General features: G+C 62.5%; 94 protein-coding genes and 3 tRNA genes. 70 read left to right on the top strand and 27 right to left on the bottom strand.

From position 1 onward, the window contains the following. Nucleotides 1-107: 107 nt before the first annotated feature. Nucleotides 108-809, top strand: a complete 702-nt coding sequence (locus J2X24_RS14470) for a response regulator transcription factor (protein WP_209723047.1) — start codon at nucleotides 108-110, stop codon at nucleotides 807-809. A gap of 216 nt (nucleotides 810-1,025) precedes the next feature. Here J2X24_RS14470 and J2X24_RS14465 read toward each other — a convergent pair whose 3' ends face one another. Next, nucleotides 1,026-4,220, bottom strand: coding sequence for an autotransporter outer membrane beta-barrel domain-containing protein (locus J2X24_RS14465; RefSeq protein ID WP_209723044.1), 3,195 nt, complete (start codon nucleotides 4,218-4,220; stop codon nucleotides 1,026-1,028). A gap of 416 nt (nucleotides 4,221-4,636) precedes the next feature. On the opposite strand from J2X24_RS14465, the gene J2X24_RS14460 reads away from it, so the two are divergent. The 4 genes from J2X24_RS14460 (at nucleotide 4,637) to J2X24_RS14445 (ending at nucleotide 9,417) form a co-directional block, all read left to right on the top strand. Then, complete coding sequence (locus J2X24_RS14460) at nucleotides 4,637-5,887, top strand: glycoside hydrolase family 18 protein (RefSeq protein ID WP_209723041.1); 1,251 nt, start codon at nucleotides 4,637-4,639, stop codon at nucleotides 5,885-5,887. A gap of 550 nt (nucleotides 5,888-6,437) precedes the next feature. Further along, nucleotides 6,438-7,208 carry a 3-keto-disaccharide hydrolase gene (locus J2X24_RS14455; RefSeq protein ID WP_209723038.1) on the top strand — a complete coding sequence of 257 codons (771 nt, stop codon included), beginning with the start codon at nucleotides 6,438-6,440 and terminating at the stop codon, nucleotides 7,206-7,208. Between the two features lie 43 nt (nucleotides 7,209-7,251). Continuing rightward, nucleotides 7,252-8,649, top strand: a complete 1,398-nt coding sequence (locus J2X24_RS14450; RefSeq protein ID WP_245344706.1) for a Gfo/Idh/MocA family oxidoreductase — start codon at nucleotides 7,252-7,254, stop codon at nucleotides 8,647-8,649. A 93-nt stretch (nucleotides 8,650-8,742) separates the two neighbouring features. Next, entirely contained in the window at nucleotides 8,743-9,417 is a 675-nt protein-coding gene (locus J2X24_RS14445) for a helix-turn-helix domain-containing protein (protein ID WP_209723036.1), read from the top strand. A 2-nt stretch (nucleotides 9,418-9,419) separates the two neighbouring features. Here the strand turns inward: J2X24_RS14445 and J2X24_RS14440 are convergent, their stop codons facing one another. Then, nucleotides 9,420-10,490, bottom strand: coding sequence for a winged helix DNA-binding domain-containing protein (locus J2X24_RS14440; protein ID WP_209723033.1), 1,071 nt, complete (start codon nucleotides 10,488-10,490; stop codon nucleotides 9,420-9,422). A 39-nt stretch (nucleotides 10,491-10,529) separates the two neighbouring features. Further along, complete coding sequence (locus J2X24_RS14435; RefSeq protein WP_209723031.1) at nucleotides 10,530-11,783, bottom strand: epoxide hydrolase family protein; 1,254 nt, start codon at nucleotides 11,781-11,783, stop codon at nucleotides 10,530-10,532. A gap of 411 nt (nucleotides 11,784-12,194) precedes the next feature. Here J2X24_RS14435 and J2X24_RS14430 point away from each other — a divergent pair, with 411 nt between their 5' ends. The 3 genes from J2X24_RS14430 to J2X24_RS14420 all read left to right on the top strand — a co-directional run bounded on the left by J2X24_RS14430 (nucleotide 12,195) and on the right by J2X24_RS14420 (nucleotide 13,636). Continuing rightward, the gene (locus J2X24_RS14430) at nucleotides 12,195-12,689 is read left to right on the top strand and encodes a hypothetical protein (RefSeq protein WP_209723028.1); all 495 of its coding nucleotides are present in this window, start codon (nucleotides 12,195-12,197) and stop codon (nucleotides 12,687-12,689) included. A gap of 111 nt (nucleotides 12,690-12,800) precedes the next feature. Next, complete coding sequence (locus J2X24_RS14425) at nucleotides 12,801-13,145, top strand: ArsR/SmtB family transcription factor (RefSeq protein WP_209723308.1); 345 nt, start codon at nucleotides 12,801-12,803, stop codon at nucleotides 13,143-13,145. After that, nucleotides 13,142-13,636, top strand: a complete 495-nt coding sequence (locus J2X24_RS14420; protein WP_209723025.1) for an SRPBCC family protein — start codon at nucleotides 13,142-13,144, stop codon at nucleotides 13,634-13,636. Before J2X24_RS14425 ends, J2X24_RS14420 begins: the two co-directional genes overlap by 4 nt. A gap of 33 nt (nucleotides 13,637-13,669) precedes the next feature. Here J2X24_RS14420 and J2X24_RS14415 read toward each other — a convergent pair whose 3' ends face one another. Continuing rightward, on the bottom strand, nucleotides 13,670-16,522 hold the full coding sequence (locus tag J2X24_RS14415; RefSeq protein WP_209723021.1) for a twin-arginine translocation signal domain-containing protein: 2,853 nt from the start codon (nucleotides 16,520-16,522) through the stop codon (nucleotides 13,670-13,672). 240 nt (nucleotides 16,523-16,762) lie between these two features. On the opposite strand from J2X24_RS14415, the gene J2X24_RS14410 reads away from it, so the two are divergent. Together J2X24_RS14410 and J2X24_RS14405 are read left to right on the top strand one after the other, a co-directional pair. Beyond that, nucleotides 16,763-17,092, top strand: a complete 330-nt coding sequence (locus tag J2X24_RS14410) for an ArsR/SmtB family transcription factor (RefSeq protein ID WP_209723018.1) — start codon at nucleotides 16,763-16,765, stop codon at nucleotides 17,090-17,092. After that, nucleotides 17,092-17,757 (top strand): MIP/aquaporin family protein, encoded by a 666-nt coding sequence (locus tag J2X24_RS14405; RefSeq protein ID WP_209723015.1) that lies wholly within the window; start codon nucleotides 17,092-17,094, stop codon nucleotides 17,755-17,757. The genes J2X24_RS14410 and J2X24_RS14405 overlap by 1 nt, the downstream gene beginning before the upstream one ends. Nucleotides 17,758-17,788: 31 nt before the next feature. On the opposite strand, the gene J2X24_RS14400 is transcribed toward J2X24_RS14405, so the two are convergent. After that, the gene (locus J2X24_RS14400) at nucleotides 17,789-18,790 is read right to left on the bottom strand and encodes an aspartyl protease family protein (RefSeq protein ID WP_209723012.1); all 1,002 of its coding nucleotides are present in this window, start codon (nucleotides 18,788-18,790) and stop codon (nucleotides 17,789-17,791) included. A gap of 199 nt (nucleotides 18,791-18,989) precedes the next feature. Between J2X24_RS14400 and J2X24_RS14395 the strand changes: the two genes are divergently transcribed. From J2X24_RS14395 to J2X24_RS14370, 6 genes are all read left to right on the top strand, one after another. Next, entirely contained in the window at nucleotides 18,990-19,511 is a 522-nt protein-coding gene (locus tag J2X24_RS14395; protein WP_209723010.1) for a YciE/YciF ferroxidase family protein, read from the top strand. Between the two features lie 88 nt (nucleotides 19,512-19,599). Next, nucleotides 19,600-21,753 carry a catalase gene (locus tag J2X24_RS14390; protein ID WP_209723007.1) on the top strand — a complete coding sequence of 718 codons (2,154 nt, stop codon included), beginning with the start codon at nucleotides 19,600-19,602 and terminating at the stop codon, nucleotides 21,751-21,753. Between the two features lie 14 nt (nucleotides 21,754-21,767). Next, nucleotides 21,768-22,073, top strand: coding sequence for a hypothetical protein (locus J2X24_RS14385; protein ID WP_209723004.1), 306 nt, complete (start codon nucleotides 21,768-21,770; stop codon nucleotides 22,071-22,073). A 118-nt stretch (nucleotides 22,074-22,191) separates the two neighbouring features. Further along, nucleotides 22,192-22,449, top strand: a complete 258-nt coding sequence (locus J2X24_RS14380; RefSeq protein ID WP_209723001.1) for a hypothetical protein — start codon at nucleotides 22,192-22,194, stop codon at nucleotides 22,447-22,449. 55 nt (nucleotides 22,450-22,504) lie between these two features. Next, complete coding sequence (locus J2X24_RS14375) at nucleotides 22,505-23,722, top strand: FAD-dependent monooxygenase (protein WP_209722998.1); 1,218 nt, start codon at nucleotides 22,505-22,507, stop codon at nucleotides 23,720-23,722. Between the two features lie 80 nt (nucleotides 23,723-23,802). After that, the gene (locus J2X24_RS14370; protein WP_209722995.1) at nucleotides 23,803-24,177 is read left to right on the top strand and encodes a response regulator transcription factor; all 375 of its coding nucleotides are present in this window, start codon (nucleotides 23,803-23,805) and stop codon (nucleotides 24,175-24,177) included. An 11-nt stretch (nucleotides 24,178-24,188) separates the two neighbouring features. Here J2X24_RS14370 and J2X24_RS14365 read toward each other — a convergent pair whose 3' ends face one another. The 3 genes from J2X24_RS14365 to J2X24_RS14355 are packed head-to-tail and all read right to left on the bottom strand — an operon-like array spanning nucleotide 24,189 to nucleotide 26,523. Next, on the bottom strand, nucleotides 24,189-24,674 hold the full coding sequence (locus tag J2X24_RS14365; protein WP_209722992.1) for a DUF3299 domain-containing protein: 486 nt from the start codon (nucleotides 24,672-24,674) through the stop codon (nucleotides 24,189-24,191). Next, the gene (locus J2X24_RS14360) at nucleotides 24,671-25,867 is read right to left on the bottom strand and encodes an FtsX-like permease family protein (protein ID WP_209722989.1); all 1,197 of its coding nucleotides are present in this window, start codon (nucleotides 25,865-25,867) and stop codon (nucleotides 24,671-24,673) included. Before J2X24_RS14360 ends, J2X24_RS14365 begins: the two co-directional genes overlap by 4 nt. Next, complete coding sequence (locus tag J2X24_RS14355) at nucleotides 25,864-26,523, bottom strand: ABC transporter ATP-binding protein (RefSeq protein ID WP_209722986.1); 660 nt, start codon at nucleotides 26,521-26,523, stop codon at nucleotides 25,864-25,866. Before J2X24_RS14355 ends, J2X24_RS14360 begins: the two co-directional genes overlap by 4 nt. A gap of 81 nt (nucleotides 26,524-26,604) precedes the next feature. On the opposite strand from J2X24_RS14355, the gene J2X24_RS14350 reads away from it, so the two are divergent. The 3 genes from J2X24_RS14350 (at nucleotide 26,605) to J2X24_RS14340 (ending at nucleotide 30,277) form a co-directional block, all read left to right on the top strand. Then, a complete protein-coding gene (locus J2X24_RS14350) occupies nucleotides 26,605-27,003 on the top strand; it encodes a MerC domain-containing protein (protein WP_209722983.1) in 399 nt (132 codons plus the stop codon). Nucleotides 27,004-27,175: 172 nt separating this feature from the next. Further along, entirely contained in the window at nucleotides 27,176-29,854 is a 2,679-nt protein-coding gene (locus J2X24_RS22790) for a calcium-binding protein (RefSeq protein ID WP_209722980.1), read from the top strand. Nucleotides 29,855-30,016: 162 nt separating this feature from the next. Continuing rightward, nucleotides 30,017-30,277 (top strand): GlsB/YeaQ/YmgE family stress response membrane protein, encoded by a 261-nt coding sequence (locus J2X24_RS14340; RefSeq protein WP_209722977.1) that lies wholly within the window; start codon nucleotides 30,017-30,019, stop codon nucleotides 30,275-30,277. Nucleotides 30,278-30,489: 212 nt separating this feature from the next. Here J2X24_RS14340 and J2X24_RS14335 read toward each other — a convergent pair whose 3' ends face one another. After that, nucleotides 30,490-34,254: a LamG domain-containing protein gene (locus tag J2X24_RS14335; RefSeq protein WP_209722973.1), complete on the bottom strand. Its 3,765-nt coding sequence runs from the start codon at nucleotides 34,252-34,254 to the stop codon at nucleotides 30,490-30,492. A 556-nt stretch (nucleotides 34,255-34,810) separates the two neighbouring features. On the opposite strand from J2X24_RS14335, the gene J2X24_RS14330 reads away from it, so the two are divergent. The 7 genes from J2X24_RS14330 (at nucleotide 34,811) to J2X24_RS22775 (ending at nucleotide 70,664) form a co-directional block, all read left to right on the top strand. Then, entirely contained in the window at nucleotides 34,811-37,324 is a 2,514-nt protein-coding gene (locus tag J2X24_RS14330) for a calcium-binding protein (protein WP_209722969.1), read from the top strand. A 574-nt stretch (nucleotides 37,325-37,898) separates the two neighbouring features. Then, nucleotides 37,899-43,004: a beta strand repeat-containing protein gene (locus tag J2X24_RS14325; protein ID WP_209722966.1), complete on the top strand. Its 5,106-nt coding sequence runs from the start codon at nucleotides 37,899-37,901 to the stop codon at nucleotides 43,002-43,004. Nucleotides 43,005-43,192: 188 nt separating this feature from the next. Further along, on the top strand, nucleotides 43,193-48,334 hold the full coding sequence (locus J2X24_RS14320; protein ID WP_209722964.1) for a calcium-binding protein: 5,142 nt from the start codon (nucleotides 43,193-43,195) through the stop codon (nucleotides 48,332-48,334). A 283-nt stretch (nucleotides 48,335-48,617) separates the two neighbouring features. After that, entirely contained in the window at nucleotides 48,618-52,418 is a 3,801-nt protein-coding gene (locus J2X24_RS14315; protein ID WP_209722961.1) for a calcium-binding protein, read from the top strand. 286 nt (nucleotides 52,419-52,704) lie between these two features. Then, nucleotides 52,705-60,789, top strand: coding sequence for a beta strand repeat-containing protein (locus J2X24_RS22780; RefSeq protein WP_209722959.1), 8,085 nt, complete (start codon nucleotides 52,705-52,707; stop codon nucleotides 60,787-60,789). Between the two features lie 513 nt (nucleotides 60,790-61,302). Continuing rightward, nucleotides 61,303-67,908: a cadherin-like domain-containing protein gene (locus tag J2X24_RS22595; RefSeq protein ID WP_281064959.1), complete on the top strand. Its 6,606-nt coding sequence runs from the start codon at nucleotides 61,303-61,305 to the stop codon at nucleotides 67,906-67,908. Between the two features lie 596 nt (nucleotides 67,909-68,504). Further along, on the top strand, nucleotides 68,505-70,664 hold the full coding sequence (locus tag J2X24_RS22775; RefSeq protein WP_209722956.1) for a M10 family metallopeptidase C-terminal domain-containing protein: 2,160 nt from the start codon (nucleotides 68,505-68,507) through the stop codon (nucleotides 70,662-70,664). Nucleotides 70,665-70,868: 204 nt separating this feature from the next. Here the strand turns inward: J2X24_RS22775 and J2X24_RS14250 are convergent, their stop codons facing one another. After that, nucleotides 70,869-71,096 (bottom strand): hypothetical protein, encoded by a 228-nt coding sequence (locus J2X24_RS14250; protein ID WP_209722953.1) that lies wholly within the window; start codon nucleotides 71,094-71,096, stop codon nucleotides 70,869-70,871. A 347-nt stretch (nucleotides 71,097-71,443) separates the two neighbouring features. Here J2X24_RS14250 and J2X24_RS14245 point away from each other — a divergent pair, with 347 nt between their 5' ends. Continuing rightward, nucleotides 71,444-71,992 (top strand): alpha/beta fold hydrolase, encoded by a 549-nt coding sequence (locus J2X24_RS14245; RefSeq protein WP_209722950.1) that lies wholly within the window; start codon nucleotides 71,444-71,446, stop codon nucleotides 71,990-71,992. 17 nt (nucleotides 71,993-72,009) lie between these two features. Here the strand turns inward: J2X24_RS14245 and J2X24_RS22870 are convergent, their stop codons facing one another. After that, complete coding sequence (locus J2X24_RS22870; protein ID WP_209722947.1) at nucleotides 72,010-72,759, bottom strand: LytR/AlgR family response regulator transcription factor; 750 nt, start codon at nucleotides 72,757-72,759, stop codon at nucleotides 72,010-72,012. Beyond that, nucleotides 72,756-73,823, bottom strand: a complete 1,068-nt coding sequence (locus J2X24_RS14235) for a sensor histidine kinase (protein WP_209722944.1) — start codon at nucleotides 73,821-73,823, stop codon at nucleotides 72,756-72,758. Before J2X24_RS14235 ends, J2X24_RS22870 begins: the two co-directional genes overlap by 4 nt. Before the next feature lie 266 nt (nucleotides 73,824-74,089). Here J2X24_RS14235 and J2X24_RS14230 point away from each other — a divergent pair, with 266 nt between their 5' ends. After that, on the top strand, nucleotides 74,090-74,638 hold the full coding sequence (locus J2X24_RS14230) for a hypothetical protein (RefSeq protein ID WP_209722941.1): 549 nt from the start codon (nucleotides 74,090-74,092) through the stop codon (nucleotides 74,636-74,638). A gap of 78 nt (nucleotides 74,639-74,716) precedes the next feature. After that, nucleotides 74,717-74,929, top strand: a complete 213-nt coding sequence (locus tag J2X24_RS14225) for a DUF4287 domain-containing protein (RefSeq protein ID WP_209722938.1) — start codon at nucleotides 74,717-74,719, stop codon at nucleotides 74,927-74,929. On the opposite strand, the gene J2X24_RS14220 is transcribed toward J2X24_RS14225, so the two are convergent. Further along, on the bottom strand, nucleotides 74,926-75,240 hold the full coding sequence (locus J2X24_RS14220; protein WP_209722935.1) for a hypothetical protein: 315 nt from the start codon (nucleotides 75,238-75,240) through the stop codon (nucleotides 74,926-74,928). The genes J2X24_RS14225 and J2X24_RS14220 overlap by 4 nt on opposite strands. A gap of 180 nt (nucleotides 75,241-75,420) precedes the next feature. On the opposite strand from J2X24_RS14220, the gene J2X24_RS14215 reads away from it, so the two are divergent. Then, nucleotides 75,421-76,248, top strand: coding sequence for an SDR family oxidoreductase (locus tag J2X24_RS14215; RefSeq protein WP_209722932.1), 828 nt, complete (start codon nucleotides 75,421-75,423; stop codon nucleotides 76,246-76,248). Here the strand turns inward: J2X24_RS14215 and J2X24_RS22770 are convergent. Together J2X24_RS22770 and J2X24_RS14210 are read right to left on the bottom strand one after the other, a co-directional pair. Then, a complete protein-coding gene (locus J2X24_RS22770) occupies nucleotides 76,224-76,352 on the bottom strand; it encodes a hypothetical protein (RefSeq protein WP_281064958.1) in 129 nt (42 codons plus the stop codon). The genes J2X24_RS14215 and J2X24_RS22770 overlap by 25 nt on opposite strands. 82 nt (nucleotides 76,353-76,434) lie before the next feature. Next, on the bottom strand, nucleotides 76,435-77,334 hold the full coding sequence (locus J2X24_RS14210; RefSeq protein ID WP_209722929.1) for a DUF4349 domain-containing protein: 900 nt from the start codon (nucleotides 77,332-77,334) through the stop codon (nucleotides 76,435-76,437). Nucleotides 77,335-77,464: 130 nt separating this feature from the next. Here J2X24_RS14210 and J2X24_RS14205 point away from each other — a divergent pair, with 130 nt between their 5' ends. From J2X24_RS14205 to J2X24_RS14190, 4 genes are all read left to right on the top strand, one after another. Beyond that, on the top strand, nucleotides 77,465-77,896 hold the full coding sequence (locus J2X24_RS14205; protein WP_209722926.1) for a hypothetical protein: 432 nt from the start codon (nucleotides 77,465-77,467) through the stop codon (nucleotides 77,894-77,896). Between the two features lie 37 nt (nucleotides 77,897-77,933). Then, the gene (locus J2X24_RS14200) at nucleotides 77,934-78,356 is read left to right on the top strand and encodes an SOS response-associated peptidase family protein (RefSeq protein WP_209722923.1); all 423 of its coding nucleotides are present in this window, start codon (nucleotides 77,934-77,936) and stop codon (nucleotides 78,354-78,356) included. 294 nt (nucleotides 78,357-78,650) lie between these two features. Next, a complete protein-coding gene (locus J2X24_RS14195; RefSeq protein WP_209722910.1) occupies nucleotides 78,651-79,358 on the top strand; it encodes a hypothetical protein in 708 nt (235 codons plus the stop codon). A gap of 15 nt (nucleotides 79,359-79,373) precedes the next feature. Further along, on the top strand, nucleotides 79,374-80,567 hold the full coding sequence (locus J2X24_RS14190; RefSeq protein ID WP_209722906.1) for a helix-turn-helix domain-containing protein: 1,194 nt from the start codon (nucleotides 79,374-79,376) through the stop codon (nucleotides 80,565-80,567). Nucleotides 80,568-80,608: 41 nt separating this feature from the next. Here J2X24_RS14190 and J2X24_RS14185 read toward each other — a convergent pair whose 3' ends face one another. From J2X24_RS14185 to J2X24_RS14175, 3 genes are all read right to left on the bottom strand, one after another. Further along, a complete protein-coding gene (locus J2X24_RS14185) occupies nucleotides 80,609-81,055 on the bottom strand; it encodes a DUF488 domain-containing protein (RefSeq protein ID WP_245344705.1) in 447 nt (148 codons plus the stop codon). Nucleotides 81,056-81,059: 4 nt separating this feature from the next. Beyond that, nucleotides 81,060-81,683 (bottom strand): DUF488 domain-containing protein, encoded by a 624-nt coding sequence (locus J2X24_RS14180; RefSeq protein ID WP_209722903.1) that lies wholly within the window; start codon nucleotides 81,681-81,683, stop codon nucleotides 81,060-81,062. 115 nt (nucleotides 81,684-81,798) lie between these two features. Next, on the bottom strand, nucleotides 81,799-82,509 hold the full coding sequence (locus J2X24_RS14175) for a dual OB domain-containing protein (protein ID WP_404977831.1): 711 nt from the start codon (nucleotides 82,507-82,509) through the stop codon (nucleotides 81,799-81,801). A 266-nt stretch (nucleotides 82,510-82,775) separates the two neighbouring features. On the opposite strand from J2X24_RS14175, the gene J2X24_RS14170 reads away from it, so the two are divergent. The 3 genes from J2X24_RS14170 (at nucleotide 82,776) to J2X24_RS14160 (ending at nucleotide 86,553) form a co-directional block, all read left to right on the top strand. Next, a complete protein-coding gene (locus J2X24_RS14170; RefSeq protein ID WP_209722897.1) occupies nucleotides 82,776-83,021 on the top strand; it encodes a hypothetical protein in 246 nt (81 codons plus the stop codon). Between the two features lie 90 nt (nucleotides 83,022-83,111). Further along, nucleotides 83,112-84,392 carry a hypothetical protein gene (locus J2X24_RS14165; protein WP_209722894.1) on the top strand — a complete coding sequence of 427 codons (1,281 nt, stop codon included), beginning with the start codon at nucleotides 83,112-83,114 and terminating at the stop codon, nucleotides 84,390-84,392. Between the two features lie 64 nt (nucleotides 84,393-84,456). Further along, entirely contained in the window at nucleotides 84,457-86,553 is a 2,097-nt protein-coding gene (locus J2X24_RS14160; RefSeq protein WP_209722891.1) for a PBSX family phage terminase large subunit, read from the top strand. Between the two features lie 175 nt (nucleotides 86,554-86,728). On the opposite strand, the gene J2X24_RS14155 is transcribed toward J2X24_RS14160, so the two are convergent. Then, nucleotides 86,729-87,874: an acyltransferase family protein gene (locus tag J2X24_RS14155; RefSeq protein ID WP_209722889.1), complete on the bottom strand. Its 1,146-nt coding sequence runs from the start codon at nucleotides 87,872-87,874 to the stop codon at nucleotides 86,729-86,731. A gap of 117 nt (nucleotides 87,875-87,991) precedes the next feature. Here J2X24_RS14155 and J2X24_RS14150 point away from each other — a divergent pair, with 117 nt between their 5' ends. From J2X24_RS14150 to J2X24_RS14100, 11 genes are all read left to right on the top strand, one after another. Beyond that, a complete protein-coding gene (locus tag J2X24_RS14150; protein ID WP_209722886.1) occupies nucleotides 87,992-88,444 on the top strand; it encodes a DnaT-like ssDNA-binding protein in 453 nt (150 codons plus the stop codon). A 1-nt stretch (nucleotide 88,445) separates the two neighbouring features. After that, on the top strand, nucleotides 88,446-88,805 hold the full coding sequence (locus tag J2X24_RS14145; RefSeq protein ID WP_209722884.1) for a hypothetical protein: 360 nt from the start codon (nucleotides 88,446-88,448) through the stop codon (nucleotides 88,803-88,805). A 3-nt stretch (nucleotides 88,806-88,808) separates the two neighbouring features. Further along, complete coding sequence (locus tag J2X24_RS14140; RefSeq protein WP_209722881.1) at nucleotides 88,809-89,156, top strand: hypothetical protein; 348 nt, start codon at nucleotides 88,809-88,811, stop codon at nucleotides 89,154-89,156. A gap of 11 nt (nucleotides 89,157-89,167) precedes the next feature. Beyond that, entirely contained in the window at nucleotides 89,168-89,596 is a 429-nt protein-coding gene (locus J2X24_RS14135) for a phage tail terminator-like protein (protein ID WP_209722878.1), read from the top strand. A 46-nt stretch (nucleotides 89,597-89,642) separates the two neighbouring features. After that, the gene (locus tag J2X24_RS14130; RefSeq protein WP_209722875.1) at nucleotides 89,643-89,897 is read left to right on the top strand and encodes a spike base protein, RCAP_Rcc01079 family; all 255 of its coding nucleotides are present in this window, start codon (nucleotides 89,643-89,645) and stop codon (nucleotides 89,895-89,897) included. Continuing rightward, nucleotides 89,897-91,099, top strand: a complete 1,203-nt coding sequence (locus tag J2X24_RS14125) for an SGNH/GDSL hydrolase family protein (protein ID WP_209722873.1) — start codon at nucleotides 89,897-89,899, stop codon at nucleotides 91,097-91,099. The genes J2X24_RS14130 and J2X24_RS14125 overlap by 1 nt, the downstream gene beginning before the upstream one ends. Nucleotides 91,100-91,156: 57 nt before the next feature. Beyond that, nucleotides 91,157-91,636 (top strand): hypothetical protein, encoded by a 480-nt coding sequence (locus J2X24_RS14120; RefSeq protein ID WP_209722871.1) that lies wholly within the window; start codon nucleotides 91,157-91,159, stop codon nucleotides 91,634-91,636. Between the two features lie 105 nt (nucleotides 91,637-91,741). After that, a complete protein-coding gene (locus J2X24_RS14115; protein ID WP_209722868.1) occupies nucleotides 91,742-92,179 on the top strand; it encodes a hypothetical protein in 438 nt (145 codons plus the stop codon). After that, nucleotides 92,176-92,466 (top strand): phage tail assembly chaperone, encoded by a 291-nt coding sequence (locus J2X24_RS14110; protein ID WP_209722865.1) that lies wholly within the window; start codon nucleotides 92,176-92,178, stop codon nucleotides 92,464-92,466. The genes J2X24_RS14115 and J2X24_RS14110 overlap by 4 nt, the downstream gene beginning before the upstream one ends. 46 nt (nucleotides 92,467-92,512) lie before the next feature. After that, nucleotides 92,513-92,896: a hypothetical protein gene (locus tag J2X24_RS14105; RefSeq protein ID WP_209722862.1), complete on the top strand. Its 384-nt coding sequence runs from the start codon at nucleotides 92,513-92,515 to the stop codon at nucleotides 92,894-92,896. Nucleotides 92,897-92,917: 21 nt separating this feature from the next. Beyond that, on the top strand, nucleotides 92,918-93,298 hold the full coding sequence (locus tag J2X24_RS14100; RefSeq protein ID WP_209722859.1) for a hypothetical protein: 381 nt from the start codon (nucleotides 92,918-92,920) through the stop codon (nucleotides 93,296-93,298). A 7-nt stretch (nucleotides 93,299-93,305) separates the two neighbouring features. Here J2X24_RS14100 and J2X24_RS14095 read toward each other — a convergent pair whose 3' ends face one another. Continuing rightward, on the bottom strand, nucleotides 93,306-93,713 hold the full coding sequence (locus tag J2X24_RS14095; RefSeq protein ID WP_209722856.1) for a hypothetical protein: 408 nt from the start codon (nucleotides 93,711-93,713) through the stop codon (nucleotides 93,306-93,308). After that, nucleotides 93,713-93,913 carry a superinfection immunity protein gene (locus J2X24_RS14090; protein WP_209722855.1) on the bottom strand — a complete coding sequence of 67 codons (201 nt, stop codon included), beginning with the start codon at nucleotides 93,911-93,913 and terminating at the stop codon, nucleotides 93,713-93,715. The genes J2X24_RS14095 and J2X24_RS14090 overlap by 1 nt, the downstream gene beginning before the upstream one ends. 183 nt (nucleotides 93,914-94,096) lie before the next feature. On the opposite strand from J2X24_RS14090, the gene J2X24_RS14085 reads away from it, so the two are divergent. From J2X24_RS14085 to J2X24_RS14040, 10 genes are all read left to right on the top strand, one after another. Next, nucleotides 94,097-94,300 carry a hypothetical protein gene (locus J2X24_RS14085; protein ID WP_209722852.1) on the top strand — a complete coding sequence of 68 codons (204 nt, stop codon included), beginning with the start codon at nucleotides 94,097-94,099 and terminating at the stop codon, nucleotides 94,298-94,300. Then, a complete protein-coding gene (locus tag J2X24_RS14080) occupies nucleotides 94,297-96,054 on the top strand; it encodes a phage tail length tape measure family protein (protein WP_209722849.1) in 1,758 nt (585 codons plus the stop codon). The genes J2X24_RS14085 and J2X24_RS14080 overlap by 4 nt, the downstream gene beginning before the upstream one ends. 14 nt (nucleotides 96,055-96,068) lie before the next feature. After that, a complete protein-coding gene (locus J2X24_RS14075; protein WP_209722846.1) occupies nucleotides 96,069-96,347 on the top strand; it encodes a hypothetical protein in 279 nt (92 codons plus the stop codon). A gap of 42 nt (nucleotides 96,348-96,389) precedes the next feature. Next, nucleotides 96,390-96,719, top strand: a complete 330-nt coding sequence (locus tag J2X24_RS14070; RefSeq protein ID WP_209722843.1) for a hypothetical protein — start codon at nucleotides 96,390-96,392, stop codon at nucleotides 96,717-96,719. 204 nt (nucleotides 96,720-96,923) lie between these two features. Then, a complete protein-coding gene (locus tag J2X24_RS14065) occupies nucleotides 96,924-97,940 on the top strand; it encodes a DUF6950 family protein (protein ID WP_209722841.1) in 1,017 nt (338 codons plus the stop codon). After that, entirely contained in the window at nucleotides 97,937-98,716 is a 780-nt protein-coding gene (locus J2X24_RS14060; RefSeq protein ID WP_209722838.1) for a hypothetical protein, read from the top strand. Before J2X24_RS14065 ends, J2X24_RS14060 begins: the two co-directional genes overlap by 4 nt. Nucleotides 98,717-98,839: 123 nt before the next feature. After that, nucleotides 98,840-99,301: a hypothetical protein gene (locus tag J2X24_RS14055; RefSeq protein WP_209722835.1), complete on the top strand. Its 462-nt coding sequence runs from the start codon at nucleotides 98,840-98,842 to the stop codon at nucleotides 99,299-99,301. A 17-nt stretch (nucleotides 99,302-99,318) separates the two neighbouring features. Then, the gene (locus J2X24_RS14050) at nucleotides 99,319-99,786 is read left to right on the top strand and encodes a glycoside hydrolase family 108 protein (RefSeq protein ID WP_209722832.1); all 468 of its coding nucleotides are present in this window, start codon (nucleotides 99,319-99,321) and stop codon (nucleotides 99,784-99,786) included. After that, on the top strand, nucleotides 99,786-100,307 hold the full coding sequence (locus tag J2X24_RS14045; RefSeq protein WP_209722830.1) for a hypothetical protein: 522 nt from the start codon (nucleotides 99,786-99,788) through the stop codon (nucleotides 100,305-100,307). Before J2X24_RS14050 ends, J2X24_RS14045 begins: the two co-directional genes overlap by 1 nt. Continuing rightward, nucleotides 100,304-100,630: a hypothetical protein gene (locus J2X24_RS14040; RefSeq protein ID WP_209722827.1), complete on the top strand. Its 327-nt coding sequence runs from the start codon at nucleotides 100,304-100,306 to the stop codon at nucleotides 100,628-100,630. Before J2X24_RS14045 ends, J2X24_RS14040 begins: the two co-directional genes overlap by 4 nt. A gap of 4 nt (nucleotides 100,631-100,634) precedes the next feature. Here J2X24_RS14040 and J2X24_RS14035 read toward each other — a convergent pair whose 3' ends face one another. Continuing rightward, nucleotides 100,635-102,131: a serine hydrolase domain-containing protein gene (locus J2X24_RS14035; protein WP_209722824.1), complete on the bottom strand. Its 1,497-nt coding sequence runs from the start codon at nucleotides 102,129-102,131 to the stop codon at nucleotides 100,635-100,637. 189 nt (nucleotides 102,132-102,320) lie between these two features. On the opposite strand from J2X24_RS14035, the gene J2X24_RS14030 reads away from it, so the two are divergent. Continuing rightward, on the top strand, nucleotides 102,321-105,074 hold the full coding sequence (locus J2X24_RS14030) for a glycosyl hydrolase family 28-related protein (protein WP_209722821.1): 2,754 nt from the start codon (nucleotides 102,321-102,323) through the stop codon (nucleotides 105,072-105,074). A gap of 159 nt (nucleotides 105,075-105,233) precedes the next feature. Here J2X24_RS14030 and J2X24_RS14025 read toward each other — a convergent pair. Further along, nucleotides 105,234-105,309 (bottom strand) — tRNA-Thr (locus J2X24_RS14025). Between the two features lie 160 nt (nucleotides 105,310-105,469). On the opposite strand from J2X24_RS14025, the gene metG reads away from it, so the two are divergent. The 4 genes from metG to J2X24_RS14005 all read left to right on the top strand — a co-directional run bounded on the left by metG (nucleotide 105,470) and on the right by J2X24_RS14005 (nucleotide 108,687). Continuing rightward, nucleotides 105,470-107,185 carry a methionine--tRNA ligase gene (gene metG / locus J2X24_RS14020; RefSeq protein WP_209722817.1) on the top strand — a complete coding sequence of 572 codons (1,716 nt, stop codon included), beginning with the start codon at nucleotides 105,470-105,472 and terminating at the stop codon, nucleotides 107,183-107,185. Next, nucleotides 107,185-107,589, top strand: coding sequence for a DUF805 domain-containing protein (locus J2X24_RS14015; protein WP_209722814.1), 405 nt, complete (start codon nucleotides 107,185-107,187; stop codon nucleotides 107,587-107,589). Before metG ends, J2X24_RS14015 begins: the two co-directional genes overlap by 1 nt. Continuing rightward, nucleotides 107,586-107,999 carry a DUF805 domain-containing protein gene (locus J2X24_RS14010; protein ID WP_209722812.1) on the top strand — a complete coding sequence of 138 codons (414 nt, stop codon included), beginning with the start codon at nucleotides 107,586-107,588 and terminating at the stop codon, nucleotides 107,997-107,999. Before J2X24_RS14015 ends, J2X24_RS14010 begins: the two co-directional genes overlap by 4 nt. Nucleotides 108,000-108,141: 142 nt before the next feature. Next, nucleotides 108,142-108,687 carry a hypothetical protein gene (locus J2X24_RS14005; RefSeq protein ID WP_209722809.1) on the top strand — a complete coding sequence of 182 codons (546 nt, stop codon included), beginning with the start codon at nucleotides 108,142-108,144 and terminating at the stop codon, nucleotides 108,685-108,687. A 174-nt stretch (nucleotides 108,688-108,861) separates the two neighbouring features. Here the strand turns inward: J2X24_RS14005 and J2X24_RS14000 are convergent, their stop codons facing one another. Further along, entirely contained in the window at nucleotides 108,862-109,740 is an 879-nt protein-coding gene (locus J2X24_RS14000; protein WP_209722806.1) for a dienelactone hydrolase family protein, read from the bottom strand. A gap of 170 nt (nucleotides 109,741-109,910) precedes the next feature. On the opposite strand from J2X24_RS14000, the gene J2X24_RS13995 reads away from it, so the two are divergent. The 4 genes from J2X24_RS13995 (at nucleotide 109,911) to J2X24_RS13980 (ending at nucleotide 112,129) form a co-directional block, all read left to right on the top strand. Beyond that, nucleotides 109,911-110,324 (top strand): DUF805 domain-containing protein, encoded by a 414-nt coding sequence (locus tag J2X24_RS13995; RefSeq protein WP_209722804.1) that lies wholly within the window; start codon nucleotides 109,911-109,913, stop codon nucleotides 110,322-110,324. A 154-nt stretch (nucleotides 110,325-110,478) separates the two neighbouring features. After that, complete coding sequence (locus tag J2X24_RS13990; protein WP_209722801.1) at nucleotides 110,479-111,006, top strand: DUF805 domain-containing protein; 528 nt, start codon at nucleotides 110,479-110,481, stop codon at nucleotides 111,004-111,006. Nucleotides 111,007-111,061: 55 nt separating this feature from the next. After that, complete coding sequence (locus tag J2X24_RS13985; protein WP_209722798.1) at nucleotides 111,062-111,580, top strand: DUF805 domain-containing protein; 519 nt, start codon at nucleotides 111,062-111,064, stop codon at nucleotides 111,578-111,580. Nucleotides 111,581-111,619: 39 nt separating this feature from the next. Next, nucleotides 111,620-112,129, top strand: coding sequence for a DUF805 domain-containing protein (locus J2X24_RS13980; protein WP_342591097.1), 510 nt, complete (start codon nucleotides 111,620-111,622; stop codon nucleotides 112,127-112,129). On the opposite strand, the gene J2X24_RS13975 is transcribed toward J2X24_RS13980, so the two are convergent. From J2X24_RS13975 to rlmB, 3 genes are all read right to left on the bottom strand, one after another. Continuing rightward, nucleotides 112,130-112,579, bottom strand: a complete 450-nt coding sequence (locus J2X24_RS13975; protein ID WP_209722792.1) for an SRPBCC family protein — start codon at nucleotides 112,577-112,579, stop codon at nucleotides 112,130-112,132. It lies immediately after the preceding gene. 11 nt (nucleotides 112,580-112,590) lie between these two features. Continuing rightward, the gene (locus J2X24_RS13970) at nucleotides 112,591-113,340 is read right to left on the bottom strand and encodes a YjbE family putative metal transport protein (RefSeq protein ID WP_209722790.1); all 750 of its coding nucleotides are present in this window, start codon (nucleotides 113,338-113,340) and stop codon (nucleotides 112,591-112,593) included. A 307-nt stretch (nucleotides 113,341-113,647) separates the two neighbouring features. Next, nucleotides 113,648-114,538, bottom strand: a complete 891-nt coding sequence (rlmB, locus tag J2X24_RS13965; protein WP_209722787.1) for a 23S rRNA (guanosine(2251)-2'-O)-methyltransferase RlmB — start codon at nucleotides 114,536-114,538, stop codon at nucleotides 113,648-113,650. 167 nt (nucleotides 114,539-114,705) lie between these two features. Between rlmB and J2X24_RS13960 the strand changes: the two genes are divergently transcribed. From J2X24_RS13960 to J2X24_RS13950, 3 genes are all read left to right on the top strand, one after another. Beyond that, a tRNA-Tyr gene (locus tag J2X24_RS13960) sits at nucleotides 114,706-114,789 on the top strand. A gap of 45 nt (nucleotides 114,790-114,834) precedes the next feature. Further along, nucleotides 114,835-114,908, top strand: a tRNA-Gly gene (locus J2X24_RS13955). Nucleotides 114,909-114,954: 46 nt separating this feature from the next. Further along, nucleotides 114,955-115,343: GTP-binding protein (locus J2X24_RS13950; protein ID WP_209722784.1), on the top strand; the 389-nt coding region annotated here is incomplete at its 3' end.

The raw sequence follows: 115,343 nt of genomic DNA, 5'->3' as shown, positions 1-115,343 counted from the left end.
GCCGCTCCGGGTCAAGAGCGAAACAGGTGCATATTGCGGTCCTGACATCGCCCGTGTCGTGCGCGGTGATAGGGTCACGCCGGTATTCCTGATGTGTAAAGAGTTTGATGTCTGAACCCCATGCCGCGACGGCGCCGTGTCCGACCCTGACGTGGATTACCCTGGCAAAGACGGCGGAGGCCCCGGTCGCGGAGGCTGAAGCGGCCGGGTTCGACTGCCGCCAGGCCGATTGCCTGCCCGACGGCCGCTTCACCACCGATCGTTTTCACGCCGATGTCCTGGTCGTCGACTTTGGCCCCGAGCGGTTTCGCGAGGACCTGCTGCGCTATGCCTCGCTTGTCTTTCGCGCCAATGCCCTGGTCGCTATTGGCCCGGACGGGACGGACCACGCCATAAGCGCGCTTGAGGCCGGCGCCGACGATTACCTGCCGGTTCGGTCGCTGCCGCGCGAGCTGTTCGCGCGCATCCGGGCGGTGTTGCGCGGCCGGGCGCGCGTGGCGGTCCAGGCCGAGACGCGAAACGCCATCGGCGGCTGGACCTTCGACACGGTGGCGCGGACGCTGATTTCGGGAGATGGCGGCGTCTTGAAGCTCAACGACACCGAGGCCTGCCTGGTGCGGATCTTCCTGGCCGAACCCAACGCCGTCCTGACGGCGGAAACCATCGCCGCGCGGCTGACCGCCCTGCGCGCCGTGTCATTCGGACAGGCGAGTATCCCGGTGCTGGTCAACGGTTTGCGGCGCCGGCTGGGGGCTGAACGGGACCGCCTGCGTACCGTGCGCGGGCAGGGGTTTATGTTGCGGGTGTGACGGCAGACCGTGAGATGTCGTCGAGACAATATTCGCCGGTCGGAGCGTAATGAGTCTGGACGGAATATGTGGTCGACGCCGGAAATCCCCCTTCCGTCATTTGCTCCGCAAATGCCACCTTCCCCGTTTACGGGGAAGGTGGCAGCGAGCGTAAGCGAAGCTGACGGAAGGGGGCTTCCGATATCAACCAAGAATTCGATCTAAGTTCATCATGCGCTAAAACTGAAAGCGCGTCCGCAGTGCGATCGAGGCGTTTTCGTAAGCCTCGAGCTTTTCGTACTGCACTTCGAGGCCGAGATGGCTGTACTGGCCGTCCTGCGAAATACGGAAACCCGCGACCGGGCCGCCGCCTTCGACAGCGCCGGCGCTCAAGGTGAAGGCGTCGCCGCCCGCGAAATTGGCGATGGTGTCGGCCAGCTTCACGCTGACATTCTGGCGGTAGCCCAGCCAGATCTCGGGCCGGGCGAGGCCCAGGTCATAGCTGGCGCGCAGTCGGGCTGTGGCGGAGACCATGTGGCTGTCGCGTTCGGCAACCGTCAGGTCGAAGGTGTCGCCGCCGCCGGTTTCGGTGTGTTTCGCCTCGCTCAGGCGGTAGTAGTCGGCCAGGACTTCGGGCGTGACCGCAAAACGGCCGGCGGTGATGTCGTAGCTCATCCCGGCGCCCGCGCTGATCGAATAGCCGTTCCATTTGGCCTCGGACTCGCGCACGACATAGGTGGTGAGGAGGTTGCGGATGCTGCGCAGTTGCACGAAGCCCAGGCCGGCATGGGCCCACGCCTTGACGCCGGTCGCGTGGTTCAGGCGCCAGTAGCCGCCGGCCGTCAGGTCCGAGGCCGACATGCCTTCGCTGGAAATCGCGAAACTGTCATAGGGCGAGGCGGCGGTCATCGACGCATAGACCCCGACCATCTGGTTGCCGTAGACGCTGCGTTCGCGGCCGCCGGACATGCTGAGGGTCGTGGCGGTGAAGCCCGCCGTCTCACCATAGTCGCGCTGTGTGTGGTAGCCATATTCCTGCAGCCAGTACTGGCCGCCGTCGTTACCGGGGACCACGGTCAGGGCGCTGAGCGAACGGTTCAGCGACTGTGCGCCCAGCGAAAGGCTGAGCAGGGCTTCGCCGCTATAGTCGGGCAGGTACTGGTTGAAGACGCTGTCGAAGCCCGTCTTGTCGGTCTGGGACAGCAGCGAGGCCTGGGCGCCGCTGTCCTGGGCGACGACGCCGAGCACCGGCATGAGGGCGGTGTACTGGTTGTCGGAATAGCCGGCCTCGTCCTGGGTCTTCAGGCGGAAGTTGGCCGACAGGACGGTCGCCGCGTCATTGAGGGCCAGGTCGGCGTGGTAGAGATAGGGGATGTAGCCGTCGCGCGTCGAGGTTTCGATGTCGCCGAGGCTGATCTTGGCGGCCGTCAGCACGGTAAAGGCGGTCGGCGTCGTGATGATCTTGTCGAGACCGAGATTGAGCGTCGCGCCGTCATCGAAGACGACGCTGCCCGTACTGGTGACGCGAGGCGTGGTCGTGGCGTCGGTGTCGAGCGTCAGGCCGAAGGTGCTGTCGCCGTCGACGTGGAGGCTGCTCAGGGTGAGGTCCGTGCCGGACAGCAGCGCGGCCGAACCGCCGTCGGTGATGTCCATGGCGATGGCGCCCGATGAGGTCATGGCGCCCAGATAGACGGCGCCGTCGCTGAGCGTGAAGCTGCCCGTGCCCGCGCCCCAGGCGACGTCGCCATAGATGAAGCCGCCGGAGGAGGATATGGCGTCGTCGCCCGATCCCAGCAGGATCTTGCCGTAGATATAGGGGGCGGCGATGTCGTCGTCGTCAGGCGCCGTATCGGTCTGGGTGAGGGTAAGGCCGACCGTGTTGGTGCGCGTGTCGATGGCGATGGCCGTGCCGGTAATGGCGTCGGCGACGTCGTCCCCGTCGTCGTCGGAGGCGGTGACGGCGGCGCTGAGCGTGCCGCTATTGGTGATGCTGGTCAGGGTATTGGATCGGTCCTCGATCGCCGTGGCGCTGGCCGTCGAGCCGACGCCTGAAGCATGGAGGCTGGCGCTTTCGCCGATCGCGATCGTGGGCAGAGAGGCGCCCGAGGCGATGGTGACGGCTTTGGCGGTCGTGTTGCCGACCGTCGTATAGACGTCGTCATCGACCGTCGTCGCCGTCGTGGTGGTGGCGCTGATCCCGCCCGTGACGTCGAGGCGCGGGGTCGTGGCGCCCGCCATCACGGCCAAGGCGGTGGTATCGCCGCCATAGGCCGAGCTGGTGATGGAGCCGGCGACGCCGATGCCGTTGGCGATGGTGACGCCGTGGCCGAGGCCGCCGAGCTGCACGGCGGTGGTGTCGACGCCGGAATAGATGCCGTAGGCACCGATCGTGCCGCGCACCAGCAGGCCGTAATTGACGCTGGGCGGATCGAGCGCCGTGCTGGCATAGGAGAGGCCGCCGATGGAGATATCGCTGTCCGCCGAAGCGATGCGCAGGGCGGGCGCGCCGCCGTATTGGGTCAGCGACGCTGTCGTCTGCGTGCTGTCGGTGAGCCCGTCGCCGTCTTCGTCGGTATTGTCGTCGTCCTCGCTGGTGACCGAAGCGCCGAACAGGATGCCGCCCGCGACATCGCCCGAAATCGTCATAAGGGGGCCGGATTGCAGCAGGTTGAGCGCGGGATCGAGCCCGGCCAGGATGTCGCTGTCGAGCGTGCCGGTCGTAGAGTAGCCGGTGCCGCTGTAGCTGCCGTCGATGATCAGCGACCCGCCGATGGCGCCGTTCAGCCGGACGGCGGAACTGTTGCTGCCCCACACGCCCGCCGAGCCGCTTAAGTAAACATTGCCGGTGACGCCGTTGTCGAGCGCCAGGCCGGTGGCGTCATTGCCATAGACGGTTGTGGCGCCGTCATAGGTGAAGTCGCCGTCGATCGCGTTTTCGAAGCGGATGCCGTAGGAGTCGTTGCCGTGGATGGTGATGACGCTGTCGCTCGTCACCTCGACATCGCCGGTGAATGCCGATGCGCCCGTCGAACGCACGCCATAGCGCGCCGTGCCTTCGGCGAACGGGGCGTCGATGACGTCGTCGTCATTGGTGTCTTCGGCGTCGTAATCGTCGGTGACGGAGATGTCTCCGGTGATGGTCAGGTCCTGGGTGCGGTTGGGCACGTCGGTGATCAATATGCCGGTGCTGCCCGACTCGGACTCGGTCATGTCGATCGTGCCGTTGAAGCTGAGCAGGTTGTCGCTGTCGAGCGTGATGGCGGTGCCGCTGGTCAGCGTGATCGCGCCGTCGCTGGTGACGGTGGTGTCGCCGGCGGTGCTGGTCGTCACGGGCGCGGTCGTCGCCGTCGAAATCGTCGTCGCGGCCAGGGCCAGCGGCGCATAGGCCAGGACAAGGACGGAGGCGGCCGCAAGGAGAGCATGTCTGCGCATCGGGGATCCGGAAAGCTGGACGCCGCCGGGATGCCGATCATCCGGGCGGGCAGGGCGCCAGTTCTAAGGATGCGGTTGGCGACAGTGAGACCGGATTACTTCAGGTTTGTTGCCTGTACTTCAGGCGTGACACAGTAAAACAAATGCGGCCAAGGCGTGGCCTGTGTGTAGATCCGGAAGTTTTGATGGAAATATTGCTGTATGACGGATTTGACGCACACCCGCTTTTGAAAAGTCACGATCGGGGTACAGGACTGTCCGGGCCGCATCCCCCCGCGGCACAGATGGGCGTCGTGCCCCCTCATCAAACGGCGCCCATCACCCCTTGAGGTATTGGATTGGACTTGTCGTGGCGCGTATGTGGTGATAACCATTTGCGCAGGGCAGACCAACTGCCGTTGACAGGGATATACGACATGGGCGCACGCACGGCACTTCTTTCCACCCTTTGCCTGGCCGCCCTGGCCGCCCTGGCGGCGCTGCCGGCGGCGGCTGAACCCGTGGTCGCGGCCTACTACTTCCCCAATGGCGGCGGGCATGCGGCGCTGGAGCGGCCCTCGACGACGAAACTCATCCACCTGGTCTACGCCTTCGTGCCGGTGTGCGGCGACAGCCCGGCCTTCGACGCCAAGGAGAAGAAAGAACGCGAACCCCTGTGCAAGGGCAAGGCCGACTACGCCATCACCTTGCCCGCCGACGACAAGACGCGCGCCGACCTGAAAGCGATCGCCGCGCTGAAAACGCGCGATCCGGGCCTGAAGGTCATCGCTTCGGTCGGCGGCTGGGGCATGCCGATGTTTCCCGAAGTCGTCGCGAAAGCTGAACGGCGCAGGGCGTTCATCGACTCAGGCGTCGCCTTGCTGAAGGCCCATCCGGTGTTCGACGGGCTCGACATCGACTGGGAATATCCGGGCGGCGGCGACGAGGCGCGCGCGCCCTTGTCCGACGCGGCGCGCATCCAGGAAGCGAAGGATCACCGCGCCCTGGTCGAGGGACTGCGCGGGGCGTTCGATGCCATGGAAGCCAGCGACGGCCGCGAGCGGCTTTTGACGACGGCGGTGGCCGGCTATCCGCGTTCGGTGGCGGGGATCGACTGGCGGGGCGTCGAGGACGACTTCGACCTCGTATTTGTCATGACCTACGACTTCACGCCGGAAAAGGCCTTCCAGCGCATTGGCGACTATTCGGGCGGGGGCGGCTGGCCGGGCCACCACACCAACCTGACCGCCGGGCCGTCGACGGACTTCTATGGCTCGGACGCCATGATCGAAAACCTCAAGGCCGCCGGCGTGCCCGCCGCCAAGATGGTGCTGGGCGCGGGCTTCTATGGCCGCGAATGGACGAAGGCGCGCTTTGACGAAGGCCGCTTCCCGGCCAGCGGCTCAGGCGGCGATTTCGTTGGCATGGCATCGTGGACCGAGATCAAGGCGCGCGGCCTGGAAGCCAAGGGCTGGACGGCCGGCTATGATAAGGTGGCGGGCGCGGCCTATCTCCACGACCCGAAGACGGGCGGCTTCATTTCGCTGGATACGCCGCAAAGCCTTGCCGACAAGGGGCGCTATGCCCGGAAGGAAGGCCTGGCCGGCCTGTTCGCCTGGGAACTGACCCATGACGACGAAACCTTGGTCAACGCCATGGCGGCGGCCGCGACGGGCAAGGGCGAGTAGAGGGGCTGTGCCGGGTTCCAGCCTGCGCTCTATTCGTTTAGCTCCATCACGAAGGCGAACTGTACGCTCCGCCGCCGGCAGCGTGAATATGATCGATCACGCCACCACTATACCTGCTCACTTCTCTCGCCCTTGACTGCGTCACCGTACCACCTTAACCATTGCATGAAATGCTATTTTACGAATGAATAGAAGGTCTCACGCCTGCCACCTGAACAGGCGCGGACCTTTACCTGACAAGGGTCTGGCGACGTGGTAAGGGCGTCAAGGCGTTATCTGCAAGACCGTTGCACCTGCCGAGCTCGAGGTCCCGTGGAGTGGTATTTGGTCCGGCCAGTTGACGCGATGAACGCGAATTGGTAAGTCCACTACATGTGGGAGACCGAAGGCCCTTCAGAAGGCTGCGCATGCCATGTTTTATGCCCTTCCACCTCGCATAATCCTGGTGGTCGCGCGCATTGCAACATCGGCCTTGGGGCGATCCTGCACAGCATAAAGAGGAAGCGCCATGTCACGATTTAGTCTTCTCCCATTCGCTTTCGCGGTTCTAATGAGCGCGTCCGGCATGGCATCGGCGGCTATGGCCGAGACGGCCTGCAAGCCAGCGCCGGGTGACACATCAAACAGGCTTACGGCAGCCGAGCGATCCGAAGGCTGGGTCCTGTTGTGGGATGGTAAGGACCTGAGCCAGTGGCGCGGCCTGAACAGCGACCAGTTTCCGCAATCGGGATGGACGTCCTGCGATGGCACCTTGACCATCCATGAGAAGGGCGGCGAGGAGGGGCGCGCAGGCGGCGATATCATTACCCGGAAACGCTATTCCGACTTCGAACTGAAGGTCGATTTCAGGATCACGCCCGGCGCCAACAGCGGCATCAAGATTTTCGCCCAGTCCGACCTGTCGCCAATCGACAAGTATACCGGCAAGCCGGTCAAGGTGGGTTCGGGGATCGGCATGGAGTTCCAGGTTCTCGACGACGCCCTTCACCCGGACGCGAAGCTCGGCAGGGACGGCAACCGGACGATCGGTTCGTTTTACGACGTCATTCCGGCGCCGAAGGACAAGCTGGTGAACCCCACAGGGGAATGGAACAGCGCCCGGATCGTCGCCCAGGGCGACACGGTTACCTTCTGGCTGAACGGAAAGCAGACCGTGTCCTTCGTGCGCGGGTCCGAAGCGTTTCGCGAGGCTGTGAAGCAAAGCAAGTTCAGCGCGATTTCCGGCTTTGGCGAATGGCGTGATGGCCATATCCTGCTGCAGGATCACGGCAATACGGTATCCTTCCGCAATATAAAACTCCGCGAATTGCCGGCGCAATAGTCCCAGCGGCAAGCATAAAACGGTTGAACAGGAGAGGCATGAGATGACTGGATCGATGGATCGCCGCGCGTTTGCGTCCGGCGTCGTAGCGGCCGCGCTGGGCACGGCGGCCATGCCCGCAATCGTCCGCGCAAGAGGTCTCAACGACAAGATCAACCTGGCGTGCTGCGGCATCGGCGGCCGCGGCGTTGACGTGGTCAAAGGCCTTGAGGCGACCGGCCTGGTCAATGTGGTGGCGCTCTGCGACACCGACATGGGATCACCGGCGACGCAGGCTATCATCACCCAGTATCCCAATGCGCGACAGTTCCACGACTTCCGTCAGATGTTCGACCAGATGGGAAAACAGTTTGACGCGGTCAGCATCGCCACGCCGGATTTTTCGCATTTTCCGATCGCGATGCGGGCCATGGCGTCCGGCAAGCACATCTATTGTGAAAAGCCGATGGGCCACAGCTTCCGTCAGGTGCAGCTCATGATGGACGCCGAAAAGACATACAAGGTGGCGGCGCAGATGGGAAACCAGGGTCATTCCGGCCAGGGCTATTTCCAGTTCGCCGCCTGGGTCAAGGCCGGCATTATTCGCGATGTCACCAAGATCACCGCCTTTATGAACAGCCCCCGGCGGTGGCACGGCAAGGCCGTGACCGACTTTCTGCCGGCGCAGCCGGTGCCGCCCGGGCTCGACTATGACACCTGGCTGGCGACGGCCAAAACGCATCCCTATAACCAGGGCTATATGATCGGCGAATGGCGGTCGTGGTACGATTTTGGCAATGGCGCCCTGGGCGACTGGGGCGCGCATATCTTCGACAACGCCCACGAATTCCTCGAACTGGGACTGCCGACCGAAGTCGCGCCGATCTATACCCAGGGCCACAGCGCCTTCCTGTTCCCGCAGAACTCGACCCTGCGCTTCAGCTTTCCGGCGCGCGGCAAGAAGCCGCCAGTGGAACTGACCTGGTATGAGGGCCAGCAGAACTATCCGCCGCTGCCCGAAAATTTCGGCGAGTCCGTCGTCGACCCCAATATTCCGCCTCCGACGTCGGGCTCCATTGAAACAAAGAAGCTGGCGCCCGGCAAGGTCATCTATGGCGATGGCGTGATCATGAAGGGTGGTTCGCACGCCAGCGAAATGGAAATCATCGGGGGATCGCGCGCCAAGGACATACTGGCATCCCTGCCCGAGGTGCCGAAGAGCCCGTCCGATCATTTTCTCAACTTTGTCCGCGCCGCGAAGGGCGAAGAGGTCTGCCGGTCGCGATTCTCGGTCGCCGGGCCGCTGTGCCAGGCGATGGCGTTGGGGGTGATCGCGCAACGCCTGAATACGGCGGTGGCGTTTGACAGCAAGACCCGGCGGATTACCAATAACGAGCTGGCCGACGCGCTGCTGCAGGGCGATGAGCCGCGAAAAGAATGGCAGCAGTACTATAGGCTTTAACCGCAAGCCTGCTTTGCTTCCGCTATTCGCGCCGATGAAAGAAACTTGGCGCGAATAAGCAACTGAGACGTCGTTTCTGACACCCCCTGGATCATGACCCAAAAACACTCGCGACGCGGTTCTTCGCATCCCTGGATCGACACGATTTGGCGGACGGTTTGCCTGACCAACGGTGTTTACAAGGCAACTCCCGACGGGTCGTGGGACCTCATCTTCAGGGCGGCGCCCGGTGAGCCGTCCGTTGTCTTCCTGGCCGGCCAAGGAAAGGAGCCGGTCGACGTGCCTTATGCGGCGGGCGAGCACGGCGTCGTCATCTCGTTTGCCGCGCATGTCTACGTCACGCAGGATCGGCAAAAGGCCGCGAATGTCCCGTTGCGATACCTGCCCCTGAGCGCGGATGGCTTTGTTCTTGATGGCGTGGAGCTGCCGTTACCGACCTTTGAGAATGCCGAATTCCTCACGGACAGGATGGTTGAAGCCGGTCTGCTGCAATCCGACGACGTTGTCGCCAAGGCCTTCACCGCCAATCCAAAGGCCGCGTCGAAGCGATCCGTCCAGGAGCACTTCAAGAAGGTCACAGGCCTCACCCAGCAGGACTTTCAGCTGATCCGCCGGGCGCAGGAGGCCGTGCGACGCCTGAAGGCTGGCGAAAAGCCGGCGGCGGTTGCGGCCGACCTCGGTTATACGGACCAGCCCCACATGACCAAGTCCATCAAGAAGATAATGGGCCACCTGCCTTCGAACCTCGACGCGGTTCACAAGATCTGACGTCAGGACGCGGCAAGAGGCAGTCCCCAGAAGTGACTGAGCCGTTTGATCTCGGCATCCGCCAGGGTTCGGTGGCGCGCGTCGACTTCGGGCAGGAATTCAAGGGTGACGCGGCCGGATTTTGTTCCGAGCGTCTTTTGCCAGGCGCCGGCGAGACGGCCGTTCAGAAGGATTGTCGGACCGAAAAGCGTCAGCTTGCCGTTCGGTGCGCCACTTTGCAGGTCGTAGGCGGAACGGTCCTTGTAGCCGACCAGGACTTCGTCGAAGGGCGGCAAAAGACGCAGCACGTCGCCGCCGGTATCCGTGCCGGGCTGGCTGTCGGCGTGCGACAGGAACGGCACGCCGTTCAAGACGCGCTCATGCAGCAAGCCGCCGGCCAAACGGATGGCTTCACGCGCCACGGTCAGGGTAAGGCCCGACCACCAGGCGAAATCCCGTTCCGTGGCCGGGCCGTGGCTCTGGAAATAGCGCACAGCCAGGGTTTTTAGCGCAGTGCCGCGATCAGGCCGGTTGGCTTTTCCAGGCGCCAGCCAGTCATCGAGAAGGACGAAGGTAGGTTGTTTGCCGCGATGCCCGGCGAAGCAGATCAAGCCCGACTGCGCCCAGAAGGTGAGGATTTGAATCCCTACGGTTTTTGCCGTCGGAATGCCGTCCTGCTCGAGTTTCGCATAGATTTCGGGCCGGGTCAGTGGCCCGTTGCTCAAAGCGGCTTCGAGTATCTGGCGGGCACGGTCGAGCGTCTCCTGTCCATGCCCAAGGCCGCGAAGGAGAGAGCGGACGCGGTCATTTTCGCGTTCGCCGGTCAGCGAAAGCATCCAGCGCAGGTCGGCGGACGGCACGAAGTGGATCGTGCCGCGCATGGGCCAGGCGCGGACGATCTGCTTGTCCGCGATCGCGCGGGTCACGTCTTCGGCGGTCAATCCGGTGGATCGCTGTCCGACGGCCCACAAGGCGGCGCCGAAATCCTGGGCCTGGATCGCCCCGAACCACTCGACGACCTCCGATGCGGAGGCCGCACGCGCGCCGGTGAGGCGCTGGTTTTGGCAACGTAGCTGCGCGGTATCCAATGACATTCTGATGGTGCCTTTTCGCCGGTGGTCCAGGAAGATGATCTATGCCCTGAGATTCGAAAAGAAGGTGCGCAGATCGGCGACGAGCACATCGGGCAGTTCCATCGCGGGGAAGTGACCGCCGTCGGAACGGGAGGTCCAGTGACTTAAGGCCTTTTGCGGATCAAGCAGCGGGCGCGTCAGGTCATCGGCGTTGAAGGCGATCACGCCCTTCGGCGTGTTGGTCCGCGCGGCCCAGCCCATCGCCCTGAAGCTCTCCCAGACGGCGTGGGCGGAGCCCGCGCCGCCGCCGCCGAACCAGTAGGTCGACGCGATGGCCAGGAACTGGTCGAGGTCGACCGCGTCTTCGATGAGGGCCTTGTCCGGATCCGTCCACGCCGCGAACTTTTCCGCGATCCAGGCCAGCTGGCCGATTGGGGAATCGTTGAGTGCGAAGCCGAGCGTCTTTGGCCGCGACGATTTGATGGCGAGGTATCCGTTGCGGTTGTCCATTCCGGCAAATCGCTTGGCGAGATCGGCCTTCTGCGCCTCACTGAGATCGGTGCGCGCCAGTGCGGCGTCCTTCATGAAGGAGGCGACCGCGACGGCGGTGTCGCTGTCGGTACCAGTGTGAAGGCCGATGACACGGCCGGCCGCCCGAGCATCGAGCTCGCCCGCTACGCCCGCGCCCATATCGGTGCCGTGAACGGCGAAACGCTCGTAGCCCAGGGCCGAGACCAGGGCCAGGGTCGCGTCGGCGACCTTGCCCATGCTCCAGCCCGGGGTTGTCGCCGCGGGGGACAGCCCGAAACCCGGCATGGTCGGCGCGATGACATGAAACGCGTCGGACGCCTTGCCGCCATGGGCGACGGGGTTGGCGAGCGCGTCGAAAATCTTGAGGTACTCCAGTCCGGAACTCGGCCAGCCGTGCAGCAGGACCAGCGGCACCGCACCGGGTTCGGGCGAGCGGACGTGGAAGGCGTGAATATCCTGTTGTTCGTAAGAGAAGAGCACCTGGTCGAAGCGGTTGATGGCCGCCTCATGCCTGGCCCAATCGAACGCGCTCCAGCGGTCGGAAAGCTGACGGAGATAGCTGCCGGGTATGCCGCGCTCCCAGTTGTCGCCATCGGGCTCAACAGGCCACCGTGCCCGCTGGAGGCGGGCCTTAAGGTCGGCAACCTGGTCCTGCGGGATGGAAATGCGGAACGGTGCGGGCTTCGCCATGGCCGTGGTCTCCTTGGATTGTGCGGATGAGGCGCTGATGCCGCCCAGAAAAGCGGTTACGGCTGCGAATTGGGTGAATTGGCGGCGGTTCATCGGACTGTGACCTCTTTTTCAATGAACACAATCTAGCGCTGGCGACCTCGGGATGATTGTAAAAATACGCAGAGTTTGCGGTCGGGGGCTGGCGGAGGCGGGGGGGGAAGGGGAGAGCCGGCCGGTGCCTTACTTAAGTGTCACTCAATCGCGGGCGGCGCGTTCGGCTACCTGCCATAGGTAATCACGGATGCAATGATTCAGATATAAATGTATATTTCAAAACTAAAATATTACCGTATTGTATTTTAAGGTCTTCTCAGTTTCCATGGGTAACGGAAATTCGTTTATGAATATAATATTTGCATATGAAATATCCCTTTCGTTTGGGCGGATTTGTACTATTCTTTTTGTCCTTAATAACGACAAGGCTTCGCCCAAATGGAGCGAGGTGAACAGGGAGTGAAAAACATGCTGAACCGCAGGCTGTGTCTGGCTGGGATCACGGGAGCGTCGCTGAGCCTCATGGCGGGCATGGCCCGTGCGGCGGATCCCTTGCTTATCTATGCCGATGGAATCTTGCCAGGCTGGTGGATCGGTGGCTGGGCCAAGAACACGCCGCAGGTTCCGATGGAGGACCAGAAGCCGGTCGAGATTACGATGCCGGGCTGGAGTGTCTTCACGCTTCAGACCGCCACGCCGGTCGACGCATCTCCGTACAAGACCCTGACCCTCATCCTTCATGGCGGCGATGCGGGCAAGCAGGAGTTCGCGCTTGTGGCCAGGCATGGCGAGAAGGCCGTCTCGCAGGAGATGATCCTGAAGTGCCAAAAGGGCCAGTGGGGGCGGACGGATATCCCGCTGAACCGGATGAAGATCAAGGCGCCGTTCGACAGTCTGGTTCTGCAGAATAAATCAGGAGAGGCGATGGCGCCGTTCTACCTCAACTATGTCCTTTTCCAATAGGGCCGCCTGACCCGCCGCGACATGGGCAATCGCCGGGTTTAGCGCTGCGTTTCCACGCACATCAGATCCCGTCTTGCACGGCGTCCATTCATGCGCTATAAACTGAACCAAATGGTTCAGTATTCATCCTTGCTCGATACCTCTTTCGCCGCGCTGTCGGACGCCACGCGCCGCGCGGTGCTGGAGCAACTCGGCCGTTCGGACGCCTCGATCACCGACCTGGCTGACCGCTTTCACATGACCCTGACGGGCATGAAGAAGCACGTCAGCGTCCTGGAAAAGGCCGGTCTCGTCACGACGGAAAAGGTCGGGCGCGTGCGGACCTGCCGGTTGGGGCGGCGCGCCATGGCGGAAGAGGCGGCATGGATCGCGCAGTACCGCCACATGTGGGCGGAACGATTTGATGCATTGGAAGATATTGTCGAAGAACTGAAGCAGAAGGAGAAGACGAAATGATCGACAAGGATAGCCGAACCACCGCCGAAAGGACCTCCGATCGTGAGTTCGTCATAACGCGGACCATCAACGGCCCGGCGCATATCGTATTCAAGGCATGGAGCGATCCCGAGCTGTTCAGGCGCTGGTGGACGCCCAAGTCGTTCGGCATGACCATAGTGTCCTGCGAAATGGATGTGCGCACTGGCGGCGGTTATCGTCTGGTCATCAGCCACCCGTCGATGGACCAGCCGATGGCCTTCTTCGGCAAGTATCTCGATGTCGTGCCGAATGAACGCATCGTCTGGACGAACGAGGAAGGCGAAGGAGAGGGCGCCGTTACCACCGTGACGTTTGAGGCCAGGGGCGATCAGACCCTGGTCGTCTGGCGCGACCTCTACCCTTCGAAGGAAGCGCTCGACGAGGCCATGGTGTCCGGCGCCACAGGCGGGTTCGACGAGCAGTTCGCCCAGCTGGAAGAGCTGCTTGGCACTCTGGGCGCCGACGCATGAGGCGTTTACGTCGAACCGCCGTCATGCTCGTGGTTACACGATCAGCGCCTTGAGCGTGGCGGCGTCAATCGTGGTTTCCGGCGCGCAATCGCCGGAGGCCGCGTAGCGCCCCAGGCTGTCCCGCATCTGTCGGGACACCGGGTCCTGCGCCTCCGCGCCGGTCAGGTCGAAGCCGCAGACGATCAGCTTGCCCTTGCCGCAGCGGAATTCGCTGACAAGCGCCAGGCTGCGCGCCGTGAACCAGTCGTCGATCACCCGGACAATCGGCCGCGTTCCCTTGGGCATCAGATCGACGCGCAGGGGCGCCGCACGATGGATGATGTACCACCATTGCCAGTTGGTGTGGCTATCGGTGGGAAACGCCGCGAAGGCGGGGTGCGCCGGGTCGCACAATATGCCCAGTGTCGTCGGCGCCTGCCGATTGGTCCAGCTGGTGTTCCAGAAGATGGCGGAAAAGCCCAGGGTCACCGGTTTGGTGTCAAAGTTCCGCACCTTCCCCCGCGGGATGGACAGGATGACCGTTTCGCCTTTGGCGGTCAGGTCCAGCGCAGTGTCGGCCGAATTGACGACCTTTACCGATGGCGCCGCCGGGGCGGACGTTGCGGGATAGACCCAGACATCCCAGTCGTTCTCGCACAATTGCGTCCCGTCTTCGCCCCTGACCCCGACGACCAGCCGGCAGGCCGTCGCCTTGGCCAGGAAGCCGAGGTCGATGTCGATCTGTCCCATGGCCTGGGCGGCGCCAATCGTTATCGCCGCCGGCGCCATCTCGCCCGAGCGCAGCACCTGGCCGTCCGCTTCCAGCCGCCAGTACGGCCTGGCGGCCGCAAGCGGCGTGGCGCCGAAATGGGAGATTTCCGCCTGGACCGTCAGGCGCTCGGCCGTCGTGAAGACGCGCTTCGAAAGCCGCGCCAGGGGCACGGTGACATTGCAAAAACGGCTGTATTCGGCGGCGGTGACGTACCCCTTTTCCCGCCAGAACGGATTGAGCACGCCGACCAGCGCCGTGCCCTGGCCCGGAAAATCATGCAGGTCCAGCAACTGGAAACCCGCCATGTTGGGCGTGCGAAGCGCGGATTCGATGTCTTCCTTGTAGAGCAGCGTCTGGAGCTTCCCCGAGGCGATCAGGAAATCCCGGGCATGCTGTGACAGGCCATTGTCCGCGAGGCGCTGGCGGAAGATCTCGAAATTACGCGGCTTGAGATAACCGGTATATTGCGAGACTTCATCGAGATCGGGATAGACGCACCACTGGCCGATTTCATGGCTCATGACCGGTACCTGGCGCTTCGCCATGAATTCGGAATAGTCGGTCACTGTTTCCGGCGGCTTCCCGTTGACCCGTGAATTCAACTGGTCGCCCCAGGCCTGGATGCGCGGTTCGGGAACGACGTGGAACTGGTTTTCCGGGATTTCGGGCCAGCCGGCGCCGCCGCTCCACAACATGCGCCCGTCGGCCTTTTTGTAATGATCGACATAGCGGCTGAGATAGGGGTTGCGGTCCTTGGGTCCGCTCGGCTCGTTGCCATACAGCATGAAGACGAACGACGGATGATTGCCATAGGCCTTAAGCACGCGGTCCGTTTCGTACAAGACCCAGGCATCGACCGGCTTGCCGTCGCCCAGCGTCGTCGAAGCATTGGCCCAGCAGGTTTCGACCTGGCAGTAGAAGCCCTGTTCGTCGGCGGCGTCGAACGCGGCCTTGGGCGGACAATAGGAATGGAACCGCATCAGGTTCAGGCCGAACGACCGGGCGATGCGGAAGATGCGCGTCCATGCCGCCTTATCGGTCGGGGGATGGCCCGTTTCAGGGAAGATGGCGCATTCCAGCGTGCCGCGCATGAAGGCCTGACGGCCATTAATCGTAATATGCGATGACGTTGTGCCCAGGTCGCGGAAACCGAAGCGGACGGAAACGGCATCGCTGGCTCCCAGCCGGGCCGACAGGTGATGCAGGTTCGGCGAAAATTCGTCCCAAAGCGCCGCGTCCGACGGGAAACGGACAGTCTCGTCCAGCCGCCCGCCTTCGGCGGTCCAGGTTACCGCCACGCGTTTTTTGAGGCCGCCATAGGTGAGTTCGACCGTGCCCGCGCCTGCCTTGGCCGTATGGGTCTTGATCCGCGCCACCACCCGAACGGTGCGCGTTTCCGCATTCGGATACAGTTGCAGGTCGTCGATCCAGGTCGCGTCGGTCGCCTTGAGCACGATATCGCCGGCAATGCCGTTCCAGTTGCCCTGCGTGTGGTCGCTTATGGCGTGGCTGTTGGTGCCGATATTGTGGATCAGGCTGTTGTCGACGCGGATGCTGAGGCGATAGGTGCCCGGTTTCAGCAGGCCCAGGTCATAGGCATGGGCGGTCGACAGGCTTTCGCACTGGCCGATGAAACGGTCATCCAGCCAGACACGCGTCTCCCAGTGCGAGCGCTCCAGGGACAGTTCCACGCGCTTTCCCGCCCAGGTCTTGGGGACGGTGATGTCGCGCTGATACCAGGCCGCGCCGGCATAATAGGTTTCGGGCTGAAGGAAAAAAGGGATCTTGAAATTGTCGGGCTGACGGTAAGCGGCATAGCTGTCCGCCGTATAATATTCACGGCTTTCCAGCGTGCCGGTCCATTGGGTATCCACGGACGGCGGCGCGCCCAGCCCAAGCGCCGGCAGGGCATGGGGCAGTTGCGCGCCCTGGCCGGCGCGGGCCGAAAACCAGGCTTCGGTTATGCCGATATTGCCGGGGTCGAGCCGGATCGACCAGGTCCCGTCCAGCGGAACATTACCCGACAAGGCGGCGCTGAAGGCTTGGGGCGCCAGTCCGGTCGCTGTCAATGCGGTGCCCGCGCCCAGGAGTTTGAGAAATCTGCGGCGTTCGACGCGTGGGCCGGATGGGGGCATGGCAGGCGCTTCCGTTTTTATATGTATTACATATTAGCCTAGCATCACTTTCGCCACGCACAATAGAAAGCTTGTGCCAATTGTAATAAAATTGAAATATGTGTTCCATATTGCGGTTGCGGAGGAAATGTGGAAGCGCTCCGGCTGGGTCGGAAGGCCTTCAGACGTCTTATGACTTCAGCATGGCGCATCGACCCGCACCGCATTGACGATCTTCAATATATCATTTAATCACGATATATGGATAAACACTCATCTCTTCAGGCGTTCGACGCCTTGAGCCAGGAAACGCGTCTCGATGCGCTACGGCTTCTAATCCAGGCCGGACCTGAAGGCCTGCCCGCCGGCGAAATAGCCGAACGGCTGGGCATCAGGCAGAATACGATGTCGGTCAACCTGAAAATATTGGCCCAGGCACGGCTGATAACCAGCGTACGTGAGGGCAGGATAATCCGGTACGCGGCCAACTATGCTGCGATTCAGGGGCTTATCCTGTTCCTGATGCAGGATTGCTGCGGCGGTCGCAAGGAGCTGTGCCAGCCCGTCCTCGACCAGGTGCGGTGCTGCTGATGTACAGTTTGGATCGTCGACTGTTTGCCGAATTCGCCGGTACGCTCCTGCTGCTGGCGACCGTCGTCGGTTCGGGCATCATGGCTGAAAGCCTGGCGGGCGGGAATGCCGCTGTGGCGCTGCTGGGTAATACGCTGGCGACCGGCGCGATGCTGGTCGTGCTGATCACCATGCTGGGGCCGGTATCCGGAGCGCACTTCAATCCGGCGGTGACGCTGCTGATCGCCGCAAAACGGCAACTGTCCGTAGCCGAAGCGCTGGCATACATGGTCGTTCAGGTCGCCGGCGCGGTGTCCGGCGTCTGGCTGGCGCACGTCATGTTCGGCGAGGAAATCATGCAGGTCTCGCTCAAGATGCGGACAGGCCCGGGGCAGTGGCTTTCCGAAGGTGTAGCGACTTTCGGGTTGATCCTGACCATTTTTGCCACGCACCGTGCACGGCCGGACTTCGTGCCCGTCGCCGTCGGCCTCTATATCACGGCGGCCTACTGGTTCACGGCCTCGACCTCGTTCGCCAATCCGGCGGTGACTTTTGCCCGGTCGCTTTCCGACACCTTTGCCGGGATCCGGCCCGTGGATGCACCGGCCTTCATGGCGGCGCAGATTGCGGGCGCACTACTGGCGCTTGTTATCTGTACCTGGTTTCTCAAGCCTGCGGAGGCATAGCATGACCGATGCCATGCGCTGCCGCCGGTGATCACGCCACAGCCTCGATACTGACGCCAGGCAGCGGCTGGGGCGGGGCGGCTGAGAGTTCGAAGCGGATGTCGCGGGCGCGGTAGTCGAGCGTCACCGAGGCGAACTGGCGCAGATAGTCCATGCCGATCAGCAGGGCAGGGCGCGACTTCGTCTTCCACAACGCGAAGTCCGGCACATCGGCGATGATCAGCGTGCCGTTGGTGAAGGCCAGGTTCTGCAGCCGGATGCGGCCGACCGGCACGACCTGGCCGGTGATTTCGCCGCCGGTGACGCCGGTCAGGGTGACATAGGCCTGGGGCGCGAAGATCTTGTTGCGCGTGGCCAGGGCGTTCATCAGCGAGGTGTTGCCGACCGACACTTCGGCGCCGGTGTCGATGAAGGCGATCGACGCGACGCTGTCGGTCAGGCAGTCCATTATGCGCAGATAGCCGCCGGTGCCTTTGGCGCGGACGTGGGTGACGTCGGGCCGGGCGGTCTCGGCGATATCGCCGGCCTCTTCGACGCGCAGCGCGCGGTTGGCGAAGTCGAAGGTCACCTTCGTGCCGTCGATGGCGTCGAGCCCCAGATAGCCGTCGGAGACCACCGACGCGCGCGGCAGGACCGGCAGGGTCAGGCCATGGCGGCGGAACGGACCGAAGCCCAGTTCACGGACGCGGACGGTCGAGGCCGCGACACGCCGGGCCATGCCGGTCACCATGACGGACGGTCCCGCGGGCAGGTTCAGCCGGGCGGCCACGTCGTCGGACAGGACGGAACGCTCGGCGCCGGTATCGACCACGAAGCGGAACGGCCCCTGGCCATTAATCATGACCTCGACCGTCAGTCTTTGGCCTGGGTCTTCGCGCGCGGCCAGGCGGATGCCCTTTCCGTCAGGCTCGATCTGTTTCGCCGCCTGGGCGTTGAGGATCTGGGCCGTGCCCGCGTGCGGCAGCAGGCCCAAGCTTAATCCCGCCGCCAGCAGGCTCCGGCGCGGCCACCGTGTGTCGCTTCTTTTTGTCATGCCCATCCCCGATCCCGCGCTTTCCGGCGGGTGGCTGACTGTAACACTGTTCCGCCAAAGCGCCAGTGCGTGCGAACGGCTGAAGAGCGTGCACTTCAGCACTTTTCCGATCCTGATAATATCCACGCCCCGGCCACATCGCATTTCGCACCTCCGGCCCCTAGTTTCCCCGCTCCCCCTCTCACATCCGGAGCGCGTCATGCCCAAGATCACCACGCTTGAAGAAGCCTTCATCCACGAACTGTCGGACATCTACAGCGCCGAGAAGCAGCTGACCAAGGCCTTGCCGAAGATGGCCAGGGCCGCCAGCAACGCCCAGCTGGCCGCCGGTTTCACCCAGCACCTCGAAGAGACCCAAGGCCAGATCGAGCGCATCGACCAGGTCGTCGAAAGCCTCGGCATCAAGCTGAAGCGCATCAAGTGCCTGGCCATGGAAGGCCTGGTCGCCGAAGGCGGCGAAATCATCGAGGAAATCGAAAAGGGACCCGTGCGCGACGCCATGCTGATCGTCGGCGCCCAGAAGGTCGAGCACTATGAGATCGCCTCTTACGGCAGCCTGATCACGGTCGCCAATTCGCTGGGCTACACCGAAGCGGCCGAGCTGCTGAAAGAAACCCTGGCCGAGGAAAAGGCGACCGACGAGAAGCTGAGCCAGCTGGCCCTGTCGGAAGTCAACCAGGAAGCCATCGCGGCCAATGCCGCCATGGAACCCGCGCAGTAAACCGTGCGTATGGCCCCGCTCCGGCGGGGCCATTTTTTGTGCCCGCGATCCAGCGGCTGGGCTGTTCAATTCATCGAGAGTAGGTTCAATGGTAACGAAAAGCGAAGACCAGGTGTTCACCAAGGCGAAGATCGACGACGTCACGATCCCGCAGGGGCCGGGCGGCGAGACCCGCCAGCAGGCTGGGCCCGACCAGGCGGTCCTGACGACCACGACGGGCGTGCCCATCAGTGATGACCAGAATTCGCTCAAGGCCGGCGCGCGCGGTCCGGTCAGCCTCGAAGACTTCCATCTGCGCGAAAAGATCTTCCATTTCGACCACGAACGCATCCCCGAACGCGTCGTCCACGCCCGCGGTTACGGCGCCCACGGCTTTTTCGAAACCTATGACAGCCTGGCCGATGTGACTTCGGCCGACCTGTTCCAGCGCGCGGGGGAACAGACGCCGGTCTTCGTCCGCTTCTCGACCGTCGCAGGCAACAAGGGCTCGTTCGACCTGGCTCGCGACGTGCGCGGCTTCGCCGTCAAGTTCTATACGCGTCAGGGCAACTGGGACCTGGTCGGCAACAACATTCCGGTCTTCTTCATCCAGGACGCGATGAAGTTCCCCGATGTCGTCCACGCCGCCAAGCAGGAGCCCGACCGCGATTTTCCGCAAGCGCAGACCGCCCACGACAACTTCTGGGACTTCATCTCGCTGATGCCGGAATCGATGCACATGGTCATGTGGATCATGTCCGACCGCACCATTCCGCGCAGCTACCGCATGATGGAAGGGTTCGGCGTCCACACCTTCCGCATGGTCAATGCCAAGGGCAAATCGACCTTCGTCAAGTTCCATTGGCGGCCCAAGCTCGGCTCGCAGTCGGTCGTGTGGAATGAGGCGGTCAAGATCAACGGCGCCGATCCGGACTTCCACCGCCGCGACCTGTGGAACGCCATCCAGTCGGGCGATTTCCCGGAATGGGAACTGGGCCTGCAACTGTTCGATGAGGATTTCGCCGAACGGTTCGACTTCGATGTGCTGGACGCCACCAAGATCATCCCGGAAGAGCTGGTGCCGCTGCGCATGGTCGGCCGGCTTGTGCTCAACCGCATGCCGGACAACTTCTTCGCCGAGACCGAACAGGTCGCCTTCTGCACCCAGAACATCGTGCCGGGCCTCGACTTCACCAATGACCCGCTGCTGCAGGGCCGGAACTTCTCGTATCTCGACACACAGCTGAAGCGCCTGGGCAGCCCCAACTTCACGCAGCTGCCGATCAATGCGCCGCGCTGCCCGTTCGCGCACTTCCAGCAGGACGGCCACATGGCCTTCATGAACCCCAAGGGCCGCGTCAATTACGAGCCCAACTCCTGGGGGCCGGAACTTGGCGAGGATGCCGGTCCGCGCGAGAGCGCCGAAGGGTTCCGCAGCTTCCCCGAGCCGGTCGAGGGCGCGAAGCTGCGCATCCGTCCGGAACTGTTCGCCGACCACTACAGCCAGGCGCGCCAGTTCTACATCAGCCAGACCGAGATCGAGCAGGCGCACCTGCAGAACGCCCTGATCTTCGAACTCAGCCGCTGTGAACGCGAGGACATCCGGGCGAGGATGGTGTCGCACCTGCTAAACATCGACGAGACTCTGGCGCGCATCGTCGCCGAAGGGCTGGGCCTGGCGAAACTGCCCAAGCCCGCCCAGGCCAAGATGCCGACGCGCACCGATCTTCAGCCTTCGGACGCGCTCAGCATCCTCAAGAAGAACCCTGGCACGCTGAAGGGCCGCAAGTTCGGCATCCTGCTGGGCGACGGCGCCGACGCTGCGCTTTATAACGCCATTGTCGAGGCGGCGACGGCGGCGGGCGCGGTCGTCGAGGTCATTGCGCCCAAGATCGGCGGCGCGGAGCTGAGCGACGGAACGATCGTGACGCCGCAATACAAGGTCGACGGCGGCCCGTCGGTCCTGTTCGACTTCCCGGTCGTGCTGGCGTCCGAAACCGGCGCGGAAAAGCTCGCCAAGCTGCCGCCGGCGCGCGACTTCGTCTCGGATGCCTTTGCGCACTTCAAGTTCGTGGCGCATTCGCCGGGCATCGTGCCGCTGCTGGAAAAGGCCGGGGTTATCGATGATCTCGACGACGGTTTCATCGAACTGGAAGGCCCGGAGGCGGTCGGCGCCTATTTCGAAGCCTTGGGTGAGATCCGCCACTGGGCGCGCGAAAAGGCGATGGTCGCGCTCAATCCGGACCTGCCGTCGGCGACCTGAACTGAAGGCCGGCCGTGTTCGTGATCGAAATCTTCCTGCCGCTCACCGACAATGACGGCCGGCCTTTTCCCGCCCATCTCTATGCGGCTGAGCGTCAGGCCCTGACCGAACGGTTCGGCGGCCTGACGATCTATTCCCGCGCGCCCGCGGCCGGCCTGTGGGCCCAGGACGATACGGTCGTCAGGGATGACATCGTCATCTTCGAAGTTATGGCCGATCAGTTGGAAGCATCGTGGTGGACGCAATACCGCGTCCATCTTCAGGCCGCCTTCCGCCAGGACAGTCTGCTTATCCGCGCACGCGACACTGTGGTCCTCTGATGACTCGAACAGCGTTATCGCACTGAAACATATTGGTTTTTTATCGTTTCGGACGCTTGCATGGTGCAAGTCCGCGAAGGACCGGTTTCAATTTGCAATTCAATATAAAGCGTATCCAATGCCTGTTCGTAACTTCTCTCCCGCCCTGAAAAACCCCTCCGACCGCGATGCCGATCGCATCGCCATCGAATTCGTCCCGCAGCCTGGAGACGACCCTGCCGCCGATCACGCTGTCATCATCGAACTCAAGCACGGCGCCACGGAGGACCAGGCCAAGGCCCTGCACGGCCAGTTGAGCCTGCTTGGCGCGCGCATGTTCCTCCGCCCGGCCGGACAGGGCGCCTTACGCACCGTCCCCTTACAATCGCACCGGTGAAAACCATCGCCCACCTGCGCGCGTACATGCTGAGATGACCACAAAGGAGATCCGCATGAGCCGCCGCATTCTGATTACCGGCGCCAGTATCGCCGGGACCTGCGCCGCCTGGTGGCTGACGCGCCATGGCTTCGACGTGACGGTTGTCGAGAAGGCGCCGGCCTTTCGCGACGGCGGCCAGAATGTCGATGTGCGCGGCGCCGGCCACGAGGTTATCCGCCGCATGGGCCTGGAAGCCGCCGTCAAGGCGCGCAATACCGGCGAACGTGGCTCGGTGTGGGTCGATGAGGACAATGAGATCCTGGCCCGGTTCGACGCCGATGAGCTGGGCGACGACGGCCCGACGGCCGACCTGGAAATCCTGCGCGGCGACCTGGCGCGCCTGCTGTACGACGGCGTCGCGGCGCGCGCAGCCTTCCGTTTCGGCGACCATGTCACCGCGATACGGCATATTGGCGACGAGGCCAGCGTCACCTTCAAGAGCGGCCGCACCGAAGCCTATGACATCGTCATCGTCGCCGAAGGCGTGGGCTCGGCGACGCGCGAACTGGTCTTTCCGGGCGAGAACCAGCCGCGCTGGATGGACATCACCATGGCCTATTTCAGTATCCCCAAGGGTGAAAACGACGGCGAGCTCGGCCGCTGGTACAATGCCACGGGCGGGCGAGGGGTGCTGGTCCGTCCCGGCCCGGACGGTATGACCCACGCCTTCCTGACGCTTCAGGCCCATGGCGAACAGGATTGGTCGCCCGCGCAGCAAAAGGCCTATATGCGCGAGCGTTTCGAAGACGCCGGCTGGGAAACGCCGCGGATTCTGGACGGCATGATGGCCTCGGAAGACTTCTATTTCGATGTCCTGCGCCAGGTGAAGATGCCGCGCTGGTCGTCGGGCCGGGTGGTGCTTCTGGGCGATGCCGCCTGGTGCGCCACGCCGCTGGCCGGTATCGGCACCACCCTGGCGCTGACCGGCGCCTATGTTCTTGCTGGAGAACTGTCGCGGTCGGACAGTCCCGCCAGGGCGTTTCACGCCTATGACCGCCTGATGCGGCCCTTTGTCGAGGACGGCCAGGGCGTGCCGAAGTTCGCGCCCAAGCTCCTCAATCCGCGTTCGCGCACGGGCCTTGCGATATTGCGAGCTGTTATGCGCGTGCTTGGCCTGCCGGGCGTGCGTGAAGCGGCGTCCGCGCTCCTGACGGGCAAGACGAAGGACATTGTGCTGCCCGACTATGCCGGGGACGAGGGTGTGGTCTCCACACGTCTTTCCGCGACCTGATGATCGAAACGTATTTCGAATTTATTCTTAACGGCCTAGGTCCGTGTCTCGTAGCGCCCGATCAGGGGCAGGTGAGCAAGATGCCCCAGAAACGCAAGATACTTATTGTCGAGGACGAAGCCGGTATCCGGAACGTCCACACCATCTTTTTCGAGCTTCAGGGCTTCGAGGTCGACACCGTGGGGGAGGGCCGGCTGGCCATCGAACACGTGCGCTCGAACGACTATGAGGTCGTGGTCCTGGACCTGGGCCTGCCGGACATCGATGGCCTTGATGTCCTTCAGGAGATTCGCGGATTTTCCAGCGTCCCGATCATTGTCATGACGGTGCGCACGGACGCCCGGTCGATCAACGAGTCGCTGTCGCGTGGCGCGACCGACTATATGAACAAGCCGTTCAAGCCCGAGACCCTGCTGCGGCGGATCAATGGGTTGTCGGTGACGCCGGCGCACTGACCGCGTTCCGCTTACGCCTTTACCTGCTTCGCCTGGGTCAGCGAAAAGAACACGCCCATTTCGGCGTTCCGGATCAGCCCGAATTGCCCTTCGATCGTCACCTGGGTCTCCGTCCAGCGGACGGGCCTTACACTGCGCACCTCGATCACTTCATTCGGCTCGCCCGGCGGATGGAACAGGCAGACCGGCGTGTTGACGCCGAGCAGAAAATGTCGCGTCATGTCGAGGCCGTCGAGCGGAAGGATGAAACCCTTTATTTTCACGGGCTTTCCGGCCATGGCTTTTACGTCCGGCGTTGGGGTCAGGCTGTAAAGCCCTGATTTGCGGCTGAAACTGACCTTGCAGGCGCGGAGCTTGGGCCAGACAGGGTCCCTGGAGCGGGGAAGGTTGTTCTGGTAGGCGCGCTCATTTTTGAGATCGCCAGCCTCCTGTTCACGCCAGCCGCTGAGCAGGAGGAAGGCGGGCAGGGCGGATAAAATCGACCGGCGGTGCTTCATGCGCGCAGTTCCTCGTCATCGCGGGCAATGGACATTCGCAGGGTCGGGCCAAGCGCGCTGAGGACGCTCAAGACGACGGCGGCGCTATAAAGTGTCAGGGCCTCCCGAAACGGCACGGCGCCGGATACCGTCAGGCCATGGGAGGCGAGCATGCCGGCCAGGACCGATTGACCGGCGACCGCCAGAATGCACCCGCCAAGCAGGGCCAGGTGCGTGATCAGAAGCGACTCGCCGATACTGAGCAGGGCCAGGTCGCGGCGTGACATGCCCAGGAACCGCAGGAGCATGAAGTCCCTGGCCCGCCGGTTCAGGCCCTGCATTAGCGAGAGGCCAAGGATCATGACGGCCAGGGCGCCGAATATCGCTGAGACGATCGTCGCCCCGTCGATCAGCGGCCGCGCCAGCGCCATGAGCTTTGCCAGTTCCAGGCGCGGACTGGCGGCGCTGAGGGTTTCGGAGTCGCTGATCAGAACCGGGAGAGACGCCTGGGCGATTTCGGACGTAAAGCGCACCAGCACCGCGTTGACGCGGCTATGGGGCGCGGTTTCGGTGTGATCGTGTTCGCCGCCATGGTCATGAACGCGTGCGATGGATGCAAGGTCGGCCAGCAACAGGTGATCGAGGACGCCGCCGGTCGGGGCCAGGATGCCGGTTACGGTATAGGCGGCGTCGTGAGCGTCGCCGTCCGCCGCGAGGCCATGGCTGGATGTCAGGCGTACGCCGGGTTTGAGCTTAAGCGACCGCGCGGCCTCGGAACCCGCGACGATTTCCAGCGGCTGGCGCCACGTGCGTCCGTCCGTCAGGCGCGCGCCGTAGAAGGGTGCGATGTCCGGCGTGGTCCAGACGATCCGGTGGCCGCGATAGCTGTCGCCCATCGCGACCGGCACCTGCATCCGGACGAAGGGCCGGACATCGTCCATGGCCAGCCTGGCCTGGACCCTTTCCAGTTCCAGCAAGCCCTGGGCCGGGGTCATCTGGAGCGCGCAGCACAGCGCCAGGTCCAGTCCCGAGCTTTTCGGCCCGACCACCATGTCGGTTTCGGAAATGCGGGTTTTTACGGCCTCGGGGATCGCCGACTGCGCCCAGAAGATAAGGCAGAGGCCAGCGATGCTGAGCGCGCCGACGCCTATGGTGAGGCAGGTGGAGCCCCAGCGGCGCAGCAGGCCCTGAAGGACGAAACGCAGCCGGATCATGCCACGGCCTCGGCCGGCAGGGCCAAAAAGAGCGTATCGTCCAGCCGCGGCAACAGCCTGCGCTCATGGGTGGCGATGACGGTCGCGATCCCTTCGTCGCGGCCAAGGTCCAACAGCAGGTCGATAAGCCGGTCGCCGGCCGCTTCATCCAGCGCCGCCGTCGGTTCATCGGCCAGCAGCAGGGCGGGCCGGTTCATCAGCGCCCTGGCCAGCGCCACCCGCTGCATCTGTCCCTGGCTGAGGCGGTCGGCGCGGATGCTGGCCAGAGGCGCGACGCCCAGGCGCTCCAGCAGGTTCGTCGCGCGGTCGAGGTCGCGCGCCAGATGCGCGCTGGCCCGGGCGATCTGCAGGTTATCCATGACCGACAAGGAGTCGATCAGCCGGTAATCCGCGAAGACAAAGCCGATCGCGCGCCCGCGCAGCCGCGCGCGGCCCGCTTCGGGAAGGCGCCAGAGCGGCTGGCCGTCGATGATGACCTCGCCGGCGCGTGGGCGCACCAGCCCGGCCAGGGCCAGAAGAAGCGACGTCTTGCCCGAGCCCGACGGCCCGCACAGGGCCAGGGTGCCGCCGGCGTGCAAAGTCAGGTCGGGCAGGCCTATCGATTGCCTGCCGCGTTCGACGCTCAGCGCCCGTGTTTGGAGGATCGTTTCCGGCATCGAACCCTGATTTCCCGCTTGATATGGAATGTAACGTTATAATATAACATTTCGTGCGTCAATTCAGATAAGGAAGTCTCCATGCGCCCAGTGTCCGCTTCATCAAGGTCGAGCCGCTTTTTCGATGTGCTGGCCATTGGCCTGTCCGGCCTGTGCGTGGCGCATTGTCTCCTGCTGCCGGCGTTCATTGTCGCTCTGCCGATGCTTGGAGCATTCTCGGATGAACACTGGGTCCACCAGGTGCTGATCAGCGCGGCCGCGCCGGTAAGCCTGTGGGCGGTGGGCCGGTCGGGCTTGTGGCGGCGTCCGGACATTGGTGTGCCGATGGTCCTGGGCCTGGCGTTGCTGGCGGCCGCGGCCTTCTATCCGCCGCTCGAAGCCCATGAAGTGCCGGTGAGTGTCGCGGGCGCGCTTCTTCTGGCGTTCACGCACTTCAGGAATGCGAGACTGGCACATAATTCGCGACGCGCGAAAACCTGACCGGCATATGCGCAGGTTATAGCGAAACTGTGAGTTGCCCGCTGAGAGGCCGGCCGGTATTTCTAGACCGGCCCAAGGCGGCCTGATATGGCGCGAACGCCTTATGCTCGCTTAGTTCCTGTAAAATAATCCATTTTTTCAATCGACCTATTTTTTCGAGGAAGGATGCTTCATGGCGCTTTTCACCGGCACGAATGGCCCAGACAGTCTGACAGGCAGCGATGGCGACGACACTATCCAGGGCCTGGACGGCAACGACACCCTGCAGGGCGGCAATGGCAAGGATATGCTGTATGGCGGCGCGGGTGATGACCAGCTGAGCGACGCGTCCTTCTATGTCAATGTGCTGGATGGCGGCATCGGTAACGACACCCTGACCGGCGCCGGCTCGCTGATCGGCGGTGACGGCCATGACCTGTTCGACCTGAAAGGCTCGCAGGCGGGCTATTATGTCATCGGCGGCGAAGGCAATGATACCGTCACCAGCAGCCTGAACCCCTCTCTGCCGGTCGGCGCCAAACTGGAGGGCGGCGGGGGCGATGATGTGATCACCCTGTTCGGCTATGATGATGAGTATTACGGCAATACAGCCCAGATCACGATCGAAGGCGGCGAAGGCAATGACAGCCTGACCGGCAACGACACGATCAATGGCGGCGCCGGCAATGACACCCTGGTCGCCGACCACCTCGCGGTCGTGACGGGCGGTGCCGACGACGACCTGCTGGTACTGGACGGCGACTTCAGCCGTTACACCGTCACCATGGACGGCAGCTTCATGAAGTTTACGCGCGATACCGGGCTGACGGTCCGGGCGATGACCATCGAAACCGTGCGTTTCTCCGACGGCGACGTCGCGGTCGCGGATCTGGGCGCCGGCAGCATCATCACCGGCACGTCTGGCCCCGACAGCCTGACCGGCACGGGCTTTTCGGATTCGATCAGCGGACTGGACGGCAACGACACCCTGGCCGGGCTCGGCGGCAAGGACATCATCTCAGGCGGCAACGGCGCCGATGTGATGGCCGGTGGCGACGGCAATGATTCTTTAAGCGGCGGCGCCGGGGCCGACAGCCTGGACGGCGGCATCGGCAACGACACCCTGTATGGCGACGGCACATATACTGGCACCAGCGCCGCGGACACGCTTATCGGCGGTGACGGCGACGACTTTCTGTGGAGCGCGGGCGGGAACACCATGCTCTATGGCGGCGCCGGCAAGGACCAGTTGTCCGGTCCCGCCATGCTGATGGACGGCGGCGCGGGCGACGACCTGATCTACGCCCAGGCCAGCACCGTGCTGGGCGGCGACGGCAATGACCGGATCACGGCGACGTTTGGCGCACAGACGTTGAATGTGTCGGGCGGCGAAGGCGACGATACAATCATCGGGTGGGGCACGAATGACACCCTGGCCGGCGACGGCGGCAACGACACCATCACTGGCAGCGGCACGCTGAACGGCGGCGCCGGTGACGACACCCTGACCGCGACGCTCACCTACAACAGTTCGCTTTCCGGCGGCGACGGGCTGGACGTGCTGACCGGCGGCGTCGGTTCCGATGCGCTGGATGGCGGCGCGGGCGCCGATACGCTTACCGGCGGCGAAGGCTTTGACGTGCTGAAGGGCGGGGCCGACAACGACAGTTTAAGCGGTGGCAATGGCAATGACAGCCTTTGGGGCGGCGCGGGCGCGAACATTCTGGACGGTGGCGATGGCTCCGACCGGATATTTTATGGCGATATTAATGGTAAGGTGTTTGTCGACCTGGTGCATCAGACGGCGATCCAGTACGACCGCATCACCGGCGCCGAGCTGGCGCGCGATACGATATCCAGCATCGAAGGCGCGTCGGGCACGACGGGCAACGACACTCTGCTGGGCGACAATGGCGCCAATGCCCTGGGCGGCGATGCCGGCAATGACGAGATCGGCGGCGGCTTCGGCAACGATACGATCCTGGCCGGGGCGGGCAATGACACGGTCTATGGCGGCGATGGCGAAGACACGGTGTTCGGCGACAGCGGCAATGACTGGATTTCGGGCGGTGACGGCTCGGACACCATCGACAGCGGCTCGGGCAACGACACCATTGTCGCCGGGGCGCGCTGGGACACGCTGATCGGCGGGGCGGGCGACGACAGCCTGGACGGCGGGCTTGAGAACGACCGGATGTGGGGCGGCAGCGGCAACGACACCTACGTCGTCGATCATGTCGGCGATCGCGTCTATGAGCTTTTCGGCGAAGGCACCGACACGGTCAAAAGCAGCATCAGTTTTGCCCTGACGCCCGATGTCGAGATCCTGTACCTGACCGGCACGGCGGCGCTTTCGGGCACAGGCAACGGACTGGACAATGTCCTCCACGGCAATTCCGGCAGCAACGCGCTGTCAGGCGGACTTGGGAATGACAGCGTGAACGGCTGGGAGGGCAATGATACGCTGGACGGCGGCCAGGGCCACGACAGGCTGTCCGGCGGCGTGGGGGCCGACAGGCTGACGGGCGGCGCGGGCAATGACGTGCTGGGTGGCGGCGTGGGCCTCGACCTGTTCATATTCGGCGAGGCCGGCGTCGACGGCATCGACCACATCGTCGATTTCCAGCACGGCCTCGACCTGCTTGTCTTTAACGGGCCCGCCTACGGCTTCCGGCCCGGCCACGTTCTGACGGCGTCGGAGTTCACAACCGGCACGGCGGCGGTCGGGTCGTCTACGCAGTTCGTTTGGGACAGCACGGCGCAGACGCTTTACTGGGATGAGGACGGCGACGGCGCGGGCGCGGCGATCGCCCTGGCCCTGATTTCCGGCGGCGTAACGCTCACGGCCGACGACCTGTACTTCACATTATAGGGTCCGCATACCGACAGGGCCGGATGTTGCCGGTGACACGCCGGCGGCATCCCTTTTGCCGGGTGTTTACGAACGGCCCGTTCAATGGAATTAAAACAATACGATCATCGGCTTAAGCTCGTACATGCATTGCCGCTGTGGCAAGAATCCGAGGAGTGAGAAATGCCGGAAACACAAGTTGGATGGCTGTTGGCCATTCTGGTAGGCGCGGTCGCGGGTTGGCTCGCCGAACAGGTCATGAAGTCGAACCAAGGGCTTCTGATGAATATTGTCATGGGTGTCGTGGGCGCGATCCTTGCGAACCTGCTGCTGTCCATGATGGGTATTGCCCTGGGCGGCGTTGTTGGATACCTGATCGCTGGCTTCCTGGGCGCCTGTCTGCTGATTGCCCTGGGACGCATGCTTCGTCGCCGAAGCGTATAGAGCGCATACATCGACGATCAAAAATAAGCGCCCGAAATGGGCGCTTATTTTTTGCATAAGAGGTGATTAGCCGGCGGCCCGGGGCGCCGTCACGGCGAAGCCCGGACCGCCAGCGATGGAGCGTTATGGAACGCGTGGCTATTCTCCGCCGGTTGGCATAAGGCTGCAATGCGGAGCCTATGGCCCGGCGGTATTATCGGGCGGGGTGGACCTCACCAACGGGCCTGGTTGTTAACAGCAGTGACTTCGGCGACCGCGCCGTCGAGCTCCAGCCGGACCTGGCCCGATGTCACGCCTGCCGGCAGGCGCACGCTCACGGTCGCGGTTTTGGGGAGAAGATCGGCGGGCGCGGGCAGGGGCGTGATGCGCTGCCGCGCGATTTCGCGGCCTGTGGCGTCGGTGATGATGGCGGTGCCTGTGGGTGTCGGCTGGGCGCCCAGCGAATGGACGCGGATCGACAGGCTGCGGCCGCTCCGGCGCAGGTCTTCGGCGGCGATGCCGATGTCGGGACGGGTGGCGGGATCGGTGCCCGGCGTGATGCGTTCGAAATCATAGACCATGGTCTGACGTGGCGGCAGGCTGAGGCTTATTCCGGTGCCCCGTTCCAGCGGCGCGGTGCGTTTGAAGACGGCGTCGGGGACATCGTCGCCATTGGCGTCGACGCCACCGTCGATGCGCCATGTCCCGGTCAGGAGCTGTGCGCCGATCATTTCGGCGGTGACGGCCTCGTCCGACAGGTTGTAGGCGATGACGCGGAAGCGTTCGGGGTTGCCTTCGGGGATCAGGATGGCGACATCCTCGGCCTTGCCGCCGGCGAAGCGCCAGCTGACCAGGTGGCCGGGAAAGTAGGCGTTGCGGCGGTGGGCGACGCCGCCCAGCCGCGTCCTTTGCAGCAGTTCGGTCGGGACGCTGACCCGGTCCGACCACAGGTGCGCCTCGGTCAGGACGGGCATGCGGCGCGTCGTGGTCTCGATTTCGCGGCCGTAGAGGGTTTCGAGCACAGTCTTGTCGCCGGTCTTTTGCCAGCGGACGAACTGGGCGAATTCCGCATCGCCTATGCCGCCGAGATTGCGGTCGACGGCGCCGCCGCGTCCGCCGATCTCCCCCGAGACGACGCGGGCGGCCAGTTCGGGACCGCCAGGCGCGCGCGCCAGCAGGTCGGCATTAATCTGCGACAGGCTGCTTAAGGCCCCGCGCCGTAGGTCGGCGTCGAACGGACGCAGGTATTTGCTGTCACCGGTCCAGCTCCAGGCCGCCCAGAAGAGATGCGCGCCGCTTTGTACGCCGTTGCCGGTCGCCTTGTCGGTCGCCCATTCGATGTCGGACGGGAAGGTCCAGTTGCCCTTGTCGTCCCTTCCATGCGCCAGCCAGCCGTCGGCCACCTCCAGCAGCAGTTTTTTGGTCTCCGGCGCGCCATTATAGTCGACCAGCAGCAGGCCGGGGTGGGTCAGAAGCAGGCCGAACGGCCTTTGCCAGCCGAGATGGCCTTCGCGGGCGATGTGGGTGCCAGAGAAATACGCGCTGACCTGGTGGCGGTGGCCGGCCGGGTTGGTTTCGAACAGGCGCGGATATTCGCGCGCCGTGGCCATGGCGCGTTCGATGGCCGTCGGATTGCCCCAGTCCATCTGCAGGCTTTGGGCGACCGCATTGATGCCTTCCTCATAGGAATGCAGTTCGTCGGTGGCGATGCGGCTCAGGCCCCCGCTCCACATGCCGTTGGTGTAGGTGGCGTCGAGCATCTTGCGCTGCGAGGCGATATAGCGGTCAGGATCGACGCCCATGACGGCCAGCCCGACCCAGGCATTGGTCAGGTCGGTGTCGTCGCTCAGGCCGCCGCCGAACTCGCCGTTTTCGACCTGGCGGTTATCGATCCACCAGTCGATGAAGCGCTTGTAGAGCTTCAGGTCCTCGACCTGCCGCCAGGCCCACAGCGGTACGCCTTCGGGGGGCTTGGGGTGGGTGAACGGACCGTAGGGCTGTTCGGGGTTCTTCTCGACCCAGTAGGCGCGGGCCGTTTCATTGCCGGGATCGACCCGCAGCACGTCGGAAATGTCGCGTTCGAAGCGCGTCCATAACGGATAGGCGCGGATATTGGGCTGTTCTTCGACGAAAAAAGCCAGGTTGTCGCGCGCCTGTTCGAGGCGGTCGGCGACGTGTTCGGGTTTGGCTTCGGCTTCGGGTTTGAAGACGAGGCGGACCTGCGCGCCGTTGATCGCCTGCGCGTCGAAGCCGCCGCCCGCCGCCGCGATCGAGATCATCAGGCTGGCTGTGGGCGGCAGGATGCGGTCGCGCGTGTCGAGCCACAGGGTGCGGGCTTCACCGGGCTTGACCGAGACATTGATGTCGAGCAGGTCGCGTTCGGGCCAGTTGGGGTCGCGGACGCGGATATTGAGCGGCAGGAGATCGCCGTGGGTGGCGCTGGCCTTCATGGCCGGCAGGTCGATCGCGATGCCGTCGAGCCCGGCCGCCATGTTCTGCCAGCCGTAGGAAAAGCGCGTCGGCGCTTCGCCCGGGCGGATGTCGCGGAAATCGCCGGGGACCAGGATATGGACGATGGGCTGGCCAGAGGCGGGCTTGGGGGCTGGCTTGGCGGGCTTGCGGGCCGCGCCCCTGGGCAAGGCCACGGCGACATTGCGCTCGCCCGCGACCACGCGGCCATCGATAAAGCCGCGCAAGGTGTCGAGCGCCGGGTAAAGCGCCGGATCGGCGGAGGCGTCGACCGTGTAGCTTAGGGTGGCCATGCCCGGCGGGACCTCGCCTGGCGTGACATAATAGGCCGCGATCTCCTGGATCGGCGTTTCCTGCACGGTGTTTTCGAAGCGTAGGCGCCCGCCGCGGTGCTCGGGCAGGTTTGTCGATGTGCGTTCTGCGCCTTTCGGACGGGTAAAGACGGTCGCGCCGCCGGCGGTAAGCTTGCCGTGGGCAGCGCCGGTCAGCTCGATGCGGTTCCACGGCTCGTCGGGCAGGGTCAGGTCGTAAGCCCTGCCGCCTTCAGAGTAGACGTTCCAGTCGGGCAGCTCGAAATAGTCGTGGCGGCCGGGCAGGCGCGAGCGGTTATAGACGCCGGGCCAGGTCGTTTCACGTATGCCGTCGGCGCCTCTGAACATCCGGGCCTTCATGTCGCGGGTATCGGTGAATTCGACCTTGCGGATGCGGGTGACGGACGCGGTAAGATAGGCCGGCGCCACACCGTCGAAGCCGAAGCGTCTGCGCCACTGGGGCGTGAGATCGGTGGGGGCGGCGGGCAGGGCGGGCGTTTCCCCGCGCGCCAGGGCGGCTATGCCTGCGTCCTCCAGCATCCGGTCGTAGATGCGCAGTTCGTCCATGTCGCCCGAGCGGCGGAAATTGTACATGGAATGGACCTGGTAGGGCGACAGGATACGCTGGAACGGTCCGAAGCCATAGAGGCCGGTGTCGTAGACGGCCGTTTGATCCTTGCGGGCGGCGGGTTTGCCGTCGATCCACAGCCGCACACCCGTGGCTTCGTCCCAGGCGAAGGCGATATGCACCCATGCGTCCTTTGCTGGCACGCGGTCCATTTTGAAGGACACGCGCGTGCGGCTGAGATTGGTGTCGGTGACGAAGGCGTCGAAGCCGTGACCGTTCCAGTCGATGCGGAGCCAGGTCATATCCCAGCTGGTGCCGTCGGCGCTGCCGACGCGGAACACGGGGAAGGGCTCCCGGCCCAGGGGCTCGCGCGGGCGGAACATGAAGGCGAGCGTGCCGCGCTGGGCGTGAATATTGCCCGGGGCCTGCCACGCCAGGGTCAGGGTGTCATTGAGACCGAGCCCGGGGCCCCTGGCGCCGTCGGGGATGGCCCTGGCGCCTGCGGCGAACAGCGGGGCCGCGGGGCCGGAGGCGGTCTCCGCCGTCAGGCCGGTATCGCCGGACAGCGAAAACAGCAGGCCGTCATCGGCGTATGCGGCCGGGGCGAGCGCATAAAGTGCCAGTACCGCCAGGATGCCGCGTTTCGCCATGTCGTTTCTCTCGTGCGAACAGGATGGGTCCGTACTGTCTCACCATGGCTTGGCGGGTTTGTCGATCATTTTCGAGCGAAACTTGGCAAGTTCGGTCATGACGGGACGGAAACCCTGATGGTGAGGTTGGCACCGCCAGAAGGGCCCGGTGGGCGGGGTCCGCGTACGCGCAACGGCGGAGGATCGCAGATTTTACTCTGGACCAGCCTTGCCGGGGATGGCCACGCAATGGTCATAAGGTGGAAACATTTTCGCCAAAATCGGCCAATAGGACTCCCGACCGATAAGTTTTTTATAAGGAAGATTTCGCTAATTAAAGTAAATGCTGGTAAACCATGTATTGGTTGTCCATGTAAAACAATGACATAAAGTATAGTAAATTTGAGTAAACCATGTTCTTGAATAACTTATTTTGCTTGCTTATGGATTTTTTATTTTCCTGAGGTGGAAATTTACCTTCGGATAACTTTGGGCACGTAAAAGTCGATGTGCGGTGTTTTGACGCGTCATTCGCAATCGTCGCGTGTGTCAGTTCCAGTAGTGTGAGTAAAGCGTAATGGTTGACTACTATATCTCCCCGACCGGCCATAATTCGAAGAGCGGCATCGGCATCAACAATGCCACCAGCCTCAGCCAGTTGGACGCCATCCTCGGCAAGGCTCAGGCCGGTGACCGTGTCCTGATCATCGCCGACAAGGGCGACTACCAGATCAACAAGGCAATCAATCTGACTCACGGCGGAACGGACGCCGGCAACATCATCATCAAGGGCGTTTCGTCGTCGGGCGCCGACATGAACGCGACCTTTGTGTCCAGCCGCGCCGAGACCTATACGCCCCATTCCGTCCAGGGCCAGGAAGTGTTCAAGCTGCTGGACGGCGCCAGCCACCTGACGTTCGAAAACATGAACTTCCAGGACGTGAACACCGCCTTCCGCCTGGCCGGCAAGCTCGAGGGCATTTCGCTCGAACACATGACCGCCGACAATATCAACCGCTTCGTCTATAACCTGGCGAGCGGCTCGGCGACCGACGCCACGGTGTCGGGCCTGACCATCAAGGACGTCGACGTCACCGGCTTCGCCAAGGCCGTGGTCTCGCTGCGCTATGACACGAACAATGTGCTGATCGAAGGCGTGTCGGGCGACAGCCAGCACATCGACGGATCGAACTTCGCCACCGGCGTACAGCTCGACGGCACGGTCCATGCCGTCGTCGTCAAGGACACGCAGATGGGCAATATCACCGACACGGTGAACAAGTACTGGAACGGCGACGGCTTCGCGGCCGAAGAGGGCGTCCACGACCTGGTCTTCATCAACACCTATGCCTACAACAATACCGACGCCGGCTACGACCTGAAGTCGACGGACACCACGCTGATCAACGCCGTGGCCGAAGGCAACACCCGCAACTTCCGCTTCTGGGCGACCGATACGGTGCTCGAGAACGTGTCGGGGATCGATCCGGTCTATCACGGCGGCAGCTCGACCCTGCCTTCGAACATCTGGCTGGCGGCCAATGCGAAGGTTTCGGTGAAAGATTCTGAATTCACGGATAAATCGGGCAAGGCCCTGCTGTTCGATCTCAAGAACACCGGCGCCGAGCTGAGCGTCAGCAACATCCTGACCAATCAGGCCGACGCCGCTGATATCCTGAAGTCTTCGTCGTCGAAGCTGATAGGCTTTGTGACAGACGTGGTCACCGGTCCGGTGACGCCGGTTGAGCCCAAGCCCGCCGAACCCAAGCCTGCCGAACCCAAGCCTGCAGAGCCCGTCAAGGGCGTCACGCTGGACGGCAGCGACGGCAACAATACGCTGAACGGCGGCACCGGCGGCGATGTCCTCAACGGCAAGAACGGCAAGGACGCCCTCAACGGCGGCGCGGGCGCCGACACCCTCGACGGCGGGCGCCACGAGGACGTGCTGGACGGCGGCGACGGCAATGACATCGTCTATGGCGGCGTCAATGCCGACACGATGGCCGGCGCGGCGGGCAGCGACCGTCTCTATGGCGACCTGGCCTCGCTGACGGCCGGCGTCACCGGCGGCAACGACAATATCACCGGCGGCGAAGGCGCTGACACCCTTTACGGCGACGGCGGCGCGATGGCCGGCGCCGGGGGCGGCAAGGACTACCTGTGGGGCGGCAACGGCAATGACGTCATCTACGGTGACGCGCAATCGTTGACGAACGGCGCCAAGGGCGGCCGCGACATGCTGTACGGCGACGACGGCAACGACAGCCTGTACGGCGATGGCGCGACCTCGAGCGCCTCTTCGGGCGGCGACGACGTGCTGAACGGCGGCAAGGGCGATGACGTGCTGAGCGGCGGCGGCGGCAACGACACCTTCGTCTTCGACGCCAAGGGCTTCGGCAAGGACATCATCACCGACTTCAGCCGGTCCTCGGGTAATACCGACAAGATCGACATCAGCAAGCTGAAGGTCTCCTACAACGACATGACCATCAAGGTCGTCGGCAAGGATACCGTCATCAGCTTCGCCGATGGCGACAGCATCACGGTCAAGAACTTCACCGGCCTCACCAAGGACGACATCATCGGCGCCGTCGCCGCCCAGACGCAAACCTCGGCTCCGACCGTTAGCACGGCCGGCGAGATCAAGGCCACCGAAGGCGCCGACGTCATCCGCGGCGGCAACGGGGCGGACCGGATCTACGGTCTCCAGGGCAATGACGCGCTGTTCGGCGGCCTCGGCAACGATACGCTTTACGGCCGCGCCGACAACGACACCCTGTACGGCCAGGACGGCAAGGACAACCTGATGGGCGACGACGGCAACGACGTGCTGATCGGCGGTATCGGCGACGACATCATGAGCGGCGGGGCGGGGATCGACACCTTCGTCTTCGCCAAGGGCGACGGCAAGGACGTGATCTCCGGCTTCGAAGGCCAGGACTTCATCGATTTCCGCGCGACCGGGCTGAAGCTGGCCGACATCGGTATCTTCGATACGGATGAGGGAACCCTGCTGAAGTACGGCCTGGACAGCGTCCTGCTCAAGGGCGTGGACCACGTCGACACGCACCACTTCATCTTCGGGTCGTAAGACGAAGGCAGGTCCTGCGCCGCACTGACATATCAAACAGAATGCGCCTGGCCGGTCGCCAGGCGCATTTTCTGTGGATGCATTGCAAGTCTAGATCGTGACGATTGAAATATCACGTTATTGTCTTGAACGCGTGGCAGTATCCGTGTGCACGCATTTCGGGGCGAAAGGGTGGCGCCATCGCCCTGGATCCGCCGGGTGATCCAGTAGGTATTCCGTAGCGTAAACTTCAGTTCCCCTGTCCTTGCAGGCGGCAGGGGTGTGAGTGCATCGCTTGCGATGACTTGCCGGGGAGGTATCGTGGCGGTGACCCCCTTCGTCTCCGCGATACCTCCTTGCGGTCCGCAGGATGGACTTCGTCTTCGGGTCTCAAGCGGAAGGCGGCTTTTCTCCGCGGGGCTACGTCATCAAACGCGACGGGCCCTGTGCCGGGCGCTTTGGTTGCGACGCGCGCAAAGCGTGACAAAGTTCGCTCCCTCCATGATTGCGGGCTTGTGGTGTCATATGACTGTGTTAACCATAGATTATTTCCTGCGTTACGATTTTTCACGCGATGACTTCGGGGGACCTGCCTATGGCGACGTATACCGGCACGGCGGACGACGACTACATTTTTGATGGCGTTGAAGCGGACAGCGTTTCCGGCCTGGGCGGTAACGATACCCTGAGGGGCAGCCAGGGCAATGACACGCTGAGGGGCGGCGAGGGTGACGATACGCTGCGGGACCGCTTTGGCCTGAACCTCATGGACGGAGGCAGCGGAGACGACACGATTTCGATCTCCGACGGCGGCATTGCGACGATCACCGGCGGCGAAGGCAATGACGATATTTCGGTGAACACCTATAGCCTGACGACGCCGACGCGCGTGGATGGCGGTGACGGCGACGACATAATTTATGTCAACGGCCCGCTGTCGGCCCTGGTCACGGGCGGCGCCGGCGCGGACCGTTTCGTGTGGGGCGGTACGGTGACGGACTTCAATACCGATGAGGGCGACACGGCCGACATCTCGCTTATGCTGCCTTATCTGCAGAATTATGACGGTGGAAATCCGTTCGTGTCGGGGCATTTCCGGCTGGTGCAGGACGGCGCCGACACGCATGTGCAGATCGACTCTGACGGCGCAGGCACCGTGTACGATTTCGTTGACCTGATGATCCTGAAGGATGTCGATGCGACGACCCTGGACGGCCATGCCTTTGTCGGCTTCAGCCCGGACGGATCGCCGACTCCCGGTGATGTGATCGCCGGCGGGGACGAAGCGGAAACCCTTGTCGGCTCGCAGGGTGACGACACCATCACCGGTGGCGACGGCGATGACTGGATCAATGGCGAAGGCGGCGACGACAGCATCGACGGTGGCGCGGGTGACGACGATCTGTCGGGTCGGCTGGGGTCGGACGTCACGGATGGCGGCGAAGGCAACGACACCCTGTCCGACGTCTTCGGCAACAATACGTTGAGGGGTGGCGCAGGTGACGACGTCCTGACGGTTGGCGGCCAGGGCGTCAGCGAATTTGACGGCGGCGACGGCGCCGACCTCTTCATGGGCGTGGTCGTGGAAGGCAGCGAGGCGTGGCTGACCGGTGGCGCGGGAAGCGATCTCTATAGCCTCGACTATGTTGTGGGGACTGTGGTGGTGACCGATTTCGCGGCCGGCGACGGCGGCGACGTCATCGATATCGATGCTTTGCTCAATGGCTCGGGGTGGTGGTGGGGCGACGGCAGCCCGTTCGGCACGGGCTTCATGAAACTGATCGAAACCGGCGGCGATACGGCCCTGATGATGCGTGTCGGTTTTGGCGGCGATTACTCCACGGTGATGACACTTAAGGGGACGTCGCTGGCATCGCTGACCGCACATAATCTCGGCGGCTATAGTCCCGATCCGACCAGAGGCTCGGATAGGAATGACAGTCTTACAGGCACGGTGGACGCCAACACACTGGATGGCCTGGGCGGCAATGACACTTTGCTGGGCCTGGAGGGCGACGACACGCTGCACGGCAACGATGGCGATGACAGCCTGGTTGGTGGTGCGGGCGTCGACGCGCTCTATGGCGACGCGGGCAGCGACGTGCTCGAAGGCAATGGCACGCTGGATGGCGGCGAGGACAATGACCGGCTGTGGGCCAGTGCGGCTGCGGCGACGCTGATCGGCGGTGACGGTGACGATACGCTGAGCGGAGGCGTCTCGCTCGACGGCGGTGAAGGCAACGACAATATCCACTCCTCCTACGCCGCCGCCACTGTGATGGGCGGCAATGGTAATGACAGCCTAAGCGGCGGGGGATTGCTGGACGGTGGCAGCGGCAGCGACACGATCACCGGAAGCTATTACAGCGACCCGGGGCCGCACACGCTTTTGGGCGGTGAAGGCGATGACAGCCTGGAGGATGGCTACGGATACTCGGTTCTGCTCGATGGCGGCGCCGGCAATGACAGGATCACCGCCTGGGGAAGCCTTTACGAGGGCTACCAGCCGACGGTGGAAGGCGGCGAGGGCAATGACACCCTGACCGGCTTTCGCGTCACGCTTCAGGGCGGCGTCGGTGAAGACCAGTTGGCGATCGCCGAAGGTGCGGCGTCGGGTGGCGACGGCAACGACACGATCGACATGGGGCTGGCGTGGTACGGCGCACCGGCAAGCCGTGCCGATGGCGATGCGGGCGACGATTATATCCTGATCGACGAACTGAGCCTGGGCACGATCGATGGCGGGCTGGGCAATGACACGCTGAATTATGCGCCTGACTATTCGACGCAACTGGTGCTGCACAAGACGGACGACGGCCTGATGCTGAACGGCCGGGTGGCCTTCTCAAGCATCGAAACCTTCATGTACAAGGGCGTTGTCCAGATCATCGACCTCGACACCCTGGGCGAATACCGCCTCGGGACGGCGGGCGCCGACATGCTGACGGGGACGGCCCTGGGCGACTGGCTGCTGGGGGAGGCCGGCGATGACCTGCTCTCGGGTCTGGATGGCGACGACCAGTTGTCGGGCGGCGCGGGGCTGGACACGCTGATCGGCGGTCTGGGCAACGACAAGCTGTCGGACTACGAAGGCAAGGGCAGCATTGACGGCGGCGAGGGCAACGACACCCTTGCCGGTGGCGGCACTGTGAATGGCGGCAACGGCGATGACGCGATGAGCGGCTACGGGCTGGCGACACTGGACGGTGGCGAGGGCAATGACAATCTCTCCGGCGCCGGGGTAGTGCTCGGCGGCATTGGTGACGACACGTTGACCTTCAGCGGCTGGTTTGGCGGCGATATTTCCAGCCTGGACGGCGGTGAGGGCAACGATACGCTGACCGACCTGTCCGGCGACGGCAAGACGACCCTGTTCGGGGGTGATGGCAACGACTCGATCCTGGGCGGCGAGACGGTCTATGGCGGCCTGGGCGACGATACGGTCACGGGCTATGGGGCACTCGTCTTCGGCGACGAAGGCAATGACAGCCTGATCGGTTCCGGCACCATGTTTGGCGGGGCGGGCGATGATACGATCCTGGCGAGCGGTGGCCCGGGCGGGCTGTTCTACGGCAATGACGGCGTCGATACGGCCGCCTTCAACCGGTCGCGCGGGGAATACAGCATCATCCAGGGACCTGCGGCCGACAAAGTGATTATTACTGGTGGCGATCTGTACGGCACGGTGACCCTGGCGGGGATGGACGCTTTCCGCTTTGCCGATGGCACGCGGACCTGGGCGGAGCTCGGTATCGGCAAGGTTTTAACCGGGACCGCCGGCAACGATGTCCTGACGGGCCTGGGCTATACCGACTCGATCAGCGGGCAGGACGGCCACGATACGATTGACGGCGCCGGCGGCAATGACACCCTGCTGGGCGGAATGGGCGATGACAGCCTGACGGCCTCGAGCGGCGATGACCTGGTCTGGGGCGACAACGGTTACGGCAGCTACGGGCCGGACTCGGTCAATGGCGGATCGGATACCCTGCTGGGCGGCGTCGGCCTCGATACGCTGTGGGGCGGCGCGGGCAGCGACAGCATCGATGGCGGGGCGCACAACGATATCCTGCGTGGGTTGGGTGAAAACCCGGGTCAGCGCAATACTGACGCCGACACGCTGATCGGCGGTGACGGCCATGACTACATTTCTGGCAACGGCTCGGGCGATGTGGTTTCCGGCGGCGACGGCGATGACTCCATCTATGCCGGTGGCGTCAGCATCGACGGCGGTGCCGGCAATGACTATATTGGCGTCATTTTCAACGTCGATGACACGCGCACGAAAATCTACGGCGGCGACGGCAATGACACGATCTCGCCGAACAGCAGTTGGCCCCGGTACGATGCCTGGGGCGGCGAGGGCGCCGATCTGATCTATGCCGGGGCAGGCGAGGCCGCGCTGTATGGCGAAGGTGGCAACGACACCCTGTTGGCCGACAGTTCCACGGCCACAACGCTCTCCGGCGGTGACGGCAACGACAGCCTCAGGGGCTCGTGGTCCGGCACCGACAGTATTGACGGTGGCGCAGGGAATGACTGGCTGTTCGGCGGCGGGAAGAACGACGTCCTGAAGGGCGGCGTGGGCAATGACACGCTGACGGGCAGTTATGAAAGTGACACCATGTGGGGTGGGACGGGCGACGACCTGTATTATGTCGATTATGCCAATGACGTCGTTCGCGAATATTACGGCGAAGGCAACGACACGGTTATTGCCTCAATCAATTATGCGCTGACGGCCGATGTCGAAAACCTGACGCTCGTCGGTTATGGCGGCAGGACGGGGACCGGCAACGGGCTTGGCAACCGGATCGTCAGCGGCAACGGCTATGACTCGCTGTACGGCATGGGGGGGGACGATACGCTGGAAGGTGGTAGCCTGTGGGACTACCTGTCCGGCGGCGGTGGCTCCGACCTTCTGGACGGCGGCGACTACAATGACACTCTGGACGGCGGCGCGCGCTGGGATACGCTGAGGGGCGGTGATGGCGACGATAGCCTCGATGGCGGCGGCGACGCGGATAGGCTGTATGGCGGTACGGGCAACGATCTCTATGTCGTCGATCATGCCGGCGACCGGGTCTATGAAAACTATGGTGAAGGCAATGACACGGTGCGCGGCAGCGTCGATTTCGCGCTGACGGCCGATGTCGAGACCCTGCTGCTGGCGGGCGAAGCCGTGGCCGGGACGGGCAACGGGCTCAGCAACCGGATCGAAGGCACGAGCGGAAACAACCTGTTGTCGGGTGGGCTTGGCAATGACAGTCTGTATGGCTGGGACGGCAATGACGGCCTGGAAGGCGGCGCGGATCACGACCGTTTGTCCGGTGGCAATGGCGTAGATACGCTCACCGGCGGCAGCGGCAATGATGTGCTGGGCGGCGGCGCGGGGGCGGATGACTTCGTCTTTGCAAGCATTGCTGAAAATGGCCACGACCATGTGGTGGACTTTGTCCACGGCATCGACCGGCTGGTGTTCGCCGGCGCGGATTACGGCTTCGCGGCGGGTCACGCGCTGACGAACGCCGAGTTCACCGAAGGCGGCGCGGCGGTGGGTGGGGCGGCGCAGTTCGTCTGGGACAGCGTGGCCGGCAAACTGTGGTGGGACGCGGATGGCGACGGCGCTGGGGCGGCGTTCGAGCTGGCGCTGATCTCGGGCGGCGCGATCGTGACCAAGGATGATCTATATTTTGTCTAAGTAAAAAGATACCGCCATAAAGTATAAAGGCCGCCGGTCATCCCGGTGGCCTGCTTTTTTTGATCACATTACCGGCATTGCATCCCGCGCGATTGCACCTGTCACGCGAGAAGACTAGTCTGCGCCTATTGTAACTCCGTGCATTCCTATTTTTTCGATTCACCGCTTTTTCAAGGGGGAGATTCCTCATGGGTATTGTCATCACGGGTACCGAAGACGGCGACAGCATTTATCAGATGGGTGAGGACGACACGATCCTTGGGTTGGGCGGCAACGACACCCTTACCGGCGTCGACGGCGACGACAGCATAGAGGGCGGTGACGGCAACGACATAATCTATGAGTGGCTCGGGAAGAATATCATCGATGGCGGGGCGGGTGACGACTGGGTCCAGGCCGTGGGCGGCAGCCAGACCCTGCTGGGCGGCGCGGGCAATGACGACCTGAGGGCCTTCAACTATAATATCGGCGGTGCGGGTCATGTGATCGATGGTGGCGACGGCAACGATCTTATCCAGGCCTATAACCTCCTGGGCGCCACCGGCACGCTGCGTGGCGGAGCCGGCTCCGACACCTTCCTTGTCGCAACGCCGCCCGACGGCGCGATCGGTGCGTTCGTGGAGGATTTCGTCGCCGGCAATGGCGGGGATGTCGTCGATCTTTCCGACGTGTTGCTGGATATCAGCAACTACGGCGGCAATCCGTTCCTGAGCGGCCATGTCCGGGTGACGCAGAACGGTGACGCCGGCGTGGTCGAGGTCGACCTGGACGGCGCGGCCGGCGGCGCGCACGGTTTCGAATGGGTGCTGACGCTCGAAAACATCAATGTGGAAAACCTGACGGCGTGGAACTTCCGCGGCATCACCTTCGACGGTTCGGCCGTGGCGGGCGAGACGCTGAACGCCACCGCGGAGGCGCCGAATGCGACCGGCACATTCGGCGACGATACGATCACCGGCCACGATGGCGGCAATGACCTGAGCGGCGATGGCGGTAATGACAGCCTGTTCGGCCAGGGCGGCAACGACACCCTGAGCGGCTTCCTGGGCAACGACCTGCTCGACGGCGGGGAGGGCAACGACTTTCTCCGTGACCCGTATGGCGAAAACGGGCTCTATGGCGGCGACGGCAACGACTGGATCGATGTCGCGGGCCAGGGGACCAGCCTCTATGACGGCGGCGCGGGCGACGACATCTTCGCGATTACCGCCAGCCACAGCACCCATATCCTCACCGGCGACGCCGGCTCGGACTACTACCTGATATCGGCGCCGGGCGCGGACCTGGTGATCACCGACTTCGCCGCCGGCACGGGTGGCGACGGCTTCTATTTCAGCAACCTTCTTAACCTGTTCAGCAATTTTGCTGGCGGCAATCCGTTCGCGACCGGTCATCTCCGGCTGGCCCAGAACGGCGACGATACCTGGCTGCAGACGGACCTGGACGGCAGTATCGGTTCGGCCATGGGCTGGACGACCCTGGCGGTGCTGGTCGATACCGTGGCCGAGACGGTCACCTCGGAGAATATGTCCGGCTACGATCCGTGGGTCGATACGGCGATGGGCGACAACCTGATGGTCGGCACCGAGGCCAACGACTATCTCGACGGCGAGGGCGGCAATGACACGCTCTATGGCGTCGAGGGCAATGACACCCTGGTCGGCGGGGACGGCAATGACTGGCTCGACGGCTATATCGGCGAGGACAGCCTGCTCGGCGGGGCCGGCAACGACTATCTGGAAGGCGGCGATGGGGCGTCGTTCATCGAGGGCGGCGCGGACAATGACCTGTTGGAAGGCGCCGGATATCTCGACGGCGGCGATGGCAATGACCAAATCTATGCGCGCAAGGCGGCCGGTTCGGCGACCTCGACCCTGATCGGCGGTCTTGGCGACGACTATGTGCAGGCTTCCTGGGACGTAAAGGTCTGGGCCGACGGCGGCGAGGGCAATGACTCGATCAGGGCGGTCGGCAATTCCGGCTTCGTCAACACCATGCTGGGCGGCGACGGCGACGACAGCCTGACAGGCGGGGTGGCGGTCATAGAGGGCGGTGACGGCGCTGACACGATCGAGGCGACGGGAGCGCTGTCGACGCTCAGCGGCGGGGCGGGCAATGACCTTCTGACGATAGGCAACGGCGGCCAGGCGCACGGCGGGGCCGGTGACGATACCATCAATGACGGCGGTCTGACGGTGATCAACGGCGGCGACGACAACGACGTGGTGATCACCATGCTCAACGGGTCGACGATCGATGGCGGCCTGGGCAACGACCTGGTCACGGTCAGCATTCCCATCACCAATCCCGGCGTCTACAATCTGGGTGGCGGCTTCGCGGTTTCGGGCGGGGCCAGGCCGACGATCCTTTCGGGCGTCGAAATCCTGCGCGTCAATGGCGTCGATATCGCGCTGAGCCATGACGGCCTGGGCGACGCCATTTCGGGTACGGACGGCGCGGAATCGCTGACGGGGACGACGCTCGGCGACTGGATGCGCGGTTTCGGCGCGGGCGACACGCTGGAAGGGCTGGCCGGGAACGACTTCATCGAGGACGAACTGGGAGCGAACCTGCTGGACGGCGGTATTGGCGACGACACCCTCATCGGCCAGGGCACGCTTGCCGGCGGCGACGGCGACGACCGTCTGACTTTGATCGGCACAGGCGGTTTCGATGCCCGGGGCGGTGACGGCAACGACACCATCGACGCCAGTGCACCGGGTGTGGCCGCCACGTCCACACTGGATGGCGGTGCCGGCAACGACTGGATCTACGGCACGATCGGCGACCGCGGTATCGTGGGCGGCGACGGCGATGACACGATTGCCACGCTCGGCTGGTCCGCCACGCTTGAAGGCGGTGAGGGCAATGACAGCCTGGTCGGCGACCATTCCACGCTGGAAGGCGGCATCGGCAACGACACGCTGTTCGGCGTGGCCGCTTCGCAGCTCAACGGCGGCGACGGCGACGACACCCTGTCGGGCCGGGGCGACAATACGATCGACGGCGGTGACGGCCAGGACATCGTGGTCCTGCTGGAGCCGCGCGCGAACTATTTCGCCGTGGACCTGGGCGGCGGACAGACACGGATCTATGGCGGCACGTCATTCAATTGGCAGGACCTCATCGTCTCGAACGTCGAAACCGTCCGCTTTGCCGATCAGGACGTGGCCCTGGCCGACCTGGAAGCGGGCGCGCTCTTCACGGGCACCGGTGACGCTGACAGCCTGACCGGCACGGATTACCGCGACTCGATCGAAGGCCTGGGCGGCAACGACACGCTGCATGGCGCCGGCGACATCGACACGATCTGGGGCGGCTTCGGCGCCGACCAGATCTATGGCGAGGGCGGCAATGACCTGATCGACGGCCAGGACGACAACGACACGGTCTTCGGCGGCGACGGTAATGACACGCTTGCGGGCTTCACGGGTGACGACTCGATCGACGGCGGCGACGGCAACGACACCCTGTCGGGCGATCAGCCCGCAGGCAGTGAAAACGCAGAGGCGGACACGCTCACGGGCGGCAATGGCAACGACCGGATCTTCTCCCACGGCACGAATTCCTACGTCTATGGCGGCGCCGGCCATGACAAGATCTACGGCCTTGGCAAGGTCATCGATGGCGGGGCGGACAATGACGTGATCACCCTCTATAGCGCCAGTCCAGGCGTGCGTCCGGAAGTCTACGGCGGCGACGGCAATGACGTCATCACGGCGGAGTATGCCATTGTCGACCTGGATGCCTGGGGCGGAGAAGGCGACGACAATATCCTTGGTTCGGGCGTCAGCGACCACCTGTACGGCGAAGGCGGCAATGATACGATCGCCGGGCGTGGCACGCTGGATGGCGGTATCGGTGACGATACGGTTTGGGGCACGGGCTGGATCGGCGGCGGCGACGGCAATGACAGCGTCGTCGGCATCGGCACGCTCGAAGGCGGCGAGGGCAGCGACACCCTGGTCGCCGGGTCCAGCGCTGGAAACCTCTATGATGGCGGGGCGGGCGACGACTTTATAGCGGGCGGCGTCGGCGACGACACGCAATATGGCCGCGCCGGTAGTGACACGCTTAATGGCGCTACGGGTTGGGACAGCCTGCATGGCTTCGAGGGCAATGACAGCCTGGAAGGCTGGGAGGGCAACGACCTGCTGTCGGGCGGAGACGGCAATAACGTGCTGAAGGGCGGCACGGGTCTCGACACGGCCTACTATCTCGGCGACAGCTACAAGGTGTGGGTCGACCTGACGCGGGGGTGGGGCATCCATCACGACCGCACGACCGGCGGGGTCCTGTCGGACGACAAGCTGTTCGGTATCGAAAGCGCCGTCGGCACGACGGGCGATGATACACTGGTGGGTTCGGGCGGCAATAACGTCCTGATGGGCGAAGGCGGCAACGATCGCGTGCTGGCCGGCGGCGGCCATGACTTCCTGGACGGTGGCGAGGGCCAGGATACGCTGAACGGCGGTGAAGGGTCCGATACCCTCGAAGGCGAGGCGGGCGACGACAGCCTGTCCGGCGGGACGGGCGGTGACTCGATCCTGGGCGGCATGGGCAATGACAGCCTGAACGGCGGCGAGCGCTGGGATACGCTTATGGGCGGCGACGGCGACGACACGATCGACGGCGGCATCGACAATGACCAGATGTCCGGCGGGGCGGGCAACGACAGCTACTATGTCGATCATGAAGGCGACCGCGTCTATGAAGCGGTCGGTGAGGGTATCGACACGGTCAGGGCCGCGTTCCTCAACCATGTGCTCGACGCCAATGTCGAGAACCTGTACTTGCTGGGGACGGAGAACATCCACGGCGCCGGCAACGGTCTGGTAAATGTCATCAACGCCAACGCCGGCAACAACATCCTGGCTGGCATGGGCGGTAATGACAGCCTTTACGGCTGGGACGGCAATGACTGGATACGCGGCGACGACGGGCATGACCGTTTGTCGGGCGGCAACGGCATCGACACGATGGTAGGCGGCAGTGGTAATGACGTGATCGGCGGCGGCGCCGGCGCGGATGACTTCGTCTTTGCAAGTGTTTCCGGCAATGGCCATGACCATGTGGTCGACTTCGTCCATGGCCTGGACAGGCTGGTGTTCACGGGCGCGGATTACGGCTTTGCTTCGGGGCATGTGCTCACGAACGCGGAGTTTACCGCGGGTTCGGCGGCCTTAGGTGCGGGGGCTCAGTTCGTCTGGGACGCCGTGGCAGGCAAGCTGTGGTGGGATGCCGACGGTGCGGGCGCGGGGGCGGCGTTCGAGCTGGCCCTGATCTCGGGCGGCGCCACAGTGACGAAGGACGACCTGGTCTTCGTATAGGTGAGGGAAGCAGTGGGTGGGGCTTCCCTCGCGGGGGGCTGGACAAAGGTCCCCACCACCACATCTCGCTCGTCATTGCTTTATGCAATGTCTCACGCGTGCGGTCCCCCTCCCCAGCAAGCTGGGGAGGTATAGGGGGGCACCTGCGGGAGCGTCCGTCAGGCATAATTGCCACATATCCTGGTGATTGTATTTTCGGGCTGCGTTTTCTCCGGTTTGGGGATGCGGAGCCGCAAAAACAACGTTATGGTAGTCTTGGAAAATAATTCAATGGGGGATTGCTGTGGCGGATACGTTCATTGGAACTGAGGGCGCGGAAGAACTGGGCGGAACGTCCGGAGACGATATCATCTATGGCCTGGGCGAATGCGATAACCTCTACGGCAATGCCGGCGATGATACGCTGATCGGTGGCGCCCGCGAGGACAGGCTCGACGGCGGTGCGGGCAATGACAAGTTTGTTTTCGTGGTCGGTGAAAGCGGTGTCGACGAAATCATGCCGACACTGGTCAGCACGGACGTTGATGTTATCGAGTTGGTCGGCGAACTGACCATTGCCGATGTCAAATTTTCCGCTGACGGCAATTTTGGACTGGCAATATCCTACGGTCCCTATGGGGAGAGCGTATACATACGCGATCAGTTCCGTGCCGATACGCCCGGAAATGGCGGCTATTACAAGGTCTCGACGCTCATCGTCGGCGGTGTCAGCTACAGCCTGACTGGCGGATTGACCTTCACGGGCGGCAATGGGTACGACGCTGTTTTCGGCACCGTCTACGGCGATGTCCTTAAGGGGCTGGGTGGCGACGACTTCCTCGATGGTGGACAGGGCGACGACACCATCTGGGGCGGAACCGGCACCGACGTCTATTTTGTCGGCAATTACGGCAACGACCGCTTCATGTTCGCCGTCGGGGACGGCAACGATACGGTTCATCTGCCACCCGTCACCGGTGAGCGCGACGTGATCGAGATCACTGGGCCGCTTACCCTCGCCGATGTTTCATTTTACGGAATGGGCACCGACGACCTGATCATCCGCTATGGGCCCGGCGACGACCAGATCGGCCTGCCGTCGTTTTTTCGCGTTGCCCCGGCCGATCGCGTGTCCGTGCTTGTTGTCGGCGGGGTCGAATATGACCTGAACGCACTGCTGGCTGATCCGAACGACCTGCTGACCGGCACCGAAGGCAATGACACCTTGAATGGCGCCGCGGGCGATGACACCATTTTCGGCCTCGGCGGGTCGGACAGTCTCACGGGCGGTGACGGCAATGACAGCCTCGATGCCGGTTCGGGCGGGCACGATACGCTGGACGGCGGGGCAGGGAATGACACGCTGTACGGCGGCAGCGGCGAGCGTGATGTCGTGCGCGGTGGCGACGGCGCCGACACCATTTATGGCGGTGACGGCGACCTTGATACGATCTTTGGCGGGGCGGGCAACGACGTCATCTACGACGGCGGAGGTATTTACGACACCATCGAAGGCGGCGACGGCAACGATACCATCTATGGCGGAGCCGGAAATGACTGGTATAATGGCGTTTACGGCGATGACCTCTTCGTTTTCGATATCGGTGACGGAGTGGATGTGGTCTCGAACCCGAGCACGCCCGATACGGATGTGATTGAAATTCTCGGCGTCGCCGCCACGGATATCCGTTTCGAGCACTTTGTCGTTCCGGGCTATCCCGACCAGAATTATCTCAAGATCTTTTACGGCTCCGGAAACGACCAGGTCTGGATATCGTCCCATTACCTGGCGGAGGCGGACCCTGGCCATTACTACCAGACCGCCACGCTGAAGGTCGGGAGCACCATCTTCGACCTGAGGAGCGGGCTGCCCTATACCGGGACATCGGGCGCGGATATCGTGCGCGCGTCGATGCACAATGACACGCTGAGCGGTCTGGATGGCGACGACACCATGCTGGCCGGGGCGGGCAATGATGCGCTGGACGGCGACGCCGGCAACGACCTGCTGAACGGCGGCGATGGCAATGACACCCTGGACGGCGGGGCGGGTTCGGACACGCTCGACGGCGAAAATGGCGACGATCTCATCAAGGCTGGCCTGTCGGATTTTGTCAGCGGCGGGGACGGGCTTGACACCGTGGTCATCGATGCCGGTACCCTGACGGACGTGACCTTCTACGGAGGCCTCTTCAGCTATAATGAGCTCTTCTACTATCGTGATGGTGTCCGCGACTCCATCAAGCTGAATGGCTTCGAGGCGTTGAACTTCACCGGCAACGCGGTTCATGCCGTGTTCGGCGGTACAGGCAATGACACCCTGACGGGGTTGTCGGGCGACGATTTCTTCGAAGGCGTGTCTGGCGACGACATCCTGAATGGCGGCGATGGCAATGACGCGCTCAATGCCGGCGTCGGCAATGACACCATCGATGGCGGGGCCGGTGTGGACATAGGCGCCGTCAGCTATGTCGACCGGCTGGGCGATCTTTATCTGGTCAATGGCGGCGTCGCCGGCGTGACCTACACGGCGACGGTCGGCGGGGTGGCGGCCGGAACGGTCCGCAATGTCGAGATGTTGTATATCAATGGCGGCTTCGGCAATGACACCATCGGCGGCACCGTCGTGGCGGGGGGCTATCTCGGCCTGTCGGGAGGAGACGGCCGGGACGTCGCCATCGTCGATGCCAGTGCCCTGACGACAGCGGCCTTCTATGGCGGTCTCCTGGCCGGCTACCTCGAAAATCCCGGCGCGGGCGGAAGCTTTGTGTCGCTCAATACCTTCGAGCGGCTCGACTTCACCGGCAATGCAACCAACTCCTATTATGGGGGCGTGTCCGGCGGCAATGACGACGATAGCCTGACCGGCCTGGGCGGCAACGACACCTTCTACGGCCAGTTGGGCAATGACAGCATCAGCGGTAATGGCGGGGCGGACCTGTTAGTCGGCAATGGCGGGGCCGACACGATCTCGGGCGGCGACGGTGCGGATCAGATATGGGGCGAAGAGGGCCACGACAGCCTGCTGGGCGGGGCGCGCTGGGATACGATCTATGGCGGCGACGGCAATGACACGCTCGATGGCGGGCTCGACAACGACCAGATGTATGGCGGGCTTGGCGACGACGTCTACCATGTCGATCACGTCGGCGATCGCGTCAATGAAAGCACCACCATCAACGAAGGTTCGGACACGGTCTATGCCAGCATCAGCTGGAACCTCAGCGCCAATGTCGAGGCGGTCGTGCTGACCGGCTCAGGCGATACGTCGTCGACGGGCAACGGGCTGCACAACACCATGACCGGCAATGCCGGGAACAACACCCTGTCGGGCGGGGTCAGCCACGACACCATGTTCGGCATGGATGGCAATGACAGCCTGGACGGCGGTATCGACTCGGACGTGCTGGATGGCGGCAACGGCAATGACACGCTTCTGGGCGGGGCACGCTGGGATACGCTGACGGGCGGTGCGGGTGACGATGTACTGGACGGCGGAGCCGAGAACGACCGGATGTCGGGCGGTGCGGGTAACGACGTCTATTATATCGATCACACGGGGGACCGCGCGCTTGAGGTTGCCGGAGAGGGGACCGACCTGGTCATTTCGGCGATCGATCATGTGCTGTGGGCCGATGTCGAGAACCTTACCCTGACGGGCGGCGCGGTCAGCGGCACCGGCAACAGCCAGGCCAATGTGTTGACCGGCAGTGCGAATGCCAATGTGCTGGCCGGTGGCAATGGCAATGACACGCTGAAGGGCGGGGCGGGCAATGACAGCCTGACCGGTGGCGGCCATGCCGATGACTTCGTGTTCGAGGCGGCCGGGGTGAACGGGACGGATACGCTGGCGGACTTTGTCCATGGTACGGACCGGCTGGTGTTCACGGGAGCGGATTATGGTTTCGCGGCCGGGCACGTTTTGACGGCGGCGCAGTTTACGGTTGGGAGCGCGCCGGTGGGGGCTGGGGCGCAGTTCGTCCTCGATCCGGCGACCGGGCGGCTGTGGTGGGATGCCGACGGCACCGGCTTCGGCGCGGCGGTGAACCTGGCGCTGTTCGATGGCGGGGCGACGGTGACGAAGGACGATCTGGTCTTCGTTTAGGGTGTTTGGGGAGAGGTTGTCTCGCCGTCCACCACCGCGTCCAGCGCTGTGGCGCGTCGTCTTGCGATATTCCGGCTGCGCTCATCCGACCTTCCCGTTCGTGTCATTGTGTGGAAGCAGCGGTGTCGCTCTTGGGGGCGCAAGAAGAGGCAGCGGGACGGAGCGTGTTCACCTGCTGCGATGAAAAGCCATTGAAGCCGAAGAATTATTTTCCCCCGGCGGTTGAGGGTGTGTACGCAGAGCGAAAACAGCGCTAGGTTGCCTCGATTACATCGGGGGGACTCTCATGGCCAATATCATCAACGGCACGCCGGGCAACGACACGCTGGGCGATACGTACGACGCTGACAGCATCAGCGGCCTGGGCGGGAACGACAGCCTTACGGCCGCAGACGGCGCGGATACGATATGGGGTGGAGACGGCAACGACACCATAACCGACCGGACCTACTCGGAGCCGAATGTCGCCTTTGGAGAGGAAGGCGACGACTGGCTTCATCTGTCGGGAAATCTTGATGGCGGCAACGGCAATGACTGGCTCTGGAGTCATTCCAGCGGTAGTACCCTGGCCGGTGGCGCGGGCAATGATACTGTGTGGGGGCTCAGTCACAGCAGCTTGAGTGGCGGCGCCGGCGGTGACATCATCGTGGGCGAAGGCACGGTCTCCGGTGGAGACGGCGCTGACTCCATCACCGGTGGCGGCGAGGTCTATGGCGACGCCGGCAACGATACAATCAACGGGTCAGGCACCAACACGACCCTGTGGGGCGGCGACGGCAACGATGTTATCACGGCCGGTCTCGGCTATATCGTCGACGGCGGCAATGACGACGACCTGATCAAGGCCAATGGAGAGTCCAGCCTAACCGGCGGTTCCGGCAACGACACGGTCGGCTTTGCCTACGCCCGGTCGAATTACACCGTGCTGAACGATGGCGACGACTACGTGGTCAATACGCCGTTCGGCAATGGCTGGGCGACGCTGACGGGCGTCGAGAACCTGAGCTTCAGCGACACTGCCTTCGCGCTGGGCCACGACACGCTGGGCAACGTGATCGACGGCACGACCGATGGCGACACGCTGACGGGCACAGCCTATGGCGACCTGATCTATGGCAAGGACGGCAGCGACACGATTAGCGGCGGCGGCGGCAACGACACCGTCCACAGCGGTACCGGCGACAACACCGTGGACGGTGGCGCCGGGACGGACACGGTCTACGTCCAGAATCTGTCGCTCCGCCAATATGCTTCGGTCGTCAACCTGGGCGGCGCGGACGGCATCGCGGTCGTCACCCGCAGCCATACCGGGTCGGGCACATTTGTCTGGCCCAATGCCAACGCAACCGACCTGCTGAAAAATGTCGAGGCGCTCTATATCGACGGCGTGCAGGTTGATCTGGCGCAGCTCGGCGCCGTCGTTACAGGAAGCGGGGCGGACGAGGCGCTCGGCGGCGGCGCGTGGGACGATTCGGTCGTGGCCGGCAGCGGCAGCGACACCGTGTCCGGCAATGATGGCAACGACATCCTGGAAGGCGGCGAGGGCAATGACTCCCTAAGCGGCAATGCGGGCAATGACGAGCTTAAAGGCGGCGGCGGCACTGACACGCTCAAGGGCGGCGCGGGCTTCAACAAGCTTGACGGCGGCGCGGGTGATGACCTGATTGTGGGCGAAAGCGCCGACCAGGACGTGCTCGAAGGTGGTGCAGGCAACGATACCATTCAAGCGGGCGTGGGGCCCGACCTTGCCTTCGGTGGCGATGGCGACGACCTGATCCGGGTGATGGACGGCGCCGGCTGGCTGTATTCGGGTGGCGAGGGCAACGATACGGTGACTCTCGAGGACGCCACCGTCGGCGCGTGGGTCAGCTATACCTATTACGACAATCAGGGCGTCGAAGTGGTCGTGGGCACGGCCTATGCCGACACGATGTCCGGCGGCGAGCTGGCGGCGACCTTCCGCGGTGGGGCGGGCGACGACAGCCTCAATGGCAACGGCGGTGACGACCTGCTGGAAGGCGGCGCGGGTAATGACAGGATCGACGGCGGAACCGGCAGCGATACGGCGGTCTTTTCGGGCTGGCGGTGGATGTACACGCTGGGGCTGGACGCGGGCGGCAACCTGACCGTCAGCGATACGGTCGCCGGCGACGGGACCGACACTGTAAGCGGCGTGGAAAAGCTGAGCTTCAACGGTGAGATACTGAGCCTGCAAACCCTTGGCTGGGAGAACGACACGGCTTCCGGTGACATCGTGTTCGGCGGCGGCGGCAATGACTATCTGAGCCCAGCCTCGCCCTGGAACCCGGTCCTCCTCGACGGCGGTGCGGGCAATGACACCCTGCAAGGCAGCTATTCCGGTAGGGACGCCCTGATCGGTGGCGATGGCGACGACACCATCGATGTGTCCGGCGCTGATGTCGTGGACGGCGGTGACGGTAATGACCTGATCAGGATGTCGCTGAGCACGTCTCCCGCGACGATTACCGGCGGGAGCGGCATCGACAGCTTTGTGTTCAACAGTGCGTCGGGCGACGTCAACGGCCCGATCTTCGACGGGACCAAGATAATCACCGACTTCGTGGCGGGCGATGGCGGCGAGACCGTCGATCTGCGCGACATCATGTGGTCGCTGCGCGGCTATGACGGCCAGGGCCTGGGCTCGACTTCGCTGCGTCTGGTCCAGGATGGGGCCGACGTGCTGCTGGAAGCCGATCCGGATGCCGCTTCTGGAGCGCGTCCATGGGAAACCCTGATCCGATTCAAGAATATCGACCTGTCCCAGCTGACCGCGCACAATTTCGGCGGTTACGATCCGCAGGGCCTGCCGGTTCCGTCCGACGTGCGCACCGGCACGAGCGGCGCGGACACAATGAACGGCGCGCTTGGCAATGACAGCTTCTACGGCGTCGATGGTGACGACTCGCTCTATGGCGGTGACGGGGCGGACCGGCTGGAAGGCGGCGCCGGCGACGACACGCTGGAAGGCAATTTCGGTCCGGATACGGTGATTGGCGGTGCGGGCAACGATCTCATTCGCGAAGGCTTCGGCTTCAACCTGATCGATGGCGGCGACGGTGAGGACGAAATCTGGGCCAGCGGCACGGCCGTGACCATCACAGGCGGCGACGGCAATGACACGATCCGGTCCCAGGGTGACACGGGCAACCTGATCGACGCCGGGGCGGGCGACGACGTGCTCATCGTGACGACCAGCCCCGGTGAGATTACGCTGGGTGCCGGCCAGGACGTGGCCATCGTCGAGACCTTCTTCATCAGCGGCACCGCGCCGGTCATCACCGACTTCACGGTGGGTCAGGGCGGCGACACCCTGCATATCCACAGCCCCTACACGTACGTCAGCAATTACAGCGGCGGCGATCCGTTCGCGTCGGGCCACTATGCCTGGGTGCAGGACGGCGGTGACGCCGTGCTGATGCGCGATTATGACGGGGCGAGCGCCGATGCGGGCGTGGTAACCCAGGTCGTGCGGCTGAAGGATGTCGCGGTCGCCGACCTGACCTGGTTCAATGTATCGAGTTTCGTGGCGCCGACCAATGGCGCCGACAATATCGTCAAATCCGATTATTTCGGGTCGGTCGACGGCCTGGGTGGCGACGACTGGGTGCGCGGCCTGGATGGCTGGGACAGCCTGACGGGCGGCGACGGCAATGACACGCTGGACGGTGACGCGGGCAATGATACGCTGGACGGCGGCGACGGCAGTGATACGCTGGACGGCGGCGCGGGCTTGGATACCCTGCTGGGCGGAACCGGCGATGACCAGCTCGAAAGCGGCAAGGGCAATGATGTGCTGGATGGCGGCGACGGCTTCGATACTGTTGCCGTAAACGGGGCGCGGGCCGGCTATGTCTTCGGCGTGGACGCCTGGGGCAACCTGACTCTGACCGACACGATAAGCGGCGGCACCGACGTACTGCTGGGCGTCGAGGCGGTCCGGTTCAGCGACGTTACGATGACGCGCAAGAATCTGACGGGCGGGCCTGACTTCCAGATCGGCGAATGGCTGAGTGGCGGCGCCGGCGACGACCGTCTGACCGCTACGCCTGGCATTGCCGGCATCCTCGAAGGCGGCGACGGCAATGACCGCCTGACAGGCAGGCAGGGCGACCTGATGCTCGGCGGCGCGGGTAATGACACGCTGCGCACCGGACTGGGCGACGACGGGGCCATCCTATCGGGCGGCAGCGGTTCGGACACCTTCGTGTTCAGCACGGCGGGGGTCCCGCGCGTCTCTGGGGTGGCGATCGGCGCGAAGGTCATCACCGACTTTACTGCCGGTGACGGCGGCGATGTGCTGGACCTCGACCTGATGTTCGGTTCGCTCATGGGCTATAACGGCGACGGTTTCGCGTCGGGCTCGGCATGGATCAGCCAGGTCGGCAGCGATACCGTGATCCAGGTCGATCCGGACGGCTGGCTGGGCACGCGGTCGTATGAGACCGTTTACACCCTGAAGAACGTCAATGCGTCGCAGCTGACGGCCTACAATCTGAAGGGCTACAATCCGTCGGGCGCACCCGCGGCGCCCGTGGTCCTGATCGGCGGCGATTTTCCTGACAACCTGACCGGCGGGATCGGCCACGACACACTGTCGGGCGGCGGCGACGGTGACTGGCTGACCGGCCTTGACGGCCGTGACAGCATCGAGGGCGGGACCGGCAACGATTATCTGGAAGGCGGCGCGGGCAACGACACCCTGCGCGGCGGCGCGGGCCACGACACGATCGACTCTGGCCGGGGCTTCGACGTCCTTGACGGTAGCACGGGCGACGACATCATCCAGGCGGCCAACGACGCCGCCACCGTGACCGGCGGCGCCGGCAGCGATGTGATCTATGGCTGGATGACGTTCAATGGCTCGATCGACGCGGGCGCGGGCGACGACCTGGTCGTGCTCAAGCCGATCCGCGCCACGGTGACGCTGGGCGACGGCCGCGACGTCGTGTGGATGGAAGGCTGGATGCTGGACGACCAGCCGGTCGTCATCACCGATTTCGAGGCCGGCGATGGGGGCGATATTGTCTACCTGCCGCACCTCGGCGATTATCTCACCAATTACGGCGGCGGCGATCCGTTCGCGTCGGGCCACTTCCGCTGGGTCCAGTCGGGTTTCAACGCCGTGCTGGAACGCGACATGGATGGCAGCGGGGCGGGCGGCTTCACGCCGGTCCTGGTCCTTGAGAATGTCGACGTCGCCGACCTGACGGCGCGGAACATTTCATCGGTAGCGCCGACCAGCGGCGACGATGTCCTGGTCGGCGACGACATCTATGCCGACAGCATCGACGGCGGCGACGGCGACGACTGGATCACCGGCTTTGACGCCGAAGATTCCCTCACCGGCGACGCAAGTGTCGACACCCTGTCGGGCGGCGCTGGCGATGACACCCTTACCGGCGGCCGGGGCGACGACCTGATCGACGGCGGCGACGGCGGCGACACAGCGATCTTCTCGGGCAACCGCGCGGACTATGTTGTCGAAACCGACGGCGTCACCACGACCGTCACCGGCGCATTGGGCGTCGACACGCTGACCGGCGTCGAGACCCTGGTCTTCGACGACGGCATCGAAACATCCAATGTCGCGCCGGTGCTGACGGGCGACCTGGCGGCGACGGTGGCGTTCGGCGGTGAATATGTGCTGACCGCGGCCGATATCGGCTTTACCGATCCGGACAATAGCGAGGTCTTTTTCGACCTGTCGAACGTCCACGGCGGCGGGGTCTTCGTCGACGGCGAGCAGACCGACGGGTTCTCGAGCAACGACCTGGCGGCGGGTCTGGTCACCTTCAGGCACGGTGGCTATACGGCCGGTGCGGCGGGCTTTGATGTCACCGTGACCGACGAGATCAGCACGTCCGCCAAGTCGGCATTCACCGTCACGGTCGACGACAGCGCCGGACGCGTGGTGGTGGGCCATGAGGCCGGGGACATCGAGCTGATTTCGAAGAATGCGGCGGGCGAACAGGTCAATGGCATCACCGGCGCCTATATGGGCTCGGCCGACGGCCGCTACGTCATCTTCAGCGGCAACGCGACCAACCTGGTCTTCGACGGTCAGGACGGCAGCGGCCAGCATGTCTACCGCAAGGACCTCTTGACCGGCGATGTGGTGCGGATCGATACGTCCGCGGACGGCGAACTGGCGGATTCGGAAAGCTGGTCGATCGACGTGTCGGCCGACGGCAACCTGGTCCTGTTCGGATCGTCCGCGACCAATCTCGACGACCTGGGCGCGCCAATGACGCGCGTCTTCATGAAGAATGTCGCCACGGGCGAAGTCACGCCGCTGGTGGACGGCGCGCTGCCCAATGGCGGCACGCAAGCGTTCGGCTTTAACGGCGGGTTCGCCGAAGGGGCTGGGAAGGTCTTCTTCAGCACCTGGTCGTTCGACGTGCCCGGCGCGGTCGATTTCATGGAACTGCTGTACACGCGCTCGCTGGCCGATGGCACGGTGGAACAGCTGACGGACTTCAATGCGCCGGGCGACTGGACCTACTATCAGGCGACCTTCGCCGATGTAACGCCGGATGGCGGCAAGGTGCTGTTCAGCAGCAATGCGCCTTATCTGGTGGCCAATGACGTCAACGGCGACTTTGACCTGTTCGTGCTGGATACGGCGACCCTTGCCGTTTCGATCGTCAGCGCGCCGCAGTCGGGCATTGCCGCCGGCGGCATCGGGCATTTCGCGGCGGACCTGTCGGCTGACGGCGCCAAGGTCGTCTTCGGTTCGACGGCCAGCCTGACGGCGGCCGACAGTGGCGGCGACGGTCAGGTCTACGTGAAGGACCTGGCGACGGGCGTGGTGACGCTGATTTCGGCCAATGCAGCCGGCGAGGCGGGCAATGACGCGTCCGACGGCGCGGTCTTCTCGGCCGACGGCAAGACGGTCTATTTCGCCAGCTTCGCCGACAACCTGGTGGCGGGCGACGACAACGGCGCGTCCGATATCTTCGCCTACGACCTGCAAAGCGGCGCCCTGACGCGCGTCGTGGCGGGCGATGACGACAGCGAGTGGGCGATGTCGCTGACGCCCGACCGGCTCCTGTTCAATTCGTACGCCAGCAACCTGGCCGGGACGGACACCAATCCCGATCTGGACGTCTTCATCCGGCATGTCACCGGCAGCGACAGCCTTATGGGCGGTGGCGGCAACGACACGGTGCGCGGTTTGGGCGGCAACGATACGCTGGACGGCGGGCTTGGCAGTGACAAGCTGTATGGCGGTGTGGGCAACGATACCTATGTCTTCAACCAGATGGGCGATCAGGCCATCGAAAACGCCAATGAGGGCTTCGATACGGTGCGGTCCGCCGTCACCTACAAGGCGGCCGCCAATATCGAAGCGGTCGTGCTGACGGGCGGCGACAATATCCAGGCCCAGGGCAATGCGCTCAACAATGCGCTGACCGGCAATACCGGCAACAACACCCTGACGGGCGGCGACGGCAACGATACGCTGACGGGCCTGGAGGGTAATGACAAGCTGGACGGCGGCAACGACCACGACGTCATGTCGGGCGGGGCGGGCAAGGACAGCCTGCTGGGCGGCGAAGGCTCGGACAGCCTGGACGGCGGCGCGGACAACGACCAGCTGAGCGGCGGCGCGCGCTGGGATACGCTTGCAGGCGGCGCGGGTGATGACATCCTCGACGGCGGGGCGGACAACGACGCCATGTATGGCGGCGCGGGCAACGACACCTACGTCGTCGATCATCCCGGCGACCGGGTCTATGAGCTGTACGGCGAAGGCCTTGATACGGTGAAGGCGTCGATTTCGTACGCCCTGACGCCCGATGTCGAGGTCCTGTACCTGACCGGCACCAATAATACCGACGGCACGGGCAATGGCTTGCATAACGCCATCTATGGCAACAGCGGCAGCAATGTGCTGACGGGCGGCCTGGGTAATGACAGCCTGTTCGGCTACGACGGCAATGACAGTCTTGTCGGCGGCAACGACCACGACCGCCTGTCAGGCGGCAATGGCAACGACACGCTCATCGGCGGTCAAGGCAATGACGTGGTCGGCGGCGGCGCGGGCGCGGATGACTTCGTGTTCTCGGGTACGGCGACGAATGGCCACGACCACCTCAGCGACTTCCAGCACGGCCTGGACCGGCTGGTGTTCGCGGGCAGCGACTATGGTTTCGCGGCGGGCCATGTGCTGACGGCGGCCGAGTTCACCGTCGGCACCGTGGCGGTCGGGACAGGCGCGCAGTTCGTCTGGAACGACGCCACCGACCGGCTGTACTGGGATGCCGACGGTTCGGGCGCGGGGGCGGCGTTCGAGCTGGCCATCGTGACCGGGACGAACGTCACGAAGGACGATCTGTACTTCACGTAAGATGACGGCAGTGGAGGCTTGTCTGGCCCCGACCACCGCATCCAGAGCGATATGGCGAAAAGTGTAAGCGGTTTTCGGGTCCAGGCGCTCATGGGGAGGAATAGAGAAAACGGGGCAGCGTCGTCTGGGACGATGCTGCCGATCGGCTGTACATCGTGACGGGGACGACGGTCACGAAGGATGATGGCTGTTGAAGCGGTGGGGCCGCCAGGCGTCTTATGGTGCAGACGGGAAGAGCCCCTCACCCGATCGCCTTCGCTTAAGCTCGGCTCTCGTCCTCTCCCCGTAAACGGGGAGAGGTGAAGGTGGGGTGTATCGTGGACGCTCTGGCGCCGGCCGGCTGCCGGAGCGGCTTGGGCATTGCAACGCAGCCGGCTCACCTCCGGCGGCTTTTTTTGTCCGCGGTAAAATCTGCGCGTGATGCGTGACTTGCGGTTGCATGGTTTCGCCTGCCGGGTTAGCGTGCGTTAACTATAAATCATTTCATTTTTTGATATTCCCCGGGGGGACACCATGGCCAATATCACCGGCACCGCTGGCAACGACACGCTGTTGGGCACAAGTGACGCCGACAGCATTCTGGGGATGGGCGGAAACGATACGATCAGCGGTTACGCCGGAGACGACTCGATCGACGGTGGCGCCGGCCATGACGCCCTTTACGGTAACGACGGCAATAACAGCCTCAGCGGCGGCGACGGCAACGATACGCTGTTCGGCTATACCGGCGCGCAGACCCTGCTGGGCGGCGCGGGCGACGACTCGATCTCGGCGGGAGCGGTGTCGGACGCCTTCGACAGCCGCGTCGAAGGGGGCGATGGCAACGATATCCTGGCCGTATGGAACACCGGCAGCCGCACAGCCGTCGTCAGCGGCGGCGCGGGCGTCGACACCATCATGGCGACCGCCAATGCGGGACAGGACGCGCATATCCGCGTGACGGACTTCGCGCAAGGCGATGGCGGGGACATGATCGACCTGCAGTACGTTCTGCGGGACCTGACGGGCTACTACGGCGGCAACCCCCTCTATTCCCAGCATGTCCGCGTCGTACAGGACGGCGCTGACGCCGTGGTCGAGGTCGATCTGGACGGCACGGGCACGGTCCATGGCTTCGAGACCTCGCTCGTGCTTGAAAACGTCACGGCGTCCGGGCTGACGGCGTGGAATTTCCGCGGCTTCCCCCAGAGTGGCTGGAACGCGATGGGCGACACCCTGACCGGTTCGGCGGAGGCGCCGACCGTCCGGGGCACCATCGGCAATGACTGGATCTACGGGCACGCGGGCCGCGACAGCCTGTTCGGCGACGGCGGCGACGACTATATTTTCGCCAATGAGGACAATGACACGCTGGATGGCTATCTTGGCGACGACTACCTGAGCGGCGGCGACGGCAATGACCGGATCGTCGATCGCTACGGCGCCAATACCATCTATGGCGGCGCGGGTGATGACCAGATCGGGCTGTACGGCCAGGGCAGCAACCTGGTCAATGGCAATACCGGCAATGACACCTTCTCCGGCGGCCTGCCCGGGGTCATCCATTATGTCAATGGCGGCGAAGGCAGCGACCTCTACCAGCTCAACCCACTGCTGACCGGCGTGATCATCGAGGACTTTGCCGGTGGGGCGGGCGGCGACCGCTTCGCGTTCGGCGGTCTGATCGCGAAGTTCACCGGGCTGGCGGCCGGCGCCAATCCGTTCAGCCAGGGCTATATGCGGCTGACCCAGTCGGGAACGGACACACGGCTGGAGGTCGATTTCGACGGCGCCGGGGCGGCTTCGGCGTGGGGCACGCTGGTCACCTTCAAGACGTTCATGGCGGGTAACCTGACGGCGGAAAACCTTGACGGCTACAGCGCGTTTTCGAGTGCTCCGACCTCGGGTAATGACACGCTTCAGGGCACCGGCGGCGATGACTCGCTGAGCGGCTGGGGCGGCGGCGACGTGATCTACGGCATTGCGGGCAACGATACCCTGGCCGGCGATGAGGGCAATGACACCCTGTACGGTGGCGTCGGAACGGACTCCTTGAGCGGCGGCGCGGGCGACGACACGCTGTACGACTTCGAAGGCCCGTCGACCCTGCGCGGCGGCGACGACAATGACTGGCTGCGCGGCGTCGGATCGCTGGACGGCGGCATGGGCAATGACACGGTCGAGGTCCTGAACATCGACTATTACAACCCGACGACCCTGGCCGGCGGTGGCGGCGACGACATCGTGCGCGGCGCCTGGCCGTGGACTTCGCAACCCGTTCTGGCCAATGGCGGCGACGGCAACGACACCATGTCGATCGGCGGATACGGCCATACGCTGAGGGGCGGCGATGGCGAGGACGTGCTGGAGGGCAACCAGATCCGCATGTATGGCGACGACGGCAATGACGTCATCACCGCCGGCGACGAGGCGACCGTCGAGGGCGGCGCCGGCAGCGACACCATCACCGCCTTCGGCAGCTGGTCCTGGGTCAGGGTCAAGGGTGACGATGGCGACGATGTCATCACCGCGCGCGGCTATGTCAGCGTCGACGGTGGGGCCGGCAACGATCACGTCACCCTGAACGCGCCGCTGGAGGGCTATCTGACGGTCGAGGGCGGCCTGGGCATCGATACCCTGGCGCTAGGCGACTCGCTAAGCGGCGCCGATGTCTATAATCGCGGCGGCGACATCGTCGTGGTCCAGGACACGGTGGCCGAGCGGCAGGCGAACGGCTTCGAATTCATCAGCCAGGATGGCGTGGTGCGGGCAATCGATCCCTCGCAGTTCGGCAATGAGATCCGGGGCAATTACGCCGCCGACAACAACCTGGCGGGCGGCGCCCTTGGCGACCGGCTGATTGGCGGGGCGCTGGACGATACGCTGAGGGGGCTGGGCGGCGACGACCGGCTGGAGGACGCCCAGGGCCTCAACCTGATGGAAGGCGGGGCGGGCGATGATCGGCTGTATGGCGTCGGCACCATGTCCGGCGGCGATGGCAACGACTATATCACCCAGGTCGGCGAGGGGCGGTTCGACGTCAGCGGCGGCGAGGGCAACGACACGATCGGCACGGCTTACAGCGCCTATGCCTGGCATCGCGGACCCGTGCCCAGCCGCCTGGATGGCGGCGCGGGCGACGACTACATCTTCAGCTTCCTCGATAATGTCCTCGTCACTGGCGGCGACGGCAACGACACCCTGATGGATTCGTCCAACCACGTCACCCTGGAAGGCGGCGATGGCAATGACTCGATCAGCGCGCGCGACCATGCCGATGGCGGGGCCGGCGATGACACGATCTCCGGCATCGGGTATTCAACCCTTATCGGCGGCGATGGCCACGACGTCCTGTCGATGTGGGAAGCGCGCAGCGAAGCCGCGGTGATCAGCGACGGCGTCAACGTGATCGTCCTGGACAAGTACCGGCAGGAAATCGTCACCTCGGGCATCGAAAGCATCCGCTTCAGCGACCAGACGGTGACCCTGTCCGAGCTGGGCATCGGCGTCAGGTCGGCCGGGACCGCCGGCAATGACAGCCTGACCGGAACGGCCTACACGGATTCGATCAGCGGCCTTGGCGGCGACGACACGATCGAGGGCGGCGACGGCGTCGATACGCTGGACGGCGGCGACGGGGCGGACGTGATCCGTGGCGGCGGCGGCTTCGACCAGATCAAGGCCGGCGCGGGCGCGGACTGGGCCGATGGCGGCGCGGACAGCGATATGCTGGACGGCGACGCCGGCAACGATACCCTGCTGGGCGGCGCGGGCGGCGACACGCTCTACGGCATGGCCGGCGACGACAGCCTGGACGGCGGCGACGGCAATGACGTTGTGCTGGCCAACAACAATTACGGCGACCGCAACCTGCAGACCGACACGCTCAATGGCGGCGAGGGCGATGACTCCCTCTACAGTTCAAGCGACAACGGGTTTGTCTACGGCGGCAGCGGCAACGACTGGATCTCGGCCGGCGGCGACCTGATCGACGGCGGCGACGGCAATGACGTCATCTCGCTGGTGTCGAACAGCGACAACTCGTCTCCGACCGTAACCGGCGGGGCGGGCGACGATCTCATCTCCGTGCAGGGCTATTACAACTATTATACCCTGCACGTGCGGGCGTCGGGCGATACGGGCAATGACAGCCTGTTGGGCGGTGCGGGCTCGGACGCGCTCAACGGCGGCGTGGGCGACGATAGTCTTTTTGGTGCATCGCGCTGGGATACGCTGACGGGCGGCGACGGCAACGACACGCTTGACGGCGGGGCGGACAATGACGACATGACCGGCGGCGTGGGCGACGACGTGTACTTCGTCGATCATGCCGGGGACCGCACGCGCGAACTGGCCGGTGGAGGCAACGACACCGTCGTTTCCACGATCAGCTGGTCGCTGGCGCCGGACATTGAAGCCCTCATCCTGGGCGGCACGGAGGATATTTCCGGCACCGGCAATGGCTTGCACAATGCCATCGAGGGCAATGCGGGCGCCAATGCGCTGTCGGGCGGAAATGGCAACGACACGCTGACCGGCGGGGCGGGTGACGACAGTCTCAATGGCGGTACGGGCAGCGACACGGCGGTCTTCTCCGGTAACCGGACGGGCTATGCGATTGTCACCGATGGCGGCAACGCCACGGTCACCGGCGCGGACGGCGCGGACGTGCTGAGCGGGATCGAATGGCTGAGCTTCGCCAACCAGACGATCAGCCTGGCCAATGCGCCCGTACTCGGCGGCGACCTGGCGGCGATAGTGAACTTCGACAAGGCCGTGGTGCTTACAACCGCCGACCTGGGACACAACGACGCCGACAGCGACGCCGCCGACATCCGCTTCACGGTTTCGGCCGTGAAGGGCGGAAAGATCCTGGTCGACGGTATCGAAGCGGCGGATTTCAGCGCCGCCGAGCTGGCGGCCGGCAAGGTCTCGTTCCGTCACGGCGGCGTGGCCGCGACCGCCGGGTTCGACGTCAGTGTAAGCGACGGCGTGATGGAAACAGCGCCCAGGGCCTTCACCCTGAGCGTCTTCGACAACGGCGACCGCACGCTTACTGGCTTCGATGCGGGTGAAATCGAACTGGTGTCGAAAAACGCCGATGGCGAGCAGGCGAACGACGCGGCCTATGCCTATGTTGCCTCGGCCAACGGCCGCTATATCGTGATCGACAGCACCGCGAGCAACCTGGTCGCGGACGGCGTGGACGATGGTCGCCCGCACCTTTTCCGCAAGGATCTGGTGACCGGTGAAGTCCTGCGCATCGATGCCCTGGCCGACGGAACGATCGCGAACCAGAGCGGCTGGGTCATGGACATGTCGGATGATGGCAATGTCGTGCTGTTCGCGAACAGTTCGACAAATCTGGGCACACCGGCCGGCTCTCCGGGCAGCATACAGATCTTCAGTAAGAACATGACGACCGGCGAAGTCTCGGTCGTTTCGACCCTTCCGGGCGCTGGTACCGTTTCCGGGGCCTATAGCGGCGCGCTGACGGGCGATGGCCAGACGGCCTTCTACACCGCCTATTCGTACGATACGCCCGGACCGGTGGATTTCGCAGGAATGATCTACGTCAAGTCGCTGGCGGACGGTTCGGTCGATACGCTGAGCGATTTCAATGCGCCGGGCAACTGGACCTACTATTTCGCTTCGGTATATGGCGTCATGCCGGACGGCGGCAAGGTGCTGTTCTACAGCGACGCGCCCTATATCACGCCGGGCGATACCAATGGCCTGGCCGACCTGTTCGTGATGGACAAGGCCAGCGGCGATTTTTCGCGCGTCACTGTGTCGGAGTCCGGAGCACAGGCGACGGCTTTCAGCCTCTACAACGCGACCATGTCAGGCGACGGCACGAAAGTGGCCTTTTCGGCCTATAGCGCCGGGTTGGCCAATACCGGTACTGCTGGCGAGGAACACCTCTTTATCAAGGATATGGTGACCGGCGAGCTGAAGGTGATCACGGCTCATGCGCCGGGAATACCGGGCAGTGACGCGTACGCGCCGTCCTTCTCGGCTGACGGCCGGACGCTGTACTTCTATAGCCTGGTTGACAACCTGGTGGCGGGTGACACGAACGGCAAGTCCGACATCTTTGCCTACGACGTTGCGACGGGCGGCCTAACGCGGCTGACCGACGGCGATGGCGACAGTTCCTGGGCGACCGCCATCGGCAATGACCGTATCCTGTTCAGCAGCGCCGCAAGCAACCTTGTCGCCAATGACGGCAACGGCACGCTGGACGCCTTTGTGATGCATGTGACCGGCAACGACAGCCTGACCGGCGGCGTGGGCAATGACCGCATCTTCGGCAAGGGCGGCGATGACAGCTTGCGCGGCGAGGCGGGGTCGGACAGCCTGGACGGCGGGACCGGCAACGACCTGCTGCTGGGCGGGGCGCGGTGGGATACGCTGACGGGCGGCGAAGGTCATGATACGCTGGATGGCGGCAGCGAGAACGACGCCATGTACGGCGGCGCGGGCAATGACACCTATCTCGTCAACCACATCGGCGACCGGGTCTATGAGCTGTATGGCGAAGGCACCGATACGGTGAAGGCGTCGATCTCCTATAGCCTGACGCCCGATGTCGAGAACCTGTCGCTGACCGGATCGGCCGTGTCTGGCACAGGTAACGGCTTGCATAATGCCATCAATGGTAATTCCGGCGGCAATGTGCTTTCGGGCGGGCTGGGGAATGACAGCCTGTGGGGCTGGGATGGTAATGACAGCCTGTCGGGCGGCGCGGATCATGACCGCTTGTCCGGCGGCAACGGCGCGGATACGCTTGTGGGCGGCAGCGGCAATGACGTGCTGGGTGGCGGGGCAGGGGCGGATGACTTCGTCTTTGCAAGCGTGTCCGTGAACGGTCACGACCACGTCGGTGATTTCGAGCACGGCGTGGACCGGCTGGTGTTTTCTGGCACGGACTATGGGTTCGCGGCCGGGCATGTGCTGACGGCGGCGGAGTTTACCGTGGGTTCGGCGGCCGTCGGGGCGGGGGCGCAGTTCGTCTGGGACGCTGTTGCAGGCAAGCTGTGGTGGGACGCGGATGGTTCGGGTGCGGGAGCGGCGTTCGAGCTGGCCCTGATCTCGGGTGGCGCGACCGTGACGAAGGACGATCTGTTCTTCGTGTGACCGGCGTGGGCCGTCGACAGGCGAGCCCCATCACGGTTTGCGTGGCGTTTGCGGAACGAAGAGGCCCCGCCCACCATTGGCTCCGCCAATGGTCCCCCCTCCCCATGAATGGGGAGGGCGAGGTGCTGAGGCGCTAGATCGGTATGATTTTAAGTGGAAACATCATACCGATCTACGTTTTGGTTTTGTCGCGATATTTAAGGCGAAAACCCCAAAAAACGCATCTTGGCACTTTTCGCCATATCGCTCTAAAGGCACTCAACTTTTACATTGCGAACATTTCAGATCGGAAGCAGTTCATTTTCGCCTCCCTTCATGTCAGAGCTATCGCGTATGGCAGGCAGGGCATGGAATTAACGCCCCTTCTCCCCTTGTTGCCTGCCGGCAAGGCTGGGGAAGGAGACGTAAAGCGGCCCCGACAATGTCATATGCGATAGCCCTGCCATGAATGGGGAGGGCGAAGGGGGGCATTTCGTGCGGTTTCAGGGTTTCGTTTTCCTTCATGACGCGAATTTTGCGTAAATCCGGCTGACGGGATTCGCCTGAAGGTGGTATGGATGGGACGGGCCAGGGCGGATTTCAGCGGGACCTTTCTCATGATCAGCAATACCATGCCGCCCCAGGCCGTCGTCGATCCCGGCGCCGAGCGCGGCGGCGGACGCTATTACGGCGGCAAGATTTCCTACAGCGTCGATGACGCCGCGGCCCAGATCACCCGCTACGGTTATTCGCAGTCCGGCTATGGCGTCACGGGCACGCCCGCCACTGTCTCCTATGCCTTTCGCGCCAGCGCTCCGTCGTCCATGCCCGGCGATACCGGCGGCTTTTCCGTTTTCAACGCCACCCAGATTGCCGCCGCCGAACTGGCGCTGCAGTCGTGGTCCGAGGTGGCGAACCTGACCTTTGTCCGCTCCGGATCGGGGACCAGCGGCGCGGGCGCCTATTCCAACAGCGCGACATTGCTGTTCGCCAACTATGCCACGGGCGCGTCGTCGGCGGCGGCCTTCGCCTATTATCCCTATGATCCGTCGTATGGCAGTTTCGATAGCGACGTCTGGATCAATTCGACCCTGTCGTACAATGCCGCTCCGGCCCTGTTCAACTACGGGCACTATACCCTGGTCCACGAGATCGGCCACGCCCTGGGGCTGGCCCATCCGGGTGACTACAACGCCGTGCCCGGCGTCACCATCACCTACGCGGGCCACGCCCAGTATGCCGAGGATTCGCGCCAGTACACGGTGATGAGTTATTTCGAGGAGAGCAATACCGGCGGCTGGAACAATTACCGCTATGCGTCGGCGCCGCTGATGGACGATATCGCCGCGGCGCAGAGGCTCTATGGCGCCAATATGACGACGCGGACCGGCGACACGACCTATGGCTTCAATGCCACGGCGGGAAAGCCGTGGTTCGATGCGGCGGCCGTTTCGGGGACGGTGATCTTTTGCGTGTGGGACGCGGGCGGCAATGACCGCCTCGACTTTTCCGGCTATGGCCAGGCGGCCCTGGTGGATCTCAGGGCCACGCATTTTTCCAGCGTCGGGGGTCTGACCGGCAATGTCTCCATTGCAAAAGGCGTGACGATCGAGAACGCCATAACGGGCAGCGGCAATGACTGGATCATCGGTAATGCGGTGTCCAATGTGCTGGAAGGCGGCGCCGGCGGCGACAGCCTTGAGGGCGGGGCGCGCTGGGATACCTTGCGCGGCGGCGACGGCGCCGACACGCTGGATGGCGGGCTGGACAACGACCAGATGTTCGGCGGGCCTGGCGACGACATCTATTATGTCGATCATGCCGGCGACCGGGTGAACGAAAGTGCGCTCGGCAATGAGGGCAATGACACGGTCTATGCGTCGCTGAGCTGGAACATGAGCGCCAATGTCGAGGGGGTGGCCTTCAGCGGCAGCGGGCATGTCACGAGTATTGGCAACAGCCTGGCCAACCAGATCGCGGGAAATGCCGGGAACAATAGCTTTGGCGGCGGGACGGGGCACGATACGATCTATGGCTTTGACGGCAATGACAGCCTGGACGGCGGCCTCGACAGCGATGTGCTGGACGGCGGGACGGGCCAGGATACGCTTTTGGGCGGGCAGCGCTGGGATACGCTGACCGGCGGGGCGGGCGATGACGTGCTGGATGGCGGGAGCGAGAACGACCGCATGTATGGCGGGGCGGGGAATGACGTCTATTATCTTGATCATGTCGGCGACCGCGTCATCGAGCTGGGCGGCGAGGGCAGCGACACGGTCTATGCGGCCATCGACTGGGCGATGAGTCCGGAGGTCGAGGCGCTGCTCCTGACGGGGAGCGCGGTGAGCGGGACCGGCAACGGGTTGAACAACCGGATAAACGGGACCGGGGCGGGGAATGCCCTAAGCGGGGGCAATGGCAATGACACCCTGGCCGGGGCCGCGGGGAATGACAGTTTAAGCGGCGGGACCGGGCGGGACGATTTCGTGTTTGCAAGCAGTGGCGCGAACGGGACCGACCGGATTACGGACTTCGCGCATGGGATCGACCGGCTGGTGTTCGTCTCGGCGGACTATGGGTTTGCGACCGGCCATGCGTTGACGGCGGCGGAGTTTACCGTGGGCGGTGCGGCTGTCGGCGCCGCGGCGCAGTTCATCTGGGACGCAGTGGCGTTGCATCTCTACTGGGACAGCGATGGCGCCGGCGGTGGAGCGTGGGTCGATTTGGCCTGGATCGAGGATGGCGGGGTGACGAAAGAGGATTTCGTGTTCGTGTGAGGCGAGGGGATCGAGGCAGGATTGGCCGCCACCACCGCATCGCCGTCGCTATCGCTCGGTTGTACCCCTCCGTCAGCTTCGCTTGCGCTCGCTGCCACCTCCCCACGCAAGCGTAGGGAGGAGGGAGCGCGTTGACAGGCCTCAGGCGAGGCCGGATGAGCGGAGCCGGGACATCGTCTTGGCGGGCGGCAAGGTGCTTGGGCGCTATCCCTGGCCGCGCCGGCGGGACAGGCGCCAGGCGAAGAGGACGCAGACCGTGGCGGCGGCGAACAGCAGCCAGCCCCACCACGGCAGCTCGGCCATGACCTTCCATAAAGCGAGGACAAGGCAGCCGAGAACGAAGAACAGGACAAAGCGCAAGGGTTCATTGCGGATCGCAAGCGATACGATCAGCAGGGCGACGAGGCAGGCGAGAAGCAGGACGGCGGTCACGGCGAAAGCGGTCTCCTTCCGAGGGGAAGTGCAGCACGTCAGCCATCGGAGCGCGATCATTATTGCGTCGCGGTAAAGTAAGGCTTTGAAGGGCTAAAACGGACCTTGCGAAAATTCTGCAATGAAAACAAAGCAAAAGGGTCAACGTATGTTGAGCCTTCGTTGCAGCGAAACGGCGACCAACCAGAACCAGAATCAAAACCAGAACTAAATCGAAAAGAAACTTACTGCTAATGCTGCTGACGCGCGGGCCTTCACCGAGTTTGCAAAAGGTTCCAATTTGGCCGATTGACCGGACGCAGAGGCGGGAGCAGTTTCCAGGCATCGGAAACCCCGGAAAGACAGCCATGCCGAAACAGATCCTCTTCGTCCAGGGCGGCGGCGAAAACGTCCACGACCAGTGGGACAACGCCCTGGTCAACAGCCTGCGCCACGAACTGGGGGCTTCTTACGATGTCGCCTATCCGCGCATGCCGGAGGAGGCCAATCCCCAGTACGCCATATGGAAACCCGCGCTGCTCGATGCCTTCGATGGCCTGAGCGATGGCGCCGTCCTGGTCGGGCATTCGGTGGGCGGGACGATATTGCTCCATCTCGTGGCCGAAGGTGCGTTGCCGTTCAGGCCGGGCGCGGTGATCGTCATCGCGCCGCCGTTTGCCGGGGAGGGCGGGTGGCCAGGGGATGGATTGCCGCGTTGTGATCTTGCAAGCGACCTGCCGGAAGGCGTCACCTTGCGGCTCTTTTACGGTACGAGGGACCAGGACGTGCCGTTGTCTCATGCGGGGCTGTACGCGAAGGCTGTGCCCCGGATGGTGGTGACGGAGTTGCCCGGACGGGATCACCAGCTGAACAACGACCTCGGCGAGATTGCGGACGCGATACGGGCGCTGGGGTGAGGGGCTGGCGAGCGTGGTCAGGGCGCGGACAGATAACATGCGAGGGCGTCGCGGTATCTGCGGCTGAGCCTCAAGCCGGTGCCATCCTGAAGGCGGATATGGGCATCGCCGTGCGCCGCCGGGATGATTTGGGAGATGCACCCCAGCCGGACAATGGTTGAGCGATGAATGCGCCCGAACTGGTCCGCCGGCAGGCGCGAAGACAGGGAGGCGAGCGCCTCATCCAGCAGCCATGAGCGCCCGCCGCAATGCACTTCCGAATATCCTCCGGCCGCCGATATCCAGGTGATATCGTTGTAGTGCAGGACGGTTCTTTTCCCGCGTGCGTTTACGACAATGCTGCCATCCTGGACGGGCCTAACCTGCCGCAGCAGATTGGCAATCCTGTCGCCCTGCGTTGTTTCCAACTTCAGTTGCCGACGGACACGCGCCAGCGCTTTTTTCATCCGGGCGTCGTCGAAGGGTTTCAGGATATAGTCAAGTGCCTGCGCTTCGAAGGCCTGGACGGCAAATGTGTCGAACGCGGTAACAAAGACCGTCAGAGGCATGTTCTCCGCGCCGAGGGCCTCGATAACGTCAAAGCCGCCTGATCGCGGCATTTGGATATCGAGGAAGACGAGATCCGGCGACGTGCGGCGGATGAGCCTGACCGCGGCTTCGCCGTCAGCGGCATTTCCCACAACCTGAAAGTCATCTTCCGCGGATAGGAGATCGCAGATGCGCCGGCGGGCAAGCGGCTCATCATCGATAACGGCCGTGCGGATCACTGGGGCACCACCAGGGTAACGGTAAACCCGCTGCCGGGCGCATGCGCGACTTCAAACCGGTGCCTGCTTCCGTAAAGATGGCGTAGCCTGTCCCGGGCGTTGCCAAGGCCTATGTGTTCCACGATATGTTCGGCACCGATGCCGTCATCCGATACCGTAAGATGCAGGCTGTTGTTCTCCATCGCCGCCTTGACGTGTATGGTTCCCTGGCCACGCTTGGGTGCGATCCCGTGCCGGACGGCATTCTCGATCAACGGCTGCAACAGGAGTGCTGGTAGCCGCGCGGACAGGCTATCGGGAGAAATGGCTTCAAGCACGCGGAGACGGCGACCCAGCCGCGCCTTTTCTATGGCGGCATAGGCCCGGCAGAATATCAGTTCGTCCCTGAGCGTCGTTGTCTGGCCCCGGTGTCTTTCGATCGAGATGCGCAGGAGGTCGCCGAGCCGCGCGACGAGACGCTTGGCGCGTACCGGCTGGGACTCTACAAGCGCGGATATCGCATTGAGCGTGTTGAAGAGGAAGTGAGGCTGCAACTGCGCCCGCAACGCCGAAATTTCGGCTTCGACTAGACGCGTTTGCAACTCCGCCGCCTGTAATTCCCGTTCCCTCAGGTCGCGATAGGCCTGCAGCGCCAGGAGAACGGCGACGACGATGCTGAAAACAAGCAGGTTCATGTAAAGCTTGTCGGCGAGCAGCCGCAACAGCAGGCCCGTGAAGGCGACTCCAGGCTCACGGGGCGCCAGAAGCCATTGCAGCGGTGTAAAGATGACGCAGTGGGCGGCGGCGACGGCAAGGCCCGTGAGAAGATATATTCCGAGCGCGGGCCAGGGCGCTGAAATTCGAAAACCGGTAAATCTGACGACTAGGTAAATGAGCGGCGTCAGCAGCGCCCATACTGCGGAAGACCGTATGGAATAGCTCCAGGTCTGCCACCAGGAGACGTCGCGTCCCGCGGCGAGGCTGCCAAAATACCATTGCGTTGCCGTGAATATGGCGACACCGGTCCATATGAGCAGGTTGTAGATGAGGCCCTGTTTCCAGTTCGCCAAACGGATATCGCTCATTTCATCTCGTTCTCTCGGCTGCAGCGCGTTGGTCCGATGCGTCACATGGCAGCCTACCCACTGTCTCCTCCAAAATGCGGACATTCCGTTAAGCGGGACCTTACTGCCCGCAAGCGGCTTTCGGTGTTCGAACGGCGGTCCCGCTCGCGGGGGCCGCGGCCCCGTTGATTGAATTTGCGCGAGACGTCAGCGCCGCCGTCCCTATGGTGCCGGGACAAGGACGGGCCGAAGGAGAGGGCCGTCTCCACTTTTCGGAGCATGTTCTGATGAAATCAATTGCTGCCTTGCTATTGGTGTTACTTTCATGCGCGACCGCCACGCCTGTTGTCTGCGCCAGGGAAACCGAAAAAGCCCTGGAAGCATCGAACCCATTTGTCGCCTTCTTTGGCGAATGGACGCTGAAGGATGACAAGTTCAGCCAGGTATGGGACGGGCACACCGTCGAAACGGTTACAATTCCCCGCCATCACACGGAATGCAAGACCGTGAATACATCGCAATCGGTAATGTGCGTCGTCGATGCCGGCGGACTAAAAGGGCATATTTTCTGGGCCTTCGACCAGACGTCCGGGCAGGTGCATCACCTGTCGCATTTCGGCGATCGCCGCCTTGGCGTGGGCACGGGTGGCATCAGCCCCGGTGGAGACCTTCGTCTGACGCTCCGGTTCACCGACGAGCCCGACGGGACTTATCGCGTTTACGAGTACACCTGGATAACCGCACATGAGTACAGCATGATATCCAGGCAGTTTGATTCAAAGGGCGAGGCGACGGGCAACTGGTATGGCGGCACCTTTGTCAGGCTGCGGAAGTGAGGGGCGGGATTGCCGGCGCGTAGGCGTAGCGCCTTGGACGCCGTTGACAAGGCGGTGGCGAGACGCATTAATCGGTGCATGACAGATCAGCCAATCAAAGGACCTGCGTCCTATTTTCCGTCCATCGAGAAAAAGTATGGCCGTCCGATCGCCGAATGGAAAGCCATCGTGCGGCAGGGCTATCCGGCCAAGCACATGGAACTGGTCGCGCTGTTGAAGACCGGGCACGGCATGGGCCACGGACACGCCAATGCCATCGTCGCGCACACCCTGGCAGAGGATAAGGCCTAGGCGCGGGCGCTGGACAGAGGTTGCGCTAATCGCGATGTGACCGAGCAATGCCCCTGCGTCCCGGCGGCTGCGGCGTCGACGAATGCATCGAACGCGTCTGCCAGGGCGATTTCCCGGTTGCGCATGCCGGCGAGGATGGCGCGGACATAGTAGCCGATGATGGCCATCGAATAATGGGTTCGGCCGCTGATCTGGCTCGAAACCACTTCGAACAGGTCCAGAGCGGCTTCTTCGAATGTCAGCTTGCCTCGTGAAAAGCTGCACAAGGTGGAGCCGACCGACCGCTCTATGAGTGCAGGATGGGTCTGCATGTGAATTCGCCAAATTGAAGAAAATTAGTGAATGCCGCCGCTGGCATAAAAAATCAATGTGTCGCGTATGGCTAACGGTCGCTACCTGGCGCGCAGGTCAGCAGAAATGGCGATGGGCGTCAATCTCAGGTTTCATTCCGGCGGATTAGGGTTTATCCGCGGCGGGAAAGGAGACAGGTCATGGACAGCGTGCTGGTATTGCTTGGGGCCGGGGCCATCGGCCAGGCCGTCGCGCGCCGGGTGGCGGGCGACCGTCATGTGGTGGTGGCGGATGTAAAGCCCGACACTGCCGGGGCGGCGGCGGAGGCTTTGCGCGCGGCAGGTTTGCGCGCGAGCACGGCGCGGGTCGATGTGGCGTCGCGCGACTCGGTGCTGGAGGTCGTCGATACGGCGAGCACGATCGGCAATATCACGGGATTGGTCCATGCGGCCGGGGTGTCGCCGTCGCAGGCTTCGGTCGAGCGGATCCTTGAGGTGGACCTGTATGGCACTGCGGTGGTGCTGGAGGAATTCGGCCACGTCATCGCGCCGGGCGGGTCGGCCGTGGTGATAGCTTCGCAGTCCGGGCACAGGCTGGAGGCCTTATCGGCCGAGCAGAACCGGGGTTTGGCGGTAACGCCCGCCGCGCAGTTGCTGGCGTTGCCGTTTCTGCGGCCCGAGGCGATCCGGGATGAACTGCACGCCTATCAGCTGTCCAAGCGGGGCAATAGTTTGCGAGTGATGGCCGAAGCCGCGCGGTGGGGCACGTTCGGCGCCCGGGTGAACGCCATCAGTCCGGGGATTATCCTGACGCCCCTGGGTGAAGATGAGTTGAACGGGCCGCGCGGGGAGGGCTATCGGCGGATGATCGCTCTGTCGCCGGCGCGGCGGGCGGGGACGCCGGAAGAGGTGGCCAATGTGGCGGCCCTGCTGATGGGGCCGGAGGGTGGCTTCATCACCGGCAGCGACGTGCTGATGGATGGCGGGGTGACGGCGTCGTATTTCTACGGCGCGCTGAAGGACGGCTGAGCGCCCGGCGCATTGGCGACGATGGTCAGTTCGAAACCGTCGCGGATCATCCAGCCGATGACGCGCTGGGTGGCAGGCTCAGGGGGCAGGGTGTGGTGAGGCATGGCGGGCTCCTTCGCGGGCATTGCACCATGCCGGGACGTCGAAGGGCGATGGGTTTTGCGGCGCGGGAGGATAAGCGCGCGGTTATTGATCGCCGCGCCTTGCCTTGCGGGCCTTCCACCAGCGGCGGAGAAGCCAGACCGCGCCCGCGCCCAACAGGACGAACGGAACGGCGTAGGCGATCAGGTGGATCAGCGAGGCCAGCGCCCAGACCATGTTGCGCACGATGCTGTTCATCGCGTCGCCAAGCGGCGCGAAGGTGCCCGAGGAGGCGGCGACGGCTTCGCTTTCGTAGGTGAGCGTCAGGTGGACGGTCGCCACGCGCTTTTTCATGACGTTAAGCGAGGAGCGGGCGGCGTCGATGTCGCCCTGGACCTGGGCCAGCTGGGTTTCGGCCTCGACCAGGTCGGCGATCTTGCCGGGGCGGCTGCGGACGATCTCGGCCAGGCGGTCGCGCAGGGCCTCCTTGTTCTTGAGGCGCGCTTCGGTGTCGACGATCTGGAGGCTCAGGTCCTCGCTTTCGACGCTGTGGCGCGAGATGCGGCCATTGGCCTTTTTGATGTCGGCGTCGAGGCGCGATTGCCAGGTTTTGAGCCAGGCCGGCGTGACGCGCATGACGAGGGTGCGGGAGAGGCTTGAGGCGTCCTTGTCGTTGCTGCCGCGCGCCGAGATCATCTGGCAGGTCGCGGGACCCGCGGCGTCGCAGGCCTTCTGGTGGGCGGCGACCATTGCTTCGAGGCGGGCGGCGGGGAGGACGAAGCTGTATTCGTAATTATAGGCCAGTTGCGGGACCGCGACGGCGATGGCGGTGTTTGAGGGAGCGCCAGTGTCGGCGGGCGAGGCTGCGGCCGGGGCGGCCTCCAGCATCATGCTTTCGGGCGCGGCGTCGGCATAGCCGGCACTGTTTCGGGCGGGTTGCTGATTGCAAGCGGCAAGTGAGAGCGTCACAAACAGCACCGCGCTTAAGCTTCTGCGACCGGACATAATAGCTCCCCTGTTTTGGCCGAGTATGCCTGGGGTTGCGCGGTTTGCAAGGCGGGATGGCGTTCACCTGTGCACATTGGCAATTGTGGCGGAATTGTGTATAGTTGTGCAACCTGGGGAGGTTTGGGCGATGATCACGCTGATCTTGGACCGTTTGCTTGTGGCTGCCGGCATTGTTGGCCTGATGGCGGCCGCCGTGTCCGGCCGGCTTGTTGACGCCTTTCCGCAGCTTGGCGCTGTCGATATCGCGCTCTACGGCTATGCCGCCTGCGTGGCCTGCCTGGGGCTGAGCCTGGTGCTGAACACGCTTTATCCCGTTATCCGGCGGCGGCTGATATCGGGCAGCGCCTGGGCCGCCATCGGCCTGAGCATCGCCTGCACGCTTGTCCTCTACTGGTACGGCGACCAGGGCGATGCGCTGTTTGGCGTCGATATGATCTATGTGCTGGTGACCTGCGCCATACTCAACAGCCTGGCGCTGGTTCTGCTGGTGCTGGAGCCGGTCAAGCTGAAGCCGCTGCGCCGTCAGCCGCGGGCGTGGCGCATGCCGCCGCAGGTTTGAGGTGGGAGCGACGGGATGGACCGCGCAAGCCGTCTGCATGATGCTGGCGGCCTATTTCTGGGAACGGTCCGGGCCGCATCCGACCGACAAGCGCAAGACGCAGCGCTGGCGGATCGGGCGGGCGGACAATCACCAAATGATGTTCGCCGGGCTTTACGACACGGCGACGACGGCGGATGGCGTGGTGACGAGCTGCACCATGCTGACGCACGCCGCAGGCGCGGATATGTCGGCGCTGCACGACCGCGAACCGGCGATCCTGCACCCGGACGAATGGGAGCCGTACCTGGCCGGACGGCTGGACCGCGATCTGACGGAGCCCGTGGGGGCAGGGACCTTGCGGCTCAGCAAGGAGGACGGGTTTGATGAGGCGGCGGCGGGAGCTGATTTAGAGGGAGATAACTCCGCGCCTTTGTCTCACGCACGGAAATCAATTTCGCCATCAATATCCTGTCACTGAGCACCTTTTCATCAAAACCGCTTTCCGAAATGGTACGCATTAAGTTTCAAATGGGGCATTGATTCGGGGGCCAGAATTGCGTCACCATCTATCAATTGGATTAACCTGCTCGTTTAGGATTATCGAATAGGATAATCGTGCGGAGCATTGCCCAGTTGTAAGGAACTGTTATCGCTCATCTTTTTTGCGACCGCTCGCCTAAAGCAACCGGTAAGGAAAAATATCGAATAGATATCTTGCTTTACGCAAAAATCACGGCATAATTTCCGTGGTTTGTGTTGTGGGACTGTTCGGATGGCATCGGAATTGAAGCGCCTTTTGTGCGCGAGTATAACAAAGGCACTATTAATTGACTTGGAAGATGGCCTGCGCGGCGAGGCGTTGAAGGCCTTCACAGTTGTGCGAGACCACACTGGCCTCGATTTAAAGCGTGCTCGGGAATCGGAAGGACAGTTGCGCTTCCGTATGATGGAGCATCGGTTCGAAGTGATCGCCGAGCTTCATGGCTGGTTACGGCTAGAGGGCGGTGTTATCCCCGGCACCGAGCTCAAGGTTTTTCAACCGTTTTTGCGGAAGGAAATCGACGGCCAAGGCATTATTCTTGGTCTGGCGGCGATACCGGAATCAACGTCTCTGCCTCCGGTGAATAAGTCTCGCAAAGCGGGCGTGACGCTAAATTACGATCTGGTTCCCCGGCTCGATTTTGACGGCACAGGCCCTAAAATTGGCGATATTTTCGTGCTTTTGGTGGTTGCGCGGGATCGTGGTCGGGCCGGACACATTGAAGAGGTCGCTATCGGCATTATCGATGCCGAATACGAGGCCTTCGTCTTCTACGAAACGCTTGACAAATTCTTGAGCGATGACGAGGAGACCCCCGGCCCTATGCCGACGGAGCCGCCTAAGCCGCCGTCAGCACAGGTGGCACTTAAGAAGAACGTGTCTCCCTTCATTCCGCCTGAGAAACGCAATGACGAGGGAGGCAAAACCGGCACCAAATAGCAAATTAGGACAATTATGCGCGTAGGAACACCAGGCTTTATACCGGATCGATTGGCAGAAGCACGGCAGGCTCGTCGCATAGGCAGCAAGTCGGAGCTTGCCAGAATTCTAGGTGTCGCGCCAAGTACCGTCACCCGTTGGGAGGACGGTACGAGTGCGCCCGATGCGGAAGCATTAGGTCTTCTGTCTGGTACCTTGAAGGTACGTCGTGATTTCTTTTTGCGTCCATCATTCTCACCATCGCGGCCCCTATTTCATCGCTCACTAGTTAGCACTCTGGTTAGCGATCTGGCTTATCAGCACTCACAAATGAATTGGCTGCATGAGATCAGCCATTTAGTGCAGCATTATGTTGACCTGCCAAATGTCGATTTACCTGACGTCCTTGGCGGAGCGCATTATAAGCAATTACGTGATGACGACTTAGAACGTATTGCTGTCGATTTGCGCCGGTATTGGCAAATTGGTGAGGGACCATGCCCTGACATGGTCGCGCTTCTTGAAAGAATCGGCATCGTGGTCGGAACCATTGAAATGGGGACCTCGAAACTGGATGGTCTTTGCAGTTGGTCTCTGTCGGAAGACCGACCTCATATTTTGTTGGCCACCGACAAGATGTGTTATCCGCGTCGGCAGATGGATGCGGCTCACGAAATGGCCCATGCCTTGCTTCACCGTGGAGTTTCGCGGGAAGAATTGCGGGACAACCTTAAATTCATTGAAACGCAAGCTTTCCGTTTAGCTAGTGCGTTTTTGATGCCGTCCACAACCTATCCGTATGAAGTTTCTCGGCCGTCGTTGGCGAGTTTGCTCGCATTGAAGGAGCGGTGGCGCGTTTCGATCAAGGCGCAGATTAGGCGTCTGTCGGATATGAAGATGATTCCGTCAGAGCATATGCTTCAGATGTACAAGCTTTACTCGGCGAAGGGGTGGACAAGCGAAGAGCCATTAGACAAGCAATGGTCGGTTTCTAAGCCTAGATTATTGCATGACTCACTTGAGTTGATTGTGGATTCGGGAACGCGCACTAAAGCTGATTTGCTTTCCGTGGAATTTACAATGTCTGCTGGCGATGTGGAGCGCTTGGCGTCCTTGCCCCCTGGTTGGTTTAGCTCCAAGGAAGGTGAGGTCGTGCAATTGAAGCCAAGAACGAAGATAAGTGGTAGCGGCGCTGACGGTGTCGTCATTCCATTCAAGCGGAATTCCTAATGCCGATTGTGAGCTCCGAACTGTGATGCGTTTCTACAGAATTAGAGGTGCCGAACTTTAAGTGCGCCGCCCCATTTTTTGTTTAGATATTCGCAGACAAGGCGCCTATGGCAATGATGTGGTTTGTCTTCTGAGCAAAGTAGGCAGCTACTATGCAACATTTCTGGTTTGAACTTATCTTCGATTTTTCTATTTTCCATGAGATTTAAAAAGGATCTCTCGTAAATATTCCAATCACCTTTGTCACGTTTGAAGGCCTTCAAAATATCATCGGTAGGTGCAAGGAGAGGTTGATGAATATACTGAGCACCACATACCTCTCTAAGGAAGTATGCTAGATCTTCGGATTTGGCAAATCCAGCGAGTTGTGAAGTATTGTGCAGACGAACATCTATTATTTTTTTTATACCCGATCGTTTGATTCGGTTAAAAAAACTTTCTGCGGTAGTTTTTGTAAATCCAATGGTGGATATATCTGCGCTGATCAATTTATCACTCCGTGCGGTCTGAGTTTTGTGTTTGATCTTTCTTCATGGAGAATGCGACCTTCATAGCTCTATCTCTGTAAGCCGCAGAGAGTCGTTTTTCTGCTGGCTCAAAAAAATCTTGGTGACTTTTGCCAGAGATTTCCATCAACCTTGCTTCAATTTCGGACTGATCAACTGTTCGACCGTTACCGAGAATATGACGTACCGAAACCTTCCGCTCGTGAAGCGCCCGTCCCACCAGCAGGCAGCGGTGGCAATCTAATGGATTGTGCTCCGAACACATCATCGCGATTCGGTACTTTTTCGCGCCTTCGATTACTCGATCAAGCCCCCATGCAAATTCTTCAGTCTTTGCCATTTTCTCATAGTCGGCCACACCTTCGCAAAAGAAGCGGTTGTCCTTTGGACGGCCCCCTAACTCGTCTCCGAGAAACACATATGCTATGTTATCTCGGCGCAGTTCAGTACGTAAAGAATGGCGATTAAAATGGGGAAAGTGCTTAGAGAATGGTGAGGACCGTACATCTGCAATAGCATTAACGGCTGCTTTCCGAAGCAACTCTAAAAAGTGTTCGTAGGAAAGCGTCGAGTGCCCTATCGTCAAAATTTCTGCATCTGCCCCTGACAAATATAACTCCTGCTTAGGCTAGTAGCGATACATAGACGTTCAATTTCATGGTGACTTACTAATGACCATGACGCTTAGCCATCGCTTCTCAACACATAAGGCTTCCCGTTTTCCGTCACAGAAAATACAAGCCATTAATTTGTGCATAGCAGGAGGTCGGCATCGCTGGGAAGGGGCGGCTTAAACCAAGGCGCACATGAATTTTTTTGCTTGCTTTAGCATCAGCTTGTAACGCTGCAATACCTCCAGCAAAGAAACGATCTAAAGCGGCATCGGCGGGTGCCGATAAGTCGTACCCGCTTCCATTCTGATATATCATAGCGCGTAATTGCCGTTTGCCAGGTTTGGGAGCGTTTTCATAAAAGGCAATAGTTTGTGAATCAATTTCTATGGCGCCTAGTGAGTTAGTTTGCGAACCTAATGTAACGTAGGCTTTTCCCGAACTAGCTACGTGTAATTGATTGCCGAAAGCCACGGGGATTGATGTGGACAAACCTGGCTCAACCGCCTGAGTGACCTGTAACAATGTCATGTGCCCAACCACAGCGCTATTATCGGGATTCACGGCAATGCGATCTTCTGTTGCATGAGGGAATGGGAAATTCGCCGGTGCGTCTTGCGCCTCAAAGCGAACGATATTGCCAACTGAAAAAAAACGACCTGGTCCTGCGTCTCGGTTTGTCCAGAATCGAGTTGACTCGATGGTTGCAACCGCCGTTGGCGGCTCTGGTCGGATCATGCCTCCATTTTGTAAATCCCATCCAGCAACGCAGTATAATGTGCCGTACCGTGTTACGTCGGTAACAACCAAATTGTAAGTTCGCATCCTTTCGCCCTCCCAAGGTTGTCCTCAGCATGCCCGAAAAAACTGGTTATGCAAGCATTGCGAGCATTGCCTGCGGGCCAGTCTTTTGGCTGCGCTCTGGCAGTAAAGTCTGTTCCCACAAAGTTCCAAATCACCAGATTGATTCCGGCAGCCTAAAAGCGCATGTTGGGGGCGTAGTGGGCAGGGGCCTGCGGCGCGGTTATCGGGGACGATAATCGTGCGGAGCTTTGAGCGCTCCTGCCAAAACACAATCAAGACATTCAATCATGACGCAGCGTGGTGCAAAGGCTTCCGCCGCCGAGGTGGCGCGGGCCCATGGCGAGCGCGCCTTCCAGGTGCTGGTCGCGATCGCCGAAGACCCGGAGGCCGCGCCAACCGCAAGGATCGCTGCCGCCAATGCCATACTCGACCGGGCCTATGGCAAGGCTGTGCCACCGGTCGATCACGCCGGCGATGTCGCCGTCAGAAAGAGCCTCGCGGATTTTTATGGCGAGGCATCCGGCCAGGATTAGGCCGGCCTTAGTCCGCTTCCAACCGAATTTCCCTGCATGTCACCGGCCCTTTGCGGCCGGGCGTGCCTTCATGTGTCAAGGAGACATTCTATGGCAGTCACCACAGTCGCCAGCCGTTCGGCCCTCAAGGGCCTGCCCACGACCTTGCCGTCGTCGGCCATTCTGACCGAAACCGGCCGCGAGGGCACTTTCGTGCTGCGCAGCGGCGCCGTGCCTTTTTCGGATGTCCAGGAAGGCATCATTCTGCCCAGCACGGTCACGTCCGGTTATTACTGGGAACGTGTGTTCAGCGGCGCGGCCAACCTGTTGTGGTTCGGCGCCGACCCGACCTACACGTCCGATAACTGGGGGAAGTTCCAGGACGCGCTGACGGTGTGCGCCACCATGGCCGATGTGCCGCTCTATATCCCTGAAGGGCGCTACAAGTTCACGACGGCGCCGCAAATCCTGATGAACGCTTTCCGCACGGAAGGCCTGCTGATTTACGGTGATGGCCAGCAACGCACCATCCTGGACCTGCGCACGGTGACGACGTCGCCGAACATGACGGTGCGTTGTACCTCGACGCCGGTGCCGGACAATTATTACCTGACGGTGCGCGACCTGGGCATTGTCGGCGATATCGACGGGGTCGTGCTGCAGCTGGGTGAAGACAACTTTGCTGATCCGGTCAACATGCCGCGCTTCCAGAACGTGACTGTGCAAAACTTCGCCAAGGTGACTGGCGCCATCGGCGTCAAGATGAACTATGTCGTCGGCGGTTGGTTCGACATGCAGGTCAACTGCGGCGAGACGGCTGAAAACGACGGTCTGGGTACGGCGCTGCAGCTGAGGCAGTGTCAGTTCAACCACTTCTTCGGGTCGTATGGCACGGCTCAGTTTTCGCTGAAGCTCCAGGACGGAGTGAATGCGTCGAACGTCTTCAACTGCCTGGACATGGAGAATGTCGAGACCTGCGTGAAGATCGTCAATGGTAATGTCAGCGCGAATACCTTTATTGGCGGCCAGTGGTCCTATACGGATACGGGTATTGATGCTGTGGCCGGTGTGTCGACCCTGGTCATTAACCCGACGCCTGCGCCGATTACCGGCGGGACAAGCTTCGTCGCTGCGGCCGGCTATACCGGCGTAACGATCGAAAGCCGCGGGGTTCTGCCGATGACGGCGCCGACCTTGCCTGCGTCCGGTGTGGCCACGACCAACGAGACGGGCCGGCGCGCCAACGTCGCCATCTGGGGCGGTACGGTCTCGGCTATCACGATCAACGGCTATCCCTATAGCGGCATCAATACCGGCTTCCTGACTCTGGAACCCGGCGAGACGATCGCCGTGACCTATGGCACCGCGCCGTCGTGGGTGTGGCGCGAGTAGGCATTGCCTGCGGGTTTCGGGGCGTATTGCCCCGGGGCCTGGCGGGACAAGGTGGCAATCAGACATGACTGAGCAAGGCCGGGAGCCTGTCAGGCCGACACTTAATCCGGCTTTGCGCGCATTCTGGGCTCAGCCTGCGCGCAACCGGGTGCTCTATGGCGGGCGGTCGTCGTCGAAGTCCTGGGACGCGGCGGGGTTCGCTGTGTACCTGGCGGCCAATTACTGCGTGCGGTTTCTGTGCGCGCGCCAGTTCCAGAACCGGATCGCAGAGTCGGTCCATACGCTTTTGAAGCTGCAGATCGCGCGCTTTGGGTTGAGTGATGAGTTTCATGTCACCCAGACCGCGATCCGGCATCGCCATACGGGTTCGGAGTTCCTGTTCTACGGGCTGTGGCGCCATATCGACGAGATCAAGTCGCTGGAAGCGATCGATATCTGCTGGATCGAGGAGGCGCACAACCTGACGGCCGAGCAGTGGGAGGTGCTGGAGCCGACGCTCAGGGGCGAGGGGTCGCAGTTCTGGATCATCTTCAACCCCAGGCTGGCGAGCGATTTCGTCTACCGGCGGTTTGTGACGCAGACGCCGCCAAGGACGGTGCGCCGGCGGATCAATTATGACGAGAACCCGTTTTTGTCGCGGACCATCCGGCGCGTGATCGATGCCAAGCGCGTGGAGAATGCCGAGGATTACGCCCACATTTATTTAGGCGAGCCGCGCGAGGACGATGACAGCGTCATTATCCGCCGGGCGTGGGTGCGGGCTGCGATCGATGCGCATAGGCGGTTGGGGTTGGAGGCTGTCGGTGCGCGGCGGGTTGGCTTCGATGTGGCCGACAGCGGTGGCGATCTGAACGCGGCCGTGGTGGCGCACGGGTTTCTGTGCGTCGGGGTCGAGGAGTGGAAGGCCGCCGAGGACGAGCTTTTGAAGTCGGCCGGGCGGGTCCATGGTTTAGCCCGCGATTTTGGGGCGCGAGAGCATGGCGCCGAGATCATCTATGACAGTATCGGCGTGGGCGCCTTTGCCGGGTCGCACTTTCAGGCTTTGAATGCGGAGCTTGGGGCGGCTGTGGCGTGGTGCGGACTTGTTGCCTATAATCTGAAACCCTCGTCTCTTAAGAACTGGCGCGCTGCACTAGCGACATCACCCGCTGGGGGCACTAGGGCGAAGATCGCTTTTACAGGTGATAGCACGACCATGGACGCTGGCGCCGGCTCTGCCGGGCCGACTTGGCAAACCGGCGCCTTCAATAGGAGCGTGTCGGCATTTTTGGCCGACCTTTTCGATCGTGCCGGGATTCAAACGGCGCACGACGGACAGGTTTACACAAATGGCGTACCGATGACGGGTCTGGCCGGAGTAACGGACTACAACCCGAAAATTACCTTCGAAAACACGGGCTGGGCACTTCAGGGCCGTATGTTTCAAAACTCATCAATAACTGACAAGATTGCGTACACACCAGCCAAAGCCTCCGACTCGATCCTTGTCGGGTATCACGCTCGTTCGTCGGGCGGCGGGGCTTTTGTCATCTACGATAACGGCACTATTTCGGGAGCGTCGGTCGATACAACGAGCGGCACGGAAGCGATTCTCACTGCAACCCGGTCTCGCACAGCCAGTATCAATCCGTGGCAGGTGGCACGTGTTTCAGGCGCATCTGTCGGCATCCCCTTTATGGAAGCGTATCATAGCACAAATACAAAGATCAGTATTCTGAATGGTGCGGTCTACGGCTCGGCCAGCGGGACCTGGATGGAAAACAGTACGCCGTTGTTGCGACAGAATATGTGGGATGCCTGGCAGCCCAATCTCATTTTCCTAAACATTGGAATAAATGATAAAAATACAAATGTTCCCGTCGAAACATTTAAAGCAAACGTACGGGCAATTGTCGCAAAATATAAGTCATTGAATAGCGACGTGGTTCTCGTCCGGCACCATCCTTTTAACTCAAACTATCCAAGCGTCGACGGAGTGTATGCGCAAGCGTACTACGATCTGGCTAGTGATCTTGATTTGCCATTGATCGACCTGTCGGCGCGATTCTCAAGTCTGGCATCCGCGCAAGCAACCGACTATTACAATGACTTTATACATTTAAAGGGTAAGGGATACTACGATATAGCGATGAGCTACTGGCAATTAGCAAGTCCACAGTAGTCACAGTTGATTCATAGCGGTTCTATTTTTACTGCGAGGTGGATAGCTACAAGTGCTCTGAGTCTATCTATCCACCTCACGCGCCTAAGGATATTGTCGCGTTGATCGATGACTTAAGCAGGCACCAAAAGAGTAAGTACAATCATCGAAAAGGCACAGAAGCGTCTCGGTGCACCTAAGACGGTGTAGAGTCGGGAGCAAAGGTGGGCTCCGGCTTCTTTTTCACCACCAGTTTGTTCAGTATCTTGGTCGCTGGCTTTTCGGCAATCATATAAAAGGCTGCGGCTCCACACAACGCGGCAATCATTGCCGCGGTCATAAATACCCAAGGGTTGTCAATTCCCGCCTTCTTAAACAACAGCCCAGTTACATTAATGGCGAATGGGTGTGAAAGATATAGGGCGAAAGATATATTCCCACCGAACACAAGCGCATGAATGACAGGGTGAGCGGTTCCTGGTTTTTCTATCATGACAAGGCCTGCGCAAATCATGAGGGCAGGAATACCCAGCCATAGAGCGCGGGTATCGAGAGCAAATGTATCAAGTTTGTAGTGCTTGGCGACAATAATCAATAACAGTCCCGCAATCGAGAGGCCAAGCCCTGTAGATACGCCAAGGCGCCATCCGCGTTGGTAGAGCCATGCGAGCCCGATACCAAATACAAACTCGAGCACAATCGAATTAAACCAGAATTTAATTACAGGTGCCTGGATGACGCCGGTCATACCAACCACCCCAAATACCACTAGACTGGATATGACAAAAATCATGCCTTTGCGGAAGTCGAATAGAAGGGAAATGGCAAATAGGACGTAGAAAAACATCTCGTAATTCAACGTCCAGCCAAGAGAAAGTACTGGATAGTAGGCGTTGTAAGCATTCTCGTAGGGTATGAACAAATAAGATTGCACGATGTCCGATACGGACATGCTGCCCTTGTCTACACTTCCCGCGAATACGCTCGCCGCAATAATCATGAGTGTTGTGAAGAACCAGTAGGTCGGGACGACACGAATAACCCTTCGGAGCATGAAGTCGGCGGATGCTGCCGGCTTGCCGAACTGCTGGCTACCAATCGTGTACATTATGAAGCCACTAATGACGAAGAAAATATCGACGCCACCGGGCCAGAAGAAAAAGTCGACCGCCTGGTAGTGGCTGTTGTCAATAAATGTCTTTGTTCTGGATTCGTGTTGCACATGCTCAAAAAGGACGCAGGCTGCGGCAAAAAACCTGAGTACCTGAAGGTTCTTAATGACTGACGCTGAAGGTTGCTTTGGTACCCGGTGCCATAATCCGCTGAATGCTACTTGCTGCATTCCGGTTCCCCCTATCCAATTAGAGAGCCACAATCTGCCCTTCTTTTTGCTGCAGCGCAACAGTTGCGCAAAGCGAAGTTGGCGTCAATGACCTTTCACACTCATACAGAGGCCCAAATGCCCGGATACGGATCAGATCAAGGTTTCAATGACTGGCTGGTGGCCAATGGCCATGTGATGCCCGAAGGCGCGCAGGAGGTGGGCGTGTTGCGGCTGCGGGCGGCGACATATCTGGACGCCGCCTATGGCAGCCGGTTTGTCGGGGCGCCTCTGGCGGGCGCCAGCCAGGAACGCGCCTGGCCCAGGACCGTCCATGGCGGCGTCGTGCCCGCCGCCGTCGTAGAGGCCTGTTATCAGGCCGCGTGGTTCGAAGCCAATAATCCCGGCGGACTGGTGAAGGCGGGAGCGGCGGCGGCCAGCGTCAAGCGCGAAAAAGTAGACGCCATCGAGGTCGAGTATGTCGTGCCGCAAGGGCCTTTTGCAACCGCGTTGACGCCGCTCATCTCCATCGTTGATGGCTTATTGGCGCCATATCTGGTCAAGTGCACAGCCGGCATGTGGGTTGTCTGAGATGGACGCGCTTTACACGCGGGCCAGGGCGACGGCGGGCCGGTTGCTCAAGACCTATGCCCAGGGGCAGTACAGACTGACGCGCAGCTCGGCGGGAGCGGTTGATCCGGATGTCCCGTGGGAGGTGGTGCCGGGAGCTGTTCAGAGTTGGGAGCTGAGCGCGGTCGCGAAATCGGTCAGCCGCCAGTTCGTCGACGGCAAGGCCATCGTCGCCAGTGACCGCGAGGTGCTGGCGGCCGCTTTCGGGGATCGGCCCCAGCCGGGCGATATGCTGCTGAAGGACGGCGTGCCGCTGACGGTGATCAGGGTCATGCCCGTCACCGATGCCGGGGTTGCCTGGCGTTTTATCGTAAGGGGGTGAGCCATGGCGCGCGATTTTGCCGCCGAGGTCGACGCCTGGCGCCGGTCGGCCGAAAAGATGGCGGACGCCGTCCTGCGCGAAGCTGTGCGCATCGCCGCCGAGGAGGCCGGGGCGCACCTTGGAGATGGCGAGGACGCTGAAGCTGTCAGGGGATCACTGGCGCACCAAGAGGACGCCGGAGGCGCGTCGCTGAGCTTCGGTTCGGAAAAGGCGAAGGCGCTCAACTATGGTTTTACCGTCATGGACAGTGACGGCCGCAAGCACAGCCAGCCAGGACGAAACTTCGTCGGGCTGGTCGCCAGGCGATGGCCGCGCATCGTGGAACAGGCCGTCCGCAATATCCAGAAATAACAGGAGGCTTCATGCCTGCCACCGAGACGCGGATATGGATGGCCCTGCGCCAGCGTGTCCTCAGCCTGCCGGGCGACTATCCGCTCGATATCAAAGATCCTGAGTTTGAGCGGCCGGCGGATGCGACGGGGCCGCTGGCCTATGTCGAGACCGCCAATATCGACAGCGCGCCGGAGCGCATCACGCTGGGAAGCGATGACGTCGATGACCGGGGCGGTATCCTGACCGTTACCCTGATGGTGCCGATCCATCTGAAGCGCACGCGCGAATACCTGAAGGAGCAGGGCGGAGGACTCGCCGCGCACTTTCCCAAGGATCTGAAGCTCTATTTCGAGGGCGTGATGGTGCGTATCGAGGCAAGCCCGCGCGTCGTCGACCCCTACCGGGATGACGCCTACTGGCGCGTACCCGTTTCCATCCGCTGGCAATCCTTTTCTTGAAGTTTGGCCTTTTCTTGAAGTTTGGCCTTTTCCTGAGGTTTTTGAAATGCCCCTGAACGCCAATGAACTGCTGCGCACCGCCGCGGCGAGCGACATCGTGCCCGTTACCAAGAACGACGACCAGGATTTTGTCGGCGGCATCTGCCGTGGGCTGTGGGTCGGCACGGCCGGGACCGCCAATATCCGGACCGCCGCCGGCGTCGTCCGCACGGGCGTGCCGCTGATCCAGGGCGTGAACCCGATCATGTGCGTCCGGGTGCTCACCGGCGGCACGGCGACCGATATCTGGGCGATGTACTGATGCTGTCCTTAGGTCTCGGCATGAGCCTGCCGCAGCGCAGGGCGGGCAACCTTCCGGGGCTGCCGATCGCGCCGGGCGCAGTCTTTGTCGTCGAAGGCGACAATGTCGCGGCGCAGGTCGATGGCCGCAGCCTGGCGGCCTGGATGGGCGCGTTGTCGAATGGCAGGATGACCTTTCCGCCGAACACGGCGCCCGGCACCGAGGGGGCGAACAGCCACACGCTCCAGCAGGTCCTTAGCGATGTGCCGGGCGTGCTGGGCAAGTATCCGGCCCTGACCCACATCGTCATTCACGCCGGACGCCATAGCCTGACCAGCGGCCTGGAGAGCATGAAGACGCAGGCGGAGGCGATCATTGACGCCTATAATGCCGCCAATGTCCATGTCATCTGGTCGTGCGTGCTTAAGGCGACCGATGCCGTGGGGACGAACGCGACCCACGAAGCGACGCGGACCGGGTTCAACGCCTGGCTGGCAGCCTTGAGCGGAAAGCGGCTGACGGTCGTCAATCACGACGTCAACTTCGTGCCCGCCGCTCAGCCTGCGCTGATCCAGTCGGGCGGGGTCTATCCCACGGCGGCAGGGGCGCGCGTCATCGCCGGCAATATCGTGGCGGCCATGTCGTTCCTGGCGTCGAACCACGTCGCTTTGATGCCGTCGGCCAACGCGCTGACCAATGCGGCCTTTTCCGGGGCATCGCCGTTCACGACCGGCTTTACAGCCGACAGCGTGGTTCCGACCAACTGGAGCCTGCTCAACGACACCGGCGCGACGGTGAAGGCTTCGGTCCTGGACATCGGAGGCGTCAGAACCGTCGAGTTGCTGGGCAGCGGCGCGGCCAGCAATAACAGCGTCGATCTCAGGCTGTCACGCCAGACCGCCTACGAATTGCCGGTGCAGGAAGGGCAGTGGGTGGAGGGCGGCATGTTCATCGACATCGCCAACGCCGCCGGGACCGGTGACGCGGTGGGTGTGAACGGGTGGACGGTTTTGATCGGCGACACTTATGCCTTCCGGAAGGACCACGCCGCTGCCAGCCTTGGCGACATGGGCGGGCGGTTTTCGGGGTTTGTCCGCGTGCCGCCGATGAAGCGAACCAGCGCGAGCAACTTTCAGTCGTTCGGCTTCTACGCCCGGCTGGCCACCGGCCCGGTCGATTTTCGCATCCGGCTCTGGGCGCCCTATGCCTGCGTGACTGGATAATTCGATTTTTCAACGCGCTGCGGCGCAATCCTAACCCTTCATCGAAAGGATACTGATATGGCGCTTCAAAAAGTAGCCGGTGAGAAACTGTATATCGGCGGGGTGCTTAACGACAAGGCGGCCGACCATGTCGCGGCCGACTTCACGTCGCAGACCTGGGTGCTGGTCGACGGCTATGCCAGCCGTCCGGCTTTAGGTGACCAGTCGGCGGAAATCGCCACCGACCTGATCAATCGCGGCCGCACCGTGGTGCAAAAGGGCACGCGCCGGTCGCCGGCCGGCGAGCACCGCTTCGCCGCCATCGCCACCGATCCCGGCCAGCTGGCGTTGAAGGCCGCCGCCGACAGCCAGTCCAACTATGCATTCAAGCTGGTCAAGGACGACGCGCCTCCGGGGGGGACGCCGACGACCCTCTATTTCATCGGCCTGGTCCTGTCCAAGACGGATCAGGGCGGCGAGGCCAATACAGCGTCGATGATCACCTTCAACATCGCTCCGAACTCGAACATCGTCGAGGTCCCGGCCGACGACGCCTAAGGCAATCCGGTCCGGCACCGGTAAGAGAACCGCCGCCTTCGGGCGGCGGCCAGGGGAGGGTGATGTCGGCGCTCTCCCCGAACCTTTCCGACAGAGGACATTTCCATGGATATTCAATCGATTAAAAAGAACAGCGCGGTGATCGCCGCCGGCCAGTGGGTGGATGGTATCCCGGGCCTGAGCGACGCGCGCCTGAGGGTACGCGGGTTGACGTGCGCCGCCGCGCGCGCCTTTCGCGCCAAGCGGGAGCGGGCGGCGCCCGATAGCGACCGCGACGCGGACGGCATGCTGAATAGCGAGGCGTTGCGCCGCATCCTGTGCGAGACCCTGCTTGAGGTCGTTCTGATCGACTGGGAGGGGCTGACTTCGGGCGGCGAGCCTTTGCCTTACGCCAAGAAGACGGCGGAGCAGTTCCTGCTCGATCCGGATTACGAGGAATTCGCCGACTGGGTCACCTGGGCGGCGCACAGCGTCGACCGCAACAATACCGGCGTGCAGGCGGCGCTGGAAAAAAACTCCGGAGCGCCATCCAGTGGCGCATGAAACACCTGGAGGCCTACGCCTGGTTCGTTGACCACGGCCGTGAGCCGCCGGCGGAGATCGCGCCGCCGGTGATGCTGCCGGGGGCGGAATGGATGATCGACGCCTTCTTCGCCCTGATGGGGGACCGGCCGGTGGGGTTCGGGGCGGCGCCGATCCCGTTTTCGGCCATTGCGCGATATGCGACGATGTACGGGCTGGATGGGCCGGACGACTTCGATCCGTTCAACCGGCTGATCCAGGCGATGGACTGCGCCTGGATGGAGGCGGTCAGGACACGGGAAGGTTGACTTGGGGCTTTGCAGCGGGTTAGTTGGCGCTGAGAGGGAGGCGTCCATGTCAAAGCGTAATATGTATATCGCCGGCGGTTTGGCCGCGTTCCTGGCCCTGGCGGTCGGTTACTGGTTTACTGCGCATCTGTGGACGGCCATGCGGGTCAAGTCCGAGGCGAAACGGCTTATCGTAGCCAGTCTGCCGGAGAAGACAGCTGTCGAATTTCAGGATCTGAAGGCGTACACCAGCTTTACGGTATGCGGCCAAATCAGCATTGCCAATGGTCGGGGTGGATATACCGGATTCGAGCCGTTCATCTGGCAGAAGGTCGGCGGGGTCGAACTGATGCCCAAGGTTGAGGCGGGAAGCGACGAGGAAAGTTCGCAAAGGAGCGACCTCGCGTTTTGGCAGGATAGGTATTCCTCCTGTATGGCCGAAGGGTATTGAGCCACAGCAGGAGTTACTATCGTGACAAAGCGCAATCTTTATATCGCCGGCGGGGTGGCCGTGTTGGTGGCCCTGGCGGTCGGTTACTGGTTTACCGCCCATCTGTGGACGGCCATGCGGGTAAAGGCCGAGGCGAAACGGCTGATCGTTGCCAGTCTGCCGGAACGGGCATCCGCCGAGTTTCAGAACTTGAAGGGTTACGGTTACGATGTTTGCGGCGAGATCAGCATCACCAATGACCGTGGCGGATATACCGGGTTTCAGCCCTTCTATTGGCGGAGGATTGGCGGGGTTGAACTGAAGCCTGAGGTAATCGTCGGAAGTGACTTCGAACAGCTAGACAAAAGGAAGCTCGAATCCTGGCAAGATAACTATGACAGGTGTATGGCCAGGGGATATTGATCCGGGTCTATTTGTATGAGTGGAAGGGCGAACCGGAAGCGTTGCTGTACGACGGTGGTGTATTGTCACGACAGCGAGACATCCAGTCCAGGTCGAAATTGGCGACGTTCAATGCCGTGCCGCCATCGAACAGAGCCACTTCCCGAGTGGCGATAAACCGGCGATACCCAGTGTATCCGCCGTAGCCGTTTTTGGCGTTCACCGATCCGCAGGCGACAAATGAACCGTCGGGCTGCGGGTACACATAGTTGTCCCGGAACTTGGCGCTGTCTGGGTCCCTGAGGGTCTGGCGAACGGTATTTTCGAATTCAAGAACCGATGGCTTGTGCGGTTCATTGATGGCAGGGGCGCAGGCCGTCGAAAAGGACAACGCACCTGCGATCGAAGCCAGAGTTAAAACAGCTCTGTATACCATCACCTATTCCTCAGTGCCGCGCCTGGGGTCAGGTTGGGCTTCAGCAGCGCCCATACAAGAGCGCCGACCCAGCCGAGCAGGCTCCACCCCAGAAACAGGTTGAGCGCGAATATCGCCACCGTCTGGGTGTGGTTGCGGAAGCCTGCCACAATGGTCGGCACGAAGTAGACCGCCAGCCCAACGATAAATGTGAGCGGCATAAAAATCGTTTCAAACACCCGTTGCTCCCCTGTGCACTGCCGTAAAGGTTGTCGCACGGTTCACGTGGCTGAGGCAAGCGGCGGGTGGCGTCCATTTATGATTCCTACGAACCTGCGTCTTCAGGCGGCGGGCTTGTAAGATGATCCGCGGAAATGCCGCGACCATATATCTGCGGAGGCCCTGTGACTGATATCGCCGTACTGAGTCTAAAGGTCAAAATGGACGGCGCAGATCGCGCCAAAATCGCGCTCGATCAATTGACGGCCAGCGCCTTAGGCTCCGGAAAGGCTACAAGTGCCCTTGAAGGCGCCACGGCATCCGCCGAGGCAGCTGCGAAAAAAGCGGGAACCACTCACGAAGCGGCTGCAGAAGCCTTAGGGGAATGATCGAACCGGCGTCGCTCGCCAGTGGTGCGCTGGATATGCTGACCAACGCTGTGAAGGCCGGAATTGATGTAAGTTACAAGTATATTCTAGCCCAGGATCAGGTCGCGCTTAGTCTTAGTGGGATTGGCGCGCAGACAGGTGCGACGGCGAATATGATGAGTCAGCTTGCCGAAGAACATGCCCGCGCCGCTAATATATCGATTACGGCCGCACTTGAACAGGAAGCGGTCTATATCAGAGCTGGCATATCCAACACCGATGTCATCGGAAAACTCATCGACATATCGAAGCAATATGCCTTGGTGACTGGACAGGATATGCTCACCGCCAACCAGGAACTGGCTGAGTCATTTTCCGACCCCGTAAAGGGAGTGGAAACCATGATTGATCGTGTCGGCGGGATCGATGGAGAGACGCGCGAATACATTGTGTCCCTAGCCCGGGCCAACAAGATGACGGAGGCACAAGCCACGATGCTCGGTAAGGTAATCCCTCAGATCAGAGGCACCGAAGAGCGCGTATCCCACCTCACAAAACTTCTCGATGCCGGAGCGCTGGCCTGGAAAAACTACTGGGAGCAGCAAGGGAAAAAATTCTCGATGATGTTCGAGCCGCTCGGTACGCCGATGTCCGACCGGGCCGTCATTGATAATTACAAAAAATATAAAGGGCGCCATACCGGTGCTGGGGGGCAGGGGTTCAACACGGCCGTTTCTTTTGAGCAATCCTACTTTGCGTTCTGGCGGGAACAGGAACGCATGGACGACGCTCGGAAGAGAGAAGAGAAGGATATCAAGAACACAATCGATCTCGCTGGCGACGACGCCCTCGACGCCTTGCTGCCAAACGATGACAGACGCAAGCAGCTAGATGGCTATCTGGAGCGCGTGGAGGCCGACTTTGCGCAGCACACTATGACACCGGAGGATCACAAGCGGGCAGTGGTCGCCTATAACAGACAGGTCGCCGAACTCAGTGGAACCTACAGCGCGGCGGCAAGAATCCGGCCGGTTGCCGAGGTCGCTCGCCAGACGGCGTGTAAGTGCGTCAATGACGAGGCCAAGCGCGCCAAGGCCTTCGAGATCGTCAAGCAGCCCGATATCGAAGCCGAAGGACCTATCACCCAACTGGCCATCGATGCCAAGGAGGTCGAAGCTGTGCTCACCGACACCATGGCCAATATACCTTCGATCGTGGCGCCTGCCCGCAGCGAGTTGTCAGCGTTGGCGGAGGATATCGCCAAGAGCTTCGGCCAGGCCATAGCGAGCGGCCAGGACCTTGGCGACGCCTTGTCGAACACGTTCCGGCAAATCGCAGCTTCTTACGTCACCCAAGGCATCAAGGACATTTTTGCCTCGATGGGAAACATCGGCAGGACCGGAAGCACGGGTTCGGCGAGCGCTGCTGGCGGAGGGGGCAATGTCTGGTCGACGATCTTTAGCGGCTTCAGCAGTTTGTTCAGTTGGGACGGCGGCGGCTACACAGGCGACGGGTCGCGCAGCGGCGGTGTCGACGGCAAGGGCGGCTTTCTGGCCGTCATGCACCCGCGTGAGACCGTTATCGACCATACCAAAGGCCGGCGGCGGGGGCAGGCCGTACAGGTGGCGGTCAGTGTCAGCGTTGATGATGACGGCAAGATCAGGGCCTATGTCCGCGACAGTTCGATGCGCGCCGTCCAGGCGGGCTTAAGCCAGTACGACGCCGGCATGCCGCAGCGCGTGGCCGCCATCGGCAATGATCCAAGACGGCGATAGGTAAAGGGTCTCAGATGGCTTTGAATTTCCCATTGAGTATCAGTGATTTCTTCGGCGGACTTAAGATACAGTCGATGAGCTTCGACCTGCCGGAAAGCCTGGTAGCTACCGGCACGACCGGCGCCGGGGAAATCCTGACCGCCGACCTTGGGGCAAGGCTGTGGACCGGACGTCCAACTAGCGCCCATGCCCTATGGGGAAGCCGAGGCCGTTTCGGCCAGGATATCGGCCCTGCGCCAGGCCGGGCGGTCCTTCTTCATCTACAATATGGCCAAGCCGGGGCCCGGACTTGATCCAAGCGGGGCGATCCTGGGGGCGCCGCACCGCAGATCAAGGTGGCGCCGAGCCGCAGCGAACTGACGCTGAAGGGCCTGCCCGTGGGCTATGTGTTGTCGCCGGGCGACTATCTCGGCTTCAGCTATGGCGCCGAGCCCGAGCGCCATGCCCTGCACGACCTGGCATCCGGGGGCACCGCCAACGAAGACGGTGAGGTGACCGTCGAGGTATCGGGCTTTGTCCGCCTGGGCGCCCTGGCCAACAGGCCGGTGAACCCTTGTCCGGCCGGCGTGCAAGGCCGTCCTTATCCCGGGAACGGCGTCGCGCGGCACCGCCGCGGCCAGTACATCACCGGTATCGGCTTCAAGTGGCGCCAGACGCTGCGCTAGAGCATGATGCGTTTAGGTCGAACCGTCATCATGCTCCAGGTTTTTGTTTTGTCGCGATATTCAGCCAAAACCGCTGCACACTTTTTGGCATATCGCTCTAGCTGCCAAACCGTATCAGGATATTGGTGTAACCCAATGAAAAATCTGCCCCCTTTCATCATCGCCGCCCGGTAGGCGCGCGGCGGAACCCTCGCGCATGGCCTGTTGTGGATCCGAGCGCGGAGCCGTGACGCCGAGCCCGTCGAGCAGACCATCGGCTTCTGGACCGGCGACGATCACCAGATGTTCGACATTCCTACCGGGGAGGTCGGAGAGGATGGGCCGGTCTTTCAGGCGCGAGCCTATTATGGCGCGGGCAATGCGCTGGATCTCGGCGAAACGGTCGCCGATATCGGTATCAAGGTGCGCACGCGCACCGTGATCCTGTCCGGCCTGTCGCCCGAGGTCCAGCGCGCCGCCAGGGGGTATGACGCCCGCCTGGCGCCGGTCGAGATCCATCGTGCCGAGTTCGATCCGCTGACAGGCGAGCAGATCCTGTCGGATGATCCGGACCTTCCCGTTCCTGAGCGCGTCTTCAAGGGCTGGATCGACGAAATCCGCTGGGAGCAAAGCGGCGGCACGGTCACCTGTACTCTTTCCCTGGCCAGCGTGTCGCGCGCCCTGACCCGGCCGTTGACGCAGAGTTCAGCGACGCCAGCCAGAGGCTGGTTCATCGCGACGACAGTTTCTTCCGCCACGTCGCCGTGTCGGGCGCCGTCGATCTGTACTGGGGCTAAAAGCGCGTCGCCAAGGGACGGTCATGAGCGGCGACACACTGAAGCGGCTGGCGGACTGGGAGCCGCGCCTGGTCGATGCCTGGGGCGGGCGGCGCGCAGGCCGTTCAAGGCCGGTCATCACGACTGTGCGCTGTTCATGGCGGCGTGCGTCGAAGCCATGACCGGCACCGATCCGGCGGCGGAATGGCGCGGGAGATACCGGACGATCAGGGGCGGCATCGCCCGGCTGAGACGCGCCGGCCACGCCGATCACGTCGCCTGCGTGGCGTCGATGTTCGAGGAAGTCCTGCCGGCCTACGCGCTGAGGGGCGATATCGGCGTCGTGGACGGCGCCGATGGCTTCGGCGCGCTGGGCATCGTCCCGGGCGAGGGTGTCTATGTACTGACCGAAAGCGGGCTGGGTATCCAGCCGCGCCGCAAACTCAAGCGGGCATTCCGGGTATGAAAAAACTCAAACTGATCCTGGCGCTGGTCGCCGTCAACTGTCTTGTCGGGGCCGGTGTGGCGCACGCCGATCCGGTGACGGCGGCGGTCGCGACCTGGGTTTCCGGAATCGCGACCACCGTGTTCGGCGCCGGAATGAGCGTCGCTTTCGCTATCCACAGCGCGACGACCTTCCTGCTTCGGTCGGTCGGCATGTCGCTGCTGTCGCAGGCGCTGAGCAAGAAGCCCAAGGCGCGGGCGGCCGGCATCAAGACTCAGACCTCGACCGGCGGCGCCGTGTCGCAGACCTTCGTCCTTGGCCGTTTCGCCACTGCGGGGCAGTTGGTCATGCCGCTCAACACCTATGGCACGGACGGGAAGACGCTCAATGCGTACCTGCCCTATGTCATCGCGCGCGGCTGTATCCCGCGCCAGCGGATGTCGCGGCTGATCCTCAACGACGATTACGCCGTGGTCGTCCCGGGCCAGAGCCTGATCGGCGGTTCGAGCGTCTATGGCCATGCAATCAAGGGCATCTATGACGGCAATGCCTGGATCAACGCCTATGACGGCACCCAGGTCACGGCGGACCCGCTGCTGACCGCCAAATTCGGCGGTGATCCCGACCGTCCGTGGGAGCACACCGCCGTCGGCCGTGGCCGTCCCTATGCGGTCCTGGTCTTCCGCTACAATCGCGAGGTGCTGAACAGCCCGCCGACAGTGCGCTTCGAAGAGACGGGCATCCCGCTTTACGATCCGCGTGACCCAGCGCAGAGCTGGGAAAACCCGGCGACCTAGCTGACGACCGAACCCGGTCGTCATGATCTACAACTGCATCGCGGCATCCGGCTGCCGGACGGCGGCGTCTATGGTGGCGAGGCGGCGGCCGAGGACCTGCCGCTCGACAACTGGGTGGCGGCGATGAACGACTGCGATGAACCGGTCGCCATCGCCGGCGGCACGGAGAAGCGCTTTACCGCCGGCCTTGAGATATCGCTGTCGGACGAGCCGGCCGACGTCATGGAGGCGCTGGAGACCGCGTGCCAGGCGCAGCAGGTCGAGATTGGCGGCGTGTGGAAGATCCGCGTCGGCGGCCCCGGCCTGCCGCTCCAGTTCATCGCCGATGACGCGGGCGTGTTGCAGCCGGTCTTCCGCGACGACGATATCCTGATGGACCGGGACAGGGGTCTGGACGTGTTCCCGGGGCTGGCGGGCACCTATAACGGCATCCAGGCCCTCTACGCCTTCCGCGCGCAGGACAAGTATCTCAGCCTTCCGCTGTCGATGATGCTGGTGGGACAGGGCGCCGGCTGGACGGCAAAAAAGGCCGAGGCGACGCTGGCGGCGCTCAATCTGGCGCGTGCGGGACTGCGCGCGCTTTAAATTTCAAGGATATAACAATGACTTTTGACGAGGCGTTCAAGCTATTGATCGGCCATGAGGGCGGCTATGTCAACGATGCGCGCGACCCGGGTGGGGAGACGAAGTTCGGCATCAGTAAGCGCGCCTATCCCTTTGAGGATATTCGTAATCTGACGATTGAGCGGGCGCGGGCCATCTATTATCGCGACTACTGGATCCGGTCGGGCTGCGAGCGCGTGCCGGAAGCGATGCGCTTTGATCTGTTCGATACGGCGGTCAATTCGGGCCTGAGCCGGGCGGTGCGCCTGTTGCAACTGGCGGTCAAGGTCGATGATGACGGCGAGATCGGTCCTGTGACGCTCAAGGCATTGCGCGATGCCGATCCGGAAGGGCTGAAGGCGCGGTTCAACGGGCACAGGCTCGATTTTCTGAACAACCTGGCCGAATGGCCGACCTTTGGGCGCGGCTGGGCGCAGCGCATCGCCGAAAACCTGATGAGGGCGTGATGTCGGATTGGAAAAACATACTGAAAAGCGTGGCGCCGACGATCGCGGCCGGGCTTGGCGGGCCATTGGCCGGGGCGGCAGTGACGGCCATCTCCAGTGCCGTGCTGGGCAAGGCAGCAGGTTCAGACGACGAACTGGCCAACGCCATTGTCGGGGCGTCGCCCGAGGTGCTGGCGGCCATCAAGTCCGCCGAGTTCGATTTCAAGGCGCGCATGGCGCAACTGGGCGTCAATGTCTTCGAGCTGGAGGTGCGGGACCGCGGCAGTGCGCGCGAGCTGTTCCGCGTCAATCACTGGCCGCAGATGGCGCTGTCGGCTTTTGTGGTGACGGGTTTCTTCGCGGCGCTGTTCTTTGTGCTGTCCGGCTGGGCGCGGACGAGCGGCACGGACCAGGCGGCGTGGCTGATGCTGGGAGCGTTAGGCACCGCATTTACACAGGTGCTGAACTTCTGGTTCGGCTCGACCTCGGGCGGCCAGGCGAAGACGAATTTGTTGGCCCAAGCGGCGGGGAAAAGCGCATGAGCACCATGTCGGGCCTGACGCCCGCCGTCATCGTGTCGCTGATCGCCGTGGGTTTCAGCGTGCTCGTCACCTGGGCGGGTGTGATCATCTGGGCGATGCGCCAGGAAGGGCGGATCAACCTCGCAAATGAGCGCATCGACCATTTCAATGACAAGTTGACGAGTTCGGTCGCGGCCCTGGCCAAGTTCGACGAGAACACGCAAAGCCAGGTCGAGAACTACCAGCAGAATACCGAACGCAAGATCGATGAGCTGGGGCGCAACATGTCGGCCAAGTTCGAGAAGGTCTTCGATAAGCTCGATCAGAAGGTCGATAAGGACTAAGAGTTTAGCCCTGTCCCAGAGCCTTAAGGCGCTCACTGGCATGGCCGTTGTTCGGGTCGCGTTCCAATGACAGGCGGTAGTTGGCGATCGCATTGGCCTTGTCGCCCGCGGCTTCATAGGCTTCAGCCAGGCTGTCATAGACGTTGGCCGACTGCGGGTAGGCCTCGGCATTGCGGCGGAACAGGCGGATGGCTTCTGCGATGCGGCCGGCGGACATCAGCGCGTAGCCGCCCATATTGAGGTCATATTCGAAGGCCGAGGCGCGCACCGCTTCGAAGTGGCTGAGCGCCAGGTCGGCGCCGTGAAGGATGGCCACCAAGGGGATGGCGCGGGCCGGACCGCCGAAGTCGTGCTTCCAGTTGTAGAGTTGGCCGACGCGGCGCATGATCAGGTCCTGAACCAATGCGCCACCGTCGGAATTGGTCATCACGGCCACGCCGTCGCCGGTATCGCCGTTCATGATCAGCAGCGAGCGGAAGCCGGCATTGGAGCCGCTGTGTTCGAAGCTGCCGGGGTTTTTGGAATGGCTGAAAAAGCCCAGTATGTCGCCATTGGGGACGGGGCGGAACATCTCGGCCATGGTCGCTTTTGACAGGACGGGATTGGCCTGGCCGAGACGTGCCTTAGCCGTAGCGATGGCGAAGTGGGCGAGGTCGGATGGCGTCGTCCACAGGCCCGCCGCCGCCATTTCCGGATAGATGTGCCAGCGGCCGCCCACTGGCTTGCCGTCCATTCGGGTGCCGGCGGCCGCCAGCGCCGTACGTGCGTTGGAGAGGGGCTGTTCATAGGTCGATGACTTCATCCCCAGCGGACCGAGGACGGTTTCCTGCATCAGGGCAGGGAAGTCGCGGCCTGTCACGTCAGTCATCAAAAGCTGTTCGACCGTGACGCCGCCGCCGGAATATTGCTGGCGGCTGCCGGGGGTGAAGACGACGCGCACGGGATCAGTATTGGCGGGCGCCACGCCGTCGAGGATCTGTTGCACGGTTGGGCGTGGGACATCGGTGGCATAACCCGGAAAGCCATGCACGCTCAGGCCCGCCGTATGCGAGATTAGCCGGCGCAGGGTGACTTTTTCGGTGGCGGTAAATGCGTTGTCGGGCACCTTCCAGCTTTTGAGCCTGTCATTGACATTGCCGTCGAGATCGAGCCGTCCGCGCTGCACCTGATAGAGCGCGCCGGTAGCGGCGACGGGCTTGGAGATCGAGGCGGCCTGGAAAAGGGTGTCAGTTGTCGCTTTGGCGCTTTCGCCGGGGCCGGTGACGCCGTAGGCCTGCGCCCAGTCGAGCTGATAGCGCGAAATGGCCGCGACGCTGAGGGCAGGGGTGTTCAAGCCTGTCATGGCGTCGGCAAGCGTGACGCGCAAGGTCTTGCCGTCCTGCAGCAGCAGTTCGGCCAAGGTGCCTTCGAGCGCCGCCGCTGGGTTCGCCCGCGCGAGGTTGGGGACAAGACTGGTCGCGCCCACGAAACTGATAACCCCACGCCTTGTCAGTTGTGTCATGCCTACCTCATTATCTACGAATATCTTCGTACACGGTTTCTGGGCTGTCAAGGGGGAGCCGGGAGATCAAACGCCGATACGCCTCGCCCTGGTGGGCAAGGAGCGCATATTCCGACAAATGTAGTTTGCCAGCGGTGGACCTGTTCCGCCGATCTCTTTCCACAACTATCCGCTTAGGAGTTCATGCCCATGGCACTGAAACAGGCTAATCGCGTCTCGGAATCTGCCACAGCTTCCGGAATAGGGTCTTTTACCCTTCAGGGCGCCTCCGCGGCCCATCGTGCTTTTTCAGCGGTGTTCAACACTGGTGACAAGGTCGCCTATACTGCCGTGCAGGGCTCGGTCTGGGAGATCGGCTACGGCACGCTGACCAGTTCGACCACCTTGACCCGCGACGTTGTCTGGGACACGTCGGCTGCGACCGGCGTCAATTCCGGCAACACCGCCTACGTCTCAAAAGTCAGCTTCGCTGGCGGCACGGCGATTACGATAACGAACGCCGTTTCAAACAATGTGGTTCTGGCTGCGGATGACGGCGGGCACCTCGTCGAAGCCACGCCGTTCCGAGCAGCTGTCTTCCTGGCGGCCGTTGACGACATGCAGGCACTGGAAGATCTTAGCGACGGCGAAACCGTCATCGTGACTGGTGCGGATGGCGGCATCTTTCGCTGGGACGCGGCAAGCGTCTTGACAGCGGACGGCATTGACATTTTCGAGAATGACAACGAGACGACCGGCAGGCACGTTCGTGTATCCAATCTGATGAAGGGCGGATATCGCACAGGCGTGGCGGATATCACCGCCCGCAACGCGATCCCGGCGGGCCATCGTGAAGAGGGGATGCGCGTCAAGGTGTTGTCGGACGGTAAGACCTATGAGCTTGGCGCGGGCCTGACGAATAGCGACTGGACGGATCACGAAGCGGCATTGCCATTATCGACAGCGCAGGCCGCCGCGATCGGGGCGCTAGGTAATTTTGCCTCGAAGGCGCTGGCTGAAGCGGCAATGATTGAAGCGGCGGCCAGCACCGTGCTGACGAACGGGTTTTACGCAGCGGGCGACGGGGGCGGTTCGACCTATAGGCGCGTCGTGTCTGCTCCGTCGCACCCTGGCTATTTTCAGTCGGCGGACGGCGCCTATTGGGAAATGTCGGATGTCGCCCTCAACGCCAAGGCATTCGGCGCCAAGGGGAACGAAAGCCAAGATGATGCGCCCTTCCTGCAAGATGCTTTCGAAGCAGCGGCGTATCTTGGACGCCCGCTCTTTATCCCCGCTGGGCGCTACGCCAAGAACTCAGCGATTGCCCTGACGTCGCACATCACCGTCTATGGCGCGGGCGGGGCAGCGGGCCCAGGCGAGATATCGTCCGCACGCATAACGGCGTTGATCGACAACTATAGCGGTGATTGTCTCAAGATCACGTCGAAATATGCGTCGCACATCAGCAAAATTCAGTTCAACGCTTACAGCCAGAAGACGTCGGGCGATGGCATTGGCCTTTGGGGGCCTAATATTAGTGGTACGCAGTACACTCAATCGTCGACGGTGATCGAAGATTGTGTGTTCGATAATCAATTCAATTGCATCAGGGAATATTGGTGTGCGCAGATTGTAAAGCGCGCCAACTATTTTCAGGGCTGGAAAAACTATGCGTGGTCGAACGAAGGCGGCGCCGGCATCGAGATCGGCGGCGGCGTTCTCGACGGCAACAAGTTCCAGGGTTACACCACTGCTATCCTCACCAACCAGGCAGGAGCAATCCTTCTAAAAAGCGGCTACTGCGACATCATCAACAATGTCGCTGTCGGTTCGCAATATTTTCTGCAAATCGCAGTGGATAACCACGCCATCGCCGGCGTAAACGTGTCCGGTAACAAGATCGAAGAGCAGGGCGTCAAGTGCATCGTCGTGTCCGGCACGTCGCCGCATACGTTCAAGGACCTCGCCATAATCGGGAACGAATTCAAGGTCATCGAGCCGAACATCACCCCGCTGAACGAAGGCATCATCGAGGTTGCCAACCCGGGGTATCAGTTTCTCAGCGGCTTCGTGATCTCCGGAAACACCATGAATATTCCGTTGCAGAACGCCACTCTCGGGATTTTCTGCAACATCCAGTCGGGGACCAAGGGCATAATCACAGGCAATCAGATCGATGGGATCGCGGCTGCAGCGCATATCTACGGCTTCGTTTTTGGCGCTGGAATTGCCGGACCCATTGAGTGCCTGGACAACGTGCTGTCGAACGTAACGGCCGCCAACCGATATGTCGGCGCCAGCACTATTGTAACAATCCGCGATCAGGCCTCGGCCTTTACGGTTGCCAATCTGCCGGCATGTGCCAACGGCTCCCTGATCTGGTCGGCCGACGCCGATCCAGATATCCCGGCGGCGACGGGAAGTAGCATGGGAACTTGGTGCGCCCGCCGGTCCGGCGTATGGTACACCTTGCCGATAGGCCTGAGTTCGGCCGTGGTGACGGCGGCCTTGGGCTATACCGCCGCGAACAAGGCGGGCGAGACGTTTACCGGTGACCTGATCATGAACATTGCTGGTCGGGGCAAGATGCGGTTCACCCATACCGGCGGTTACGGGTACATCCAGTTTGGCGACGATGATCCCGACACGTCGGGCGGCAAGGGGCACTTGACTGGATATTATGGGTCGAAGCTAGATGAGCTGAAGTTCAGTGCCGCCTTTGCTGACTTTTCAGATGAGATACGTATTGCCGGCAATATGGCGCTGTCAGGGGTCCAGACGGGCTGGGGCGCGCCGTCGGGCACTTTGTCGCGGGCGGCTTATGCAGCCTACGCCGGGAAAACATACACGGCCGCGCCTACGCAGTCCGACATGCAGGACCTGGATAACGCCGTCAAGCTGCTGTCGCAAACCGTCGCGGCCTTGGTAACGGACCTGAAGGCGGGGAAGATGCCCAGAACTTGATCGCTGTGATTTCACATGCCCGGGATTTGGGACTCTGCTGAAGAGCCTGTCAGATCATCGCTGCCGCAAGCGAGATCGCTTCGTTCCGTTGATCGTGGAAAAAGACGTGGGTGCTATCAGCTTCGATAAGCGATATCGCTATAACGAGTAACAAGCGAGTGGTGCCGGCTACAGGATTCGAACCCGTGACCTGATGTTTACAAAACAACTGCTCTACCAACTGAGCTAAGCCGGCCAACCGTTCCAGCCGACAATGCGACTGGCAAGGCGCGCCTTATGCCGAGACCAAAACGGCTTGTCCAGAGCAATTTCAAACGAAATAAAGCTTGCTGTGCAGAAGCCGAGAAAATACAGGTCTGCGATCGACTCCCCATGATCCCGGTAGAGCACACTCCATGTCCCGCATCCTCATCACTTCCGCGCTTCCGTACATAAACGGCATCAAGCACCTCGGCAATCTGGCCGGGTCCATGTTGCCCGCCGACGTCTATGCGCGGTTCATGCGGGCGAGGGGCCACGACGTCCTCTATATCTGCGCCACCGACGAGCACGGCACCCCCGCCGAGCTGGCTGCCGCCAAGGCCGGTCAGGATGTGCGCACCTATTGCGACGAGCAGCACCTGATCCAGAAGAATGCCGGCGAGCAGTTCGGCCTGAGCTACGACTGGTTCGGCCGCTCATCGTCGCCGCAGAATCGCGAACTAACCCAGATGTTCTGCGATGCGCTGGACCGTAACGGGTTGATCGAGGAACGCACCGACAAGATGGTCTATTCCATCGACGACGGCCGCTTCCTGCCCGACCGCTATGTCGAAGGCACCTGTCCGCACTGCGGCTATGAGAAGGCGCGCGGCGACCAGTGCGACAATTGCGGCCGGTTGCTGGATCCGACCGACCTGAAAAACCCGTATTCAGCTGTGTCCGGTTCAACCAATCTGGAAGTTCGAGACACCAAGCATCTGTATTTGCTGCAAACCAAGGTCGAGCCGCAACTGCGCGACTGGATCGCCAGTCACGACAATTGGCCGCACCTGGCGAAAGCCATAGCCAACAAGCACCTGGAAGAAGGCCTGATCGATCGCGGCATCACCCGCGACCTGAAGTGGGGCGTGCCCGTAGGCAAGGACGGCGTGGCGCGTCCGGGCTTTGAAAACAAGGTCTTCTACGTCTGGTTTGATGCGCCGATCGAATATATCGGCGCCACGCGTGAGATGTTCGACGCGCAAAACGACCCCGACGGCTGGAAGCGCTGGTGGCGCCTTGATCAGGGCGCTGACGATGTGCGCTATGTCGAATTCATGGGCAAGGACAATGTCGCCTTCCACACGGTGAGCTTCCCGGCGACCATCATCGGTTCGGGTGAACCGTGGAAGATGGTCGACACGTTGAAGGCCTTCAACTGGCTCAACTGGTACGGCGGCAAGTTCTCGACCTCGATGAACCGCGGCGTCTTCATGGACCAGGCGCTGGAGCTGCTGCCGGCCGACTACTGGCGCTGGTACCTGATCGCCAATTCGCCGGAAAGCTCCGACAGCTCGTTTACCTGGGAGCAGTTCCAGGCGACGATCAACAAGGACCTGGCTGACGTGCTTGGCAACTTCGTCAACCGCATCACCAAGTTCGCTGAAGGCAAGATGGGCGGCGTGGTGCCGGAAGGCGGCGAGGCTGGTCCGCTGGAAGAGAAGCTCTATGCTGATCTGTCGGCGTTGCTCGAAGAGGCGACGCAGGCCTTCGAGGAGATGGAGATGCGCAAGGCCGCGCAGGCCGTCCGCCGCATCTGGGTGCTGGGCAATGAGTATCTGCAGGAGGCCGCACCCTGGACCGCGCTGAAGACCGATGCGGTCAGGGCGGGGGTGATCGTGCGTCACGGGCTGAACCTGGTGCGGCTCTACGCCGCGCTGGCGCAACCGATGATTCCGTTTGCGGCGGAAAAGATTGCCGCGACCGTGGGAGCGACGCTGCCGCTTAACTGGCCGTCGACGGATGCCAAGGCCGAGCTGTCGCAGCTCAAGCCGGGGCAGGCCGTGGTGGCGGGTGAGGTTCTGTTCCGCAAGATCGAGGACAGCCAGGTCGCTGAATGGGCCGAGCGCTTCGGCGGCAGCGAGGCGTAATGAAGCTGTGGCGGATACTGTTCGGGCTTGAGGGCCGTATCCGCCGCCGGGACTTCTGGCTGTGGTCGATCGTAAACCTGATCGGTTACGGCATCATGTGCGTGTTGCTGATGCGATTTTTCGTCGACACGGCGCTCGACGGCAGCGGCATGGGCGTTCAGTGGTTCCATAACCTGACGATCATCGCCGCTATGTTTCCGTTCTTCTGGATCGGCACGGCGTTGAACATCAAGCGGCTGCACGATATCAACCGATCGTACCGCTGGTGGCGGATCAACCTGATTCCGGTGCTGGGATGGGCCTGGACCTTCTTTGAGTGCGGCTTGCGGGACGGCACGCCGGGGCCGAACCGGTATGGGCCATCACCGAAGGGCGTGGGTGATCACGAGCAGGTGTTCGAATGAGCTGGACCGCCATGCTGTTCAGCGGCAAGGGGCGTATAGGCCGCCGGGATTACTGGATATGGAGCCTCAGTCTCGCCTTGGCTGCCGGCATAACCTTGCGGCTGATCGTGTCTTGGGTGCAGGCGCACACGCACTATGCCGAGACGGAGACCACCGCATTCGTTCCGCTCGCGGCCGGTCTGCTGGTAGTTGGGCTATATGTCTTCATGTCGAGCTGTGTCGCCGCCAAGCGCTGGCATGACCGCGAAAAGTCCGGCTGGCTGGCGGGGCTGGTCTATGTGCCGCTTATTGGCGCCGTGGCCCTTCTGTGGCACTTGATCGAATGCGGTTTCGCGCAAGGGACGCCGGGACCGAACCGGTACGGGCCGTCGCCGAAGGGCGTGAACGATCCGGAACAGGTGTTCGAGTAGGGGAGTGAACGCCTTCAAGTGCCTTCTCCTCTTTTAAGGGGTGAAGGTTAGTGCGCCAGGCAATTTGGACGCAGCTTGTAACTCCCGGCCCCTCACCCCAACCCTCTCCCCGCAGGCGGGGAGAGGGAGTAAAGGTTCGAGCATGAGCGATGTCGACCAAGACCTTCTCCGCCTTATGTTCGAGGACCGCGCCGAAAACCGCGATGTGTTGGCGGGCAGCGAGGTTTACGACCGCCTGCGCGCGCGAGACAAGGCCCGCAGGGAGCGCGTCAAGGCCTTGATCAACGATGGATGGCCGGAGGATCCTGAGGCGCTCTATGCGGCGGCCTGGGTGCTCAATCATGGCGACGCGAGCAAAGAAGCTTATTTCGGCCACCAATTGGCGGCGAGGGCGCGCGACCTGGGGCACGCTCCGGCGCGGTGGCTGGCGGCGGCGGCGCTCGATCGGTCATTGATGTATCAAGGCCTGCCGCAAAAATACGGCACCAATATCGTGCCCGACGGCGTGGGGTACCGGCTGTGGGATGTCGATCCAGCCACGACGGATGCCGAACGGTTGGCCAACGATGTGCCGGTGTTGGCCGAGATGCAGGCGCGGGCGGCGGCGATGACGGGGGCTCAGCCGGAGATGTCTGGCGCGCCAGAGTGGTTGAGACGCGCGATCAAAAGATGGCGGGGCGAGGGGTAGCGATGTGTAATACCCCTCCACCGCTGCGCAGTCGCTTCGCGCCGCCGGCGGTCCCCCTCCCCATCTTCGATAGGGAGGAGGGAGATTGAGGAAGGCCACGCACACCCTCCTCCCTACGAAGTGGGGAGGTGGCATCGAGCGAATGCGAAGATGACGGAGGGGTACGACTCCGTTCTAAACCAGATACTTTTTCAGCCAAGCCACGGTCCGGCCCCAGGCCAGGTCGGCGGCCGCCTTGTTGTAGCGCGCCTCGGACGTGTCGTTGTTGAACGCATGCTGGACGCCATCATAGATGTGAATTTCGAAGGTCTTGCCAGCATCTGTTAAAGCTTTGCGATAGGCTTCGATCCCGGCGTTGATGCGATCGTCCTGGCCGGCATAGTGAAGCAAAAGCGCCGCCTTGATGCCAGGCACGTCGGCCACCGGAGCCTGAGAGCCGTAATAGGCGACACCTGCCTTCAGATTCGGCGATTTCGTCGCCAGCCGGTTGACCAGCGCGCCGCCCCAGCAGAAACCCACAGCGCCCACCGCCTTGACGGTATCCGTGCGCGCCAGCAGATAATCGACGCTGGTCTGCGCATTGGCCAGGGTCCGCGCGGCGTCCAGCTTGCCGATCAGGGCGCGGGCCTCGTCCTCATTGACCGGCGTGCCGCCCGAAGGCGTCAAAAAGTCCGGCGCCAGGGCGATAAACCCTTCCAGCGCCATGCGCCGCGCGACGTCGCGCGTATGTTCGTTGAGCCCGCGATTCTCATGGATGATGACGACGCCGGGCAGCGCGCCGGCCGGCGATTTTGGCCGCGCGACATAGCCCTTCATTTCGCCATAGGTGACGCTTTCCTGGGCGATGCGCGCGTCCGTGTCCGGCACGATCGAAGCCGCCGCGGGACTTGCCGCCAGCATGGGCGCGATGACCGCCGCGGCCGCCGCTGATCCGGCCAGGACTGTGAGCTTCTCCATGAAGCCGCGCCGGTCCAGCGTGCGGTGTGTGAAGTCGTCATAGGCGTCAATCATTGCCTGGGTGATTTGTGGCCCGTTCTTGTCCTGAGAAGTCATTACGTCCCGTCCTCCGCGTCGGCCCCATCCTGCCTGGCTATCAACGTACGCCCATCCGCCTTCCGTCGCCAACAGGGTTACGAAGGTTTCACAAACTAAATCCGAATTCAGTATGTCGCGCGCGACTCCCGTTATATTCGTATCGCAGGAAACCGAAAAGGAAGACCGTCATGTCACTCGTACAGTTCCTGTTCAGCTTCGAAGGCCGGGCGCGCCGTCTGCACGTCTGGATATTTTTCCTTGTGCTCAGCTTCGTTTACGGCGGGCTGTTCTGGCAGTTCGGCAATATTCACGTCTCGCACGGCGAGACCAATTACGGTCCGGGCAGCTTCATGTGGTCGGCGGTCGTCACCAACCCCATCGTCGACATCTTCGGCCTGGTCGCCATCTGGATGAAGCTGGCCGTGCTGGTCAAACGCTGGCACGACCGCGACAAGTCGGGCTGGTGGATGCTGGTCGGGCTTATTCCCCTGATAGGCGGCCTGTGGATCCTGATAGAGTGTGGCTTCCTTGACGGAACGCGCGGTCCGAACAAGTTCGGCCCATCGCCCAAGGGCATCGGCTCAGCCGCCGGAGCGTTCTGATCCATCGTCGATCGCCAGAATAGAGGAGCCGGGTCCCTGGAGCGGGGCCCGGCTTTTTATGTTTAACGCCGCCATTATATCGCGCCGTGCCTTTTCCCGTCGCAAATTTACCCGTCACGGCGCCTATCCTCCGGAAACGAGAGAGGGTTCCGTCATGTTCCGTTCGATGTCCAGCGGTGTGCTTCACATGCTGTTCAGCGCCGATGGCCGCATCGGCCGGGGCGACTACTGGCTGTGGTCGATCCTGGTCAACCTGGCCGTTCTGGCTATCCAGCATTACGTCTTCGGCTTCTGGACGCTGTCGCCGGTCTTTCTCGACGTGCTGATCGCGCGTGGCGACGAACTGCCGGGCGATGTCGCGGTCGTCCACATGATCCTGTTTCTGCTGACCCTGTGGCCAATCCTGTGCCTCAACGCCAAGCGTTGGCACGACCGAGGTAAGACCGGCTGGCTGGCCGGCGTGGTGCTGGCGCTCGGCATTGCCTGCTACGCGCTCAACTGGATATATCCGGGCGACTATTACGACTACGACCTCTATACCCTGGTCCGGATCATCCCGCTGGCCTATGCAGCCTTCCTGCTGTGGACCTTCATCGAATGCGGCCTGATGGCCGGTGAGCCGCGCACCAATCGTTATGGCCCGCCCGTAGGCTATTACGGCCGCGAGGAAGCGTATTACTAGCGCTTGCGACTCCCCGGCCAGACGTGGTGATATGACGTTTGGATAAGGGGGCTCCATGAACATCATCCACCTGCTTTTTAGCGCCAAGGGCCGAATCCGCCGTCGCACGTACTGGATGGGCGCGATTGGCGTATTTATTACATCTAGCCTAATAAAGGTTCTTGGCCTCGCTGTCTTCTGGGACGTCCAGCCGGCCATGATGGTTCCTCAAATGGGAGTCTGGCAGCAGCTTAATCCGACTCCGATTGCGCTCTTCTTGTGGACGGTCATGTTGTTGTTTCTTGTGCCCAGTCTTTGCATCTCGGCCAAACGCTGGCATGACCGCAACCGTAGCGGCTGGTTCGCACTGACTGGCCCCATTCAGTTGGCTCTGTCCGTCGCCGCGTTCGGCTACGATCCGAGTGGCGTTAACAGCACGCAGATCGAAAAGATCGCATATCTGGCGATCATGAGTGTGTCAGGGGTTTTGGCGCTGTGGGTATTTGTTGAATGCGGCATCCTCGACGGCACCAAAGGTCCCAACCGCTATGGACCGTCGCCCAAGGGCATCACCGCCGCGCCTGACGTCTTCTGAAAACGCGTCGCAATCCAACGCCTCGCGATATTGTGAAATATGACCCGGCAAACCGGTGTTACCTTCGCGCCAACGGCCGCCAAGAGTCGTTTTTTTGAAAACAGATCTGGGAGAATGCCAATGCGCCTGACGGATGCGCTTCTGAGCCCCCATGGCCGGTTGAACCGGGCCGGTTTCTGGGGCGGATATTTTACCATGAGTATCGTGACCGCGTTTATCGCCGCCATTCTGCTGTTCGTCAGCGAGATGGCGGCTAGCCGGGGCGTGGCCCTGGGCGACCCTGGCTTCAGGCTATGGATGGTCGCGCTGGTGCTGCTGGTGCCGGTGACGTGGATGAGCTTCTGCATCGCCGTCAAGCGCTGGCACGACCGGGGCCGTTCGGGCTGGTGGGTGGTGATCGGCCTGGTGCCCTTGATCGGCAATCTGTGGGGGCTGATCGAATGCGGCTTCCTGGCCGGCACCAAAAGCGGCAACAAATACGGGCCGTCGACCTCAAAGGCCGCGATGCCACAGTGGTATCACGAGGAAATCCCCGAGGACATGGCGTAACTATTCGACGCGGCGGGCGAGGTTGGCCAGGGATGAGGCCATCCCCGCCTGATGGTCTTCAGGCGTAATGCCCGACGGCACGTTTTCCGCCACAATGGACACCTCTGTGCCATCCGGGATGGACGTCAGCGTCCAGGTCATGTCCATGGCGCCGCCAAAGGCCGGGTCGTCGGACGTGAACTCGAAGCGCTGGCGCACACACCTGTCCGGCACCAGTTCGAGGAAAACGCCGCTGACGATGTCCGTATTGGCCGAGGACTTGCCGGCGCCATCGGTTTCAAACATGAGCGTGATACGAAATGCACCGCCGGCCCTGGGCTCGAACGCCTCGATAATGCCGTGCGCGCCTTCGGGCGGCAGCCACGCCTGGACCTCGTCGCGATCGGTAAGGGCGCGATATATACGTTGGGGCGTCGCCTTGATGTGACGGTGCGCGCGATCCGTACGCATGGCGCCTCCTGTTATCTCTGGAAATGCCTGGCCTGGTCTGGCGTAATATCCATAAAATCCGGCACAATCTTGTTGTATCCGGCGACCCTGCCGGTATCGACGACGACGTCGCGGTGGCCTTCCCAGATCATGTTCAGCGCCACATAGAGGATCATGAACAGGCCGATAAAGCCGATCCAGCGGTGCTTATGCAGCAGCTTGGCGATGAAGTGCGACGCAACACCCATCAGGACGATCGACATGATCAGGCCGAACACCATGATCGAAATGTGGTGACGCGCAGCGCCGGCGACCGCCAGCACATTGTCGAGCGACATCGAAAGGTCGGCCAGCAGGATCTGGAACACCGCCATTCGGAAGGACTTCGGCTTTGCCGCCTTGACAGCAGCGCCGCCCATCTCGGCGGAAGCGTTGACGTCTACGCCGGTAGCGTCTTCCAGACTGGCCTTGGCCTGTTCGGCCTGATGCTCATTGAGCTCGTGCCACATCTTCCAGGCCACCCACAGAAGCAGCAGGCCGCCGGCCAGCAGCAGTCCGACGATGCCGAGCAGCCACGACGTGCCCCATACGAAGCCGACGCGCATAACGACGGCGGCGGCCAGGCCCCACATGATCGCCTTGCGCCGTTGCCTGGCCGCAAGGCCTGCGGCGGCCAGGCCGACGGCGACGGCGTTGTCGCCGGCCATGACCAGGTCGATGAAGACGACCTGGAAGAAGGCCGAGGCCTGGGAGATAAGGTGTGGATCGATGCCTTCGAACATGGTCTCGCCGGCGCAGAGTTAACCTTTACGCAGTGGTACTCGCGCCGCCGGTCTATTGTCCATAGCGAAGGCGAGGGGAGGAATCGATGGCAGCACTGGCGCCCGTGATACTGGCGGCGTGGCCCCGCCCACCATCTGCTCCGCAGATGGTCCCCCCTCCCCATAAATGGGGTGGGCGAAGATACGGGGTTTGAATAGACATCCACGCCCGCAAATTGGACAACCTACGCCCTCCCCATTTATGGGGAGGGGGGACCGCCGAAGGCGGTGGGCGGGGCCTGCGGTCGATGACCCGGACCCGGTTATTTCACGTCCGCGCGCAGGCCTCATACAGCGAAATCGACGCCGCGTGGCTGACATTGAGGCTCTCGAAGCCGCCCGGCATTGGTATCCGCGCCAGATGATCACAGTGCTCGGCCACCAGCCGGCGGATGCCTTCGCCTTCGGCCCCAAGCACCAGCACCAGCTTTGTCAGCGACTGCCGCCAGCCCTGCTGCTGAAGCAGGTCGTGCAGATGATGCTCGCCTTCGCCGGCCAGGCCGATACTGACGTAACCATTCTCACCCAGCGTCTCCAGGGCCCGCGACAGGTTGGTCACCCGCGCGAACGGCACCATGTCGACCGCGCCGACTGCCGTCTTGGCCAAAACACCCTGAAGGGGCGGGGAGTGGCGATCCTGCATGACCAGACCCGTTACGCCGAAGGCCGCCGCCGAGCGGAAGATCGCCCCGACGTTCTGCGGATCGGTGACCTGATCGAGCATCAGGATCACGCCATCTCCACGCTCCATCAGGTCCTCGAGCGATTCGCCTTCCAGCACCGGACCGTGCAGGGCCATGCCCTGATGCACCGCGCCTTGGGGCAAAAGCCGCGCGATATCGCTCATCTGTTGCACCGTAACGCGGATATCCTGGCGCTTATAGGCCGACGGATTGAAGCTTTTGGCCCGTTCCTCGCTCAAAATGAGCTTCAGCGGTCCGGGCCTGGCGGAATTTTTCAATGCGGCCTCGACCGCGTGCACGCCCCACAGCCAGCCGTCGTCACTGACCTTATGCCTTTGAACATTCTGAGGTTTTGGCGCGTCACCGCCACCGCGCGGGCCTTCACGCTTCGGGCCTTTGCCGCGCTCCGGCAAATTTTGTGCACGGTTTTTGTTTTTATGCCGCTTGGGGTCGTTGCGTTCGTGAAAAGACGACACTATAAGACGCGCTCCGATTTGAGGCCTCGCTGAGGACTTCTGAGTTTTTTCGAGGGTCGTCTTTACGACCAAACCCTTGGATAAGCGAAAAGTTTTTTGCGTTTCGGGCTTGAGCTTTTTCGAAAGGTCGAGTTTAAGGCGTCGGCAAGATTGACCTAAGTGCGTTTGGGGGAATGTCCCGAGCGGCAAAGGGGGCGGACTGTAAATCCGCTGCGTAAGCTTCGCAGGTTCGAGTCCTGCTTCCCCCACCATCGCACGTCATCTCCGGCAGGCCACTTATCAGCCCTTTCCCAAGGGCGGGTATAGCACAATGGTAGTGCAGCAGCCTTCCAAGCTGAGGATGTCGGTTCGATCCCGTCTACCCGCTCCAATACGTTTCAACCTTAGCCCATCGGGGCATTACGGAGCCTGGACCTATGGCCAAGGAAAAATTCAACCGTTCGAAGCCGCACTGCAACATCGGCACCATTGGTCACGTTGACCACGGCAAGACGACGCTGACGGCGGCGATCACGATGACGCTGGCGAAGTCTGGCGGCGCGACGGCTAAGAAGTACGAAGACATCGACGCGGCTCCGGAAGAAAAGGCCCGCGGCATCACGATCAACACGGCGCACGTCGAATACGAGACGGAAAACCGTCACTATGCGCACGTCGACTGCCCGGGTCACGCCGACTACGTGAAGAACATGATCACCGGTGCGGCGCAAATGGACGGCGCGATCCTGGTCGTTTCGGCCGCTGACGGCCCGATGCCGCAGACCCGCGAACACATCCTGCTGGCCCGTCAGGTCGGCGTTCCTGC

The organism is Asticcacaulis solisilvae (assembly GCF_017875235.1).
GTDB lineage: Bacteria > Pseudomonadota > Alphaproteobacteria > Caulobacterales > Caulobacteraceae > Asticcacaulis > Asticcacaulis solisilvae_A.
This window is presented reverse-complemented; position numbering and strand designations above follow the sequence as displayed.

What these genes read in the sequence shown, in the direction of transcription:
- J2X24_RS14460 (WP_209723041.1), top strand. Translation starts at nt 4,637, where the DNA reads ATGGGCGCACGCACGGCACTTCTTTCCACCCTTTGCCTGGCCGCCCTG.
- J2X24_RS14090 (WP_209722855.1), bottom strand. Translation starts at nt 93,913, where the DNA reads ATGCCGCTCACATTTATCGTTGGGCTGGCGGTCTACTTCGTGCCGACC.
- J2X24_RS14375 (WP_209722998.1), top strand. Translation starts at nt 22,505, where the DNA reads ATGAGCCGCCGCATTCTGATTACCGGCGCCAGTATCGCCGGGACCTGC.
- J2X24_RS14230 (WP_209722941.1), top strand. Translation starts at nt 74,090, where the DNA reads ATGAAATCAATTGCTGCCTTGCTATTGGTGTTACTTTCATGCGCGACC.
- J2X24_RS14325 (WP_209722966.1), top strand. Translation starts at nt 37,899, where the DNA reads ATGGCGACGTATACCGGCACGGCGGACGACGACTACATTTTTGATGGC.
- J2X24_RS13970 (WP_209722790.1), bottom strand. Translation starts at nt 113,340, where the DNA reads ATGTTCGAAGGCATCGATCCACACCTTATCTCCCAGGCCTCGGCCTTC.
- J2X24_RS14335 (WP_209722973.1), bottom strand. Translation starts at nt 34,254, where the DNA reads ATGGCGAAACGCGGCATCCTGGCGGTACTGGCACTTTATGCGCTCGCC.
- J2X24_RS14155 (WP_209722889.1), bottom strand. Translation starts at nt 87,874, where the DNA reads ATGCAGCAAGTAGCATTCAGCGGATTATGGCACCGGGTACCAAAGCAA.
- J2X24_RS14110 (WP_209722865.1), top strand. Translation starts at nt 92,176, where the DNA reads ATGAAACACCTGGAGGCCTACGCCTGGTTCGTTGACCACGGCCGTGAG.
- J2X24_RS14320 (WP_209722964.1), top strand. Translation starts at nt 43,193, where the DNA reads ATGGGTATTGTCATCACGGGTACCGAAGACGGCGACAGCATTTATCAG.
- J2X24_RS22775 (WP_209722956.1), top strand. Translation starts at nt 68,505, where the DNA reads ATGATCAGCAATACCATGCCGCCCCAGGCCGTCGTCGATCCCGGCGCC.
- J2X24_RS14210 (WP_209722929.1), bottom strand. Translation starts at nt 77,334, where the DNA reads ATGTCCGGTCGCAGAAGCTTAAGCGCGGTGCTGTTTGTGACGCTCTCA.
- J2X24_RS13990 (WP_209722801.1), top strand. Translation starts at nt 110,479, where the DNA reads ATGTTCCGTTCGATGTCCAGCGGTGTGCTTCACATGCTGTTCAGCGCC.
- J2X24_RS14165 (WP_209722894.1), top strand. Translation starts at nt 83,112, where the DNA reads ATGGCAGTCACCACAGTCGCCAGCCGTTCGGCCCTCAAGGGCCTGCCC.
- J2X24_RS14395 (WP_209723010.1), top strand. Translation starts at nt 18,990, where the DNA reads ATGCCCAAGATCACCACGCTTGAAGAAGCCTTCATCCACGAACTGTCG.
- J2X24_RS22595 (WP_281064959.1), top strand. Translation starts at nt 61,303, where the DNA reads ATGGCCAATATCACCGGCACCGCTGGCAACGACACGCTGTTGGGCACA.
- J2X24_RS14405 (WP_209723015.1), top strand. Translation starts at nt 17,092, where the DNA reads ATGTACAGTTTGGATCGTCGACTGTTTGCCGAATTCGCCGGTACGCTC.
- J2X24_RS14150 (WP_209722886.1), top strand. Translation starts at nt 87,992, where the DNA reads ATGCCCGGATACGGATCAGATCAAGGTTTCAATGACTGGCTGGTGGCC.
- J2X24_RS14145 (WP_209722884.1), top strand. Translation starts at nt 88,446, where the DNA reads ATGGACGCGCTTTACACGCGGGCCAGGGCGACGGCGGGCCGGTTGCTC.
- J2X24_RS14130 (WP_209722875.1), top strand. Translation starts at nt 89,643, where the DNA reads ATGCCCCTGAACGCCAATGAACTGCTGCGCACCGCCGCGGCGAGCGAC.
- J2X24_RS22770 (WP_281064958.1), bottom strand. Translation starts at nt 76,352, where the DNA reads ATGCCTCACCACACCCTGCCCCCTGAGCCTGCCACCCAGCGCGTCATC.
- J2X24_RS14440 (WP_209723033.1), bottom strand. Translation starts at nt 10,490, where the DNA reads ATGTCATTGGATACCGCGCAGCTACGTTGCCAAAACCAGCGCCTCACC.
- J2X24_RS14125 (WP_209722873.1), top strand. Translation starts at nt 89,897, where the DNA reads ATGCTGTCCTTAGGTCTCGGCATGAGCCTGCCGCAGCGCAGGGCGGGC.
- J2X24_RS14245 (WP_209722950.1), top strand. Translation starts at nt 71,444, where the DNA reads ATGCCGAAACAGATCCTCTTCGTCCAGGGCGGCGGCGAAAACGTCCAC.
- J2X24_RS14340 (WP_209722977.1), top strand. Translation starts at nt 30,017, where the DNA reads ATGCCGGAAACACAAGTTGGATGGCTGTTGGCCATTCTGGTAGGCGCG.
- J2X24_RS14200 (WP_209722923.1), top strand. Translation starts at nt 77,934, where the DNA reads ATGATGCTGGCGGCCTATTTCTGGGAACGGTCCGGGCCGCATCCGACC.
- J2X24_RS14215 (WP_209722932.1), top strand. Translation starts at nt 75,421, where the DNA reads ATGGACAGCGTGCTGGTATTGCTTGGGGCCGGGGCCATCGGCCAGGCC.
- J2X24_RS13980 (WP_342591097.1), top strand. Translation starts at nt 111,620, where the DNA reads ATGACCCGGCAAACCGGTGTTACCTTCGCGCCAACGGCCGCCAAGAGT.
- J2X24_RS22780 (WP_209722959.1), top strand. Translation starts at nt 52,705, where the DNA reads ATGGCCAATATCATCAACGGCACGCCGGGCAACGACACGCTGGGCGAT.
- J2X24_RS14355 (WP_209722986.1), bottom strand. Translation starts at nt 26,523, where the DNA reads ATGCCGGAAACGATCCTCCAAACACGGGCGCTGAGCGTCGAACGCGGC.
- J2X24_RS14190 (WP_209722906.1), top strand. Translation starts at nt 79,374, where the DNA reads ATGCGCGTAGGAACACCAGGCTTTATACCGGATCGATTGGCAGAAGCA.
- J2X24_RS14220 (WP_209722935.1), bottom strand. Translation starts at nt 75,240, where the DNA reads ATGCAGACCCATCCTGCACTCATAGAGCGGTCGGTCGGCTCCACCTTG.
- J2X24_RS14470 (WP_209723047.1), top strand. Translation starts at nt 108, where the DNA reads ATGTCTGAACCCCATGCCGCGACGGCGCCGTGTCCGACCCTGACGTGG.
- J2X24_RS14465 (WP_209723044.1), bottom strand. Translation starts at nt 4,220, where the DNA reads ATGCGCAGACATGCTCTCCTTGCGGCCGCCTCCGTCCTTGTCCTGGCC.
- J2X24_RS14455 (WP_209723038.1), top strand. Translation starts at nt 6,438, where the DNA reads ATGAGCGCGTCCGGCATGGCATCGGCGGCTATGGCCGAGACGGCCTGC.
- J2X24_RS14135 (WP_209722878.1), top strand. Translation starts at nt 89,168, where the DNA reads ATGCCTGCCACCGAGACGCGGATATGGATGGCCCTGCGCCAGCGTGTC.
- J2X24_RS14410 (WP_209723018.1), top strand. Translation starts at nt 16,763, where the DNA reads ATGGATAAACACTCATCTCTTCAGGCGTTCGACGCCTTGAGCCAGGAA.
- J2X24_RS14365 (WP_209722992.1), bottom strand. Translation starts at nt 24,674, where the DNA reads ATGAAGCACCGCCGGTCGATTTTATCCGCCCTGCCCGCCTTCCTCCTG.
- J2X24_RS13985 (WP_209722798.1), top strand. Translation starts at nt 111,062, where the DNA reads ATGAACATCATCCACCTGCTTTTTAGCGCCAAGGGCCGAATCCGCCGT.
- J2X24_RS14035 (WP_209722824.1), bottom strand. Translation starts at nt 102,131, where the DNA reads ATGACACAACTGACAAGGCGTGGGGTTATCAGTTTCGTGGGCGCGACC.
- J2X24_RS14420 (WP_209723025.1), top strand. Translation starts at nt 13,142, where the DNA reads ATGATCGACAAGGATAGCCGAACCACCGCCGAAAGGACCTCCGATCGT.
- J2X24_RS14115 (WP_209722868.1), top strand. Translation starts at nt 91,742, where the DNA reads ATGGATATTCAATCGATTAAAAAGAACAGCGCGGTGATCGCCGCCGGC.
- J2X24_RS14015 (WP_209722814.1), top strand. Translation starts at nt 107,185, where the DNA reads ATGAAGCTGTGGCGGATACTGTTCGGGCTTGAGGGCCGTATCCGCCGC.
- J2X24_RS14330 (WP_209722969.1), top strand. Translation starts at nt 34,811, where the DNA reads ATGGTTGACTACTATATCTCCCCGACCGGCCATAATTCGAAGAGCGGC.
- J2X24_RS14000 (WP_209722806.1), bottom strand. Translation starts at nt 109,740, where the DNA reads ATGACTTCTCAGGACAAGAACGGGCCACAAATCACCCAGGCAATGATT.
- J2X24_RS14445 (WP_209723036.1), top strand. Translation starts at nt 8,743, where the DNA reads ATGACCCAAAAACACTCGCGACGCGGTTCTTCGCATCCCTGGATCGAC.
- J2X24_RS14195 (WP_209722910.1), top strand. Translation starts at nt 78,651, where the DNA reads ATGGCATCGGAATTGAAGCGCCTTTTGTGCGCGAGTATAACAAAGGCA.
- J2X24_RS14160 (WP_209722891.1), top strand. Translation starts at nt 84,457, where the DNA reads ATGACTGAGCAAGGCCGGGAGCCTGTCAGGCCGACACTTAATCCGGCT.
- J2X24_RS14380 (WP_209723001.1), top strand. Translation starts at nt 22,192, where the DNA reads ATGCCTGTTCGTAACTTCTCTCCCGCCCTGAAAAACCCCTCCGACCGC.
- J2X24_RS14370 (WP_209722995.1), top strand. Translation starts at nt 23,803, where the DNA reads ATGCCCCAGAAACGCAAGATACTTATTGTCGAGGACGAAGCCGGTATC.
- J2X24_RS14400 (WP_209723012.1), bottom strand. Translation starts at nt 18,790, where the DNA reads ATGACAAAAAGAAGCGACACACGGTGGCCGCGCCGGAGCCTGCTGGCG.
- J2X24_RS14010 (WP_209722812.1), top strand. Translation starts at nt 107,586, where the DNA reads ATGAGCTGGACCGCCATGCTGTTCAGCGGCAAGGGGCGTATAGGCCGC.
- J2X24_RS14030 (WP_209722821.1), top strand. Translation starts at nt 102,321, where the DNA reads ATGGCACTGAAACAGGCTAATCGCGTCTCGGAATCTGCCACAGCTTCC.
- J2X24_RS14095 (WP_209722856.1), bottom strand. Translation starts at nt 93,713, where the DNA reads ATGGTATACAGAGCTGTTTTAACTCTGGCTTCGATCGCAGGTGCGTTG.
- J2X24_RS14080 (WP_209722849.1), top strand. Translation starts at nt 94,297, where the DNA reads ATGATCGAACCGGCGTCGCTCGCCAGTGGTGCGCTGGATATGCTGACC.
- metG (WP_209722817.1), top strand. Translation starts at nt 105,470, where the DNA reads ATGTCCCGCATCCTCATCACTTCCGCGCTTCCGTACATAAACGGCATC.
- J2X24_RS14120 (WP_209722871.1), top strand. Translation starts at nt 91,157, where the DNA reads ATGGCGCTTCAAAAAGTAGCCGGTGAGAAACTGTATATCGGCGGGGTG.
- J2X24_RS13975 (WP_209722792.1), bottom strand. Translation starts at nt 112,579, where the DNA reads ATGCGTACGGATCGCGCGCACCGTCACATCAAGGCGACGCCCCAACGT.
- J2X24_RS14390 (WP_209723007.1), top strand. Translation starts at nt 19,600, where the DNA reads ATGGTAACGAAAAGCGAAGACCAGGTGTTCACCAAGGCGAAGATCGAC.
- J2X24_RS14055 (WP_209722835.1), top strand. Translation starts at nt 98,840, where the DNA reads ATGAACGACTGCGATGAACCGGTCGCCATCGCCGGCGGCACGGAGAAG.
- J2X24_RS14430 (WP_209723028.1), top strand. Translation starts at nt 12,195, where the DNA reads ATGCTGAACCGCAGGCTGTGTCTGGCTGGGATCACGGGAGCGTCGCTG.
- J2X24_RS14175 (WP_404977831.1), bottom strand. Translation starts at nt 82,509, where the DNA reads ATGCGAACTTACAATTTGGTTGTTACCGACGTAACACGGTACGGCACA.
- J2X24_RS14415 (WP_209723021.1), bottom strand. Translation starts at nt 16,522, where the DNA reads ATGCCCCCATCCGGCCCACGCGTCGAACGCCGCAGATTTCTCAAACTC.
- J2X24_RS14105 (WP_209722862.1), top strand. Translation starts at nt 92,513, where the DNA reads ATGTCAAAGCGTAATATGTATATCGCCGGCGGTTTGGCCGCGTTCCTG.
- J2X24_RS14205 (WP_209722926.1), top strand. Translation starts at nt 77,465, where the DNA reads ATGATCACGCTGATCTTGGACCGTTTGCTTGTGGCTGCCGGCATTGTT.
- J2X24_RS22790 (WP_209722980.1), top strand. Translation starts at nt 27,176, where the DNA reads ATGGCGCTTTTCACCGGCACGAATGGCCCAGACAGTCTGACAGGCAGC.
- J2X24_RS14045 (WP_209722830.1), top strand. Translation starts at nt 99,786, where the DNA reads ATGTCGGATTGGAAAAACATACTGAAAAGCGTGGCGCCGACGATCGCG.
- J2X24_RS14040 (WP_209722827.1), top strand. Translation starts at nt 100,304, where the DNA reads ATGAGCACCATGTCGGGCCTGACGCCCGCCGTCATCGTGTCGCTGATC.
- J2X24_RS13995 (WP_209722804.1), top strand. Translation starts at nt 109,911, where the DNA reads ATGTCACTCGTACAGTTCCTGTTCAGCTTCGAAGGCCGGGCGCGCCGT.
- J2X24_RS14170 (WP_209722897.1), top strand. Translation starts at nt 82,776, where the DNA reads ATGACGCAGCGTGGTGCAAAGGCTTCCGCCGCCGAGGTGGCGCGGGCC.
- J2X24_RS14060 (WP_209722838.1), top strand. Translation starts at nt 97,937, where the DNA reads ATGAAAAAACTCAAACTGATCCTGGCGCTGGTCGCCGTCAACTGTCTT.
- J2X24_RS14005 (WP_209722809.1), top strand. Translation starts at nt 108,142, where the DNA reads ATGAGCGATGTCGACCAAGACCTTCTCCGCCTTATGTTCGAGGACCGC.
- J2X24_RS14360 (WP_209722989.1), bottom strand. Translation starts at nt 25,867, where the DNA reads ATGATCCGGCTGCGTTTCGTCCTTCAGGGCCTGCTGCGCCGCTGGGGC.
- J2X24_RS14140 (WP_209722881.1), top strand. Translation starts at nt 88,809, where the DNA reads ATGGCGCGCGATTTTGCCGCCGAGGTCGACGCCTGGCGCCGGTCGGCC.
- J2X24_RS14450 (WP_245344706.1), top strand. Translation starts at nt 7,252, where the DNA reads ATGACTGGATCGATGGATCGCCGCGCGTTTGCGTCCGGCGTCGTAGCG.
- J2X24_RS14235 (WP_209722944.1), bottom strand. Translation starts at nt 73,823, where the DNA reads ATGAGCGATATCCGTTTGGCGAACTGGAAACAGGGCCTCATCTACAAC.
- J2X24_RS14075 (WP_209722846.1), top strand. Translation starts at nt 96,069, where the DNA reads ATGGCTTTGAATTTCCCATTGAGTATCAGTGATTTCTTCGGCGGACTT.
- J2X24_RS14350 (WP_209722983.1), top strand. Translation starts at nt 26,605, where the DNA reads ATGCGCCCAGTGTCCGCTTCATCAAGGTCGAGCCGCTTTTTCGATGTG.
- J2X24_RS14435 (WP_209723031.1), bottom strand. Translation starts at nt 11,783, where the DNA reads ATGAACCGCCGCCAATTCACCCAATTCGCAGCCGTAACCGCTTTTCTG.
- J2X24_RS14225 (WP_209722938.1), top strand. Translation starts at nt 74,717, where the DNA reads ATGACAGATCAGCCAATCAAAGGACCTGCGTCCTATTTTCCGTCCATC.
- J2X24_RS14050 (WP_209722832.1), top strand. Translation starts at nt 99,319, where the DNA reads ATGACTTTTGACGAGGCGTTCAAGCTATTGATCGGCCATGAGGGCGGC.
- J2X24_RS14425 (WP_209723308.1), top strand. Translation starts at nt 12,801, where the DNA reads ATGGTTCAGTATTCATCCTTGCTCGATACCTCTTTCGCCGCGCTGTCG.